At 72.1% G+C, this 112,690-nt stretch carries 111 protein-coding genes (1 of these 111 cut by a window edge); 66 read left to right on the top strand and 45 right to left on the bottom strand.

Annotated features, from left to right (window positions below; translation table 11 throughout):
• Window positions 1-122: 122 nt before the first annotated feature.
• Complete coding sequence (locus HT134_RS01120; protein WP_175598369.1) at window positions 123-1,238, bottom strand: S1 family peptidase; 1,116 nt, start codon at window positions 1,236-1,238, stop codon at window positions 123-125.
• Window positions 1,239-1,597: 359 nt separating this feature from the next.
• Here HT134_RS01120 and HT134_RS01115 point away from each other — a divergent pair, with 359 nt between their 5' ends.
• From HT134_RS01115 to HT134_RS01105, 3 genes are all read left to right on the top strand, one after another.
• A complete protein-coding gene (locus tag HT134_RS01115; protein WP_175598368.1) occupies window positions 1,598-2,827 on the top strand; it encodes a DUF418 domain-containing protein in 1,230 nt (409 codons plus the stop codon).
• Window positions 2,828-2,901: 74 nt separating this feature from the next.
• Complete coding sequence (locus tag HT134_RS01110) at window positions 2,902-3,570, top strand: TetR/AcrR family transcriptional regulator (protein ID WP_175598367.1); 669 nt, start codon at window positions 2,902-2,904, stop codon at window positions 3,568-3,570.
• On the top strand, window positions 3,552-4,763 hold the full coding sequence (locus tag HT134_RS01105; RefSeq protein WP_175598366.1) for a cytochrome P450: 1,212 nt from the start codon (window positions 3,552-3,554) through the stop codon (window positions 4,761-4,763). Before HT134_RS01110 ends, HT134_RS01105 begins: the two co-directional genes overlap by 19 nt.
• A 64-nt stretch (window positions 4,764-4,827) precedes the next feature.
• Here the strand turns inward: HT134_RS01105 and HT134_RS01100 are convergent, their stop codons facing one another.
• Window positions 4,828-5,145 (bottom strand): helix-turn-helix transcriptional regulator, encoded by a 318-nt coding sequence (locus tag HT134_RS01100; protein ID WP_175598365.1) that lies wholly within the window; start codon window positions 5,143-5,145, stop codon window positions 4,828-4,830.
• Window positions 5,146-5,287: 142 nt separating this feature from the next.
• On the opposite strand from HT134_RS01100, the gene HT134_RS01095 reads away from it, so the two are divergent.
• The 7 genes from HT134_RS01095 to HT134_RS01065 all read left to right on the top strand — a co-directional run bounded on the left by HT134_RS01095 (window position 5,288) and on the right by HT134_RS01065 (window position 9,565).
• Window positions 5,288-5,665 carry an STAS domain-containing protein gene (locus HT134_RS01095; protein WP_175598364.1) on the top strand — a complete coding sequence of 126 codons (378 nt, stop codon included), beginning with the start codon at window positions 5,288-5,290 and terminating at the stop codon, window positions 5,663-5,665.
• Window positions 5,666-5,691: 26 nt separating this feature from the next.
• Window positions 5,692-6,051 carry an STAS domain-containing protein gene (locus HT134_RS01090; protein WP_175598363.1) on the top strand — a complete coding sequence of 120 codons (360 nt, stop codon included), beginning with the start codon at window positions 5,692-5,694 and terminating at the stop codon, window positions 6,049-6,051.
• Between the two features lie 161 nt (window positions 6,052-6,212).
• On the top strand, window positions 6,213-6,626 hold the full coding sequence (locus tag HT134_RS01085) for a DUF7144 family membrane protein (protein ID WP_175598362.1): 414 nt from the start codon (window positions 6,213-6,215) through the stop codon (window positions 6,624-6,626).
• Between the two features lie 170 nt (window positions 6,627-6,796).
• A complete protein-coding gene (locus tag HT134_RS01080) occupies window positions 6,797-7,558 on the top strand; it encodes a TSUP family transporter (RefSeq protein ID WP_175598361.1) in 762 nt (253 codons plus the stop codon).
• Window positions 7,559-7,606: 48 nt separating this feature from the next.
• Window positions 7,607-8,578, top strand: a complete 972-nt coding sequence (locus tag HT134_RS01075) for a helix-turn-helix transcriptional regulator (protein WP_175598360.1) — start codon at window positions 7,607-7,609, stop codon at window positions 8,576-8,578.
• Between the two features lie 41 nt (window positions 8,579-8,619).
• A complete protein-coding gene (locus HT134_RS01070; RefSeq protein ID WP_175590484.1) occupies window positions 8,620-8,832 on the top strand; it encodes a hypothetical protein in 213 nt (70 codons plus the stop codon).
• Window positions 8,833-8,953: 121 nt separating this feature from the next.
• Window positions 8,954-9,565, top strand: a complete 612-nt coding sequence (locus HT134_RS01065; protein ID WP_175598359.1) for a TetR/AcrR family transcriptional regulator — start codon at window positions 8,954-8,956, stop codon at window positions 9,563-9,565.
• Window positions 9,566-9,614: 49 nt separating this feature from the next.
• Here HT134_RS01065 and HT134_RS01060 read toward each other — a convergent pair whose 3' ends face one another.
• A complete protein-coding gene (locus HT134_RS01060; RefSeq protein WP_175598358.1) occupies window positions 9,615-10,019 on the bottom strand; it encodes a MerR family transcriptional regulator in 405 nt (134 codons plus the stop codon).
• A 123-nt stretch (window positions 10,020-10,142) separates the two neighbouring features.
• Here HT134_RS01060 and HT134_RS01055 point away from each other — a divergent pair, with 123 nt between their 5' ends.
• The 3 genes from HT134_RS01055 (at window position 10,143) to HT134_RS01045 (ending at window position 12,861) form a co-directional block, all read left to right on the top strand.
• On the top strand, window positions 10,143-11,198 hold the full coding sequence (locus HT134_RS01055) for an aldo/keto reductase (RefSeq protein ID WP_175598357.1): 1,056 nt from the start codon (window positions 10,143-10,145) through the stop codon (window positions 11,196-11,198).
• Window positions 11,199-11,284: 86 nt separating this feature from the next.
• Window positions 11,285-11,848 (top strand): RNA polymerase sigma factor, encoded by a 564-nt coding sequence (locus HT134_RS01050; RefSeq protein ID WP_175598356.1) that lies wholly within the window; start codon window positions 11,285-11,287, stop codon window positions 11,846-11,848.
• The gene (locus HT134_RS01045; protein ID WP_175598355.1) at window positions 11,848-12,861 is read left to right on the top strand and encodes a CU044_5270 family protein; all 1,014 of its coding nucleotides are present in this window, start codon (window positions 11,848-11,850) and stop codon (window positions 12,859-12,861) included. Before HT134_RS01050 ends, HT134_RS01045 begins: the two co-directional genes overlap by 1 nt.
• A gap of 55 nt (window positions 12,862-12,916) precedes the next feature.
• Here the strand turns inward: HT134_RS01045 and HT134_RS01040 are convergent, their stop codons facing one another.
• The gene (locus tag HT134_RS01040) at window positions 12,917-14,371 is read right to left on the bottom strand and encodes a serine/threonine-protein kinase (RefSeq protein WP_217707128.1); all 1,455 of its coding nucleotides are present in this window, start codon (window positions 14,369-14,371) and stop codon (window positions 12,917-12,919) included.
• 590 nt (window positions 14,372-14,961) lie between these two features.
• Here HT134_RS01040 and HT134_RS01035 point away from each other — a divergent pair.
• Complete coding sequence (locus tag HT134_RS01035; protein WP_312887909.1) at window positions 14,962-15,567, top strand: TetR/AcrR family transcriptional regulator; 606 nt, start codon at window positions 14,962-14,964, stop codon at window positions 15,565-15,567.
• A gap of 10 nt (window positions 15,568-15,577) precedes the next feature.
• On the opposite strand, the gene HT134_RS01030 is transcribed toward HT134_RS01035, so the two are convergent.
• On the bottom strand, window positions 15,578-16,399 hold the full coding sequence (locus tag HT134_RS01030; RefSeq protein WP_175598353.1) for an alpha/beta hydrolase: 822 nt from the start codon (window positions 16,397-16,399) through the stop codon (window positions 15,578-15,580).
• Window positions 16,400-16,553: 154 nt separating this feature from the next.
• Window positions 16,554-17,501, bottom strand: a complete 948-nt coding sequence (locus HT134_RS01025; protein ID WP_175598352.1) for a GbsR/MarR family transcriptional regulator — start codon at window positions 17,499-17,501, stop codon at window positions 16,554-16,556.
• A gap of 222 nt (window positions 17,502-17,723) precedes the next feature.
• On the opposite strand from HT134_RS01025, the gene HT134_RS01020 reads away from it, so the two are divergent.
• The 6 genes from HT134_RS01020 to HT134_RS00995 all read left to right on the top strand — a co-directional run bounded on the left by HT134_RS01020 (window position 17,724) and on the right by HT134_RS00995 (window position 23,130).
• On the top strand, window positions 17,724-17,981 hold the full coding sequence (locus HT134_RS01020) for a hypothetical protein (RefSeq protein ID WP_175598351.1): 258 nt from the start codon (window positions 17,724-17,726) through the stop codon (window positions 17,979-17,981).
• Window positions 17,982-17,997: 16 nt separating this feature from the next.
• Window positions 17,998-19,386 carry a serine hydrolase domain-containing protein gene (locus HT134_RS01015; RefSeq protein ID WP_175598350.1) on the top strand — a complete coding sequence of 463 codons (1,389 nt, stop codon included), beginning with the start codon at window positions 17,998-18,000 and terminating at the stop codon, window positions 19,384-19,386.
• Window positions 19,387-19,502: 116 nt separating this feature from the next.
• On the top strand, window positions 19,503-20,417 hold the full coding sequence (locus HT134_RS01010) for an ABC transporter ATP-binding protein (protein ID WP_175598349.1): 915 nt from the start codon (window positions 19,503-19,505) through the stop codon (window positions 20,415-20,417).
• Between the two features lie 89 nt (window positions 20,418-20,506).
• A complete protein-coding gene (locus tag HT134_RS01005) occupies window positions 20,507-21,307 on the top strand; it encodes an ABC transporter permease (protein WP_175598348.1) in 801 nt (266 codons plus the stop codon).
• Between the two features lie 24 nt (window positions 21,308-21,331).
• Entirely contained in the window at window positions 21,332-22,495 is a 1,164-nt protein-coding gene (locus HT134_RS01000) for a sensor histidine kinase (protein ID WP_175598347.1), read from the top strand.
• Entirely contained in the window at window positions 22,486-23,130 is a 645-nt protein-coding gene (locus HT134_RS00995; RefSeq protein ID WP_175598346.1) for a response regulator transcription factor, read from the top strand. Before HT134_RS01000 ends, HT134_RS00995 begins: the two co-directional genes overlap by 10 nt.
• A gap of 37 nt (window positions 23,131-23,167) precedes the next feature.
• Here the strand turns inward: HT134_RS00995 and HT134_RS00990 are convergent, their stop codons facing one another.
• The 8 genes from HT134_RS00990 to HT134_RS00955 all read right to left on the bottom strand — a co-directional run bounded on the left by HT134_RS00990 (window position 23,168) and on the right by HT134_RS00955 (window position 31,215).
• Window positions 23,168-23,965 (bottom strand): class I SAM-dependent methyltransferase, encoded by a 798-nt coding sequence (locus HT134_RS00990; protein ID WP_281387404.1) that lies wholly within the window; start codon window positions 23,963-23,965, stop codon window positions 23,168-23,170.
• A 22-nt stretch (window positions 23,966-23,987) separates the two neighbouring features.
• Complete coding sequence (locus HT134_RS00985) at window positions 23,988-25,280, bottom strand: condensation domain-containing protein (protein WP_175598344.1); 1,293 nt, start codon at window positions 25,278-25,280, stop codon at window positions 23,988-23,990.
• A gap of 439 nt (window positions 25,281-25,719) precedes the next feature.
• Complete coding sequence (locus HT134_RS00980; protein ID WP_175598343.1) at window positions 25,720-26,904, bottom strand: acyl-CoA dehydrogenase family protein; 1,185 nt, start codon at window positions 26,902-26,904, stop codon at window positions 25,720-25,722.
• Window positions 26,905-26,938: 34 nt separating this feature from the next.
• Entirely contained in the window at window positions 26,939-27,385 is a 447-nt protein-coding gene (locus tag HT134_RS00975) for a transglutaminase-like domain-containing protein (RefSeq protein WP_175598342.1), read from the bottom strand.
• A gap of 418 nt (window positions 27,386-27,803) precedes the next feature.
• Window positions 27,804-28,085 carry a phosphopantetheine-binding protein gene (locus HT134_RS00970; protein WP_175598341.1) on the bottom strand — a complete coding sequence of 94 codons (282 nt, stop codon included), beginning with the start codon at window positions 28,083-28,085 and terminating at the stop codon, window positions 27,804-27,806.
• A 10-nt stretch (window positions 28,086-28,095) separates the two neighbouring features.
• Window positions 28,096-29,334: a type III PLP-dependent enzyme domain-containing protein gene (locus HT134_RS00965; RefSeq protein ID WP_175598340.1), complete on the bottom strand. Its 1,239-nt coding sequence runs from the start codon at window positions 29,332-29,334 to the stop codon at window positions 28,096-28,098.
• The gene (locus tag HT134_RS00960) at window positions 29,331-30,827 is read right to left on the bottom strand and encodes a class I adenylate-forming enzyme family protein (RefSeq protein ID WP_175598339.1); all 1,497 of its coding nucleotides are present in this window, start codon (window positions 30,825-30,827) and stop codon (window positions 29,331-29,333) included. The genes HT134_RS00965 and HT134_RS00960 overlap by 4 nt, the downstream gene beginning before the upstream one ends.
• Window positions 30,787-31,215, bottom strand: a complete 429-nt coding sequence (locus HT134_RS00955) for a hypothetical protein (RefSeq protein WP_175598338.1) — start codon at window positions 31,213-31,215, stop codon at window positions 30,787-30,789. The genes HT134_RS00960 and HT134_RS00955 overlap by 41 nt, the downstream gene beginning before the upstream one ends.
• Window positions 31,216-31,774: 559 nt before the next feature.
• Here HT134_RS00955 and HT134_RS00950 point away from each other — a divergent pair.
• The 16 genes from HT134_RS00950 to HT134_RS00875 all read left to right on the top strand — a co-directional run bounded on the left by HT134_RS00950 (window position 31,775) and on the right by HT134_RS00875 (window position 48,375).
• Window positions 31,775-32,041: a phosphopantetheine-binding protein gene (locus HT134_RS00950; RefSeq protein ID WP_217707127.1), complete on the top strand. Its 267-nt coding sequence runs from the start codon at window positions 31,775-31,777 to the stop codon at window positions 32,039-32,041.
• Window positions 32,038-33,879, top strand: a complete 1,842-nt coding sequence (locus HT134_RS00945; RefSeq protein WP_175598337.1) for an ATP-binding cassette domain-containing protein — start codon at window positions 32,038-32,040, stop codon at window positions 33,877-33,879. The genes HT134_RS00950 and HT134_RS00945 overlap by 4 nt, the downstream gene beginning before the upstream one ends.
• Window positions 33,876-35,672: an ATP-binding cassette domain-containing protein gene (locus tag HT134_RS47475; protein WP_175598336.1), complete on the top strand. Its 1,797-nt coding sequence runs from the start codon at window positions 33,876-33,878 to the stop codon at window positions 35,670-35,672. The genes HT134_RS00945 and HT134_RS47475 overlap by 4 nt, the downstream gene beginning before the upstream one ends.
• Before the next feature lie 38 nt (window positions 35,673-35,710).
• Entirely contained in the window at window positions 35,711-36,565 is an 855-nt protein-coding gene (locus HT134_RS00935) for a phytanoyl-CoA dioxygenase family protein (protein ID WP_175598335.1), read from the top strand.
• Window positions 36,562-37,380 (top strand): transketolase, encoded by an 819-nt coding sequence (locus HT134_RS00930; protein WP_217707126.1) that lies wholly within the window; start codon window positions 36,562-36,564, stop codon window positions 37,378-37,380. Before HT134_RS00935 ends, HT134_RS00930 begins: the two co-directional genes overlap by 4 nt.
• Entirely contained in the window at window positions 37,377-38,318 is a 942-nt protein-coding gene (locus tag HT134_RS00925; RefSeq protein WP_175598334.1) for a transketolase family protein, read from the top strand. Before HT134_RS00930 ends, HT134_RS00925 begins: the two co-directional genes overlap by 4 nt.
• Before the next feature lie 28 nt (window positions 38,319-38,346).
• Window positions 38,347-39,198 (top strand): HAD family hydrolase, encoded by an 852-nt coding sequence (locus HT134_RS00920; RefSeq protein ID WP_175598333.1) that lies wholly within the window; start codon window positions 38,347-38,349, stop codon window positions 39,196-39,198.
• A gap of 4 nt (window positions 39,199-39,202) precedes the next feature.
• Window positions 39,203-40,324 (top strand): nucleotidyltransferase domain-containing protein, encoded by a 1,122-nt coding sequence (locus HT134_RS00915; protein WP_175598332.1) that lies wholly within the window; start codon window positions 39,203-39,205, stop codon window positions 40,322-40,324.
• A gap of 50 nt (window positions 40,325-40,374) precedes the next feature.
• Window positions 40,375-41,241, top strand: a complete 867-nt coding sequence (locus tag HT134_RS00910; protein ID WP_175598331.1) for a glycosyltransferase family 2 protein — start codon at window positions 40,375-40,377, stop codon at window positions 41,239-41,241.
• Between the two features lie 12 nt (window positions 41,242-41,253).
• Complete coding sequence (locus tag HT134_RS00905; RefSeq protein ID WP_175598330.1) at window positions 41,254-42,867, top strand: carbamoyltransferase family protein; 1,614 nt, start codon at window positions 41,254-41,256, stop codon at window positions 42,865-42,867.
• Window positions 42,864-44,936, top strand: a complete 2,073-nt coding sequence (locus tag HT134_RS00900) for a phosphotransferase (RefSeq protein ID WP_175598329.1) — start codon at window positions 42,864-42,866, stop codon at window positions 44,934-44,936. Before HT134_RS00905 ends, HT134_RS00900 begins: the two co-directional genes overlap by 4 nt.
• On the top strand, window positions 44,933-45,958 hold the full coding sequence (locus HT134_RS00895) for a hypothetical protein (RefSeq protein ID WP_175598328.1): 1,026 nt from the start codon (window positions 44,933-44,935) through the stop codon (window positions 45,956-45,958). The genes HT134_RS00900 and HT134_RS00895 overlap by 4 nt, the downstream gene beginning before the upstream one ends.
• Window positions 45,958-46,722 (top strand): AAA family ATPase, encoded by a 765-nt coding sequence (locus HT134_RS00890; protein ID WP_175598327.1) that lies wholly within the window; start codon window positions 45,958-45,960, stop codon window positions 46,720-46,722. The genes HT134_RS00895 and HT134_RS00890 overlap by 1 nt, the downstream gene beginning before the upstream one ends.
• On the top strand, window positions 46,722-47,195 hold the full coding sequence (locus HT134_RS00885; RefSeq protein ID WP_175598326.1) for an NUDIX hydrolase: 474 nt from the start codon (window positions 46,722-46,724) through the stop codon (window positions 47,193-47,195). Before HT134_RS00890 ends, HT134_RS00885 begins: the two co-directional genes overlap by 1 nt.
• A 10-nt stretch (window positions 47,196-47,205) precedes the next feature.
• A complete protein-coding gene (locus HT134_RS00880) occupies window positions 47,206-47,646 on the top strand; it encodes a cytidine deaminase family protein (protein ID WP_217707125.1) in 441 nt (146 codons plus the stop codon).
• Window positions 47,647-47,958: 312 nt separating this feature from the next.
• A complete protein-coding gene (locus tag HT134_RS00875; protein WP_312887908.1) occupies window positions 47,959-48,375 on the top strand; it encodes an ATP-binding cassette domain-containing protein in 417 nt (138 codons plus the stop codon).
• Between the two features lie 9 nt (window positions 48,376-48,384).
• Here the strand turns inward: HT134_RS00875 and HT134_RS00870 are convergent, their stop codons facing one another.
• Complete coding sequence (locus HT134_RS00870; RefSeq protein ID WP_175598325.1) at window positions 48,385-49,347, bottom strand: NADP-dependent oxidoreductase; 963 nt, start codon at window positions 49,345-49,347, stop codon at window positions 48,385-48,387.
• A 122-nt stretch (window positions 49,348-49,469) separates the two neighbouring features.
• Here HT134_RS00870 and HT134_RS00865 point away from each other — a divergent pair, with 122 nt between their 5' ends.
• A complete protein-coding gene (locus tag HT134_RS00865) occupies window positions 49,470-49,829 on the top strand; it encodes a winged helix-turn-helix transcriptional regulator (protein WP_217707310.1) in 360 nt (119 codons plus the stop codon).
• Window positions 49,830-49,840: 11 nt separating this feature from the next.
• On the opposite strand, the gene HT134_RS00860 is transcribed toward HT134_RS00865, so the two are convergent.
• Both HT134_RS00860 and HT134_RS00855 read right to left on the bottom strand, forming a co-directional pair.
• Complete coding sequence (locus HT134_RS00860) at window positions 49,841-52,081, bottom strand: alpha/beta fold hydrolase (RefSeq protein WP_175598323.1); 2,241 nt, start codon at window positions 52,079-52,081, stop codon at window positions 49,841-49,843.
• A complete protein-coding gene (locus HT134_RS00855; RefSeq protein ID WP_175598322.1) occupies window positions 52,078-53,019 on the bottom strand; it encodes an ATP-binding cassette domain-containing protein in 942 nt (313 codons plus the stop codon). Before HT134_RS00855 ends, HT134_RS00860 begins: the two co-directional genes overlap by 4 nt.
• A 199-nt stretch (window positions 53,020-53,218) precedes the next feature.
• Here HT134_RS00855 and HT134_RS00850 point away from each other — a divergent pair, with 199 nt between their 5' ends.
• From HT134_RS00850 to HT134_RS00840, 3 genes are all read left to right on the top strand, one after another.
• Complete coding sequence (locus tag HT134_RS00850) at window positions 53,219-54,388, top strand: sensor histidine kinase (protein WP_312887907.1); 1,170 nt, start codon at window positions 53,219-53,221, stop codon at window positions 54,386-54,388.
• Window positions 54,373-55,032: a response regulator gene (locus HT134_RS00845; RefSeq protein ID WP_175598320.1), complete on the top strand. Its 660-nt coding sequence runs from the start codon at window positions 54,373-54,375 to the stop codon at window positions 55,030-55,032. Before HT134_RS00850 ends, HT134_RS00845 begins: the two co-directional genes overlap by 16 nt.
• Before the next feature lie 99 nt (window positions 55,033-55,131).
• Window positions 55,132-56,565, top strand: coding sequence for a carboxylesterase/lipase family protein (locus tag HT134_RS00840; protein WP_175598319.1), 1,434 nt, complete (start codon window positions 55,132-55,134; stop codon window positions 56,563-56,565).
• Window positions 56,566-56,598: 33 nt separating this feature from the next.
• Here the strand turns inward: HT134_RS00840 and HT134_RS00835 are convergent, their stop codons facing one another.
• Window positions 56,599-57,768: an MFS transporter gene (locus HT134_RS00835; protein WP_312887906.1), complete on the bottom strand. Its 1,170-nt coding sequence runs from the start codon at window positions 57,766-57,768 to the stop codon at window positions 56,599-56,601.
• 86 nt (window positions 57,769-57,854) lie between these two features.
• Between HT134_RS00835 and HT134_RS00830 the strand changes: the two genes are divergently transcribed.
• Window positions 57,855-58,841, top strand: a complete 987-nt coding sequence (locus tag HT134_RS00830; RefSeq protein ID WP_175598317.1) for a transcriptional regulator — start codon at window positions 57,855-57,857, stop codon at window positions 58,839-58,841.
• 5 nt (window positions 58,842-58,846) lie between these two features.
• Here the strand turns inward: HT134_RS00830 and HT134_RS44560 are convergent, their stop codons facing one another.
• Window positions 58,847-60,703, bottom strand: a complete 1,857-nt coding sequence (locus HT134_RS44560) for an alpha/beta hydrolase (RefSeq protein ID WP_312887905.1) — start codon at window positions 60,701-60,703, stop codon at window positions 58,847-58,849.
• 1,226 nt (window positions 60,704-61,929) lie between these two features.
• A complete protein-coding gene (locus tag HT134_RS00815) occupies window positions 61,930-62,364 on the bottom strand; it encodes an organic hydroperoxide resistance protein (protein WP_175598316.1) in 435 nt (144 codons plus the stop codon).
• A 1,032-nt stretch (window positions 62,365-63,396) separates the two neighbouring features.
• Between HT134_RS00815 and HT134_RS00810 the strand changes: the two genes are divergently transcribed.
• The gene (locus tag HT134_RS00810) at window positions 63,397-63,999 is read left to right on the top strand and encodes a hypothetical protein (RefSeq protein ID WP_175598315.1); all 603 of its coding nucleotides are present in this window, start codon (window positions 63,397-63,399) and stop codon (window positions 63,997-63,999) included.
• 3 nt (window positions 64,000-64,002) lie between these two features.
• Here HT134_RS00810 and HT134_RS00805 read toward each other — a convergent pair whose 3' ends face one another.
• Both HT134_RS00805 and nhaA read right to left on the bottom strand, forming a co-directional pair.
• A complete protein-coding gene (locus tag HT134_RS00805; RefSeq protein ID WP_217707123.1) occupies window positions 64,003-65,184 on the bottom strand; it encodes a low temperature requirement protein A in 1,182 nt (393 codons plus the stop codon).
• Between the two features lie 155 nt (window positions 65,185-65,339).
• Window positions 65,340-66,569: a Na+/H+ antiporter NhaA gene (gene nhaA / locus HT134_RS00800; protein ID WP_217707304.1), complete on the bottom strand. Its 1,230-nt coding sequence runs from the start codon at window positions 66,567-66,569 to the stop codon at window positions 65,340-65,342.
• Window positions 66,570-66,970: 401 nt separating this feature from the next.
• On the opposite strand from nhaA, the gene HT134_RS00795 reads away from it, so the two are divergent.
• A complete protein-coding gene (locus tag HT134_RS00795) occupies window positions 66,971-67,177 on the top strand; it encodes a cold-shock protein (RefSeq protein WP_175598314.1) in 207 nt (68 codons plus the stop codon).
• A gap of 78 nt (window positions 67,178-67,255) precedes the next feature.
• Here the strand turns inward: HT134_RS00795 and HT134_RS00790 are convergent, their stop codons facing one another.
• The 3 genes from HT134_RS00790 to HT134_RS00785 form a co-directional block, all read right to left on the bottom strand.
• Window positions 67,256-67,579 carry an STAS domain-containing protein gene (locus HT134_RS00790; RefSeq protein WP_175598313.1) on the bottom strand — a complete coding sequence of 108 codons (324 nt, stop codon included), beginning with the start codon at window positions 67,577-67,579 and terminating at the stop codon, window positions 67,256-67,258.
• Window positions 67,576-67,878, bottom strand: a complete 303-nt coding sequence (locus HT134_RS48320) for a DUF5994 family protein (RefSeq protein WP_512698713.1) — start codon at window positions 67,876-67,878, stop codon at window positions 67,576-67,578. The genes HT134_RS00790 and HT134_RS48320 overlap by 4 nt, the downstream gene beginning before the upstream one ends.
• Window positions 67,879-68,186: 308 nt before the next feature.
• Window positions 68,187-69,812 carry an MFS transporter gene (locus tag HT134_RS00785; RefSeq protein ID WP_175598312.1) on the bottom strand — a complete coding sequence of 542 codons (1,626 nt, stop codon included), beginning with the start codon at window positions 69,810-69,812 and terminating at the stop codon, window positions 68,187-68,189.
• 188 nt (window positions 69,813-70,000) lie between these two features.
• Between HT134_RS00785 and HT134_RS00780 the strand changes: the two genes are divergently transcribed.
• Genes HT134_RS00780 through HT134_RS00770 form a run of 3 tightly spaced genes read left to right on the top strand, consistent with a single transcriptional unit; the run spans window position 70,001 to window position 71,489 of the window.
• Window positions 70,001-70,345 carry an ArsR/SmtB family transcription factor gene (locus HT134_RS00780; protein ID WP_175598311.1) on the top strand — a complete coding sequence of 115 codons (345 nt, stop codon included), beginning with the start codon at window positions 70,001-70,003 and terminating at the stop codon, window positions 70,343-70,345.
• A 38-nt stretch (window positions 70,346-70,383) separates the two neighbouring features.
• Complete coding sequence (locus HT134_RS00775; protein ID WP_175598310.1) at window positions 70,384-70,893, top strand: SRPBCC family protein; 510 nt, start codon at window positions 70,384-70,386, stop codon at window positions 70,891-70,893.
• Entirely contained in the window at window positions 70,890-71,489 is a 600-nt protein-coding gene (locus HT134_RS00770; protein WP_175598309.1) for a TIGR03086 family metal-binding protein, read from the top strand. The genes HT134_RS00775 and HT134_RS00770 overlap by 4 nt, the downstream gene beginning before the upstream one ends.
• Here the strand turns inward: HT134_RS00770 and HT134_RS00765 are convergent.
• Window positions 71,449-72,483, bottom strand: a complete 1,035-nt coding sequence (locus HT134_RS00765; RefSeq protein WP_175598308.1) for a helix-turn-helix transcriptional regulator — start codon at window positions 72,481-72,483, stop codon at window positions 71,449-71,451. The genes HT134_RS00770 and HT134_RS00765 overlap by 41 nt on opposite strands.
• Window positions 72,484-72,593: 110 nt before the next feature.
• Here HT134_RS00765 and HT134_RS00760 point away from each other — a divergent pair, with 110 nt between their 5' ends.
• The 4 genes from HT134_RS00760 to HT134_RS00745 all read left to right on the top strand — a co-directional run bounded on the left by HT134_RS00760 (window position 72,594) and on the right by HT134_RS00745 (window position 75,149).
• A complete protein-coding gene (locus HT134_RS00760) occupies window positions 72,594-72,968 on the top strand; it encodes a nuclear transport factor 2 family protein (RefSeq protein WP_217707120.1) in 375 nt (124 codons plus the stop codon).
• A 122-nt stretch (window positions 72,969-73,090) separates the two neighbouring features.
• A complete protein-coding gene (locus tag HT134_RS00755) occupies window positions 73,091-73,462 on the top strand; it encodes a VOC family protein (RefSeq protein WP_175598307.1) in 372 nt (123 codons plus the stop codon).
• 116 nt (window positions 73,463-73,578) lie between these two features.
• Entirely contained in the window at window positions 73,579-74,343 is a 765-nt protein-coding gene (locus tag HT134_RS00750; RefSeq protein ID WP_175598306.1) for an SDR family NAD(P)-dependent oxidoreductase, read from the top strand.
• Between the two features lie 47 nt (window positions 74,344-74,390).
• Window positions 74,391-75,149 (top strand): maleylpyruvate isomerase family mycothiol-dependent enzyme, encoded by a 759-nt coding sequence (locus HT134_RS00745; protein WP_217707119.1) that lies wholly within the window; start codon window positions 74,391-74,393, stop codon window positions 75,147-75,149.
• Between the two features lie 86 nt (window positions 75,150-75,235).
• Here HT134_RS00745 and HT134_RS00740 read toward each other — a convergent pair whose 3' ends face one another.
• The 5 genes from HT134_RS00740 to HT134_RS00720 all read right to left on the bottom strand — a co-directional run bounded on the left by HT134_RS00740 (window position 75,236) and on the right by HT134_RS00720 (window position 81,546).
• Complete coding sequence (locus HT134_RS00740; protein WP_175598305.1) at window positions 75,236-76,459, bottom strand: MFS transporter; 1,224 nt, start codon at window positions 76,457-76,459, stop codon at window positions 75,236-75,238.
• A 177-nt stretch (window positions 76,460-76,636) separates the two neighbouring features.
• Window positions 76,637-77,944: a discoidin domain-containing protein gene (locus tag HT134_RS00735; RefSeq protein ID WP_175598304.1), complete on the bottom strand. Its 1,308-nt coding sequence runs from the start codon at window positions 77,942-77,944 to the stop codon at window positions 76,637-76,639.
• 56 nt (window positions 77,945-78,000) lie between these two features.
• Window positions 78,001-78,903: a PD40 domain-containing protein gene (locus HT134_RS00730; protein WP_175598303.1), complete on the bottom strand. Its 903-nt coding sequence runs from the start codon at window positions 78,901-78,903 to the stop codon at window positions 78,001-78,003.
• Window positions 78,900-80,087 carry an MFS transporter gene (locus HT134_RS00725; RefSeq protein ID WP_312887904.1) on the bottom strand — a complete coding sequence of 396 codons (1,188 nt, stop codon included), beginning with the start codon at window positions 80,085-80,087 and terminating at the stop codon, window positions 78,900-78,902. Before HT134_RS00725 ends, HT134_RS00730 begins: the two co-directional genes overlap by 4 nt.
• 940 nt (window positions 80,088-81,027) lie before the next feature.
• Window positions 81,028-81,546 carry a DinB family protein gene (locus HT134_RS00720; RefSeq protein ID WP_175598302.1) on the bottom strand — a complete coding sequence of 173 codons (519 nt, stop codon included), beginning with the start codon at window positions 81,544-81,546 and terminating at the stop codon, window positions 81,028-81,030.
• 173 nt (window positions 81,547-81,719) lie between these two features.
• On the opposite strand from HT134_RS00720, the gene HT134_RS00715 reads away from it, so the two are divergent.
• Window positions 81,720-82,547, top strand: a complete 828-nt coding sequence (locus tag HT134_RS00715) for an oxidoreductase (RefSeq protein WP_175598301.1) — start codon at window positions 81,720-81,722, stop codon at window positions 82,545-82,547.
• A 19-nt stretch (window positions 82,548-82,566) separates the two neighbouring features.
• On the opposite strand, the gene HT134_RS00710 is transcribed toward HT134_RS00715, so the two are convergent.
• A complete protein-coding gene (locus HT134_RS00710) occupies window positions 82,567-83,328 on the bottom strand; it encodes a class I SAM-dependent methyltransferase (protein ID WP_175598300.1) in 762 nt (253 codons plus the stop codon).
• Between the two features lie 182 nt (window positions 83,329-83,510).
• On the opposite strand from HT134_RS00710, the gene HT134_RS00705 reads away from it, so the two are divergent.
• Window positions 83,511-83,888, top strand: coding sequence for an ArsR/SmtB family transcription factor (locus HT134_RS00705; protein WP_175598299.1), 378 nt, complete (start codon window positions 83,511-83,513; stop codon window positions 83,886-83,888).
• Window positions 83,885-84,523, top strand: a complete 639-nt coding sequence (locus tag HT134_RS00700; RefSeq protein WP_175598298.1) for an SRPBCC family protein — start codon at window positions 83,885-83,887, stop codon at window positions 84,521-84,523. Before HT134_RS00705 ends, HT134_RS00700 begins: the two co-directional genes overlap by 4 nt.
• Window positions 84,524-84,583: 60 nt before the next feature.
• Here HT134_RS00700 and secD read toward each other — a convergent pair whose 3' ends face one another.
• The gene (gene secD, locus HT134_RS00695; RefSeq protein ID WP_175598297.1) at window positions 84,584-86,833 is read right to left on the bottom strand and encodes a protein translocase subunit SecD; all 2,250 of its coding nucleotides are present in this window, start codon (window positions 86,831-86,833) and stop codon (window positions 84,584-84,586) included.
• A 41-nt stretch (window positions 86,834-86,874) separates the two neighbouring features.
• Window positions 86,875-87,279: a hypothetical protein gene (locus tag HT134_RS00690; protein WP_175598296.1), complete on the bottom strand. Its 405-nt coding sequence runs from the start codon at window positions 87,277-87,279 to the stop codon at window positions 86,875-86,877.
• Between the two features lie 140 nt (window positions 87,280-87,419).
• Here HT134_RS00690 and HT134_RS00685 point away from each other — a divergent pair, with 140 nt between their 5' ends.
• The 4 genes from HT134_RS00685 (at window position 87,420) to HT134_RS00670 (ending at window position 89,625) form a co-directional block, all read left to right on the top strand.
• Entirely contained in the window at window positions 87,420-87,788 is a 369-nt protein-coding gene (locus tag HT134_RS00685; protein ID WP_175598295.1) for a hypothetical protein, read from the top strand.
• A 150-nt stretch (window positions 87,789-87,938) separates the two neighbouring features.
• Window positions 87,939-88,229 carry a TraR/DksA C4-type zinc finger protein gene (locus tag HT134_RS00680; protein WP_175598294.1) on the top strand — a complete coding sequence of 97 codons (291 nt, stop codon included), beginning with the start codon at window positions 87,939-87,941 and terminating at the stop codon, window positions 88,227-88,229.
• Window positions 88,226-89,143: a rod shape-determining protein gene (locus HT134_RS00675; protein WP_175598293.1), complete on the top strand. Its 918-nt coding sequence runs from the start codon at window positions 88,226-88,228 to the stop codon at window positions 89,141-89,143. Before HT134_RS00680 ends, HT134_RS00675 begins: the two co-directional genes overlap by 4 nt.
• A gap of 137 nt (window positions 89,144-89,280) precedes the next feature.
• The gene (locus HT134_RS00670; RefSeq protein ID WP_175598292.1) at window positions 89,281-89,625 is read left to right on the top strand and encodes a TraR/DksA family transcriptional regulator; all 345 of its coding nucleotides are present in this window, start codon (window positions 89,281-89,283) and stop codon (window positions 89,623-89,625) included.
• Between the two features lie 310 nt (window positions 89,626-89,935).
• Here HT134_RS00670 and HT134_RS00665 read toward each other — a convergent pair whose 3' ends face one another.
• Together HT134_RS00665 and HT134_RS00660 are read right to left on the bottom strand one after the other, a co-directional pair.
• Window positions 89,936-90,748 carry an alpha/beta fold hydrolase gene (locus HT134_RS00665; RefSeq protein WP_175598291.1) on the bottom strand — a complete coding sequence of 271 codons (813 nt, stop codon included), beginning with the start codon at window positions 90,746-90,748 and terminating at the stop codon, window positions 89,936-89,938.
• Window positions 90,749-90,759: 11 nt separating this feature from the next.
• Window positions 90,760-91,953, bottom strand: coding sequence for an MFS transporter (locus HT134_RS00660; RefSeq protein ID WP_175598290.1), 1,194 nt, complete (start codon window positions 91,951-91,953; stop codon window positions 90,760-90,762).
• 81 nt (window positions 91,954-92,034) lie between these two features.
• Between HT134_RS00660 and HT134_RS00655 the strand changes: the two genes are divergently transcribed.
• Complete coding sequence (locus HT134_RS00655) at window positions 92,035-92,934, top strand: LysR family transcriptional regulator (RefSeq protein WP_175598289.1); 900 nt, start codon at window positions 92,035-92,037, stop codon at window positions 92,932-92,934.
• Here HT134_RS00655 and HT134_RS00650 read toward each other — a convergent pair.
• From HT134_RS00650 to HT134_RS00635, 4 genes are all read right to left on the bottom strand, one after another.
• On the bottom strand, window positions 92,907-93,434 hold the full coding sequence (locus HT134_RS00650; protein ID WP_175598288.1) for a GNAT family N-acetyltransferase: 528 nt from the start codon (window positions 93,432-93,434) through the stop codon (window positions 92,907-92,909). The genes HT134_RS00655 and HT134_RS00650 overlap by 28 nt on opposite strands.
• A 60-nt stretch (window positions 93,435-93,494) precedes the next feature.
• On the bottom strand, window positions 93,495-95,105 hold the full coding sequence (locus tag HT134_RS47470) for an OmpA family protein (RefSeq protein WP_175598287.1): 1,611 nt from the start codon (window positions 95,103-95,105) through the stop codon (window positions 93,495-93,497).
• 410 nt (window positions 95,106-95,515) lie between these two features.
• The gene (locus tag HT134_RS00640) at window positions 95,516-96,292 is read right to left on the bottom strand and encodes an SDR family oxidoreductase (RefSeq protein ID WP_175598286.1); all 777 of its coding nucleotides are present in this window, start codon (window positions 96,290-96,292) and stop codon (window positions 95,516-95,518) included.
• A gap of 86 nt (window positions 96,293-96,378) precedes the next feature.
• Window positions 96,379-97,182 (bottom strand): aminotransferase class IV family protein, encoded by an 804-nt coding sequence (locus HT134_RS00635; RefSeq protein WP_175598285.1) that lies wholly within the window; start codon window positions 97,180-97,182, stop codon window positions 96,379-96,381.
• Between the two features lie 95 nt (window positions 97,183-97,277).
• On the opposite strand from HT134_RS00635, the gene HT134_RS00630 reads away from it, so the two are divergent.
• On the top strand, window positions 97,278-97,622 hold the full coding sequence (locus HT134_RS00630) for a MerR family transcriptional regulator (RefSeq protein ID WP_175598284.1): 345 nt from the start codon (window positions 97,278-97,280) through the stop codon (window positions 97,620-97,622).
• Between the two features lie 133 nt (window positions 97,623-97,755).
• Here the strand turns inward: HT134_RS00630 and HT134_RS00625 are convergent, their stop codons facing one another.
• Complete coding sequence (locus HT134_RS00625; protein ID WP_175598283.1) at window positions 97,756-98,160, bottom strand: nuclear transport factor 2 family protein; 405 nt, start codon at window positions 98,158-98,160, stop codon at window positions 97,756-97,758.
• Between the two features lie 139 nt (window positions 98,161-98,299).
• Between HT134_RS00625 and HT134_RS00620 the strand changes: the two genes are divergently transcribed.
• Complete coding sequence (locus HT134_RS00620) at window positions 98,300-98,659, top strand: DUF488 domain-containing protein (RefSeq protein WP_175598282.1); 360 nt, start codon at window positions 98,300-98,302, stop codon at window positions 98,657-98,659.
• 123 nt (window positions 98,660-98,782) lie between these two features.
• Window positions 98,783-98,995 (top strand): DUF5708 family protein, encoded by a 213-nt coding sequence (locus tag HT134_RS00615; RefSeq protein ID WP_175598281.1) that lies wholly within the window; start codon window positions 98,783-98,785, stop codon window positions 98,993-98,995.
• Between the two features lie 13 nt (window positions 98,996-99,008).
• Here HT134_RS00615 and HT134_RS48000 read toward each other — a convergent pair whose 3' ends face one another.
• The gene (locus HT134_RS48000) at window positions 99,009-100,172 is read right to left on the bottom strand and encodes a class I SAM-dependent methyltransferase (protein ID WP_175598280.1); all 1,164 of its coding nucleotides are present in this window, start codon (window positions 100,170-100,172) and stop codon (window positions 99,009-99,011) included.
• 363 nt (window positions 100,173-100,535) lie between these two features.
• Window positions 100,536-100,862 (bottom strand): DUF6355 family natural product biosynthesis protein, encoded by a 327-nt coding sequence (locus HT134_RS00605; protein ID WP_175598279.1) that lies wholly within the window; start codon window positions 100,860-100,862, stop codon window positions 100,536-100,538.
• A 581-nt stretch (window positions 100,863-101,443) separates the two neighbouring features.
• Here HT134_RS00605 and HT134_RS00600 point away from each other — a divergent pair.
• On the top strand, window positions 101,444-105,550 hold the full coding sequence (locus HT134_RS00600) for an nSTAND1 domain-containing NTPase (RefSeq protein ID WP_175598278.1): 4,107 nt from the start codon (window positions 101,444-101,446) through the stop codon (window positions 105,548-105,550).
• A gap of 144 nt (window positions 105,551-105,694) precedes the next feature.
• Here HT134_RS00600 and HT134_RS46665 read toward each other — a convergent pair whose 3' ends face one another.
• Window positions 105,695-107,101, bottom strand: a complete 1,407-nt coding sequence (locus tag HT134_RS46665; RefSeq protein ID WP_217707117.1) for an SWIM zinc finger family protein — start codon at window positions 107,099-107,101, stop codon at window positions 105,695-105,697.
• Complete coding sequence (locus tag HT134_RS00590; RefSeq protein WP_312887903.1) at window positions 107,098-109,869, bottom strand: SCO1167/SCO6262 family helicase; 2,772 nt, start codon at window positions 109,867-109,869, stop codon at window positions 107,098-107,100. The genes HT134_RS46665 and HT134_RS00590 overlap by 4 nt, the downstream gene beginning before the upstream one ends.
• A gap of 100 nt (window positions 109,870-109,969) precedes the next feature.
• Here HT134_RS00590 and HT134_RS00585 point away from each other — a divergent pair, with 100 nt between their 5' ends.
• The 4 genes from HT134_RS00585 to HT134_RS00570 form a co-directional block, all read left to right on the top strand.
• Window positions 109,970-110,587: a DedA family protein gene (locus HT134_RS00585; RefSeq protein ID WP_175598277.1), complete on the top strand. Its 618-nt coding sequence runs from the start codon at window positions 109,970-109,972 to the stop codon at window positions 110,585-110,587.
• Window positions 110,571-111,731 (top strand): sensor histidine kinase, encoded by a 1,161-nt coding sequence (locus HT134_RS00580; protein ID WP_175598276.1) that lies wholly within the window; start codon window positions 110,571-110,573, stop codon window positions 111,729-111,731. The genes HT134_RS00585 and HT134_RS00580 overlap by 17 nt, the downstream gene beginning before the upstream one ends.
• Window positions 111,722-112,366, top strand: a complete 645-nt coding sequence (locus HT134_RS00575; RefSeq protein ID WP_175598275.1) for a response regulator — start codon at window positions 111,722-111,724, stop codon at window positions 112,364-112,366. The genes HT134_RS00580 and HT134_RS00575 overlap by 10 nt, the downstream gene beginning before the upstream one ends.
• 115 nt (window positions 112,367-112,481) lie before the next feature.
• Window positions 112,482-112,690: the beginning of a dihydrofolate reductase family protein gene (locus tag HT134_RS00570; protein WP_175598274.1), read on the top strand. It continues 334 nt past the right edge of the window; the window shows 209 of its 543 coding nt (coding positions 1-209); its start codon is at window positions 112,482-112,484; its stop codon lies beyond the right edge, outside the window.

Here is a 112,690-nt window from a genome sequence, read left to right as displayed (position 1 = left end):
AACACCGGCGAAGCCCCCTGAACACCGGCGAAGCTCCCGAGACCGCGAAGAACGGCGTGCCCGGGCGCGAGGTCCCGGGCACGCCGCGTCATCCGTCATCCGTCAGCCGGTGCCGCCGGAGGCTAGCCGACCGTCAGGGTCAGCCCGTACGCCGCCAGCGCCTCGTTGACCGGCTGGTGGTACGTCGTGCCGCCGATCGAGCAGTTGCCGGACCCGCCGGAGGTCGTGCCCTGGGCCTGGCTGCCCGAGATGAACGAGCCGCCCGAGTCGCCCGGCTCCGCGCACGCGCTGGTGCGCGTGAGCCCGGTGACCGTGCCCTGCGCGTAGCGCACTGTGGCGTTGTGCTGCTGGATGGTGCCGCAGCGCCAGCCGGTGGTGGAGCCGGAGCGGCAGATCGAGGCGCCGACCGACGCCTGCGTGGAGCCGCGCACGGTCACGTTCGCGCCGCCGGAGCCGCGCACGTACGGCGTCGGGGTGTTGCCGGGGGCGGCGACCCAGGCGTAGTCGTTGCCGGGGAACGACGAACCCTGGAAGGTGCCCGTCGGGTTCGTGGTGCGGGAGCCGACCTGGCCGCAGTGGCCGGCGGTGACGAAGCCGGGGGTGCTGCCGCGGGTCACCGAGAAGCCGATGCTGCACCGGCTGGAGCCGATGTAGTAGGGCGCGCCGCCGACGAGGTTGATGAACGTCTGCGGGCTCTCGTTGCTGACCTGCACCTTGACGACGCCCTGCTCGGCGCCCGCCTTGGCGGCGAGCCGGTCGCCGGAGCGCTGGTCGGGGGCGACGACGACGACCGAGTTGGTCGTCACGTCGACGTACCAGAGGTTCGCCCTGGTGCCGGCCGCGGCCTGGTCGAGCCGGTCCTTGACGGAGGTGAGCTGCGCGAGCGTCCGCGCCACCACCACGGGCTGCGCGCCCTGCGCCTCGATGGAGGCCGTGGCCGCCGGGTCGGTGGTGGCGACCATGAGCTTGGAGGCGTCCGCGTTGAGCCAGGACCCGCCGTACGAGGCGCCGAGCGAGGAGCTGAGCCGGGCCTCGGTGGCGGCGGCACGCTGCTCGTTGGCCAGGCGCGTCAGCGCCTGCTGCTCGGAGAGGCCGAGGTCGCGCTGGAGGGCGTTCACCACTTCGCGTGGAGCTTCGTCGCCGGGAGGAGTGGGGGCGGCGACCGCGGGGGTGAGGGGGGTGGCCAGGACGGCGGCGACGATCGTGGCGCCGAACAGGCCCATGCGCTTACTCCACATGTGCACTCCTTTGTGGGGGGTGCTGTCAAAGTACCGACTGGGGTGGATCCGGCTAGTCGTCAAAGGCCACCTATCACCGTGGTATGGGAGGCGGACCAGCGAACCGTCACGGACGGCAGCCCTCCCGTGGCCGCCCGTGCCGATCCACCTGACGATCACCGTACGGCACCTTGATCCCGATCCCAACGACCCCGGCCCGCCCCGGCGAGCCCCTCCGCGTTCGCCCCTTTGGCCCGGATATGAGCGCTCCGCGGGCGACCACCACCGACTTTGGACGCGGGCGGCGGCGTCTTTGGTGGGGGGTGCGGGCCGACCAACGTCCGATGTGGCGGGGCGCGTGCCGCGCCTAGCGTCGCGGCATGACGCAGCCGTCCACTCCCTCCGCCACCCCGGCCGGGCGGGGCCATGAGAGCGCCCCGGCCGGCCGGGGGCAGGAGACTGTCCAGGCCGCCCCGGCCGGGCGGGTCCACGAGGTCGACGCGGTACGCGGGTTCGCCCTCGCGGGCATCCTGGTGGCCAACATCGGCTTCCTGGCCGACCCGGGGTACGCCATGACCGGGGCCATGCCGATCCCCGACGGGCCCGTCGCGTACGCGATCACCGCCCTCGTCCTGACGAAGTTCTACGTGATCTTCTCGTTCCTGTTCGGCTACTCGTTCACGCTCCAGATGCGCGCCGCCGAACGCGCGGGGGCGAGCGTGCGGGCCCGCACGCTGCGCCGCTGCCTGGGGCTCTTCCTCATCGGCGTCGCGCACGGCTTCCTGCTGTGGATAGGCGACATCCTCACCCTGTACGCGCTGCTCGGCGTGGTGCTGCTGACCCTGCGGGGCCTGCGGCCGAGGACGGCCGTCATCACCGGTGCCGCGATCATCGGCACGCTGACCGTGGTCTGGCTGGTGCTCGCGGCGCTGTCCGCGGTGGACCCGTCCGCCGTCCCGGCCGAGACGGCCGACCCCGCCGAGGCCGCCCGCGTCCTGGCCCTGGCCACCGGCGGGCCGCTGGACTTCCTGCGGATGCAGGCCGGCCTGTACCCGCACATGGCGCTCATGATCTGGGCCTTCCAGGGACCGACGGCGCTGGCCATGTTCCTGTTCGGCCTGGCGGCGGGCAAGACCCGGCTGCTGGAGGGGCTCGGATCGCGCACCGGCCTGCTGCGCCGGGTCCAGTGGATCGGCTTCGGCGCCGGCCTGCCCGGCGGTGTCCTGTACGCCTGGAGCACGCCCCGCGGCGGCGTCGCCGAGGTCGCCGGCATCGCCGTGAACACCCTCACCTCGCTGCTCCTCGCCGCCGCCTACGTCGCCACGCTGGTGCGGGTCGTCGGCCGTTTCCCCGCCGTCGGCCGCGCCCTCGCGCCCGCCGGCCGGATGGCCGCCTCCAACTACCTCGGCCAGTCGCTGCTGATCGCCCTGGTCTTCACCGGGTACGGCCTGGCGCTCGGCGGGCGGCTGGCGCCGATCGCGGTCATGGGGGTGGCCGCCGCGGTCTACACCGTGCTGCTGACGCTGAGCGCCTGGTGGCTGCGCTCCCATCGCCACGGACCGGTCGAGTACGGCCTGCGCCGCCTCACGAACTGGTCCACCCGTTCTTGACCGAGCGCTCGGTTGGGAGATATATCAGGTCGTAGACATATGTAGGGAACCCGATATGCAGCCGGGAGGCGGCCGTGGCCCGTACCCAGGACCAGCGGCGGGCCGAGACCCGCGCCCGGCTGATCGACGCCGCGGCCGACCTGTTCGCCCGCAAGGGCTTCCACGCCGTCTCCGCCGAGGCCGTGGCCGGGGCGGCCGGGCGCACCACCGGCGCCCTCTACAACCACTTCGGCGGCAAGGAGGGACTGCTGCTGGCCCTGCTGGAGGTGTGGAAGGACCAGACCGCCGCCGAGCTGCTCGCCGGGTTCGAGGACGTCACCGTGCTCGACGAGCGGCTGGCGGCCCTGTTCGAGGTGCTCACCCGCGACGACGGTGATCGTGGTGCGTCCTGGCTCCTGCTGGAGATGGAGCTGTGGCTGCACGGCGCGCGCGATCCCGAGATCGGCGAGCCCCTCGCCCGCAGGTACGCCGGCATCCGCGCCCGGCTGGCCGAAGGGCTGGCCGACTGGGCCGACGCGGCGGGGGTGCCCCTGCGGCGCCCGCCCGAGCGGACGGCCACGGCCGTGCTCGGGGTGCTGATCGGCTGCGCGGTGCAGCACCGTCTCGACCCGCCGGCGGTCGAGACCCGGGCCGTCGTCGAGGGCCTGCGCGACCTGCTCGGCCTCCCGGACGGCCCACCGCACGACCACGACCTCTCCCGACTCGCGCCGAAAGGGGAGCACCCATGCGGATCAACCTGTTAGAGGACGCCTGGGAGCAAGCAGTACCGCACGAGCAGTTCGCCTACCTCCGCCGCAACGCCCCCGTCTACTGGCACGACATCCCCGGCGACACCGGCTTCTGGGCCGTGACCCGCTACCACGACGTCAAGGCGATCAGCCGGGACACCCGCACGTGGTCCACCGAGGTCGGCACCGCGTTCCTGCGCGACCAGACCCCGGAGTTCATCGAGGTCGCCAGCCTCATGCTGCTCAACATGGACCCGCCCAAACAGACCCGCTACCGCCGCCTGGTCAGCGCCGGCTTCACCCCGCGGACGATCGCCCGGCTCAAGGACCAGGTGCGGCGCCGGGCCGAGCGCATCGCCGACGGCGTCCTCGACAAGGGCGGCGAGGTCGAGTTCGTCACGGACGTCGCCGAGTACCTCCCGCTGCAGATGATCTGCGACCTCATCGGCGTTCCCGAGGAGGACCACGCGATGATCTTCGAGTGGTCCAACCGCATGGTCGGCTTCCAGGATCCCGACTTCCGCACGACCCCCGAGGACGGCGAGATCGCCGCCGCGGAGATCTTCCAGTACTGCGACGGCCTGGTCGAGCAGCGGCGCAAGCACCCGCGCGACGACATCCTCACCAGCCTGGTCGAGGCGGAGATCGACGGCGACCGGCTGACCCGCGAGGAGATCGACGCGTTCTTCGTGATCCTCTGCGTCGCGGGCAACGAGACGACCCGCAACCTCATCGCCCACGCCATGAACGCCCTCATCGACCACCCGGACAGCTACCGCGAGCTGTCGGCCGGCCTGGGCGACGACAAGCTCTGGCACACCGCCACCGAGGAGTTCCTGCGCTGGGGGTCGTCCATCCACAACTTCCGGCGCACCGCGACGCGCGACACCGAGCTGCACGGGCAGCGCATCGCCGAGGGGGAGAAGGTGGTGACGTTCTACATGTCGGCCAACCGGGACGAGACCGTCTTCCCCGACCCGTACACCTTCGACATCCGGCGTGACCCCAACGACCACGTGACGTTCGGCGGCGGCGGCCCGCACTTCTGCCTGGGCGCCAACCTGGCGCGGCTGCAGATCACCTGCATGATCAGGGAGCTGCTGCGCCGCTTCCCGGCGGCCGAGCACGCCGGGCCGGTCCGGCGGATGCGCTCCGACTTCATCAACGGCGTCAAGCACATGCCGGTCCGCTTCACCACCGCCGCCTGAACGTCTCCGGCCTCGGGCCCGCCCGCACGGTCCCCCCTCCGTGCGGGCGGGCCCGTCCGCGTGCTCAGCCGGGAGTGCCCGGGTCGTCGCGGTCGGTGAACATGTCGATCAGCACCCGCACCGGCATGTCGGCCTCCGTGTGGTGCCGGAAGCGCCGGTCGGCGTTGATGCTGTAGTGGTTGCGCCGGCCCACGCGGACGGGGTTGAGATAGCCCGCCTCCCGCAGGTCCGTGACGATGCCCTGCGCCGACCGCTCGGTGATCCCGATCGTCGCGGCGATCTCGCGCACACGCACCTCGGGATTGCGGGCGATCTCCACCAGCACGCGCGCGTGATTGGTGAGAAAGGTCCAGCGGGACTGGCCGCCGGTGCTGTTGCCCATGAAACTCACTCCGTAGGCCCGGGCGGAGACGGGGCCCGGCTGGATGTCGCACAAGATTTTATAGCGAAAAATCTTTCCTGTATTCTCATACACGCTTACCCTTGGGGGCTACAAGAAGCGCCGTGAAGGTCGGCGATCTCCCGTGAGAAGGGCGACCGGCAAGGGAGGTGACGACGTGCTCAAGGACGACGCCTCGCGCTTGCGGGGCGAGACCCCGGCAGGCGATCGGGTCCTGTACGCCGACGAGCTCCTGCGCGTCACCTCGGCCGAGCGCCCCGGCGCGCCGTCGGTGGCGCTCGTCGGCGAGGTCGATCGCACCAACAGTCCCGCCCTGGCGCGCGTCCTGCGCGAGGCCGCCGGGTTCGGCGGGAGCCTCGTGATCGACGCGGCGCGGCTGTCGTTCGTCGACGTCTCCGGTGTACGCGTGCTGCTCGGGCTCGTCCGCGAGGGCGCGGCCACGGTGAGCGGGGTGCCCGCCCAGCTGCGCCGCCTGCTGGCCATGCTCCACCAGACCCTGTAGACGACCGGCAGAGCGCGAGGACCCCGATGACCATGCTGACCCTCACCACGCGGCGGCTGCCCGGCGCGAGCGTGATCGTCGTCGGCGGCGAGGTGGACGCCGTGACCGCCGACCAGCTCGAGGACTTCATCCGTGACGCGTGCCCCGGCGCGGGGGAGCGGCTGGTGCTGGACCTGAGCGAGATGCCGTTCATGGCCAGCCCCGGCCTGCGCGTGCTCATCACGGCCGACGCCCTCCTCCGCGATGCCGGGGGCAGCCTGCACCTGGCCGGGATGCGGCCCGCGCCGGCCCGCCTCCTGGAGATCACCGGCACGGCCGACGTGCTGCGCATCCACGCCACGGTCGACCACGCCCTCACCGCCCCCCTGAACGAGCAGGACGCCTGACCGGCCCGCGCGGCGGTCCACCTGGCACCAAGAGCCGCAGCCACAACATTTACCGCAGCAAGAGCCTCATGCGCCCCTATATCAGTACTGTCGGTATATAACGCACTCCACGCTGTCGCTGATGGAGTGTGGCTTAAGGCAGTCTTTCGGGGGGATTCGCCATGACCTATCAAGCGCGGCACCACGTCACCGGCTGGGTGGGCTGGGTGTGGTTCGCGGCCATCATGATCATCATGTCGGGCCTGTTCAACGTGATCTCCGGCCTGTACGCCATCTTCAGCGGCGACTTCTACGTCGAGACGGCCCGGCGGCTGTTCCTGTTCAACCTCACGGGCTGGGGATGGGTGCACCTGCTGCTGGGCATCCTGCTGTTCGTGGTCGGCGTCGCCCTGATGGTCGGGCAGACGTGGGCGCGCGTCGTCGCGGTCGTCCTCGTCATGCTCAACGCGATCACGCAGCTCATCTGGATCGCCGTCAACCCCTGGTGGTCGCTCGTCGTCATCGCGGTGGACATGGTCGTGCTGTACGCGCTCATCGTCCACGGCCGCGAGGCCAAGGAGATGGCCGAGGGCTGAGAGCTCGCCCGGGCCCGGTGCGCGGCCGTCGCCTTCCTGGCGCCGCGCGCCGGGCTTCATGCCGTTCGCGTCCTCCGTGTCCGCGCCTGGGGGAGGGCAGAAGCGGATAAAAGCCGACGTATACCCTCGTCTGGGTTGATCTGGGTCGAGTCGTCGGTCAGGGGAGTGGCGTGCCACTGGAACAGGTGCTCGTGTTGCTGGTGGCCGCGGCCGGCGCGGGGTGGGTCGACGCCGTCGTGGGCGGCGGCGGGCTGCTCCAGCTCCCGGCGCTGATGGTGGCCGGGGTGCCGCCCGTCCAGGCCATGGCCACCAACAAGCTGTCGTCCGTGTTCGGGACGGCGTCCGCCGCCGTGGCCTACGCCCGTACCACCAAGCTGGACCGCCAGGTGGCGCTGCCCGGCGCCGGGCTCGCCGTGCTCAGCGCCGGCCTCGGCGCCTCGGCCGCCGCCGCCATCTCCGCCGAGGTGCTGCGGCCGGTCGTGATGGCCGTGCTGCTGAGCGTGGCCGCCTTCGTGACGTTACGGCCGGCGCTCGGCTCCGTGCCGCGGCCCCACCTGCGGACCCGCGGCCGGATCGCGGCCGCCGTGACGGTCGCCGGCGTCGGCATCGCCTTCTACGACGGCATCATGGGCCCCGGCACCGGGACGTTCCTCATCATCGCGTTCACCACGATCCTCGGCCTCGACTTCATCTCCGCGTCGGCGTCCGCGAAGATCATCAACACCGGGACGAACCTGGGCGCGCTGTTCGTCTTCGCCTGGCAGGGACACCTGCTGTGGGGGCTCGGGCTCGGCATGGCGGTGTGCAACATCGCCGGCGCGCAGGTCGGGGCGCGGATGGCGATGCGGCGCGGCACCGGGTTCGTGCGGATCGTGCTGCTGGTCGTCGTCGTGGCCATGGTGATCCGGCTCGGCTGGCAGCAGTTCAGCTGACGCTCGCGGGGACCCGCACGTGGCGCCGCCCGTCCCTAGACTGGCGGCATGCGCGCCAGCCGCCTCCTGTCCCTCCTGCTGCTCCTGCAGACGCGCGGGCGCATGACCGCCCCCGAGCTGGCCGAGGAGCTGGAGGTGTCCGTCCGCACCGTCTACCGCGACGTGGAGGCGCTGTCCGCCGCCGGCGTGCCCGTCTACGCCGACCGCGGCCCGGCCGGCGGTTACCAGCTCCTCGACGGCTACCGCACCCGCCTGAACGGCCTGACCGCCGAGGAGGCGTCCTCGCTGTTCCTCGCCGGCCTGCCCGGCCCGGCCGCCGAGCTGGGCCTGGCCGACGTGGCCGCCACCGCCGAGCTGAAGCTGCTCGCCGCCCTCCCGCCCGAGCCCCGCTCGTACGCCTCCCGCATGCGCGAGCGCTTCCTGCTCGACGTGCCGGGCTGGTACCGCGGCCCGGACGAGGCCCCCCACCTGAGCGCCGTGGCCGAGGCCGTGTGGGACCTGCGGCCGATCCGGATGACCTACCGGCGCTGGGGCAACCAGGAGGTCGAGCGGATGGTCCACCCCTACGGGCTGGTCCTGAAGGGCGGCTCCTGGTACCTGATCGCCGCACCGCCCGGCGGGACGCCGCGCACCTACCGCGTCGCGCGGATCCTGACGCTGGAGACGCTTCCCGGCCGGTTCGAGCGGCCCGAGGGGTTCGACCTGACGGAGTTCTGGCACGCCTACGCCAAGGAGTTCCGCGAGCGCATGTACACCGCCGAGGCCGTCGTCAGGCTGGCCCCCGGCGCCGACGGCCTGTTCTCGTACACGCTGGGAAGCGACGTCGTGGCCGCCGCGATGGAGGAGGCCGGCCCGGCCGACGCCGACGGCTGGCGCACCATGACCGTCCCCGTCGAGTCGCTGCGGCACGCCCGCTGGCTGCTGCTGCGCATGGGCGCGCTCGTCGAGGTGGTGGGGCCGCCGGAGCTGCGCGAGCTGATGAGCGAGGCGGTCGCCGAGCTGGCCAAGATGTACGGCTGACGGATGAGAGGTTTCCCGGCGGGTTCCTCTACGGTTGGGGCATGACGAACGACCTGGCTTCCCTCATGCGGCAGGCGCAGGACGACGACCCGCTGGTGGCGCTGCAGGCCACCACGGCGCTGCGCCACGAGATCGAGCGCATGGAGGCGGTGCAGGTGCGCAGGGCGAGGGTGGCCGGGCTGCCCTGGGCGCAGATCGCCGACGCGATCGGCGTCAGCAAGCAGGCCGTCCACAAGAAGTACGGCCGGCGCTGACCTTCCCGCCCGCCGGGGCCGGCCCTCACGCCCGCCGGGGCTCCGCACCGCCCGTCCAGGGCTCCGCACCGGCCGCCGGGCGCAACCTGAGAGGCGCCTCACCTTCGTTAGGATCGGGTCCATGCGCAAGGACGCCGTGCACAACCGCGAGCGCCTCCTGCGGGCGGCCAGGTCGCTGTTCGCCGACCGGGGGCTCGACGTGCCGCTGGAGGAGATCGCCCGCACGGCAGGCGTCAGCATCGGCACCCTCTACAACCGCTTCCCCACCCGGCAGGCGCTGGTCGACGCGGTGTTCGAGGACCGGACGGCCGTGGTGGCCCGGCTCGCCGAGGAGGCGCTGGCCGCCGACGACGCCTGGGAGGGGTTCGTCGCGTTCCTGACCGGCGTGTGCGAGCTGCAGGCGGCCGACCTCGGCTACAACGACGTCGCCGTCCGCGGCGCCGCCGCGGGCGAATCCGCCGGGGGCTACAGCCTGATGCGGCGCATCGTCGCTCGCGCCCACGCGTCCGGGCAACTCCGCGCGGACGTCACGCTGGAGGACATGGCGTTCGTGACCTGGGGCATCGCCGCGACGGTACGGGCGACGTTCCGCGTCGCGCCCGGGGCCTGGCGCCGCCACCTCGCGCTGACGCTCGACGGCCTGCGCGCCTCCTCGGCCGCGCGGACCGGTCCGCTGCCCGCCCCGCCCCTGACGCCGGAGCAGACGGCCGCCCTCATGCCCGAGTGCGGCTGACCCGCCGTTCCCCAGGCGGCGGACTCGCGGCTCGTGCGCCACGCGGCCGTCAGCACGCGTGCGCCTCGCCGGCCTGCTCCACCACGTCCTCGTACAGCCGCACCTTGTAGCTGATCAGGTCGTAGCTCTCGCTGAGGCGCGCCATCTGTTCGAGCACCCGCTCCTGGTGCCGGCGCATCAGCACGAGGCGCTGCTCCTCGTTGCCCGGCCCCTGGCGCACGAGGTCGGTGTAGGCGCGGATGTCCGGCAGCGGCATGCCGGAGGCGCGCAGGACGACGCACACGGACAGCCACTCCACGTCCCGCTCGGCGTACACGCGCCGCCCGCCCGCCGCCCGACGCACCGGATGGGCGAGGATGCCCTCCCGCTCGTAGAAGCGCAGCGCGTGGACGCTCAGCCCGGTCCGCTCGGAGACCTGGCCGATCGTGAGCCCGGAGGCTTCGGAATCCGGCATGCGGGCCAGCATAGTGATCGGCGGAGGTTGACCTAGAGCCGCCTCTAGGGGCTAGCGTGCGACGCGTCCGGCCGCGTCGGGACCGGGCCGGGATCCCCCCTTCTGCGTACAAGGAGCACGTGCATGCGTTATCGCGTCCTCGGCGGCACCGGCATCGAGGTGAGCGTCCACTGCCTCGGCACCATGATGTTCGGCGCCGTCGGCAACCCCGACCACGACGAGTGCGTCCGCATTGTGCGCACCGCGCTCGACCGCGGCGTCAACTTCGTCGACACCGCCGACATGTACTCGGCGGGCGAGTCGGAGGAGATCGTCGGCAAGGCGCTGAAGGGCCGCCGCGACGACGTGGTGCTGGCCAGCAAGGTGTACTTCCCGATGGGTGAGGGCCCCAACCGCGGGGGCGCCTCGCGCCGCTGGATCGTCCGGGAGGTCGAGGCCAGCCTGCGCCGCCTGGGCACCGACTGGATCGACCTGTACCAGGTGCACCGCTTCGACGAGCGGACCGACCTGGAGGAGACGCTGTGGGCGCTGACCGACCTCGTGCGCGAGGGCAAGATCCGCGCGTTCGGCTGCTCGACGTTCCCGGTCGAGGAGATCGTGGAGGCGCGGCACGTCGCCGAGCGGCGCGGCCTCATGCGCTTCCGCACCGAGCAGCCGCCGTACTCGCTGCTGCGCCGCGGGGTCGAGACGGCGGTGCTGCCGCTCTGCCAGAGGTACGGCATGGGCGTGCTGACCTGGAGCCCGCTGGCGTCGGGCTTCCTGACGGGCAAGTACCGCAAGGGCCGCGCGGCGGACCTGTCCACGGGCCGGGCCGCGCTCGCGCCCGCCCGCTTCGACCCGGCGCTGCCGGGCAACGCGGCCAAGTACGACGCCGTCGAGGAGCTGGCGGCCGTGGCCGAGAGCATCGGCTGCTCGCTGCCGGAACTGGCCGTGGCGTTCCCGGTGGCGCATCCGGGCGTCACCTCGGTGATCATCGGGCCGCGGACCATGGACCAGCTGGAGTCGCTGCTCAAGGGAGCGTCGCTGACGCTGGACGACGAGACGCTGGACCGGATCGACGCGATCGTGCCGCCGGGCGCGGACCTCTACCAGGCCGACGGGGCGTGGCGGCCGCGGGTGCTGACCGACGCCTCCCTGCGCCGCCGGCCGGTCGCCGACCGCGCCGCCGCGGCGCTCTGAGCCCCGGGGCGAGGAGCTCCCCGCGAACACCCGCCCCGGGTTCGGCGAAAGGAGGTCATGAACCAGAGGATCAAGAGGTGACCGCGATGCCGCGTGCGCTGCCGGCGCAGGACGCGGACGTCGTGATCATCGAGCAGTCCTGGCACGACCCCGAGCGCTTCGCCGCCATCTTCGACCGCCACTACGCCGGCATCCACGCCTACGCCGCGCGCAGGCTCGGCGGCGGCCTGGCCGACGACGTGGCCGCGGAGACGTTCCTGATCGCCTTCGACAAGCGCACCGGCTACGACGTGTCGCACCCCGACGCGCGGCCCTGGCTGTACGGCATAGCGTCCAATCTCATCGCCCGCCACCGCCGCGCCGAGGTACGCCAGTACCGGGCGCTGGCCAGGGCGGGCGCGGACGACCCGGCGGAGGACCACGCCGAGCGGGTCGCGGGAGCGGTCGACGCGGGGGCCCGCACAGGCAGGCTCGCCGCGGCACTGGCCGAGATCGCCGACGGCGACCGGGACGTGCTGCTCCTCGTCGCCTGGGCCGAGCTCACCTCGGAGCAGGCGGGCAACGCGCTCGGCATCCCGGCGGGCACGGCGCGTTCCCGGCTGCACCGGGCCCGCAAGAAGATCCAGGCCGCTCTCGGAGAGGACGCGTGATGAACGACATCGAGACGCTGCGCGAGTGCTGGGAGCGGCCGGCGCCGCCGGCTGCCGACGTCCGGGCCGCGGCCCGGGCCGCCCTGCTGGCCCGGGCCGCCGGGCCGCCCCGCGGGAGGCGCCGGTGGGCGGTGCGGGCGCTGGCGCTGGCCGCCGCCACGGTGGTGATCGCCACGGGGGCGACCGTGGTCCAGACCGTGGCCGGCGGGGAGCGGAGCCTGCCCCCGGCCAACGCCCAGGTGGTGCTGACGAGGATCGCCGCGGCCGTGCAGGAGAAGAACTTCACGCCACCCCGCGACGACCAGTGGATCTACACCGAGATCCGCAGGCAGGGCCACTTCTTCAAGGGCATGCAGCCCGGCGCGCGGTTCACCCCGAGCACGCCGCTGAGAACCGACGTCGATGACATCTGGACGCGCGCCGACGGCAGGCGGATCGGCTACATGGTGAACGGCAAGCTGACGACCAGCGACCCCGGTGTGCGGACGCCGGAGAACACCTACGCCCTCCTGACGGCCCTGCCCACGGACCCCGACGCGCTCCTGGCCAGGTTCCGTGAGATCCACGGAGGCGGCAAGCCGATCGACGACGCCTACCTCTTCGAGCGGTTCGCCGTGACGCTCGAACAGAGCATCGTCCCTCCGGCGCAGGAGGCCGCGATCTACCGGGCACTGGCCAAGGTCCCCGGTGTGACGGTGGACGAGTCCGCCACCGACGCCGAGGGCCGCCCGGCGCTGTCGGTCTCCCGCGTCGCCGACGGCTGGCGCGAGGTGGAGATCCTGCTGGACCCGGCGACGTACGCCTACCGGCAGCGGCGTGAGACGGCGGTGGCCGACCACGACGAGATGTCCCCGCGGCCCGGCGTCGAGGCGTACACCGGTGAGGACGGGACGAGCACGCCTCAACCCCCGCGGCTGGAGTGGAGCATCGAGAAGGGAGCCGTCTGGAACATCTTCACCCGCACCGCCGTGGGCGTCGTCGACCAGGTCGGGCAGAAGCCGCGGCCGGACTGACCGGCGCTGTCCGGCCGCGGCGTCGCCCGCCCTCACCGCCTCGCGTCGCCCGCCCTCACCGCCTCGCGCCGCCTGCTTCGACGGTCTCGGCCTCGCCGGCCTTCGAAGCCTCGGCGTTCCAGCCGAGCGCGATGACCAGGGCGACGGCGACGGCGGCCAGCGCGACCCACAGCGCGGTCATCGGCGACATCCACTCGCCCAGCAGGCTGGTCAGCCCGGTCCAGGCGAAGGGCGGCGCGGCCAGCCCCGCGAGGCAGGCTGCGGTGACCACGGTGGTGCGCAGGGTGCTGCCGATGACCCGGGCCACGGGGGCGACGGCCCGTCCGGTCACCTTGGCGGTCAGCGCTCCAAGGACGCAGCAGCAGCTCAGGAGCGTGAGGACGGTCAGCACGACGACCACCGTGACGCCTTCGTCCCGCAGCCCCGGCGACTCGTCGAAGACCTCCTCGAACGGCGTGCCGTCGACCGCCCTGAGCACGGAGTCGAACCCGTCGCCCAGGCCGCCGACGGCGAGGGCGAGCAGGGACAGCGTCACCAGCGCGGCGCCGGTGGCCTGCCACGGCGGCCTCCTCCTCCGGGCCGGGGCCCGCGGTTCCGTCGGCGTGCGCGACGTGGCCGGGGGCGGGGTGAGGATGGCCGTCTCCCGTTCGGTGATCATCCTCGTGACGTCCAGGGGAAGCCACCACGGCGCGTCCGCGGCGGGTCCGGCGAGCCGGTCGATGACGGCGGACACCCCGGGGCGCCCGGCCGGCTCCTTGTCCAGGCAGGCGGTGATCAGGCCGGCGAGGTCGTCCGGGATCCCGGACAGGTCGGGCTGCTCGTGCACGATCCGGAAGCCGAGCGCCTCGCCGTGGCCGGTGCCGAAGGGGCTGCGCCCGGTCGCGGCGTAGGCCAGCACGCTGCCGAGCGCGAACACGTCGGACGGCGGCCCGACCGCGTGGCCGCGGGCCTGCTCGGGCGACATGAACGCCGGAGTGCCCACCACCATGCGCGAATGGGTCTGGCTGACGCGGTCCAGGGCCCGGACGATGCCGAAGTCGATGAGGCGGGGACCGCCCTCGGCCAGGATCACGTTGCCCGGCTTGAGGTCGCGGTGCACGAGCCCGCAGGCGTGGACGGCGGCGAGCCCCTCGGCCAGACCCGCCCCCAGGACGGCGACCGACGCGACCGGCAGCGGGCCGTGGCGGCTCACCGCCTCCTCCAGGGACGGTCCGGGGATGTAGGCGGTGGCCAGCCACGGCCGCGCGGCGGAGGTGTCGGCGTCGATCACCTGGGCGGTGTAGAAGCCGCCGACCTTGCGCGCCGCCTCCACCTCCTGGGCGAAGCGGCGCCGGAACTCCGCGTCCCCGGCCAGGTCCGGGCGCACCACCTTGACCGCGACCGGGAGCCCGCCGCGCGAGCGGCCCAGGAACACCTCTCCCATCCCGCCGCCGCCCAGCCGCCCCACCAGCCGGTACGGGCCCACTTCGGGCGAGTCGCCCGCGCGCAGAGCATGGATCACGGCGGTCACCGGCTCCTCTGCCCGGCCGCGGCCCCCGGCATGGAGCGGCACGGCCGGCAGGGCGTCACCGGTCTCGCCCACCACCCGCGGCGCGATCCCGGGACCCCACCGGCGGCCGGCGCCGCGACCCGCCCAAGAGGCACCGCGACGCATGCGGACGGTGGCGCGTCGCGTCCGGGAGGTGGCGCGGCGCCTTCGGACGGCGGTGCGTAACGTCCCCGAGGTGGCGCGACGCGTCCGAGAGGCGCCGCCATGCATTCGGACGGCGGCACGTAACGTCCCCGAGGTGGCGCGTGACGTCCGGGAGGCGCCGCGACGCGTCCGAGAGGCGGTGCGACGCGTCCGCGAGACGGCGGTACGGGCCAGGGAGGCGGCGCGACGTGTCCGGACGGTGCCCCGACGCGTCGGGGCGGTGCCAGGAGGCGTCCTGGGGGCTGGTCGTCGTGCGTCTCGCGGTCTCGTCCGGACATCGCAGCCCTCCTCGGCGGACCCGCCCCCCGGGCGGCGGGCCGTACCCTATCTAGAGAATTTTTCTAGAAGAGTTTTTTAGATCAGCGCTCTGGTTGTCAATCGGCCGCCGTCCCCGGTAAAGAGGTGGCGTGAAGTCAGCGAAGCAGGCGCGCGGCCGGGAGACCGTCGAGCAACTGGTGGAGGCCGCGATGGCGGTCTACGCCGAGGGCGGCCCCCAGCGCTTCACGCTGACCGCCGTCGTCGAGGCCAGCGGCGTGAGCGTGGGCAGCCTCTACCACCACTTCGGCAGCTTCGACATCCTGGCCGCGGAGGTGTGGAGCCGCTGCATGGCCGACCTGCTCGACCACCTCGTCGCGGCCCTGCGCGCGACGCGCACCGCCCGCACCGGCATCCGCGCCATGGTCGTCGGCTACCTGCGCTGGGCCGCCGAGCACCGGGCGCGGGCGCACTTCCTGCTGGTGTCGCCGCACGCGGGGCACGTCCTTCCGCACGCCGAGCGGATGCGGGCCGGCAAGGCGGAGCGGATGGAGGCCATCGCCGCGTGGTTCGCCCCGCACGTCGCGGCGGGCCGCATCCAGGACCTGCCGCCCGCGCTCATCGAGATGCTGGTGATCGGGCCGGTCGCGGAGACCGTACGCCGCTGGCTGGCCGGTGTGCCCGGCATCGACCTCGACGAAGCCGCCAGGCTGCTGCCCGAGCGGGTCTGGCAGTCCGTCCGGGGGCCGGGCTCCTAGCGGTCCGCCGTCACCGGGGGATCAGGGCGGCGATGTCGGCGAACAGGCGGTCGTGGGCGGCGGCGGCCTCGGCCGAGGTCAGGTCCATGTTCTGGATGAAGCCGTGCTCCAGGCCCGGCTCCTGCCGGTGCCGCACGCGTACGCCGGCCTGGGCCAGCCGGCGGGCGTAGGCGTCGCCCTCGTCGCGCAGCGCGTCGTGCTCGGCGGTCACGATGAGCGTGTCCGGCATGCCGGACAGGTCGGCGGTGAGCAGCGGGCTGGCGTGCGCGCGGCCGGCCGGGTCGGGCGTCCACAGCGCGACGGCCCACATGAGGAAGTCGGCGTCCAGCGAGTGACCCGTGCCCTTCTCGGCGACGCTCGGCTGCGAGAGCGTCAGGTCGGTGTTGGGGCAGATGAGGACCTGCAGGGCGGGCAGCGGCTCGCCCGCGTCGCGCAGCCGCAGGCACGCCATGGTCGCCAGGTAGCCGCCGGCGCTGTCACCGGCCACCGCCGCGGGCCGCGCCCAGCGCAGCACGGCGGTCACGTCCTCGACGGCCGCGGGGTACGGGTGCTCGGGGGCGCGCCGGTAGTCGACGGCCAGCACCTCGACGTCACAGGCGTCGGCGATGCGCCGGCAGGTGCGGTCGTGGGTGTCGAGGTCGCCGATGACGAAGGCGCCGCCGTGCGCGAACACCACCAGCGGCCGGGCCTGCTCCGACGGCCGATAGTGGCGCAGCGGCAGCCCGCCCGGCCCGCGGAGGTCCTCCACGCGGGCCAGCTCGGGGCCGCGGGGGCGGGCGGCGGCCCGCCGGCGCGAGCCTTCGCGCAGCTCCGCCAGGTCAGGGAAGGTCATGGGGCAGCCTCTCGTCCGGCCGGGGACCGATCAAGACTACTCTCGTCCGGCCGGGGACGGATCAGGACCGCTCTCGTCCGGCCGGGGACGGATTAAGACCGCTCTTGTCCGGCCGGGGATCGATCAGGACCGCTCCCGTCCGGCCGGGTAGCGATCAGGAGCAGCGGCATGCGGGGCCGGGCAGGGCCTCGCGCTGGGCCGGGCTCAGGCGGTCCGGCCGGGCCGTGACGGTGTACGCGCCGGCTTCGGTGCGCTCCAGCGCGAGCGGATCGGCGATGATCGGGCGGCGTCCGGCCGCGTCCACGGCGGCGGCGACGCGCCCGCGCGGCCAGTCCAGCGCCGCGGCCAGCTCCTCCCCGGTGACCGGCCGGCCGGCGTGCACGAGCGCGGCGAGCACCGTCAGCGTGTCGAGCACGACGGCCTCGGTCAGACCGCCGCCGTCCATCTGCTCGCTGATCTGGGCGAAGAACCGGCCCATCCGGCCCAGCCGGATCGCGGCGGGCGTGCCGGCGCCGAAGACGTCGACGCCGCGCCGGGCGGCCCTGGCCACCTCGGCGTGCGCTCCGGTGTCGGCCCTCCACGCCCGTCGCCACACGTCGTCGCCGACGACGTACCGCTCGCGCCGTCCCCGGGAGTCCGGTTCGCGCCGGAGCAGCTCGATCGCCTCCAGGGCGGCGATGGCCTTGGACACCGACGCCGGGCTGACCTGGAGCCGGCGTACCAGCTCGGCCGCCGTCAGGCTCCCCGCGTCGGAGGTGATCAGGCAGGCGAACACCCGGGACGCCATCCGGGTCAGCCCGGTGCCGGCCAGCAGGACCGCGAGCTCGTCCACGAACGCGCGCACCTCCTCGGACGGCCGTCCGTCGATCGGCGGCTCCCCCTGTGGCTCGCCGGTCGGCCCGCGCCGGCGGGCGCGCCGTCCGGCTGCCTGCTGGGCGCGGTCGGCGAGGTAGCCGCCGTGTAGGCCGTTGCGCGCGACCTCCCGGCTGATCGTGGAGGTCGGCCGGCCGAGGCGCCTGGCGATCTCGGCGTACCCGAGCCCTTCGGCGAGCCAGGCCGCGATCAGCCGGCGGTCCTCGTGGGTGAGTCTGGCTCCGGGCATCGGCCGGCCTCCTGCGGGTCGACGTGGTCGCGTTCATCCACATTACATTGCAACGAACGACGAGTGCGGGTTGCATTTCCCAGCAAGGCGGTTGCAACGATTGTGCGAATTCACCTGCATAGACGCTGGTTTCAAAGGGTTGATACGTTGACGCTCCAGGAAACGCAATGTAGCTTTTCGCCATCCGGAAACTCCGGGAAGGCGTCAGAGGAGGAAGCGACGATGCACGTGATGGCGATCTCCACGATCTCCGACGAGGACGGGTTCTGGGCCGCGCTCAAGGAGGCGCACGCCCGGCTGCCCAAGGGAGCCAGGTGGGTCCTGGCCGTGGCCGGCGGCGACGGCACCAAGGCGGTGAACGTCGTCGTCCACGACTCGATCGACAGCGTCAGGGACATCTTCGAGGGGCCCACCGGGCCCTTCGCCGTGACGGAGTACTTCGAGGCCGACGCCGCCAACGCGGTCGGCCTCTCCAAGTAGCCCGGGAAGGGCCCCGATGGCAGAGACCTTCGACGTGGAACAGGTCCGGGGACGGGTCACCGAGCTCCTGGCCGAGTACCGGATCCCGAGCGCGGCGATCGGCGTGCTCCACGACGGGCGGATCACCGGCCTCGCCGCCGGCGTGACGAACGTGCTCACGGGCGAGCCGGCGACGACCGGCACCGTCTACCAGCTCGGCTCCATGACCAAGACCTGGACCGCGCTCGCGTTCATGCAGCTCGTCGACGAGGGCAAGGCCGGGCTGGACGAGCCGGTGCGCGCGTACCTGCCCGATTTCGCGGTCGCCGACCCCGTGACGACCGCCGAGGTCACGCCGCGCCACCTGCTCAACCACACCAACGGCATCGAGGAGGACTACGGCGACCCCGGCGAGGGCGACGACGTGTACGCGCGCATGGTGGCCGGCATCGCAGCAGCGCCCCAGGTCCACCCCCTGGGCCGCACCCACGGCTACAGCGCGGCCCTCGGCTACGCGATCCTCGCCCGCGTCATGGAGGTGATCGACGGCAAGGGGTGGGACGCCGTCATGCGCGACCGCCTCTTCGGCCCCCTCGGACTGACGGCCACGAGCAGCCGGCACGAGGACGTGGACCCGGACCGGGCCGCGACCGGGCACATCCTGCGCTCGCTCGACGAGGGGCCGGTCGTCTCGCCGCTGAGCCACCTGCCCCGCGCCTTCGGGCCCGGCGGCAACATCGCCTCCACCGTCCCCGAGGTGCTGGCGATGGCGCACGTCCTCCTGCACGAGGGCAGGGCGGCCGACGGCACGCGCATCGTCTCGGCCGCGGCGGTGCGGGAGATGATGACCTCCCGGGTCGCCGTGCCCGACCCGTACATGTTCGGGCCGGAATGGGGCCTCGGGCTCGTCGTGTGCGACTGGCACGGCGAGACCGTGTACGCGCACGACGGCAGCACCATCGGCCAGAACGCCCGCCTGCGGATCCTGCCGGACTCCGGTGTCGCGCTCACGATGCTGACCAACGGAGGACCCCGCGAGAGCTTCTACAAGAAGGTGTTCAACGAGATCCTGGCCGGCCTCGGAGCCGTCACGATCCCGGACCTGCCCGAGCCGGATCCCTCGCTGAGGCTCGACCCGTCCCGGTACGAGGGCGTCTACGAGCGGCCCGGCTCCCGCTACGAGGTCCACGCCGAAGACGGGCGGCTCCGCCTCACCCTCGTCATGGACCCGGTGAACGCCCGCTTCGCCGGCAGGCCCGACCGGATCACCCACGACCTGCTCCCGGTGAGCGAGACGCACTTCCTGATGCCCTCGGACGACCCGCTCGAGGACCCGCAGACCGTCGCGATCCATGACTTCCAGGACGGGGTCGCGCGGTACCTCCACACCAACTGCCGGGCGGCCCCGCGCACCGGCGCTCTTTGACCGCCGGTCGGGCGGCTCACTCCGCTCCGGCACGGCCGTTTTACGGGTTTCCGCCATAGAAGACGACGGTTCGCCTCCATGGTGGCCGTCCGGACGGCCACCTAGCCTCAGCCGGTGTGATCAGTCTCAAGGGATTGTGCAAGCGCTACGGAGACCGTACGGCCGTGGACGACCTGTCGCTGGAGGTCAGGGCCGGCGCCGTGACGGGGTTCCTCGGGCCCAACGGCGCGGGCAAGTCGACGACGATGCGCCTCGTCCTGGGCCTCGACCGCCCCACCGCGGGCACCGCGCTGATCGGCGGCGTCCCGTACCACCAGCTCAGGAACCCGCTGCGGACGGTCGGCGCGATGCTGGACGCGCGGGCGCTGCACCCCGGCAGGAGCGGGTACGCGCACCTGACGGCGCTGGCGCGCAGCAACGGCATCGCGCGCGGCCGGGTGGCGGAGGTCCTGGAGAGGGTCGGCATGGCGGAGGGGGCGCGCAGGCGGGCCGGGGCGCTGTCGCTGGGCATGAGCCAGCGGCTCGGCATCGCCGCCGCGCTGCTGGGCGACCCCGCGGTGCTGATGTTCGACGAGCCCGTCAACGGCCTCGACCCCGAGGGGGTGCGCTGGGTGCGTCACCTGATGCGCTCGCTGGCCGACGAGGGGCGCACGGTGTTCGTCTCCAGCCACCTGATGAGCGAGATGCAGCTCACCGCCGACCACCTCGTCGTGATCGGCAGGGGGCGGCTGATCATGGACGCGCCGCTGGCCGAGGTGATCGCCGGCAGCGCCCTGACGGCCGTGGCCGTCCGCACGCCGCACGCGGACGACCTGTCCGCGCGGCTGTCCGCGGCCGGCGTCACCGTGGAGCGCCTCGGCGAGAACGAACTGGTGGCGACCGGCGCCACGATCGAGCGCGTCGGCGACCTCGCGTACGAGGCTGGCATCCGGCTGCACGAGCTGCGTACCCGCGAGGCCTCGCTGGAGCAGGCGTACCAGGAGCTGACGGCCGGCAGCGTGGAGTACGCGACCAGGGGGACCGGCGCGTGAGCGGTGGACCACGCGACGAGGGGGACCGGCGCGTGAGCGAGGGGGACGGGCGCGTGAGCGGTGGAGTGGGCGATGAGGAGGACGGCCGCGTGAACGGGGTCGTGCTGCTGGGCCGGGCGGTCGGCGCCGAGTGGGTGAAGCTGTGGTCGGTCCGCTCCACCTGGTGGTGCCTGGCCGGCGCGGCGGCCCTGACGGTGCTCGGCGCGGTGACGGTCGGCGCCGGCGAGGCCACCGACCTGGCGCGCGCCGCCGCCGGGGACGCGAGCGTCACCGCCAGCGGGCCGGTGGTGTCGGCCGCGGCGCTCGTCCCGTTCGCGCTGGCCGCGATGGCGACGCTGGTGATCACCGCGGAGTACGCCTCGCGCGGCATCTGGGGCACGCTCCAGGCCGTGCCCGTGCGCGGCCGGGTGCTCGCCGCGAAGGCGCTGGTGGTGGCGCCGGTGGCGGCCGTCGCGGGAGTGCTGTCCGGGGCGGCGGCGACCGCGGCCGTCACCGCGGTGCTGTCGGCCGACGTGTTCGGCGCCCGCGTGGCGCTGCCCCCGGACCGGATCGCGCTCGACCTCCTGCGCATGGGCCTGTTCTTCGCCCTGGTGTCGGTGATGACCGTCGGCGTGGGCGCCGCCGTGCGCAGCGCCGCCGGAACGCTGAGCGTGGTGTTCATGCTGCTCATGGGCGTGCCGATGATCCTGCTGATGACGGGCGGCTCCGCGGCGCTGGCGGCGTCGTTGCGCATGCCGCTGTTCGCCGGGCTCGCCTTCATGGAGAGCGCCGACACCGTCACCGGGGGCCCGATCCCGTACCCGGCGGGGGAGGGGCTGGCCTGGCTGCTCGCCTGGACCACGGCGGCGCTGGCCGCCGGCCACGCGGTGCTGCGCCGGCGCGACGCCTAGACTGCGGCCGTGCCGGCTTCCCCCATGTCATCCACCTCCGTGCCAGGTCACCGGGTCGCGCGCACGCTGACCGGGGTGCTCGCGGGCGCGGCCCTCGGGATCGCGGAACTGGTTTTCCTCTGCGCGGCCGTCCCGGCCCGGCTGATCCCGCCCGCGCGGCCCGCCGCCGGCCGCGGCCTGGCCCGGCTGCTGTCGCTGGAGCGGGCCCGGCTGGCCCGCTGGCTCGACCACGACACCGAACCGGCGAGCGGCGGTTACGGCTTCCTCGCCGCCCGCGCCGCCCTGGGCGTCGTCGTGGGGTACGCCTTCGCGGCCGGGCTGTTCCTGTCCGGCCTGCTCCTGGCCGGCGGGCTGTGGGCGCTGGCCACCGGGCGGGGCGAGGCCGTGGCCGTCAACCTGCCCGGCGTGCGGCTGGTCACCGACAGCGGGATCGTCGGGCTGGTGACCGCGGCGCTCCTGCTGACGCTGACCGTGCCCGCGGCGCTGGCCGCCGGCGCCGCCGAACGCCGCCTGGCCGGCCACTTCCTCGGGCCGGGCCGGCAGGAGCTGATGCGCCGGCGCATCGCCGAGCTGACCGCGACCCGCTCCGGCATCGTCCGCGCCGTGGACGACGAACGGCGCAGGATCGAACGCGACCTGCACGACGGCGTCCAGCAGCGGGGCGTCGCGCTGGCCATGCTGCTCGGCCGCGCCCGGCACGACGCCGACCCGGCCCGGACCGGCGAGCTGGTCGCCCAGGCCTACGCCGAGTCCCGCCGGCTCCTGGACGAGCTACGCAGCGTCGCCTGGCGGATCTATCCGACCGCCCTGGACGAGCTGGGCCTGCGCGCCGCGCTCACGGGCGTGGCCGAGCGGTCGGGCGTACCGGTGACCGTGCACTACGGGCTGGCCGCGCGGCCGGTGCGCGAGGTCGAGACGGCCCTGTACTTCGTCGCCCGCGAGGCGATCACCAACGCGATCAAGCACGCGGGCGCGCACGACGTCCTCGTCGTGCTGACCGAGGACGAGGAGGCGGTGAGCGTGGTGATCTCCGACGACGGCGCCGGCGGCGCCGACCCCGCAGGCGGCGGGCTGTCCGGCCTGGCCAGGCGGGTCCTGGCGCTGGACGGGACGTTCAGCGTCGACAGCCCGCCGGGCGGCCCGACCACGATCGCGGCGACGCTGCCCAAGGAGACGCCGTGCGGGTGATCCTGGCCGACGACTCGGTGCTGCTGCGCGAGGGCCTGAGCCGGCTGCTGGAGGACGCCGGGCACGAGGTCGCCGCCTCCGTCGGCGACGCCGAGGCGCTGCTCGACGCCGTCGGCGCGCACCGCCCCGACGTGGCCGTGGTCGACGTGCGCATGCCGCCGACGCACACCGACGAGGGGCTGCGGGCCGCGCTGGAGATCCGCGAACGCCTCCCGGACGTCGGCGTGCTCGTCCTGTCGCAGTACGTGGAGACGACCTACGCGGCCACCCTCCTCGGGGGCCGCACCGAGGGGCTCGGCTACCTGCTCAAGGACCGGGTCTCGGAGGTGGGCGACTTCCTGGACTCGCTCGGGCGGGTGCACGCGGGCGGCACGGTCGTGGACCCGGAGGTGGTCCGCCGGCTCCTGGCCCGCACCGCCCGCGCCGACCCGCTGAGCCGGTTGAGCCCGCGCGAGACCGAGGTGCTGCGGCACCTCGCCCAGGGCTACGTCAACACGGCGATCGCCGCCCGCCTGCACGTGTCGCTCAGCACGGTCGAGAAGCACATCAACGCCATCACCGACAAGCTCGACCTGCCGCGCGACCCCGGCTACAGCCGCCGCGTCCTGGCCATCCTGCGCTACCTCGACGCCTGACCACCGTGCCGCGCGACTGCGCGCACACCTACCATGACTACACATCGTCCTCCATGGTGCGGGGTGCAAGGCGGTAGAGGGAGATCACGTCTGTGAGACCGGCGGCGAACGGCGTCATGTTCCAGTCGGACCAGCGATCGAGAAGGATAAAGCCGGCTTGCTTGCACAGGGAGTCCATTTCCTCAAGCGTGAGGTAATGTGCTTGGTGTGGGAAGAGGCGTATCCCGTCCTTGGTGAAGTGAATGTCGCCGATATCCAGTCTCGAGTCCTCTCGATCGACAAGAATTGCCGACAGCACGACTTCGTCCGGCAGGATCCGTCTGATGAGCAGAGTCTGGGTGAAACTCTCGTCCTGCTTCTGCCGCTCCGACATCAGCCACGTCTCGATCACGAGGACGCCGTCTTCGCTGATGCACGAGGAAAGATTTTCCAGGGCGCGCCTCTGCTCATCATGCCCGCCCAGCATGTAGAAGGTGTTGAACAGGCAGGTGATCAAACCATATTTCCCTGCCGGGGCCTCCTCGGCGATGTCCAGAAGCTCGATCTCCAGTGTGGCGGCCTGCGCGGCGGCCTTCTCCTTGAGAACTGAAAGCATCTTCGGGCTGATATCGATGGCATGCACGTCCTTCCCTGCCAGTGCCAGGGGTAGGGCGATCCTGCCGGTGCCGGCCCCGACCTCCAGGACGCGACCGCTCTGGTGGAGGTTGGACAGCACGTTCAACTGCTTGGCCGTAAGGTCCGGCTCGACCGAGAAGTGTTGATCATAGACGTCGGCTATCCGCTCGCCGTACATCGCGGCGTTGAAACCTTCCACCTGATACTCCCGTCTATGCAGGGGCTGTGCCGACTTTGATGGATCACGCGTCCAACTCCTGGTCGGAGACGATCACTCTGACCAACTCGGCATGCATGTCCCGTATGACTGCCTCAACCTGGGGGCGGTCGAATCGTGGCCAGAATGAGCGCAGGATGAGCGACACGTGGGTTCCGCCCCAGACGTATCCATAGAAGCCTGGCTCTACCGCGATGCGCACGGCCCCCCAGGACAGCCTCGCAACTTCCAGATCGTCGTCGGCATGACGACGCGAATCCCCCTCTGCGTAGTTGAAATAGATCACCGGATCGTCGTCCGGCCGACCGCCGTACGCCTCCTCGCGGAGTGATCGAACCCGGTCTATGTCATAGCAGCCGTTTCTGAAAGCGATCAGCGTTTCCCGGTAGAGGCGTCGGCAATGGACGCCGAGCCGCTCCGTGGGATCGGTGCGGTGGAGAACGGGGACGAACTGGCCGAGGTTGGCGGCGGCCTGCTTGAGCGCGGGATCGAACCTGTTGGCCGACATCAGTTGGATCGTCGGCTGTATCAGTGAGCCGGCACGAGCCAGAGCTCTGGTGAAGACACCCATCAGCAGGCTGGAGATGCTGAGACCATGCTCACTTGCGCGTCGCTGCAGCGTCCCGGGAGTAAGTCCGGTCTTCAGCGTGGCCATCCACTGCGATGCGCCCTCGCCCTCCAGAGGGATGGCCTCCCAGCGAGCGCTCTGCCGCCATACCTCACTGAAATAGCGATCGACTCGCTCGCTCCGGCGTCGCCATCTATCGGAGCCCTGATACTCCGCGATCTCCCGCGGGCCGGGCCTGACCGGCCCGGGCCGGCCCTCCAGAAGGCGCTGAAAATCCTCTCTGAGGAGGCTGATCGCTGCCAGGTCCACGCCGATGTGATGAAAGCAGAGCGCGATATGGGAGGGGCGACCGTCGACAACGATCAACGCGGCCCGCCAGGAAAACTGCTCTCCCAGGTCCATCGCCCGTGTGCAGTATTCCTCGGCGACCTCTGCCGCACGGCCCTGGCCGTCTCCACCGATGAAGCTGAGGACCGGTAACTCTACGCGGGGCGCTCGATGGATGATCTGGCGCGCCTGCCGGCTTCGATTCCCGATGCCGTCGTATGTCGTCCGCAGGACCTCGTTGCGCTCAACCAGTCCCGCGAAAGCGCTGAGGATCCTGGCGACGGTGACGCCGTCAGGAACGCGCCATGTATGATCAAGATTGTATGTGACCCCAATATTGTGCAGCTGATCCTTGGGGTGCCGCTCGATTCCTCGAAAGATATAGAGTTGCCCCAGGCTCAGTGGTGCCGCTATCAATTTCACCCCTCATCGGGTCCACCGGCTCGGGCGGCGGCCTGCCTGCTCAGAATTGCTCCGTCCAAACTCTTGCCCGTTCTCTCGGGTTGACGGGTGGCGAACGCCGGAATTCTGCGTCCGCCACCCGGGATCACGCATGGGCGGAAAGTTTAGCCGGGCTTGCTGGTGGCCATACCGAACTCCTCTCCCAATTGCCGCCCGTTTTCAGGCGTGCGCTTCGATAATGAATGTTGTCACACCCATTGACCGTGCGCAAGGGTTGATTTACTGGCTTGACTTCTTGAGTAAGTCGATTATTCGAGCATGTTAAGCCGGCGCCGCACATTCACGGAAATGTGTTTGGCGCGCGCTATTTGCGTTGGTGTGCCGTGGGGACGCGATCGCGCTGGTCACGAGTGGCGGCCGCCGAAAAGAGGACCGCCCTCCACGACTGCAAAGCGCCTCCTCATATGAGGCCGACAGCCGAGTCGCTCAGAGCCAGCAGGCCGGTTGCCCGCAGCAGCCTGTCGTTGGAGTAGTTGAGAGCCGCCGACCGCAGGTCGCGCAGATGGCGTTCGAAGGGAATCGGTGAGTTGCGCAGATAACCGATGCCGAGGCCGGCGACCTGCACGCAGTGATCGCTCACCTCGTACGCCAGTTCAGCGGCGGTTATCTTGAGGATGTTGAGGTGAATCTGGACCTGCGAGCTGTCCAGGCTCTTGCCCCGGTTCCTGTGGTCGGCGACCTCGTCGGTGACCAGCCGAAGATAGGCGCTGATCAGCTCTAGTCGTTGTCTGATCCGGGCGATTCGTTCGTGCAGGAGATCGGAGCCTATGTCCAGGCTCTTCGGGCGCTTCGCCGACCTCAGCACCGTGACGAGCTCCCGGAGAGCCTCGGTGGCCGTGCCGAGCCAGCAGGCCGACCATCCGATGTGCGCGAGAGGCATGAAGCTCTCGACCGCCACCCGACGGAACTCGCCGTCCTCTCCGATGATCTGCTCCGTGGGAACGGTCGCTCGCATCGTCAAGCCGATGCTGTGCGTCCCCCTCATCCCGAGCGAGTCCCACTCCCCGGTGAATTCGACGTCGGCCTGATGGCGGTCGACAAGCACCAAGGTGACCCGGTTGGGGGAGGATTCAGGCCGTGATCGCATGGTGACGAGATAGGCATCAGCGTGTGCGCCACCTGTGACCACAGGCGCGTCGCGCTTGAGCAGCAAGCCGTCGGCTGTGGGTTCCAAGGGTGATGCGCCGGTGAGCAGATGGCCACCGCTCTCTCGTTCCGACGTGATCGATGCGAGGTAGATCTTCCCCTTGGCGATGTGAGGAAGGATCCGCTCGCGGAGCTCCTCCTGCGCGAAATGGACGAGGGCGTCGACCTGCTGGCAGTGCATAGCGAAGATCATCGCGGTGGACAGACAGCCACCCGCGAGGACCTGGGCGACTCGCACGAGGTCGTCAAGTGTTCCACCGAGGCCCCCGTAGTGCCGGGGGACCAGGAGTCCCATGAGACCCGAAGCGCGGAGGGCGGCGAGACTCTCCTCTGGGAATCTGGCGTCGGCGTCGACCTCGGCTGCGGTCTTGTGAAGTGTCGGCAGAACCTCTCGGGCCGCGGCGATCGCGTCCGGGGCTCCGGAGTTGTCGGTCACCATGGTGTTCCTTTCCGACGTGACGTTTCTCTGAAGGTCACGACACGACTCCGGTGGAGAACGAGACGCGGCAGAGGGCGTCGCCGTGCGCCACCAGAGGCTCAGCTGTGGCTGTGAGTCGGTGGAAGAGACCGCGTGGAGAGAGCCGTTCTGGCCACACCTGATCGGTGGTGATCTTCCATGCGTGGAGCGCTCTGGGCAGCAGGAGGTCGACGGGCATCCAGACCCCGTCGATCCTGAGCTCCGCCCACGTGTGCGTGGTGGAGAAGGGAACCGAAACGATCAGCCCATAGGAAGTGCGCGCCTCCAAGCCGCTCTGCCGTGCGATCCGCACCAGTTCTCGCGCCATCAGGCTGCACTCACCCATACGGTTCGTGCGGAGGAAACCAACGTCATCCCTGAGAACGGCGGGCAGCAGGTAGAAGGCGACGTCGGACAACTCCGCGAAGAGCGCGACAGTATGTTCGTGGATCAGGGTCGGCACATGGGAAGAGTGGACGAGCAGCCTTCCCAGTTCGTTCCCGTCGCCCGGCCTCGTGTCATACGGGTGCAGTGCCGGGTGAACGGAGAAGGCGCACGGCCCGCGGTGCTCAGAACTGGCGCAGGTCGCGCTGGTGCGTATCTCGTGGGGCACGGGGCTCCGCAACGACCGTCGTAGGCTCCGAACCCAGCACATCATCGCCGCGCGGCGGGGAGACCTGGCGCCGAGATACAGAGATACGTTTTCCAGATCGTTGTTGTCGAAGTAGGCAGTATGCGGGAGGCCGGCCGCCACGAGTTGGTCAAGAACATGCGCTTGAAGTCCGAGCCGCTTCTCCGCATCGGCGGGGGCTACCGTGAATGCCCGGTATCGATTCGGTATGAACCGGAGAGAGTCGACCAACCTCTGCAGCTCGGCCACGTCAGTCGGCCAGCTCTCTGACGACGGAATACAGCGAGCCGACCGTGCTGAATGTCTCCAGTGTCATCAGTTCGTCGGGGATGGAGATCATGAATTCCTCCTCGATCTCTAGGAGGAGCTGGACCGTGGAGAGGGAGTCGAGGCCGAGGTCGGGCAACCGGGTGTCCATGAGCAGTTGCTCTTCGGTGACGTCCGGCAGGTGCCGAAGCAGGAGCAGTCGGTACTGCTCGTGGAGGCTGCTCGCGGTCATCGTCTGGAGCCTTCCTGTGGGTCGAGCGTTCACGCATGCTTGGCTAGTCCTCATGGACGGGCCGCGCAGTGAACGGCTGGCGAGCTACAACGAGGCGTGACGCCGAGATCACTTGGTCGCCGCGTATCGTCAGCTCCACAGGAGAGTCGCGGCTGAGGAAAGCAAGCAGGCTCGCGGTCAGCCCGTAGGCGCCCACGTTGGGAATCTGCAGGACGTCCCCCGGATCAGGTAGCGCGATCTCAAGGTCTGTCGCAAGGACATCGCTGGGAGCGCACAGCGGACCCACAAGCTTCAGGCGTGTCCTGGGCTCGTCGCCGGTCGCCTCCGGTTTCGCTTCGACGGGCATCAGCCGACGGAGCCCGGACATGCCTCCGAGGTGATTGATGCCGGCATCCAACACTCCGAAGGTGCTTCCCATACTCTGTTTGACTTCGGTCACGCTGGTGTACAGAGCGCCGGCCGTGCCACTCAGGTAGCGGCCTGATTCGAAGGCCAGCTCCAGAGTGCCCGCGGCATACTCCGGAAAATGCTGTTTGAGTGCGGCAGTCAGTTCTGACTTGAGCGCGGGATACTCCGGAAGAACGCCCGGCTTCGCAAAAGGTGCGGCGAATCCCCCACCCAGGTCGAGGACTTGCATGGGGATTCCGTAGGCGTCGCGCAGGTGGGCAGCGGTGCCGATGCTCTCGACGAATGAGCTGGCCAGGTCCTGCTCGCTGCGGGCATTGCTCATGGGGAAAAAGTGCAGCCCGACCACCGACACGTGGGGCGCCTTCATGACCTCGACGGCCCACTGATCCACGTCGCCCAGGTCGAAGCCGAACTGCGATGACCGGTTGGTCATTCGTATGGCGCCCCGCGCTGCCCCGCCGACTCCATTGATCCTCAGGAGGCATCGCGCGACTACGCCATGCGCCCCCGCCGCCCCGCTGATCCGGCCGACGTCGCTGGACGACTCGGCCGAGAAGAGCGTGACTCCCCGCGATATCGCCGCTCGTAGCTCGCCCTCGGTCTTTCCTGGGCCGGTATACAGACAATCTTGCGGCGGGCATCCGGCCTGGAGTGCGACCGTGAGCTCACCGATCGAACTCACCTCCGCCCGGCAGCCGGTCGCCACGAGCTCAGCCACCATCTGGGGATGCGGATTGGCCTTGAGAGAGTAGAAGAGCGTTGCAGGCGCGGGGAGCATTCCCCGGAGCTGGGCCGCGACCGCCGCCAGGGTATCGAGTTGATACACGTACAGCGGACTGCCGAACGAAGCGATCAGATCGGCTGCGTTGATCATTTCTGTCCTGTCCTCAGCATCCGCACCTCATCGCGGACGGTGGTCCGGTCAGCCTTGCCGTTCGGAGACAGACTGATCGTGGGAACAACGAAACATCTGTCGGGGATCCGGGCCTTGTCCAGGCGATTCGTCAGCTCTGCCAGAACCTCTTGGGGGGAGAGCGAGCCGGTCACCACCAGCGAGAGGTCTTCCTCGGATACGAGGCGATCGTGCACCGCGACCGCTTCACGCACGCCGGGAACAGCCTCGGCCGCCGCCTCGACCTCGGTGAGGCTCACCCGAGTCCCCCGCCGCTTGAAGACGTCGTCACGCCGTCCGTGGAAATACAGGTTGCCCGTCTCATCCAGCCAGCCGTAGTCGCCTGTACGGAGAGCGGCTCCTCCCCTCTCGAAGCAGAACCTCTGAGCCGTAAGCTCGGGAGCTCGCCAGTATCCGGCCATCACATGGGGCCCCCGCACCACGATCTGACCGATCTCGCCGGCAGGTAACGGGGCACCTGTGGGTCCTTCGATCCAGACATCGGTCCCAGTGAGCGGCCGCCCCAGCGATCCCTCTCTGATCAAGTCCTCGTCGGGCACGCTGATCGACACCCGTTTGCACTCCGTGATGCCGAACATGAAGACGACCGATGATCCGGGGAAGTTGGCACGCAGGTCGTGGGCCAAGGCCGGTGACAGTTGTGCACCGGTATTGGTGAACAACCGGACCGAGGAAACCTGCACTGGCGCGCGATCTGCGAGCTGGACGAGCAGCTGAGCGAGGGGCGGCACCACGGGCATGATCGTCGAGGCGGAGGCCCGCAGCTCCGACAACAGTGTGACGCCGCTGTCGATGTCACTGATCTGCACGCATGCCGAGGCCCGTACGGACAGGAGGAGCTGATAGAGCCCGTAGTCGAACGACATGGGCAGCCGAAGAAAGATCCGGTCGTCGCTGGTGTAGGCGAGCCGCTCGGCGATGGCCTCAACTGCGAACAAGACCATGGAGTGCGGGCAGACCACGCCTTTGGGAGTGGACGTGCTCCCAGAGGTGTATATGAGCAGCGCGGGCGCGCAGGGGCGGGACTGAAGACCGGGCGCACCTTCCTCCGTCGTGACCACGTCCGGCCAGATCGCCTCGATTTCGTGGACCGGCAGGTCGGAGGCGAGTTTCTGGGAGCCGGAGGTGAGGATCAACGATGGCTCGGCGTCGGTGATGATTCTTTCCATCTGGAATGGCGTTAACTGATGATTTGCCGGCACGAAAATTGCTCCGGCCATGGACGTGCCGAACAATATGGCCGCGAGATGCGCCGAGTTGGCCGCCTTCGTCATGACCCTGTCGCCCGGACGAATCCCCTGGTGGCGCAGCCAACGAGCGAAGCGCAGGCTCAGGCTCAGCAACTCGGCGTAAGTCCACGTAATCGTTCTGTCCTGAACGGCCGGCGCTTCCGGGGAGCGGGCCGCCGCCTGCTCAAGGAGGTGATGGACGGCATCGGACGGAGCGACTGACATTGAGCTTCCTTTGTTTCATGTCGTTGAGCGCCTCGACGGATTGTCCAACCACCGATCCGGGGCGGGGGCACTTCGATATCGTTTCCTCCGAGGACAGCCTGATGGACATGTCCGAGCCGGTCACCTCTCTCGGTCGAGCATCAACGAGGAAGTGATCTGGCTGTGTTGACCGGACCGTGCGGTACGCGTCCGATGCCGATGCTGGGGTGCGTCCGCGATCAGGCAGGCAGGTCTGCTCAAGACGATGCGCATCAACCCGCCTGTCCAGCCGTAACGCGGCATCGACGGCGCGTACGGCGGATGCGAGCACGATGGATGAGTCCGCCTGCGATGCGATCACATCGGAATTGAGATCACCACTACGCCCGCCGACGAACGTGATCTCCATCGAGGGCCCGGACGCTCTGGATGATCTGCCGCCATTGCGCAGGAGGGAAGGCCCTTCTTGTGCGCGGGGCATGGGTGAGGTCAACGGCCGGCGGCCCCGTGAATGCTCGACCGATGCTGATGGTGGGCGACGCGCGTACGACTGGAAGCTCGACTCCGGGAACGTCACGGCAAGCGTTCAAGACGATCGCCACATTCACTTCTGAGGACTGTGCCGCCAAGCGAGGATGGAACCCGTGCGGCGGGGTGGAGAATTCCAATGGAAAACAAAGCTACTACACCTGTCCATTATGTTGGTCGTTCGCAGCGCCTGAGCGACAGCCAAGCCCCGCTGGAGAGTAACTCGCTCACGTCGGCGACTGCAAGGCCCTCGCTGTCCTGCTCCGGAATGTGCGACTGGCAATAAGGGCCGTCTTTACACCGGCTTGGTAAGGTCTTGTGTAGGGATGTCATGGCGATATAACCTTCCCCTCGCTGCCTTGTGGACCGCACGTCAGCCCCTAGGTCAAATGTGACAGATCGTGACATCTTCAAACGTATCCGTAGTAAACGGGAGCTCGATGACCTACATGTGGGACAGCCAATTCGAGGGACTATTGCGCCAGGCGGTTCCATCTCTTTCGTCCGGTGCTATCGACCCCGCCGAAGACCTGCAGAATGCTGGACTGGATTCGATGGCCTCCGTCGAGCTGCTCCTGCAGATCGAGGCCGCCTACGACATCGTCATCCCTGATGAGGCATTGACTCAGCAGACCTTCACCACGCCATGCACGCTGTGGGGCGTGGTGGCGCCACTCATCGGCGCCAGGTCGATTCCCTCGCCATGAAGCTTGTCGTCAGTCAGCGCCTCATGCTGCTGCGCGCGTTGCGCCACGTCGGCGCGCAGTTGCTCGCGGTGATCATCGCGCTGCGCACCCTCCACAGCCTGGTGCCGCCTGCAACGGCGCTCGTCGTATCGCTCTTGGTGCAGAGATTGGCCGGTGGCGACATCGTGCACGGCGAGGAGGTATGGGTGCCCCTCACCCTGCTGGGCGCCGTCATTCTCGCCGGCCGGCTGATTCCGGAGCTGCTCGCCCCGTTGACCTTCCTGGCTGAGCAGCGAATCGACGGTGCTCAGCGATCGGAGCTCATCCGCCTCGCCGTCTCCAGTGGCACCATCGACGCCCTGGAACGCCCGGACGTTCAAAAGCTCATTCGCCTCGCTCGCGCCGACCGCGAGTTCTGGACTGAAAGGTCGCCGGGCCAGGGCGCCCTGGCGCAACTCGAACTGATGTACGCCTACTTCGGGGTCTTCGCCTCCGCCGCCGTGCTGGCGGCGTTCGCCTGGTGGCTCGTACCCCTGATGGTCGTGCCGGCCGTGGCCGCGCGGAGGGTGATGAGGCGCCAGTTCCTGGAGCACGTTCAGCTCGAGGGCGGCGGGATCATGGACGGCCTGCGCTCTGACCACTGGAAAAGGCTGGCCACGGAGTGGACCGGCGGCAAGGAGGTGCGCACCTTCGGGCTCGCCTCATGGGCGGCCGATCGAGCTGAGCACTTCATCGTGGCGAAGTTCGCACCGACCTGGGCCGCGGCGGCGACCAGTGCCGCCCGCCAATGGAAGATCGCGGTTATCGTCGGGCCACCTCTGATCATCGCGTACGCGCTTGTCGCCTGGGATGCGGCGAGCGGTGTGAACTCCGTGGCCGCGGCCACGGCGGTCTTCACCGCCTCCTGGTCCATGCTGACCATGCTCGGTTTCGCCGATGTCGTCCTGATCGAGGGTGCCATTCCAGGTGTGCGGGCCCTCCGGGAGCTGCCGTCGGTGATCGGCGAGCAGTCCTCAAGCGCGGCGTCCGCCGTGTCCGCACCCGGCGACGACCGAACGCCTCCGCTCATCCGATTCGAGGATGTCTCGTTCGCCTACCCGGGCACAGAACGCCTGATCCTCGACAGGGTCAACCTGGAGATCCGCCCGGGAGAGCTCTTCGCGATCGTAGGGTTGAACGGCGCAGGAAAATCGACGCTCATAAAGCTTCTCACGGGGCTGTACCGGCCGACCTCAGGCCGGATCACCGCCGATGGAGCGGACATCGCGGACATCGGCCTGGCGGCCTGGCGGCAACGGCTGTGCGCGGTGTTCCAGGATTTCATTCAGTACCAGCTTCCCGCCGTCGACAACGTCACCATGGGGCGCGCCATGCTCCCGGCGCGAACCGAGATGGCACAGGCCGCCGCTGATGACACCGGGCTCTCACAGATCATTCACGAGCTTCCCGAAGGCTGGGAGACCCCCCTGTCGCGGTCCAGGCGTGGCGGGATCGACCTGTCCGGCGGGCAATGGCAGAAGGTCGTGCTCACCAGGGCCCTCTATGCGCTGCGCACAGAGGCACAGGTCGCAGTGGTCGACGAGCCCACGGCGCATCTGGACGTCCGCGCGGAAGCCGAGGTGTTCGACTGCCTGGCGAAGTACCACGGGAGCCGGACGGTGGTACTGATCACGCATCGCCTGTCGACTGTGCGAAGGGCTGATCGAATCGTGCTGCTTCACGATGGTGGCATCACCGAAGCCGGGACTCATGATGAGCTCATGGCGCAGGCCGGACAGTACGCGGAGATGTTCACGATGCAAGCCGCGCGCTTCGAGCGTGGATACGATGACCGGCTGGAAATGGGCGGAGTGTCGTGAGGGCGCGAAAGTACCTGCGCCTCTGGAAAGATCTGCTCGTTCTTTCGTGGCGACGTGTTCCAGCACTGACTGCGGGTGTTTTCGCACTCGAAGCATTGTCCGTCGCCCTCACCATTGCTCTGGCTCTCCTGCTGCGGTCCGTCGTGGACGGAATGGTCCACGCACAGGCACAGAGCGCCGTCCTGGCAGCTGTGGGCGCGGCGCTGGCCTGCGTCCTTACGCTCGTGGTCAATCGGCTACACGGCCTGATCGCGATGTTCCTCGCTGTGGGGAAGGTGGGCCCGACCGATGTTGATCGGCGAGTGACTGAGGACATCGCCGGCATCGAGGACATCGCGCACATGGAGCTGAGCGATTACCTCGATCGCGTCGATATCCTGCGCGGATCCGCGTGGTCACTGGTCCAAGGCATGTGGACGGTGGTCCGCACCGGATTCACCCTCGTCCAGCTGGCGATCAGTCTGTGGATTCTCGGTTCTGTCGATCCCCGGCTCTTGTCTCTCCTGCTCTTCGCGGTCGTCCCGGTGTGGACGGATCACAGGGCGCGAAGGATCATCAACGCGATGGAGGTCGGCACCGCGGAACAATTCCGCCTCCAGCGCCATCTCTTCGAACTCGCGACGGGCGCGGGACCGGCGAAGGAACTGCGGGTCGCCGGCGCCGGCCCCGAGGTGACCCGGCGACAACGGGCGGCCTGGGACGAGGCGATGATGGGCCGCTTCAGAGCGCGCCTACGCGCGGCCCTCTGGGCGATCGGAGGCTGGGTGGCGTTCACCATCGCCTTCACGTTCCTGCTGGGGTCGGTCATCAGCGAAGCCTCCGCAGGCGACATCGTGCTCCTGGTCACGCTGGCGGTGAGCCTCCTTCAGGCTGTTCACAACGGGATCAGCCAGGTGACCACCATGATGAACGCCGGCTACCACATTGAGCCCTATCTGTGGTTGCAGGACTACGTGAAGCGGCAGAAGCGATCCGGGACGCCGATCCCGCAACCCGCCCCTCAGCGGCTCGCCAGGGGCATCGAAATCCGCAATCTGCGCTACACCTATCCAGGCACAACCCGTCCGGCCCTTGACGACGTGACTGTGACCTTGCCGGCCGGAGCGATGGTGGCGGTGGTGGGCGAACACGGATCCGGCAAGTCCACGCTGGTCAAGATGCTCAGCAAGTTCTATCGACCGGATGCCGGAGCGATCCTCGTCGACGGGACGGATCTCGCGGCGATCGAAGCGACCGATTGGCGCGCCCGCACCAGCGCTGCCTTCCAGGACTTCGGCCGGTATCCCCACATCGCTCTCGCGGAGTCCGTCGCCCTGGGTGATCTGGCCCATCGCGACGACACCGCCCGGATCGCGGCCGCGATCCGGGCAGCGGGCGCGGACGACCTGGTGGCCAAACTGCCGGACGGTCGGGAAACGGTACTGGGACGGACTTTCGGAGGCGTTGATCTCTCGGAAGGACAGTGGCAGAAGGTCGCGCTGGCCCGTGCAGCCATGCGCACCACCCCGCTCCTCCTTGTTCTCGATGAACCCACCGCGTCTTTGGACGCCCCGAGCGAGAAGGCGATCTTCGATCGCTACATGGCTCAGTCGAAACGGTTGGCTGAGAGCCATGGCGCGATCACCGTCATCATCTCGCATCGCTTCTCAACGGTGAGCGGTGCCGACCTGATCCTGGTGCTGGACCAGGCGAGGCTGGTGGACCACGGATCCCACGAGGATCTGATGACCCGCGACTCGAAGTACAGCGAACTGTTCGCAGCGCAGGCAACTGCATACCGACTTCCCGGCTGACGAGCAAGACGACTCCATCGCGGAGAGGGGATCTCGACGTGGAAAGCAACATGCTGCGTTTCAGGCGTGCGGGTCACCTCGTGATCCCGGATCTGCTCACCCGGCAGCAGATAGAGCGGCTTCGCGCGGCGGTCGGTCGCCTCAGGAGCCAGGTCGAGAGCACGCCTGCCGCATTCAAAGTCCGGTATACGGAGCGAAGCGGAGCGGATTTCGATACGTGGGGCGTCGAGCATGTCTTCGCGCTACCGGCGTATCAGGACGAATTCGGCGAGATCCTCGAGGACGGCCGCGTCGTCCAGCATGCCCGGGAAGTGCTGGACGACGACCGTCTGAGATTCTGGCGCGCTCATGTCTATTGGGAGCCCCGCAGAGTCGGCTACTCCCTCTACTGGCATCGAGACTATGGCGAGCACGATCACTACGATCCTGAGGGGGTTCCTACCCACGCACATTTCAATCTCTGTCTCTGGGACGACTCCTCGCTGCGGATAGTTCCGGGCTCGCATCGCCGACCGCTCACACCAGCCGAGGACGCGCTTCGGCGGGCGAAGAGCGCCGACCCGATCGAGAATGAGCAGGTCATCAGATGTAAAGCCGGGGACATGCTGATGATGAACGCCCATCTCCTGCATCGGGCGGCCTGCTCCGCGGGCACTCCGCGCGGCGTCATCCACATCGAGCTCCAGGCCTATCGAGAGTCGACGGGAGGCCATGGGTCGTGGCGGTACATGCGAGAGCCCGGATTTCTGTCGCGAATGCCGCCCACCGTCCGGGAACTGATGCGCAATGCCATTGAGTGGGATGACGCCCACCCGCTGTCACTCCGCGAGCTGACCCATGGCAGAAGGCTGAGCAGGGAGTTCGAACAGCACGAGGCGAGGGAGAGATCGTGAGCTTGGTCGAAGGCGCACAGGAGGAACGGGTCGTTCTCGCGAGCCCCAAGGAGATAAGGCGCCAGATCGTCAAGACGATCGCACGAGCAAAGGCGTGGCATCTGGGACCCAATCTCTCGATGGTGGAGATCCTGCACACACTCTACGAACGTGTGATGCGGGTCGATCCTGCTCGTCCTGACTGGCCCGGCCGTGATCGATTGATCAGCAAGGGTAGTGCGGCAGCCGTGTTGTACGCGGTCCTTGCATCACGAGGGTTCTTTCCGGCGGAGACGCTGAAAAGATACAACGAGCCAGGCAGCCGGATCGTGCCGTTGGTGGAGATGTTCACGCTGCCGGGCGTGGAGGCTTCCACGGCTTCCCTGGGCCGCGGACTCTCCATCGGGATCGGCATGGCATTGGCCGGGAAGCGCGACGGGATGCCCTATCGCGTCTACGTCGTGGTCGGCGATGGAGAATGTCAAGAAGGGCAGATCTGGGAGGCCGCCATGCTGGCTCCCTCGTTGGATCTTGACAACCTGACGCTCATCGTGGACTGCAACAAGCTCCAGGGGTCCAATCGGGTCGAAGATCTCATTCGCATGGCGAATCTGTCCGAGCGTTTCACTGATTTCGGCTGGCACGCAGTCGACGTGGACGGACACGACTGCGACGCCCTCGAGGCGGCACTGAAAAAGCCGGCCGACGGTCCGAAATGCCTCATCGCGCACACGGTCAAGGGCAAGGGCGTATCCATCATGGAGAACGATGTGGCCTGGCATTATCGGTCGATGACCCAGGCCGAGGTCATCCAGGCGCTGCGGGAGTTGCGATGACACCGCAGTGGGGAGCCGCGGTCAATGAAGTGTTCGCGAACTTCATGATGGAACTGGGAGCCCGGGACAGAGATGTCTACTACGTCGTGTCCGACGGCAACATCGCCGGGATGCAGGAGTTCGAGAAAAGCTATCCCGATCGTTTCGTCAACGTCGGCATCGCCGAACAGAACGCGGTTTCCATGGCTTTCGGGATCTGCAGCACGGGGAAGCGAGTATTTCTCTGGAACAACGTATGCTTCCTGCTCTACCGGCCGTTCGACCAGATCAGAATCGACGCTGCCTTCACGAGAGCCAAGATCAGGCTGATCGGGACCAGCGCGGGGTACACCCGAGGCCCGGACATCGCCCAGGCCTCGGTTGAGGACGTCGCCGTGATGCGAGCCCTGCCCAATATGACAGTGGTCTGCCCGGGTGATCTGCGCGAGATGCAGGCGCTGCTCCCTCAGATAGACGAGATCGACGGGCCGGTCTACATGCGCCTGCCGAAAGACCGATCCGCTCTACCCATCATCCATTCCGCCGACGCCCAAGTGACACTTGGCCGAGCCATCGAGATCTTCACGGGCAACGATGCCGTTGTCATCTGCACAGGGCATGCCCTGGAGGAGGCCTATACCTGGGTCAGCGGATGGCGCCAGGACGGCATCGACGTCGGGTTGATCAGCATGCACACCATCAAGCCCTTCGACCAAGAAACGATCGCCCGCCTGGTCCGGTCGAGTCTTCCTGTCGTCACGATCGAGGAGCACTCCACGATAGGCGGACTGGGCAGCGCGGTGGCAGAAGCCATCGCAGAGAGCGGACGTGGCGTGCCCTTCCTGCGGGTGGGGGTGCCCGATCGGCATCCCCATGTGGCCGGCGATCCCCACGTGGTGAAGAAGCACATGGGAATGCCTGGGCCCGAGGAGGTGCTCGCGTGGATCCAGCAATCTTGACCCGGTCGATGTCGAGGCTTGCGGCGCGATGATCGAGCCGATTCGCTACGCTGCCTTCGACCTCGACGGCACCCTTCTGGACGCGAACGGTGACGCGCTGCCCGGCCTCGCCGCCGGCCTCACCCGGCTGCGTGACCTCGGTCTCGTGTCCATCCTGATCACGGGGCGCTCGCTGGCGAGTCTGCGCGCCGCCTCGCTCGACGAGGAATTGCTGGCCCTTTTGGAGCCACAAGTCCTGATCAGCGATGGCGACGCGGTGTTCGATCGGCGCTGCGGGTTGTTCCGCCAGACACGCGCGCTTCCGGAGGGCCTCGGATCCCATCTGCTGGAGAAGGGGTTCGAGGACGTCGTGGTCGAGGCCGGTGGCGACTACTACGCGAGCAGTCGACGAGCAGCGCTCGTCCTCGCCATGGCCTATCGACTACCCCGAGCAGTGGTGAGCATCGGCCTGCCGAGCCAGATGGGCATCCCGCTCGGCCGGGCCGTGGTGCTTGCCGAGCAATCCCGGGTGAGGGCCGCGCTCGACGGCTTCCGCTGTGTGACCCGGCGATTGACCGCGTTCGGAGCGACTCTCATTCATCCCGAGGGAACCGGGAAGTCCGGTGCCCTGGCCGCGCACCTGCTCGCTGAGTTCGGGGAACAGGGCCTGGAGCGGACCATCGCCTTCGGCGACGGACCGAACGATGCGGGACTACTCGCGGAGTGCCGCATCGGCATAGCGATGCGTGAAGGTGCGGCCGCCGCCGTCGCCGCAGCCGATCTGCATCTGACCGAGTCACTCGGAGAGTTCTTACGAGACTTGGCGCCACAGCGTCTGATCGCAGCGGTGCCCGCTGACAGAACGGAGACGACTGATTCCTGTGTGCGACAACTGTCCTGACGCCTTGACCGGCCAACCGGAACTCGCTCTTCTCCTTTCGCTGGCCAGGCACGAGTTGAACGATCACGACGTATCCGAGGTTCGTGGCCTTCTCTTGGCCCACCGCGGGGCTCTTGACTGGGGACGCTTCCTCGATTTGGCTGCGCGCCATCGCCTGCTGCCCCTCGTCGGCAGGAACATCATCTCGTATCGCCTCGATCACGATGCCGATCGCAAGCCTCTGACGCCATACAGACAAGTGTTCTCCGGCGCCTACGTGGGCAATCGCGTCCGGAACCAGGTGCAACACGCCGAGTACGCGACTGTTCTGAACGCGTTGAACGCGGCCGATGTGCGATATCTGGTGCGTAAGGGACCGGTTCTCGACACGTATGGCTTCGCTGACCTCGGGGCTCGGCAGTCGAGCGATCTGGACCTGCTGGTCGACCGCGTCGACATGGGCGCCTTCGGCGCCGTGGTCGAGAAGTTGGGCTATCAGCAGGGCCTGCTGGCGCCGGACGGTACCGTGCGGCCCTACAGCAGACGCGCCCAGGTGTACTGGAAGGCGCACCTGAACAACAGCCTTCCTTTCGTCAAGTACAGCGGGTCCGTAGAAGTAGATCATTTCAAGGTCGACCCATGCCATCAGATCGCCCAGAAGAGCGCAGCGGTGGAGGTGACCAACGCCGATCTGTTCGCCCGCTCCGTCGCCCAGGACATCTGCGGAGTATCCAGCAGGGCGATGTCCGAGGTCGACCAGATGCTCGACCTGTGTCTCCATCTGCACAAGGAGGCGACGGCGTTGTACTACCTGGAGTCCGGTAAAGGGCTGCGGCTTCGGCAACTGCTGGACATCGTCGTATTGACCCGCGCCTGGCCGGAGGAAACCTGGCATGAGCTGATCGAGCTGGCGCACGCCTGTTCGGCGGCCACCGAGATATATTACGCGCTTCATTTTGCCTCTCTGTGCTACCCGGAGGCGATTCCCCAACGGGCACTGGCGAGCATGAAGCCGGAGGACACGGCATACCTGGAGGACTTCGGGCACATGGAGGGAAAACCGGGGCGTTGGCGGGCTTCCTTCTTCGAGCGTCTGCTGGGCGATGACCAGGTGCGTACGACCTCGTCAGAAGTCCCCCGGATGTGATGTCACAGGGAGCGGGGGCGGAACCCGCGAACCACAAACGGGGCGTCAGCGTGGTGACCGCTGTGTACGGAAACGTTCATGACCTGGACGGGCTGCTGGAAGCACTCCGGGAACAGCGCCCGTCGGGGGCGCTCGACGAGCTTGTCATCGTGGACAACCATCGGCAACGTCGGCTACCTGATGATTTCCGGGCAGACAGTATCCCGGGCTGCGCGATCAGGGTGGTGCACGAGCCGCATGTGGGACTCAGCAGAGCCCGCAACGCCGGTATCCGCGCTGCGAGTGGTGCCTACGTGCTGGTCACTGATCCGGACAGCCGGCCCCTGCCGAACTGGGTGCACGAGCTGAGCGCGGCTTTGCGGGAGAGTGGAGCCTTCTGCGCCGGTGGCCGCACGGTTGCGGACCTGCCGGCAGCCGACTCGCCTCGAGCGGAGCTGCCGGCTGCGGTGCTCGAGCAGTTCGTGCCGCTCGCGTGGCCCGAGCACCGCACCCGGTTGCGCGCGCCGTACTGGCTGATCGGATGCAATCTCGGGTTCAGGAACGAACCTGAATCCCTGTTCGACGAGACGCTCGGCGTCCGTGGCGAAAGACATTTGAGCTGCGAGGATCTCGAGTTCGTCATCCGTGCCCTGTGCGCGGGCGAAGAGGTGATCGTGGCCCCGAAGGCGGTCGTCAGACGCGCCGTCCGCTCGGCGGACTTGCGTACCCGGTCGGTGCTGCTCAGAGCCTTCTGGCACGGCGTCTCCGTGGCTCGGGTGCGGCGGCTGCATGGTGGGACGCACATCTACGACAGCTACCGCATCCGCGACGCGCTCCGAGCGGCAGCCAATCGGGTGGTGCTGCTCATGAACCTCGCCCGGATAGCCGGGTTCCGGATCGAACGACTTCGTCTCCACGTATGTCGTCGACTTATGTAGGGAGCAGTTCGCATGAAATCCAGTCCCCTGTCGATCGGCCTCAACATGGGACACGACGGTGGATGCGCCATCATCCACGGTGAAAAGGTTGTCGCGATCGCAGAAGAGCGCATCAACCGGACCAGGTACAGCGGTGGCTGGCAGGCCGCGCTCGCATATTGCCTGGAGGCGATGGACGTCCGCCTGTCGGACGCGGATGCCGTGGTGTTCAGCTGTGTCGGGCCTCGACTTCCCGCGGGGTTCACGGGTGGTCTCGACCGCTATGGCGTCGACCCGAAGCGGATCCACACCGTCGACCACCACCTCGCTCATGCCTACAGCGCCTTCTGCACGTCAGGGTTCGATGACGCTCTCATCGTCGTGGCTGACGGGGCCGGAAATGACCGCGACACCGAGAGCTGCTATCTCGCGGACGGGTCCGGGATCGAGAAGGTGGGCGGGAACCGCTCAGAACGCCCCCGCGCTGGAGGAATCGGAGCGACCTACGAGGCCTTCACCAACTACCTCGGCTTTCATGAGCAGGAAGCCGGTAAGACCATGGCTTTGGCTGCCTTCGGGGATGTGGATGCCTACAAGGTTCCGCTCTTCGAATTGATCGGCACACAGGTGGAAGGCGTTCTGGAGAAGACGCACGAACGGGGGCTCGCGGAGTTCGCCTCAGCCGCCGGTCTGTCTCTCGGACCGCCGCACATGATCGACGACCAACCCTCCATGGACCTGGCCGCCTGGGTTCAGGCTGCGACAGAGGACATCTTGGTACGGCTCGTCGCCGAGCTCATGTCGCTCCACGGCCGGCGCCGGGTATGCCTGGCCGGGGGAGTCGCCATGAACTGTGTCGCCAATCACGTGGTACGGCGGCGAACAGGGGCTGACGTCTACGTTGTACCGCCGGCGTCCGACCGTGGCCAGGCGCTTGGAAATGCGTTCTACGGAATGCACCGCCTCACCGGCACGATGCCTCGGCACAAGCTGGAAGCGGACTCCTTCGGGAGAAGCTACAGCTCAGCGGAAATCCTGCTTGCGTTACGGCGTCACCCCCGGTCGATGCTCGCTGAACGGCATCCGCGCCGTCGGTTCTCTTACGAACGGGTCAGCGACCCGGCAGCGACCGCGGCGGAACTCATCGCCGACGGCAAGCTCATCGGCTGGTTCCAGGGGGGCAGCGAGCTCGGGGCTCGTGCGCTGGGCCAGCGAAGCATCCTGGCGGATCCGCGCCGGGTCGAGACCCGAGACGCGCTCAACGGCAGGATCAAACATCGTGAGTGGTTTCGACCTTTCGCGCCCGCTGTCACTGTGGAACACGTCGCTGACTGGTTCGAGATCGACCATGAGAGTCCGTTCATGCTCTCGGCGGTACCGGTTCTGCCGCAGCGTCGCGAGCGGCTGGCCGGGGTGACGCACGTGGATGGAAGCGCTCGCGTGCAGACGGTGCGAGCCGACGCCCATCCGACGTTCCACCGTTTGATCAGCCGATTCGGCCGGCTCACCGGGGTTCCGGTGGTCCTCAACACCTCCTTCAACGATCGGGAACCCATCGTGGAGACACCCGCTCATGCGGTGACCACGTTCGGCTCATCCAGTCTGGACGCCATGGTCATTGGCGAGTACTTGGTGATGCCCGAGTGAGCGGCCGTCCGCAGCGCGTGGCGATCCTTTTCGACACGGCCGGATTCGTCAGGACACTGCCTCTGACGGGAGCAGCGGCACGGACGTTGTTCCTGAACAAGCACCTGGCCCGCCAAGGTGTAGACGTCCGGCTGTTCCTGTGTGATCTCAACGCTGAGTCCCAGCCTTCGACGGCCTGGCCGTTCGCCACCTCATACCTGGACTATTCGGCCTTCTACTCCGACCCCCAGAAGCTCGTTCCTGAGCTGAAGGACTTCGCGCCCGACGTGCTGGTGATGGCGAACAGTCAACTCACCGCGGAATACGGCAGAGGGCTGGCCGATTCCGTAGGCGCCGCCCTGGTGTACGAGATGCACGATGACGAGGGCTCTCTGCTGCGTTCCATTCATCGCCCTGAGGACGAGTGCAGGGAAGCGGCCTTCGCCCAGTCAAGAGCGATCGCGGCAGCGGACGGGGTGGTCGCGCTGACTGACGAGGACGCCCAGGTCGCACGGGCCATGACTCGCATGCCGGTGCATGTGGTGCCGTGTGGGGTCGAGCCGGGCCCACAACCCCTGCCCGCGTCCAGCCGCACCCTGGCCTTTGTCGGGAATCTCTACTACGAGCCGAACCGGCGCGCTGTCGAATACCTGAGAAGCGATCCGTTCGCCGGAAGGCTGCGCGCGACGGGCGCTGCGGTGGAGGTCTATGGCCGCTATCCGGCTGAACTGCGTGGGCAAGACCACCAAGAGGCCGACTTCGTCAGGCTTCGTGGGCCCGTACCGCACCTGCGGGACGCCGTTGCCTCCTCCATCGTCGGACTGGCCCCGCTGGACTCCGGCGGCGGTATGAAGCTCAAGGTGCTCGAGTACATCGGAGCCGGGGTCGCGGTCGTCGGCACGACCATCGCCGCCAGCGGCTTCGAATGGTTCGAGAGATTCGGGCTCATCGCCATGGATGATCTGACCGACTTCCCGGACCGGGTCGAACAGTTGCTCACCGATGACGCTCTTCGCCACAGACTCGGCGCGGAAGGCAGGCTGCTTGCCGAGACGTGGTATTCGTGGGACCGGATGGCCACGCTCGCTCGCCGCGCCTATCTCGACATCCGGGATGCCGCGGCTCTGACCGTCGTGACTCCGCTGACACTGGCGCTGCGTGCGGTCGAACCGCCCTACTGGCTGCGTGAGTGGACAGGTCGTCAGGGGACAGGCGAAACAGAACCCCTTCCGCTGCTCGACGAGACGGACGACATGGATGGTGTTTCTCAACTGGCCGAGGCGGTTGACTGCGCCCGGCTCGCTGCTCAGTCACGGACGGGCGTGTCGTTCCCCAGGACCGGCAGCGCCGGATACAAGGGGCGATCTGTTGCGTTCTTCGCTGATGATGCGGTCCTCAAGGTATACACGCATAGGGGTGAGGATCGCTGCAGTCGAGAACTGGCGGGGCTCACCTATGCCGGCGACAGGTGTCCGGACCTGAATATTCCTGCACCCATCGCCAGCGCCTCGTTGCAGGGGTCCTTGTCGTGGATCGTCACTCGGCGGATCACCGGTGGACCTGTGGCGACGTGGGATCGGGCTCTCGCGGTGGATCTGGGCAGGCTCGCTGCCCGACTGCACGCCGAAGCCCCGGGGAGCAGTCCTTTTCGCCGGAGCCCCTCCGTCCGGGCGGCTCAATCCACACACGATGCGGTGTACCGCTCACTGCTGGACAAGTATCACCAGAGCAAGGAAACGGCCGAGTGCCACGTCGGGTTCGTCCACGGCGATTTCTCCTCCCGGAACATTCTCATCGCCGGCGGCCGGATATCCGGAATCGTGGACTTCGAACGCAGCGGTACAGGTTGCCGCTACCACGATCTAGTGTCTGTCTACCTTCATGACGGCCTCATGATGAACCTGCCGTGGCGTGACTTCCTCGCCGCGTACACAGCGGAGTCGTGCGTGACTCTGAGTCACGAGCACCTCGAACATCACCTCGCGGAGTACTTCTGCTGGATTCTGGAATGGGCGCCGGTGGTGGATCCGCAGCTGGCATCGTCCGTTGGCGCCTTGGCGCTGAGGTTTCTGGAACGGGGGGCGCGGTGATCGTGGGTGCTGCCGCCCAGCCGGGCTGGTACACGGCCATGCGCGCCGACGCTGGGGTTCGCCTCTGGCTCGATCCGGCCTCGGCGTCGACTCTGGCCGGTCACTGGTCGCCCTACATCTCTGTCGCCGAGGGTGACGTGGCGCCGCCCGGCGCCTGGACCATCGCCATGGCCGGCGAGGATGAACAGGGTGATCTCATCGATCAGCCCTCCAAGGGAAGCGGAATCGGTTACCGGCTCTGGCTTGACCCCCTGCGACGGGTGCTGTCGATAGACCCGGAGAATGCCACCACCCAGCGGCGACGGTTGGTGCGCTGCCTCCTCCGCCGGGCTTTCATGGATCGTGGCCACTGCTTCCTCCACTCGGCACTTGTGGTGAGCCGACGTACCGGCCGGGGGCTGGCACTGGCTGGGGGTAAACGAGCAGGCAAAACCAGCCTGACGCTGGCCATGTTGAAGAGCGGTGAGTTCGACTACGTGACCAATGACGACCTGGTCGTGAACGTGGACGAGGACGCCGGCTTGGACGCCTTCGGCTGGCCGCGGGCGATCTCGGTACGCAGGGACACCCTGCGCCTGCTGGCCGACAGGGGCAGCGCGTTGCGCCAGGTCCTGGAGTCCAGCCGCCATCCGGAGCAGGTACGGACGGGGAACCCGACGGACCGTCGGGCGCTCCTCTTTCCCGACGAGCTGGCACGAGCGACGGGAGCTTCCGTCGTCGCTCAGGCTCGGTTGCATGCGGTGATCGTCCCTCGTTTCGATTCTGGGGCGCTGTCACCAGAGCTTGAGCAGGTGCACGACAGGCAAGAGGCATGCGAACTGCTGCGTCAGTTCGTGGAGGGAAACGCCAGCCGCCAGGAGGCATGGCTCGACCGGTACTTCACCCAGACACACGATGACGAGCTGGAAAGGCAGGCGGCGAAGCTGAGCGAGCGGGTTCCCGTCTTCCGCCTGACGCAATCCATGACTTGTCTCAGGGAATCAGCCAAGTTGCTCCATGATCTGGCGACCGAGGGCCTGTGATGATCGTTCTTGAGGGCACTCCCGGGGCTGGGAAGACCACGCTGCTGGGCTCCATCGTCGAACACCATCACCATCGGGTGATCGTCTTTCCGGAAGCTCAGCCAGAAGCAGGGGTGAACGACGAGTTCGCCATCGCCACGGGCCTGCTGGAAGAGGATCTGGACCGAGTCCGGTGGGCGGAAAGGCTCGAGGGCTTCGGTCGCCTCTCGGTACTGAGCGATCGGTGTTACATCGGAGTGCTGGCCTATCGCCATGCCCTCTGGCAGACGGGGAAGCTGGACAAGAGTCATTTTGTGCGCGCTCGTGAATACTGTCTGAAGCTAGGTCTCCGTGATCGGCATCGCCGTAGCAGGGTCTTCATCTTCATCACCTCTCCGGCGGTGTCGATACAGCGGCGTTCCAGGTATTCCGCCATCGCGGAGCATGCTGTCTGGTTCGATTCGGACTTCCTGGAGGCCTACAACTCATATCTAGAGGGCAGCCACAGTGAGTTTCCTGACGACATTGTGTACGTCAAGAATATGGAACCATTGATGGATCTCCTGCTCCGGCGCGCGAACGACGGTGAGCCATGCGGAACATGTGGCTCCGAACCGAGGTCGACAGTGGTCCCGGCCCATGACACCATGGTCCAGTTGTACGCGCGAGGGCTTCACATCCGACATCAGGACAAGGAAGTGTGCGTGGATACCGCCCGCCAGGCCGTTGACATGCTCGGCCTTGCGGACGATCGGCCTTCGGTTCTCCACGGCGAGAGGGAATGATGGAAGAGAACATCGCATGGTCCGGCGACAATTCTTTCAAACTGCGGGCCGCCGCCATCGTTCAAGGGCGGGGAAGAATTCTTCTGTGTGCCGTGGATGATCTGGACGGCTGGTTCCTGCCTGGCGGCAAGGTTCGCTTCGGAGAGTCGTCCACCACCGCGCTCGCTCGTGAACTGGTCGAGGAGATAGGCGTGGAGTGCGCCATCGGGCGGCTGTCCCTGGTCGCCGAGAGTATCCGTTCGGAGGGGGCGGCGATCCATCAGGAGGTCTGCTTCTACTATGAAGCGTCTTGGCCTGATGGCATTCCGCTGGAAGTCGTTCACGGCAATGCGGAAGAACATCACAAGTTCGCATGGGTGAGTCCGGACGAGCTGCCGTTCATGAATTTCTTGCCCAAAGAGATCCTGGCGCATGTCGATGACGGTGGGGGCGAGGTCCGCCATCTGTTCTTCGATCGCCGCTCGACCGCATGAGGAGACTGCCGTGGCACGGGATATCGATTTTGACCTGATCAAGGAAGCCAAGGAGCTTGCTTCCCGGTGTTACGATGGAAAGAATCACCACGTGGCCGCCGCCGCCCGCGCGCCCGATGGGCGGACGGTGGTCGGAATGAGCGTCTCACACTTTCTAGGTGGACCTTGCGCAGAGGTGGTGATCATCGGATCGGCCGCAGCGCAGCGTATTTATGAATTGACGACGATGGTTGTCGTGGGATTGGCAGGCCGTGTTCTGATTCCGCCATGCGGGCGCTGTCGGCAGGCATTGTTCGATTACTTCCCGAGCATGGACATCTTGATCGGCGATCCGCCGGCGGTGATTCCCATTGCAGAGCTTCTGCCGCTTCCGTACAGGCGTTGGCTGACGGATCCCCGAGGTGTCAGCTCGATGGGCGGAAATCACGAGGATCCATTCGCCGGCCGGTGATCAATCCGTCTGTCGAGGGTTCCTTGCGGCGTCAGGCGGACACCAAGCCCGGGATACTGAGGGGCACGCAGTGATCGCAGGTGCGATAGATGCGTGCATCTGTACATCCTCTGAGGACGACCGGCTCCACCGCGCCCCCCGGGCGCCGCTGAGCGTTCCGCCGTCGTCCCACCTTTCAGGTTCCCGCGTCCGCGCCGCAGCCATGCCGCGCCGAGGCGCGCCAGAGCCTGCCTTCGGAGGAAGCATGTCCACCGTCATCGCTCCATCGGCCCATGCGCGCTGCTCCAGTGCTCGCCGGCGGCGCTCGGCGCGGTGAGCGGCCGCATCCGGCCGCTGGCCAGGCTGTCGATCGGCCGGCGCTACCGGATCAGGCCGGCCTGCTGCTCGGCGCCGGGCACGACCTGCCGCTGGACGAGCGTGGGCCCGCTGGTCAGCTCGGGCGGGCGCGGCGAGGTCGACACGGTCGGGCTCGTCCGGCTCGGGCTGCTTCCCTCCGAAGCCACCCACAAGCCGGTCGTCGACCTGTCGATCGGCCAGTGGCGTCGGCTCGACCTGACCGTCCTGCTGGCCGGGCGACCGCACGTAGTGCTGCTCGACGAGCCGACCAACGACCTGTCGATGACCTTGTGGGGGAGCCGACACAGGCGCTGTCCGCCACGGGTGCCGCGGTGGTGCCGGCCACTCACGACCGGCAGCTGCTGCGCACCGGCCGCGGCTCTCCACCTGTGATCGCCCTGGTCAGACGGTCAGGACGAGCTTGCCCCGGGTGCGTCCCTCCTCGCCGCGCCGGTGCGCCTCGGCGGCCTGCTCCAGCGGCAGGACGTCCTCCACCTCGACCGTGACGTCGCCCTGGTCGATGAGGCCGGCGATGCGGGCCAGCGCCGGCGCGTCGGGCTCGACCAGGAACGCCGTGGCCCGCACCCCCGCCGCCTCGGCCCGCTCGGCCAGCTCGGGCGACACTCCGGAGGGGACGGCCACGAGGAGGCCGCCGGGCCGCAGGACCTTGAGGGAGCGCGTGCTGGTGGCGTCGTGCCCGTCGCCCACCAGGTCGATGACCACGTCCACGTCGGCCACGGCGTCCTCGAAGCGGGTCGTGGTGTAGTCGATCGTCTCCTCGGCGCCGAGCTTGCGCAGCCACTCGTGCTTGGCCGCGCGGGCCGTCGTGACGACCTGCGCGCCCAGGTGACGGGCGAACTGCACGGCCAGGTGACCGACGCCGCCCGCGCCCGCGTGGATCAGCACCCGCTGCCCGGGCCGGACGTCCGCCGTGTCGGTCAGGGCCTGCCAGGCGGTCAGGGCCGCCAGCGGCACGGCGGCCGCGTGCTCGTGGTCCAGGGTGGCCGGCTTGCGGGCGAACTGGCGGGAGGGGGCGGTGACGTACTCGGCGTAGGCGCCGGCCGCGCGGGGGAACCACGGCATCCCGTACACCTCGTCGCCCGGCTTCCAGGTGGTCACGCCGAAGCCGACCTCCTCGACCACGCCGGAGACGTCCCAGCCGAGGATGAACGGCGGCTGGCCGAGCACCCCGGCCATGCCGCCCCCGGAGCGGGTCTTCCAGTCCACCGGGTTGACGCCGGCGGCGCGCACCCGTACCAGGACCTCCGTGGGCAGGGGCTCGGGACGGGGGACGCGGACCGGCTCCAGCACCTCGGGGCCGCCGAACGCGGGCTGGCTGACGGCACGCATGGTGGGCGTCGACATGCTGCTTCTCCTCGCTTCGTGTGCTTGGTGCGACGATCCCGGACGCTATCCGCCAGGTGGTAGTAACCCGCAAGGAGTCTTACTATCTGTTGGGTAGTAAGAGAGGAGTCCCAGCCGTGATCATGAGGTGCGCCACCGGCGAGCACGACCGCCACGACGTCTACTCGGCGCTCTGCCCCTGCCGCGACGTGCTCGACCTGCTGGCCAACAAGTGGTCGACGCTGGCCATCGGCGCCCTGGAGGACGGGCCGAGGCGCTTCGGCGAGCTGCAACGGCAGCTCCAGGGCGTCAGCCCCAAGGTGCTGACCCAGACGTTGCGGCGGCTGGAGGAGGCGGGCTTCGTGGACCGCACCGTGTACCCCGCCGTGCCGCTGCACGTGGAGTACGCGCTGACCGAGCTGGGCCGCAGCGTGACCGTGCCGCTGGGCATGCTGCGCTCCTGGGTGGAGCGGCACCTGCACGAGATCCCGGCCCGGTCGTAGCCGCCGCGGGCTCAGGCGGCGGGGCGGCAGACCGTGCCCGGCGCGGGCGGGCGCAGGCTGACGAGGTAGCGGTTGACGTGGGCGACGACGCACGAGACGCCGCTGTTGTACAGCGCGTGGCCGTCGCCCTCGTACCGGAGCGCCGACGACCCCGGCACCCGCCGCACGATGTCCTCGGACAGGCTGAAGTCCGTCCAGGAGCCGACGCCCAGGAACGGCGGCAGCCCCGTGGCGGGCAGCGGCGCGGGCGGGTTGACGACGGGGGCGGGCCAGCCCGCGCAGCCGAGCGGGTGCCACAGCTCGATCCCGGCGAGGTTCGGCAGCAGCCGCTCACCCGCGAGCCGCGCCTCGCGGTACTCCTCGTAGCCGCCGTAGCGGATGCCGTCGAGGCAGTGGGTCATGTTCATGCCGGTGAACGACGGGACCTTCGGGCTGCCCGTGGCCTGGCGGACGTAGCCGGCGAACCCGGACGCGTCGCCGCCGGCGGCCCGCCTGATCGCCTCGGCGAGCTGCGTCCATCGGGGGTACCCGGGCGCGGGGCCCGGCGAGACGACGCTGGCGACGGCGGCCTGCTTCAGGTCGAACCCGCTGTAGGCGGTCCCGGACGGCTCCCCCCTGACCGGAACCGGGACGCGGTCGGCCCGCGCCACCAGCGCCCGCCAGAGCGCGCCGACGTCCTGCCCGTGCAGCGCGCACGCGGTGTCCGCCGCGCACCAGGCGGCGAACCGGCCGAAGGCCCTCTCGTGGGAGCGCATGCCCTGGGCGCGGTCCAGGTACGGGCTGGCCGCGCCGTCCATGACCATCGCGCGGACGCGGCCGGGGAACAGGCGGGCGTAGGCGATGGCGGGCACTCCGCCGTAGGAGGAGGCGATGAAGCTGAGCCGCTCCTCTCCCAGCGCGACCCGGATCGCCTCCATGTCGCGCGCGACCGAGGCCGAGTCCATGTGGTCGAAGTACTCCGGATCGGCGGCGCGGCAGCGCTCGGCCGCCTGCCTGTTGCGCCGTCCCAGCTCGGCGTACTCGGCGCGGCTGCCGGGCAGGGCGATCCACGGGCCCGAGACGAGGCAGTCGTACGGCAGGACGCCCTTGTCGATGGTGTTGCGGGGCTCGACGCTGACCACGTCGAAGCGCTCGCGCAGCTCGGCGAAGCTGCCCGCGTACGTGCTCAGGTCCTTGACGCCCGAGCCGCCCGGGCCGCCGGGGATCGCGAAGACCGTGCCGATCCGGCGTTGGGCGCCGACGGCCGGCAGCATGCCGACGGTGAGGCGGATCTCGCGCCCGGACGGCCGGGCCCAGTCCACGGGCACCTCGATCGAGGCGCAGCGCATCTCCTTGACGAGGTTCCGGTCCGCGCAGGCCGCCCACGTCAGCGACGACGGGCCGGAGCCCGGCGCACCGGCCGCGACGGCGGGCACCGCCGACAGCAGGACGGTGGCGGCCGTACCGATGGCCAGGACCTTGATCCGGCGCCCCTTGAGCGCGATCACCGTCGCCCCCGCCGTCAGCGCGGCGACCACGTACGCGAGCAGCAGCCCGGCCGCCGTCACGGGCGGCAGCGCTCCGCCGCCGACCCCGGCGATCTGCAGAGGCAGGTTCTCGATGAGGAAGGAGCCGGCCCGGGCGCGCAGCGGCGAGGGGAGGGTCTTCACCACCGTCGGCAGCGCCACGATGACCACGACGAGGACGACCAGGGCGCCCGGCGTGGAGCGGACGGCGGCCCCGACGCCGAGCCCGATCAGGGTGACCGCCGCCATCGACAGGCCGGCGGCGACCACCGAGGCGAGCACGCCCGGCTCGGACAGCGGCGTGCCCAGGGTCTGCCCGTCGCGCAACAGCTGGCCGGCCCGGTCGCCGAGCACCGCCATCGCCGCCAGGTGCATGCCGAACGCCAGGACCTGGCCCGCGACCAGCGACACCGCGGCCAGCCCGGGGACCTTGGCCAGCAGCAGCCGCTGCCGGCGCGGCACGGCCACCAGGCTCGTCTGGATCATCCCCGTCCCGTACTCCGAGGTGATCGCGAGGGCGCCCAGCGCGGCGAACACGAAGTACGCGACCGCGATGCCGTTGCCGATGCCGTCGCCGTTGCCCGGGAAGCCCATCCGCTCGTCCAGCGTCTGCCGGTCGAACCCGCGGCCGATCAGGAACGCGACCACGCCACTGGCCAGGACGGCCGCCACCGAGCAGGCCAGCAGGTAGAGGTTCGAGCGCAGCGAGCGCAGCTTCAGCCACTCGGAAGCGATCACGTCGATCATCGCACGGCCCCCTTCGGGGCGGCCCCGTACTCGGCCCCGTACTCGGCCCTGTGCTCGGCGCTGTCCTCGGTGAGCCGCATGAACGCCTCCTCCAGGGACGCGCCGCGCGGGGACAGCTCGGCCAGCGCGATCCCCTCGGACAGCGCGAGCACCCCGATCCGGGCCGCGTCCAGGTCCCGCACCGACAGGCCGCCGTCGTCCTCGCGGACCACGGTCGCCCCGTGCGCGCGCAGGACGCCGGCGAGCCGCTCCGGATGGGGCGTGCGCACGAGCACCTCCGCCTGGAAGCGCCCGGCCAGGACGTCCATGGCGCAGTCGGCGATCAGCCGGCCCCGCCCGATGACGACGACATGGTCCGCGGTGAGCGCCATCTCGTTCATCAGGTGGCTGGAGACCAGCACGGTACGGCCCTCGGCCGCGAGCGAGCGCAGCAGGCCGCGCAGCCAGCGGATGCCCTCCGGGTCGAGCCCGTTGAGCGGCTCGTCGAGCATCAGCACCGCCGGGTCGCCGAGCAGGGCCGCGCCGATCCCGAGGCGCTGGCGCATGCCGAGCGAGAACCCGCCGATCCTGCGGCCGGCGACCCCGGCCAGGCCGACCTGGCCGAGGACGGCGTCCACCCGCTCGCGGCCGATGCCGTTGCTGCGGGCGAGGCAGGCGAGGTGCGCGTGGGCGCTGCGGCCCCCGTGCACCGCCCCGGCGTCGAGCAGCGCCCCCATCGTCCGCAGGGGCCTGGGCCACGACGCGTAGGCGCGGCCGTTCACCAGCGCCTTGCCGGCGCCGGGCCGCTCCAGGCCGAGGACGGCGCGCATGGTGGTGGACTTCCCCGCGCCGTTCGGGCCGAGGAAACCGGTCACCAGTCCGGGCCGCACGGTGAAACTCAGGTCGTCCACGGCGACCTTGCCGCCGTAGGTCATGGTCAGCCCGCTCACTTCGATCACGGTCTTCCCCTCGTCGTTCGGTTCACGGCCGTCAGCCTCTCGCCGTGGCCGGCCGATCACGATGGGGGTGCGCCCACCACCGGGGGCGGACATCCCCACCTCCGCCGGTAGGTCTGGGCCTACCGTCACGGCGCCGCGGATCGGGCAGACTGCTGCCCGTGATCGGGATTCGCCGCCTGCGCGGGGGAGGGTCGTTGTCGTGATCGGGGTTCGCCGCCTGTGCGTCGCGGCCGGAGGGCTGCTGCTGAACGCCGCCACGGGCGTGGCCGCGCCGGCGCTGGCCGCCCTGCTGCTGGCGAGCGTCGCGCTGGTCCCGGTGGCCGGGCTCGGCCGGCCGCCGCTGGTCCGGGTGCTCGCGCTCGTCCGGCGCCTGGCCCGGTTCCAGCGCGCCTGGGCGGCCCGCGTCCTCGACCCGGGCGGACCCGAGCCGCACCACTGGCGCGCCGGGCCCGATCGGCGCGCCGGACCGGGCGACCCCGCCACCCGGCGGGAGCTCGCCTGGCTCGTCGTGCACGGGATCACCTGGCCGGCCCCGGCCCTCGTCATCTGGGCCCTGGTCGCCGCCTTCGACTACGTCTTCTTCCGGGTACGCGTGGCCCAGGTCGAGAGCGTGACCACCCTGGCCTTCAGCGTCTCCGTCGCGGCCATCGCCCTGATCACCCTGATGGCCGTCCCCCTCCTGCAGACCGTGCAGGCGCGGCTGACGGCGCTGCTGCTCCTCCCCGGCCTGACGCCGGCCGCGCGGATCCGGCAGCTCACCGAGTCGCGGTCCGTGGTGGTCGACGCGCGGGCGGCGGAGCTGCGCCGCATCGAACGCGACCTGCACGACGGCGCGCAGGCCAAGCTCGTCGCCATCCGGATGAACCTGGGGCTGGCCCGCGGCGTCGGCGACCCGGAGCAGGTCCGGCAGATGATCGACGAGGCCCGGGAGGTGGCCGGCCAGGCCCTGACCGACCTGCGCGACCTCGTGCGCGGCATCCACCCGCCGGTGCTGGCCGACCGCGGCCTGGCCGGCGCGATCGAGGCCGCCGCGCTGCTGTGCCCGACACCGGTCGAGGTCGAGATCGACCTGCCGGGACGGCTGGCGGCCCCGGTGGAGTCCGCGGCGTACTTCGCCACCGCCGAGGCGCTGACCAACGTCGCCAAGCACAGCGGCGCGTCGCGCGCGTGGCTGCGGGTGTCCCACACGGGCGGCCTGCTCCGCGTGACCGTGCGCGACGACGGCCGCGGCGGCGCCAGCCGCTCCGCCGGCACCGGCATCCGCGGCATCGACCGGCGCCTGTCCGCCTTCGACGGGCGGCTCACCCTGCACAGCCCTCCCGGCGGCCCGACCGAACTCACCATGGAGCTCCCGTGCGCGTTGTCATAGCCGAAGACCTCGCCCTCCTGCGCGACGGCCTGATCCGCCTGCTCACCGCCCACGGCTTCGAGGTCGCCGAGGCCGTGGACAACGGCCCGATGCTGCTGGACGCCCTCACCCGCCACCGCCCGGACGTGGCCGTGGTCGACGTCCGGCTGCCGCCCGGCCACAGCGACGAGGGGCTGCGCGCCGCGCTGGCCGCCCGCCGCCTGGTGCCGGGCCTGCCGGTGCTGATCCTGTCGCAGTACGTGGAGCAGCTCTACGCCCGCGAACTGCTGTCCGGCCGGTCCGGCGGGGTCGGCTACCTGCTGAAGGACCGGGTCGGCGACGTCGACCGGTTCGTGGAGGCGGTGCGCCGGGTCGCCGCGGGCGGCACCGTGATGGACCCCGAGGTGATCGCGCAGCTGCTGACCCGCCGCAGCCGCGACGAGCCGCTGGGCGGGCTGACCCCGAGGGAGCGGGAGGTGCTGGCGCTGATGGCGGAGGGCCTGTCCAACCTCGCGATCGCCGCCCGCTTCCGGGTGACGGACAAGGCGGTCGGCAAGCACACGAACAACATCTTCGCCAAGCTCGGCCTGCCGCCGTGCGAGGACCACAACCGGCGGGTGATGGCGGTGCTGGCCTATCTCCAGGCCGCGCCGCACCTGCCCTGAGCCCCCGAGTCCGCTGATCGCCCGGCCCGGATGAGGGGGCGACCATGCCCGCGAGGAGACTGGGGGCCGGAGAAGATCACGATCTCGGGGAGGTTGCCGATGACGACGATCAGCACCGGCAGGGTGAGCGGCATCGAGGAGGGCGGCGTCACCGCCTTCAAGGGCATCCCGTTCGCCAGAGCGCCGTTCGGGCCGCTGAGGTTCGCGGCGCCGGAGCCGGCCGAGCCGTGGGACGGCGTGCTGGAGGCCACCCGGTTCGGGCCGCGGCCGCCTCAGCCGCCGATGTTCATGGGCATGCCCGCGTGGGACCCGGCGGCGGGGCTCGACTGCCTGACGGTCAACGTCTGGACGCCCGACCCGGGAGGCTCCGGGCTGCCGGTGATGGTGTGGATCCACGGTGGCGCGTACCGCTCCGGCTTCGCCGACCTGCCGGCCTACGACGGGGCGCACCTGGCCGGGCGGGGCGTGGTGGTGGTCACCTTCAACCACCGGATCGGCTTCGAGGGCTACGGCCACGTCGAAGGGGCGCCCGACAACCGGGCCCTGCTCGACCAGGTGGCGGCGCTGCGCTGGGTGCGGGAGAACGTCGCGGCCTTCGGCGGCGACCCCGGCAACGTCACGGCGTTCGGCCAGTCGGCCGGAGCCGGGGCCATCGCCTGCCTGCTGACGATGCCGATGGCCGAGGGCCTGTTCCGGCGGGCCATCGCGCAGAGCGCGTCGTCCATGTTCGTCACCCCCGCCTACGCCTCCCGTGTCACCGCGGAGGTCAGCCGGCGGCTCGGGGGCGGCTCACCGCGCGAGAGCGCGCCCGAGGCGCTGGTGGCGGCGGCGGAGGACGTCGCCACGCAGGTGATCTTCGGGGATCCGGGCCGCTGGGGGGCGATGGGGTACGCGGGGCTGGCGTTCGCCCCGGTGGTGGACGGCGAGGTGCTGCCCGACACGCCGTGGAACGCGCTGGCGGCCGGCGCGGCCCGTGACGTCGAGCTGGTCGTGGGCTTCACCAGGGACGAGTTCCGCCTGTTCGGCGCGATGGCCGGCGGGCGGCCGGTGGACCTGGCCGGAGCCCTGGAGACGCTCGCCCCCGACGGGGCGGAGGAGGTCTACCGGCGGATGAGGCCGGAGGCGTCCGACGCCGAGCTGTACGAGGTGCTGATGTCGGACTGGATGTTCCGGATGCCGAGCGCGCTGCTGGCCGACGCGCACACCGGCACCACCTACGCCTACGAGCTGACCTGGTCGCCCACGGACGCCTTCCGGGCCTGCCACGGGCTGGAGGTCCCGCTCGTCTTCGGCAACGTCGGCGACGACATGGCCACCGGGCTGACCGGCGGCTCGCCCGACCTGCCGAAGGTGTCGGAGCAGTTCGTGACCGCCTGGACCGGCTTCGCCGCGACGGGCGACCCCGGCTGGCCGCGCCACGACCCGGCCACCGCCGTCACCCACCTGTTCGACGCCTCGCCGTCCGACGCCGAGGACCCGGAGGCTGCCTCCCGCGCACTCTGGTCGAGGACGGGCTTCCCGGTCATCGGCTGACCGGCCCGCCCGGGGACCGGGCGCGCGTACCTCTCAGCAGCTGACCGGCTCGGACGCGAGTTCCTGGCGCGCGGGATCCGACCGCAGCCCCGGCGCCAGGCACAGCGTGACGATGACCGAGGCCGCCGCCATCACCGACATCGCCACAGCGGGAGAGGTGTGCTGGGCGAGGGCCCCGGCCAGGGCGGCCCCTGCGCCCTGCATGGTCATCATCGCCGAGGAGTTCAGCCCGAGCGCCTGTCCCCGCACGTCGGGCGGGGTGAGGGCGACCAGCCGTTCCTGGAGCATGAGGCCCGCCGCGTACCCGGCCGAGGCCACGGTGACGGCGACCGCCGCCAGGACCGGCGCCGGATGCAGGAAGAAGACCAGGTACGGGACGGCCAGCAGCAGCCGCAGCGGGGCGGCCAGCCGCTCCCGCCACCGCGCCGGGACGAACCGGCCCACCACGACGTCCCCGGCCAGCATGCCGGCCGCGGCCAGGGCGAACAGCAGCGCCGCGTGCCCGGGCGCGTACGGGACGAACAGCGCCTCGCAGCCGACGATCAGCCCGTTCGGCACCCACAGGGCCAGGAAGACGTACCGGCGCGGCGCCGAGGACCACAGCCGGACGTTGACGCGCCAGGTGGCGGAGATCGACGGCCGCCCCGAGGCCCGGGGCGGGCGGGGGCCCAGGCCGACCCAGGAGATCAGCGCGGCGGCGAGGGCGAGCGCCGCCGCGGCGAGCAGCGTGCCCCGAGGCGACAGCGCCGCGAGCAGCAGGCCGCCGAGGGCGAACCCGCAGATCTGCGTGACGCCCACCGACGCGTTGAGCACGGAGCGGCCGAGCACGTACGCCCGCTCGGGAAGGAGCTCGCTCAGCAGCCCCTGGCGTACCCCGCCGCCCAGCGAGGTGACCAGCCCCAGGCCGAGCAGCACCACGAACAGCGCCCACACCGGCAGGCCGGGGATCGCGAGCACGGCCGTGCCGAGCCCGAGGGCGGCGGCGAGGACGGTCAGCGCGGCGCGGGGCGGCAGCCGGTCGGCCGCGGACATCAGCGCCGTCGCGCCGATCACCTGGGCGAAGGACGAGCCGAACATGCTCAGCGCCGACAGCAGCGGCGAGCCGGTCGCGGCGTAGACGAGCGTGCCGAGGGCCAGCCCGCTCACCGTCGTGCCCATCGTCTGCGCGGCGGAGGAGGCGAACAGCGGCGCGAACTGCGGCACGCGAAAAAGATCCCCATACGTACGCATGTGGGAATCTCATCCGCCACCATGACCTCATCGCTAAGGTTTCGCGGGGAGGCGAAACCATGGGCTGGTGGCAGGTCGACGCCGACACCCTCGCCGGGAGCCGGTTCGTGGTCTCCGCGCTGTCCGAGACGGTCGCGGGGTTCCTCACCCTGGCCAAGGCCACGGCCGCGCACCCGGGCGAGCGCGCGTGGCTGGACGCCCATCTGCCCGCCTACCGCGGCCGGCTGGCCGCCGACCCGGTCACCGCGCTGCTCGTCCGGGCCGCGCTCGGGCACCACTGGATCGCCGACTTCCTGACCCCCACGCCCACCGGAGAAGGGGAGCCGACCTTCGACGACGAGCTCGAACGCGTCCGCGCGACCCCCGCGGGCGCCGTCCGCGCGGACCTCGCGGTCGCGCTCGGCGGGCCGCTCCCGGCCGCGCTGGAACACCGCGACGACCTGGCCGGACGCGCCGCCGACCTGCTGGAATGGGTGTGGCGCCGGACCGTGCTGCCCACCTGGCCGCGGCGCCGCCGGGTCATCGAGGCCGACATCGCCGCCCGGTCGGAACGGCTCAGCCAGGGCGGCTGGGCCGCGACGCTGGGCGGCATGCAGCCCGACATGCGCTGGCTGGGGGAGGGCCGGCTGCAGATCAACGCCTACGACTACCCGCCGCGGGAGCTGGCCGGCGCCCGGCTGCTGTTCGTGCCGGTGACCCCGGGCACCGGCTGGGTGAGCTGGCAGACGCCGCCGCATCGGTGCGCGGTGGCGTACCCGTGCTGGGGGCCGCTCGCCGGGGGCGACCCCCCGCCGCCGCCCGACGCGCTGGGCACGCTGCTGGGCCGCGCGCGGGCCGGGGTACTCGTCCTGCTCGACACCCCCAAGAGCACGACCCAGCTCGTGGCGCTGACCGGCCAGGGGCTGGGGTCGGTGGGCCGGCATCTCAAAGTGCTGCTGGACGCCCGCCTGGTCCGGCGGCGACGCACCGGCCGGTCCGTCCTGTACTCCCGGACGAGGCTGGGCGACGCCCTGGTCGAGGGTGAGGGGGACGAGGGCGGTGGCTGAGGGAGTTACAGGACGGTCAGCCTGCCGTACGCGGACAAGGTCGCGGCCAGGTCGCCCGGCGCGCGCCGCAGGGTGGCGTCCAGGAAGGCGGCCGTGGCGGCGGCGGTGAGGCGCGGCCCGGTGTCGCGCGGCCCGGTGTCGCGTGGTGCGGTGTCGTGCGGGGCGGTGTCGCCGTCAGGCGAGCCGACGACCGCGGGCAGGGGCGGCAGGAAGAGCGGCGCGTCGGTGAAGGTGAGGTGCGCCGCGCCGGGAACGGTCACCCGGTAGCCGCTCGCCGTGCTCAGGCTCAGCACCTGGTCCAGGCGGCGGACGTAGTCACGCTCCTGGCCGGGCTCGATGTCGTGGACGAGCGCGAGCACGGGCTGGGGGAACGGCGCCGGGGCGGGGTCCCGGGGATAGCCGTCGATGTCGATGACGGCGGCGAACCGGCGATCCTGCCGGGCGGCCAGCAGGGCGGCGGCGCCACCGAGCGAATGACCGGTCACCGCGACCCGGCCCGTGTCCAACCGCCCGGCGAGGGCGCTGGGCTGGGCGGCTCGGCGGGGGCTTGCGGCGAGCGTGCTGGAGGAGGCGGCTTGGTGGCTGCGGGCTTGGAGGGTGCTGGCTGCCACGGGATGGTGGAGGCCGCCGGCAACAGTGCTGGAGCCGGAGAGTTGGTGGAGGCGTCCGGTGGGGGTGCTGGCCGGTACAGGTTGGTGGAGGCGTCCGGTGGAGGTGCTGGCCGGTACGGGTTCGTGAAGGCGTCCCGTGGGGGTGCCGGCCGGTACGGGCTGGTGAAGGGGTCGGGTGGAGGTGCTGGCCGGTATGGGTTCGTGGAGTTGGGTGGTGGGCGTGCCTGACGGCGCGGCGTGGTCCAGGCGGGTCGCGATCGGGGTCGGCGGCCGCACCCCTTGGGCGTGCGCGGCGAGCGGGTCCGGGAGTTCGCCGCGGTCGAGGCGGCCGAGCTGGGTGAGGACGAAGCGGAGGTCTGCGGCGCGGACGGCGGTCCACCCGGCCGCCCTCCGGTTGTCCTCCGCCGGGTCGCCGGTGGCCGACAGCCGCGTCCGGACAACCCGCCCGTCGGCGAGGGTCACGACGGCCGAGTCGTACGGGTGGTCGAGGGCCGCGACCACGTACCCGCGACTGGCCAGCTCCTCGGCACAGGCGGTGTTCTGGGTGCGCACCCCGCCGAGGCCCGGCGAGAACAGCACCACCGGGAACCGCCCGTCGGCGGCCGGCGCGCCGGTCACCGAGCGGGTGGTCGCCAGCGCCGCCTGGTCCAGCACGAGACCCGGCATGCCGAGGTAGGAGGCCACGCCGCGGGCGACGGTCCGCGCCTCCCGCTCGGTGCGGCCCAGGTAGCGCGCCCGCCCGGCCGCCCGGGTCGTGCCGGTGGCGGGGTACCAGAGCTGGACCACGACCACGCGCCGGTCATCGCGGCGGGACGTGGCCGGCTCCGGCCGGGCGGTGTCGGTCCACTGCACGACCGTGGTGCCGACCGCGTACGGACCCGACGGCTCGGGAAACACGGGCACGGGCAGTGCCCAGGCCGTCACCGCCCCCGCCAGCACCAGGACCAGTGCCCCAGCCGACCCCAGCCGGGTCGCCCACCGGCGCCACCGCGCGGGCCGTCCGGCATGCCGCCCGAACAACGGCGGGACGGTGACCGCCAGCGCGAGGGCCCCACCCGCGAGCACCGGCACGACGGGCCAGCGGACCCCGGACACGGCCAGCACCACCGCGCACAGCGCGAAGACCGCCGCGCAGGCCAGCGTCACCGGCCGACGCGCGCCAGGGGGAAGCCGACGGGCCGGGACCGGCAGGACGGCGGCCACCAGGGCCACGAACTCCACGGGGGACAGGCCGAGTATCGCTGCGTTCACCCGATCATCGTCGGAGAGCGGCCCTCCGCGGGACATCGGCCCAATGTCCAGCGAAGGGTGCCACCTGGGTATGACGCGTGGTGTCCGGTCTGCGACCGCGGTCGCAGACCGGACACCACACCGGCGACCTCGCCTTCGTTGGGCGACCCCGCTTTCGTCCGGCGACCCCGTCCTCCTCGGGGGACCCCGTCCCTCGTTCGGCGACCTCGCTTTCGTTGGGCGACCTCGCTTTCGTCCGGCGACCCCGTCCTCCTCGGGCGAGCCCGTCCTCGTCCGGCGAACCTCCGGTGACCTCGCCTTCTTCCGCCGACCTCGCTTTCGTCCGTCGGTGACGTGACGGTCGCGGTCACGTATCACCGCAGGGACACGTCGCCGCAGCGTCCGTGCCAGCGGCCACACCTTCGTAGGGCTGCCGCACCGGGACCGGGCGAGCCGAGTGACAGACGCCCGCCCCGGACAGCGGCATGTCACGCGAGCGACGCCGCCGAGATGACCCTGCCATGTGAGTGCGCACGCCTCGGATGGGGTTATGTCACGTAAGCGGCGCACGTCCGGGATGGGGTCATGTCAGGTGAGCGGCGCACGCTGCGGACGGCGTATGTCGTGTGAGCGCGCCCGCCGTAGATGGCGCCACGTGACGTGACCCGCGCACACGGTGAATCACGCGGCCTTCCCGCTCCCCTCCGGGCCACGCGGCGTGACGGGCGCCCTGCCTTGCGTGGACCTCGTCAGGCGGCGGGAATGTAAGTGCTGCGGCGACGTGCCGGCGGTGATGTGTGACTGGGGCCATCACGTCAGTGCGGTGGCCCGAAATAACGGTGTGCGCAATCACGGAGAGGTGTCACGGGGGTGGTGCGTGACCGCGGTCGTCACGTCACTGCGGTGACGCGTGACCACGGTGAACGTGATCACGGTGATGTGTCACGGGGGGTGGTGCGTGACTACGACGGTCACGTCACCGCGGTGACGCGTGACCACGGTGAACATAACCACGGTGATGTGTCACTGGGGTCGTGCGTGACTGCGGCCGTTGCGTCACTGCGGTGGGGGGTGACTGCGGACGTCACGTCACTTCGGTGACGGTGTAACCACGGTAAGCGTGACCATGGTGAACATAAGCACAGCGAACGCGACCACGATGGATCAACCACCGTGACGTGTCACTGCGGCGGCATGTCACCGCTCTTCCTGCGTCTCACTCCGTGACGTGGAACAGCCGTGGCGCGTTACAGCGACGTGCCGTTCACGACCAGCGACACCTCGATGTTGCCGCGGGTCGCGTTGGAGTAGGGACACACCTGATGGGCCACCTCGACCAGGTTGGTGGCCAGCGCGGGGTCGGTGATCGACGGCAGCGTGATGTCGAGCTCGACGCCCAGCTTGAAGCCGCCGTTGCCGGCGGGGATGAGCATGACCTTCGAGTCGATGGCCGCGTCGTCGGCACGCAACTGCTTGCGCTGACCCACCAAGGCCATGGAGGCGGCGAAGCAGGCCGCGTAGCCGATGGCGAAGAGCTGTTCGGGGTTCGCTCCGTCGCCGTCCCCGCCCAGTTCCTTGGGCTGCCTGAGGTTCACCTCCAGCCGGCCGTCGTCGGTGCGCCCGTGGCCGTCGGCCCTTCCTCCGGTCACGTGCGCCTGTGCGGTGTAAAGCGCCTTCGCCATGTTGATCCTTTCTGATGCAGAGTGCTTCTTAAAAGAGGATCATAGACTTCAAAATCAAGAAGTCAATGCGGAAGATTCAGGGTGACAGCGCTGATGCAGCACAAGGCGAAGCTCGCAGTCGTACGCGCGGGGCTCTACCGCGATGCTGGAGAGGGCGGGCTGTCCGTGCGGCCAGCCGGCGCAGGTGTGCACGAAGCAGGCCGGAAGGCGGGAGTCGATCGGCGGGCCGTACCTGGTCACCAACGTCTCGCGGCACCATGGGTCCCCCCGCACCGTGGCAGAGCGGCAAGTGCCCCGCGGGCGGCTCATGGAGAAGCGTGGCGGCGGCTGGGGTGTCGTATGTGATGTCCGCCTCTACGTCGTCGCACGGCGCGTTTCCGCAGATTCGAAGCGAGGCGGCCTGGCGCGGGTGGATCATCCACTCCGAAGCGGGTCAGGGCTGAGGGGCGAGGGACGATCTGGGGCGGCGCGGGTGAGCGGCTGCGTCGCGCATGCCGGTCACCGTGCTCCGGCAGGACTGGGGCGCCACCCTCCGCCGCAACGCCACAGCGCCACGGCGCTCTGGGATGCCGTGACGTCACGACGCCACGGCGCTCTGGGATGCCTCGGCGTCACGGCGTCACGGCGCTCTGGGGTGCCTCGGCGTCACGGCGTCACGGCGCTCTGGGGTGCCTCGGCGTCACGGCGTCACGGCGCTCTGGGGTGCCTCGACGCCGTGGCGCTCTGGGGTGCCTGGGTATCACGGCCCTTTGGGGTGCCTGGGCGTCACGGTGCTCTGGGGTGCGTCGACGCCGTGGCGCTCTGGGGCGCCGGGGTGCCCGATTTGCGGCACGTCGGCGTCATCTGCGGCCGTTCATGGCGGGGGAGGTGCCCGCCGAGGTCGCGCAGACCACCACGACCGCTAGCCCGCTCGGCGCACGGTGCGCGATCTGCTCACTCGCTGAACCGCAGGGGCAAACCTTTCGCCCGTCCATCGCATCGAAGTGAAGGACAGGAACGACCTGCTCGAGGAACGACGAAACGGGGACGGGGATGCACACGACTCGACTGGTGGCGGCCACGGCGTTGGCGGCCACGGCGTTGGCGGCCACGACGACCGCGCTGCTGATCGCGGGCCCGGCCGGGGCCGCCACCGCACCGGCCGCTGCCGCACCGGCCGCCGCTGCATTGGCTGCCGCCGCACCGGCCCCTGCGGCCGCTGCCGCGCCGGCCCCCGCGGTCGCCGCCGCGCCGGGCTCCTTCGGCCCGTACGGCTACGGTGGCGTCAAGCTGGGGATGACGGCCCAGCAGGCCAAGGCGACCGGGAAGATCGTGCTCAAGTGGCGCGACTACTGCTCCGGCTGGGACTACAAGGCCCGCCCCACGCCCCGCGACGAGGTGAGCCTGTACATCTCGAAGAAGCTCGGCGTGGCCGTCGTCTTCGCCCCGCGCGGCGCCCGAACCCCCGAGGGGATCGCCGTGGGCTCCACCCTGCACCAGGTCCAGAAGGCGTACCCGAAGGTCAAGAAGGAGATCAGCGGCTACTACGCCACCGTGCCGGGCAACCGCAAGGCGTACTACTACTTCGGCGTCGATCAGCGGAACAAGGTGCAGACGCTCGTCATCGGCCGCTACGGCCAGGACTGCGTGAACTGACGGTCACGGGGCGAGCCCGGCCGGGGCGGGGGCCCGGTCGCGCATCCCGTCCGTGGCGGCGACCGCGCCCAGCACCAGCGTGGCGACGGCCGCGAGCACCAGCGGCGGCACGAGGCCGGGCGCCAGGGCGGCGAGCAGCCCGGCCGCCGCCAGCACGCCGATCCCCGCCAGGCGGTTGACCGACACCCGCCCGAACACCGCCCGCACGAACAGCGCGTGCCCCGCCAGGAACAGCGCCGGCCCGCCCAGCAGCGCAAGCGCCGCCCCCGGCGTGATCCGGTCGAACGGGTGCGCGATCGCCAGCTCGTCGCCCACGGCCGCCACGATGATGCCGGCCACCATGGGGATGTGGATGTAGGTGTACGCGGACCTGCCGAGCCGTCCGGTGTCGTCCACATGGGCGGCGGTCTCCGAGGCGGCCTCGGCGGTGCGGTGGAAGTACACCCACCACGTGGCCACGCTGCCGAGGAACGCGACGGCGAAGGCCGCCACGGCGGCGGCGCTCAGGTGCGGGTGGTCGGCCAGCGACACCCCGGTCACCAGCAGCGACTCGCCCAGCGCGATGATGACGAAGAGCTGGCAGCGCTCGGCCATGTGGGCGCCGTCGATCGTCCAGTCGGTCGTGGACACCCGGCCGAGGAACGGCATGCGGTAGCCGAGCCAGGGCCCCGCGTACTCCACGAGCAGGGCGAGCGCCCACAGCACGGCCTGGGCGGTCCCCCCGAGCGCGGCGCCCGCGATCCACAGCACCGCGCTGAGCACGTGGTAGGCCAGCACCAGCCGGAACGTCACGCCGATCGGGTGGGCACGCGCCGCGACCGACACCACGAGCGTCCGCCCCACCTGGAGCGCCACGTAGCCGCCGGCGAACCACATCGCGCGCGGCCCGAACGCCTGCGGCAGCGCCGCCGCCATCACCAGCCCGGCCAGCATGGCGCCGGTCAGCGTCAGCCGCAGGACCGGATGGTCGGGGTCGCAGTAGTTCGTGGTCCAGGTGGTGTACATCCAGGCCCACCACACCGCCAGGGTCAGCAACAGCGTCTGCCCCACCCCGGCCATGTCCAGGTGGGCGAGGAGCAGGTGCGAGAGCTGGGTGATGGCGAACACGTACACGAGGTCGAAGAACAGCTCGACCGGCATGACCCGGGCGGTCTCGCCACGGGGGCGAAGGATCGGCGCTGGCACTGGTTTCCTCCACGACACAGGCGAATCACGACACAGGTGAATCACGACACAGGCGACTCACAACACGGGCGAATCCCGATACGTCGCCGATGACAGCTCATCGTAGAGCCGGAGATCACCCACCAGGGCTCGTGAAGGAGGCGAAGGGGGATCCGTCAGGAGTCGGTGGCGGCCTGGGCGGCCTGCGCCTGCTCGATGCGGCGGTAGGCGTTGTTGCGCAGGCGCAGCACGACCGCCGCGAGCAGCGCCGCCGTCAGCGAGCCCGCCAGCACCGCGATCTTCACGTACGCGTCGCGCTCGCTGCCCGCGCCGAAGGCCAGCTCGCCGATGAGCAGCGACACGGTGAACCCGATGCCCGCCAGCAGCGCCAGCCCCGCCACGTCCACCCAGGCCAGGTTCTCGTCCAGCTCGGCGTGCGTCAGCCGGGACACCAGCCAGGTGGCGGCCATGACGCCCAGCGGCTTGCCGAGGACCAGCCCGGCGACGACGCCGACGGCGACGGGGTCGGTCAGCGCGCGGCTCAGCCCGTCCACCCCGCCGATCGTCACCCCGGCCGACAGGAACGCGAACACCGGCACGGCCACCCCCGCCGACAGCGGCCGGAAGCGGTGCTCGAAGTGCTCGGCCACGCTCGCGTCCGCCCGCGCGGGCACGGCGAAGCCCAGCAGCACCCCGGCCACCGTGGCGTGCACGCCGGAGGCGTGGACCAGGGCCCACGTGAGCGCGGCCAGCGGCAGCAGCAGCCACCACGCGCGCACGCCCCGTCGTACGAGGACAGAGAACACGGCCAGCGGCACGGCCGTGCCCAGCAGCGGCAGGGGCGCCAGGTGCTCGGTGTAGAAGACGGCGATGATGAGGATGGCGAGCAGGTCGTCGACCACGGCCAGCGTGAGCAGGAACGTGCGCAGCGCGGCCGGCAGGTGCCGGCCGATCACCGCGAGCACCGCCAGCGCGAAGGCGATGTCGGTGGCGGTCGGGATCGCCCATCCCCGGCCGGCGTCCGCCGCCCCGGCGAGCGAGATGGTCACCAGGTACGCGACGGCGGGCACGAGCACGCCCCCCAGGGCGGCGGCGACGGGCACGGCCGCCCGCCGGGGGTCGCGCAGGTCGCCTGCCGTGAACTCGCGCTTCAGCTCCAGCCCGGCGACGAAGAAGAACACGGCCAGCAGGCCGTCGGCCGCCCAGGTGGCCAGGTCGAGGCGCAGGTGCAGGGCGGCGGGGCCGAGCTCGAAGGACCGCAGCGCCTCGTACCCGTGAGCCCACGGGGAGTTGGCCCAGAGCATGCCGAGCAGGGCGCCGGCGAGCAGGAGCGCCCCACCCACGGTCTCGGCGCGCAGGATGTCGGCGATGCGCCGGGACTCCGCGCGGGAGCCCAGGCCGAACAGGCGCAGGACACGGGTGGACGGGGTACGGCTCACGGCAGGAACTCCCTGGAAGGGTCGGCGACGGACCAGCCGACCAGACTTCCCGGCACACCGCCGGCAAGCCTACCCATAAGCGCACATGTCACGCATATCGTCGATCCGGTCGCGATGCGGGCCGCAACCTTCCTCGGTGCCGCCCGGCTCTCCGCGTGCCTCTGACGAAGAACCGGCGGAGCACTCTGCCGGCGTGCTAGTCTGAGGGCAGTTGCAGTTGTGGTACCCATATGAACTTCATGTGCGCCTGACGGTATGTGACCTCAGGCGCATTTTTTGTTTTCCGGTCATCTCCGGGTGGGCTCATTACGGCGACGCGGAATCCGCACACGGCGGACTCCGGCTCTGCCAACCAGAAGGAGATCGACATGGCTGAGGGAACCGTGAAGTGGTTCAACGCGGAGAAGGGCTTCGGCTTCATCGCCCAAGACGGCGGCGGCGCCGACGTCTTCGCCCACTACTCCAACATCGTGTCCCAGGGCGGCTACCGTGAGCTGCACGAGGGCCAGCGTGTGGCCTTCGACGTCACGCAGGGCCAGAAGGGCCCGCAGGCCGAGAACATCGTCGCCGCCTGACCCGGACGGCACCACGAGCGGGGGCCCGCACCGTCATCGGTGCGGGCCCCTGCTCGTCCGCGTACCGCGGGAGCGTCCTCACGGCACGACCGTGAGGACGCGGTCCAGGCCGGTGACGCGCAGCAGCGTGGTCATGAGCGGGCGTGGGGCCTTCAGCGTGAGCGCCACGCCTCGCGGCCGGGCCCGCCGCTGGATCCCGACCAGGACGGCCAGCCCGGAGGCGTCGCAGAACGACACCGCGGACAGGTCCACGATGAGCAGTCCGGCCCCGGCGGGCAGGGCGCGCATCAGCCGCCGGCGGAGAGCATGGCTGGTGAAGACGTCGATCTCGCCGGTCAGATGCACGGTGGCGACGGTGAGGACATCGGCTCCGCCTGACGGCGCGGGCGCGAGAACGGTCATGGAACGCTCCTGTCGGAGAGAACGGATGAGGCGCGGCTGCCGGACGGTGCCGGTCGGCCGCGGGCGGTTTTCGGCGGGACGACCCGCAAGGTGAGACGCTCGCCGGCGGCGAAGCGCGAGATGATCAGATCGGCCGCGGCGGGATGGCGGGCGGCGGGATGGACGGGCCTGGCGTCGATCCGGTGTCCCCGAGCCGGCTGGCGGCGCGGGACGGGCTCCCGGGCCCACGCGCGTGGGGCGGTGCGCAGGGTGATCCGTCCGCGTCGCGGGGTGGCGGCGGCCACCAGGCTCGGCAGCATGATCGCCTGCCTGTCCGGGCCCCCTCGGAGGAGGCCCACGTCTTCTATCGCCGGGGGCGACGCCGACCTGTTGCCAACGCACGGAAAAGTCCTCGGTCCCAGCACTCTATCCGACGGACCCTCACGGCGTGATCATCCACCCGGTGTCCTGACTTCGTGGGGCGTCCTGGCTCCGTGCGGCGGACCGGCGGGTCTGGCGTCCTCACCACGTGCGGTGGGCCGGCCGGTGCGGCGTCGTGGCTTCGCGCGGCGTCCCGGCCTGATCACGGCGATCCGTCTCCCGGACGTCGTGCGGGCCGGCGGCGCCGCTATCGGCACACCCGCGCCGCTCGGTCGTCCACCTGCGCCTGACGGTCTCCGGTCGTACGCCGGACCGCCAGGGCGGCCACGGCCAGCACGCCGAGGGCGCACGCGGCCGGCACTGCCAGCCCGGCCCGGGCGGCCGTCCCCCATCCGGACTCCAGCGACCCCAGCAGCACGGTCCCGGTGAGCGTGCCGCCCAGGACGCCGCCCATCTCCTGCACCGTGCCCAGCACCCCGGCCGCCGCGCCGGACCGCTCGGGCCGTACCCGGGCCAGCGTCGTGGAGATCAGCGGCGACATCAGCAGCCCCATCCCGGCGCCCGTGACGAGCAGCGCCCCCGCGACCTGGTACGCGACAGCGCCTCCTGCCCCGGCTATGCCTCCTGCCCCGGCCATGACGTGGTCCAGGAGCAGCAGTCCCAGCAGCAGCGTCGCCGCGCCCGTCAGGGGCGCCCTCGTCCCCAGGCGGCGGGTCAGGGCCGCCGTCCGGGCCGAGCCCGCGAGGAACCCCCCGTTGAGCGCCGTGCACACCGCCCCGGCCGCCGCCGGGCCGAGCCGGAGCCCCTCCTGGAGGTACAGCGCCAGCACGAACGACAGCCCCGCCGAGCCGCCGAACAGCAGCGCCACCGCCACGAGCCCGCCCGCGAAGCCCTTCTCCCCGAAGACGTCCAGGTCGAGCAGGGGCTGCCGGCCCGCGGCGGCCAGGCGGCGCTGGCGGCGGGCGAACGTGGCCAGCAGCGGGGCCGAGGTCGCCAGGCACAGCCACGTCCACACCGGCCAGCCCTGCTCCCGGCCCTGGGCCAGCGGCAGCACGACCGCCACGAGCCCGGCCGCGACCATCCCCGCCCCGGCCACGTCCAGGCCAGCCCTGGGCCGCGCCCCACCCGCTCGGGCCTGAGACCGCCGGGTGGGTGACGGGTGAGGGAGCGGGGGGCGGTTCGAGGTGGGTGACGGCGCAGGGGCCGGTACGTGGTTCGAGGTGGGCGGCGACTGAGGCGCCGGTACGTGGTTCGAGGGGGGCGGCGACTGAGGGGCCGGGAGGTGGGTCGAGGGGGGCGGCGGGGACGGGACCAGGCGCGGCGTCGCGGCCAGTGCGACCAGCCCCAGGGGCACGTTGACCAGGAAGCACGCCCGCCAGCCCAGCCCCCACGGGTCCGCCGCGATCAGCAGGCCGCCGATCACCTGCCCGCTCACGCCCGCGAGCCCCACGGCCGTGCCGTACCAGCCGAACGCCCTGGCCCGGTCGGCCCCCCGGTACAGACCTCCGAGCAGCGTCAGCACCTGCGGGGCGAGCAGCGCCGCGGCCACGCCCTGCAGCACCCGCGCCAGGATCAGCGCCCAGGCTCCCGGCGCGGCCCCGCAGGCGGCGGACGCCAGCGTGAACAGCGCCAGGCCCGCCGAGAACACCCGGCGCGGCCCGTGCAGGTCGCCGAGCCGGCCCGCGACGACCAGCCCCGCCGCGTACGCCAGCCCGTACCCCGCGATGACGAGCTGCGCCTCGGAGCCGTCGGCGGGCAGGCCGGCGCGCATCGACGGCACCGCCACGTTGGCGATGAAGAAGTCCAGGGTCGTCATGAAGACGGCGACCAGCACGACGGGCAGGGCCCACCAGCGGTTGGGGACGGTGGCCATGAAGGGGCTCCAGGGGAGGGAGGGACGGTGTGGTGGTGGGAGAACACCGCGCGCGTCCGGACGGTTGAGCCCACCCTGGAGCCCGCCGGTTATGGATCGCTGCCGATCGGCTACGGATGGCGTTATGGCCCGCTCGACGTACAACCAGATGGTTGAGAATTGAGCCGGACGACGCTATCCTCAACCATGTGGTTGAGGATGCTCCTGAGCTGGACGCCGTGTTCCACGCGCTGGCCCACGACGCGCGGCGCGACATGCTGCGCCGGCTCGCGGGCGGCGAGCTGACCGTGGGGCAGCTCGCCGAGCCCCTGCGGATGTCGCTCGCGGCCGCGTCCAAGCACGTGAAGGTGCTGGAGAGCGCCGGGCTCGTCGAGCGCACCGTCACGGGGCGGCGGCACGTGTGCCGGCTGCGGTCCGCGCCGCTCGCGGGCGCCGCCGCCTGGCTGCGCTTCTACGAGCGCTTCTGGGACGAGCGCATCGACGCGCTGGAACGGGTCCTCGACCGTCCGCCCACGCCCGAGGGGGCGTCATGAGCACGCACCCGTGTCCGCATCCGTCCGAGGAGGCCGCCATGAGCGCCGAACCCGCGATCTTCCCCGCCGTGCGCCGCGAGCGCACCCTGTCCGCGCCCCCGCCGGCCGTCTACCGGGCCTGGCTCGACCCGGACGTCCTGCGCCGATGGCTCGCGCCCGGCGACCCCGAGCACGCGCGGGCCGAGGTGGACGAGCGGGAGGGCGGCCGCTACCGCGTCTGGCTGACCCGCTCCGACCAGCCGGTCAGCGGCTTCGACGCGCAGCTCCTCGAACTCGTGCCGGACCGGCGCATCGTCTGGCGCTGGGGCTTCACCGGCCCCGACCGGGAGGCGGGGCCGATGTTCGACTCCGTGCTCACCGTCACCCTGAGCGGGACGCCGGACGGCGGCACCCACATGGTGCTGCTGCACGAGCGCCTCGACGCCCTGGCCGCCGCCATGCCCGAGGTCGCCGCAAAGATCAGCGGCGGCTGGGACAGGTGCCTCGACCGGCTCCCGGCGGCGCTGGCGAGCAGCCCCACCGGGGCGCGGACGGCGGTGCGGCCGTGACCGCCGACCTCGGGCCCGCGGCCGGCGTCCTCGCCGCGCTCGTCCGCCCCCTGCCCGACGACCTGCTCACCGCGCCGACGCCGTGCGGCTTCACCGTGGGCGAGCTGCTCGACCACATCGACGGCCTCTGCGTCGCGTTCACCGCTGCGGCCACGAAGACGAGGCGCGAGGACGGCGGGCGCGCCCGCACACCGGACGCCTCCCGGCTGGGCGAGGACTGGCGCGAGCGCGTGCCGGCCCGCCTGGAGGAGCTGGCCCGGGCGTGGCGCGAGCCGTCGGCGTGGACCGGCGTCACCGAGGTGGGGGGCGGCACGATGCCCGGCGAGATCGCCGGAGCGGCCGCGCTCGACGAGGTCGTCGTGCACGGCTGGGACCTCGCCGTCGCCACCGGCCGTCCCTACCCGGCCGGCGACCCCGCCCTGGAGGAGGCCGTCCAGGCGGCCCACGCCTGGGTGACCGCGGTCGTGGCCCAGGCTCCGGAGGGCAGCCCGGGCCTGTTCGGGCCGCCGGTGCCCGTGCCCGGCGACGCCCCGCTCCTTGACCGGCTGCTCGGCCTCACCGGCCGGGACCCCGCCTGGACGCCGGACGCCCGCTGAGCGGCCGGGCCGCGTACAGGGCGGCGGTCTCGGCCGCCCTGCGGGCCAGGGCGTGACGCAGCTCCACGGGCTCCAGCACCTCGACGTCGGGGCCGAAGGCGAGCAGCGCCCCGGCCGCGTCCAGGGAGCGGAAGCGCAGCTCGACGCTCACCCGCTCCCCGTCGCCGCCGAAGCCGTCCACCCCGCCGAAGCCGTTCACCCCGGCGGTGGGCGCCAGGTCGGCCTGGTGGACGCGCAGGAACCTGTCCAGGACGTCCCGCCGGACGCCGACCGTGACGGGCACCGGGGTGGGCACGTCGTCGACGCGGCGGCGCAGGGTGTCCCAGAGACCGGCCAGTTCGAGGCCGTCGCGGCGCCGGACGGGCTGGTCGGCGACCTCGGCGGAGGAGACGCGGTCGGCGCGGAACAGCTTGGGCTCGCCGCGGTGGTCGGCCACCAGGTACCAGACGCCCGCCTTGTTGACCAGCCCGTACGGGTCCAGCGTGTACGAGCGGGGACGGCTGTCGCCGCCGTGCCGGTAGCGCACGCGCAGGCGCCGGTCGCCGAAGACGGCCTCCTGGAGCACGGCGAGGTCGGGCGCGGGCTGGGCCGGGCCGCCGCGCCAGCGTACGGGGTCGATGAGGACGCGGCGGCTGGCCAGGTCGGCGCCCGGCCGGTGGGCGGCGGGCAGGGCCGCCATGAGCTTGCGCAGCGCGGAGCCGATGGCCCGCCCCAGCCCCAGCTCGTCGTGGGCGCGCCCGGACATCAGCACGAACAGGGCGCGGGCCTCGTCGGCGGTCAGGCCGGTGACGTCGGTGCGGAAGCCGGGCAGCAGGGCGATGCCGCCGTGGGGCCCGCGCACGGTGTAGACGGGCACGCCGGCCGACGACAGCGCCTCGACGTCGCGCATGACCGTGCGGACCGACACCTCCAGCCGCTCGGCGAGCGTCCCGGCGGGCAGCCGGCCGTGCGTCTGCAGCAGCAGCATGATCGAGAGCAACCGGTCGGATCTCATGGCGGGAAGACTTTCTCAGGTATAAGACACAACCTGTCATATACGGCGGTGAGGATCCAGTGGCCGGGGCCGCACGGACGGCTCCGGGACACCACGAAAGGGAAAGCACTGTGACCAGCACCAACGCCTCCGCCCAGCAGATCGCCGAGAACTTCACCCGCGCGTGGATGGGCGGCGACGTCGACGGGGCGCTCGGCTTCCTCGCCGAGGACGTCGTGTGCGACGCGCCCGCCGGCCGGATCGAGGGCCGGGCCGCCTACCGGGGCTTCCTGGAGGGCTTCCTGCCCAGGCTCACCGGGTCCGCCATCACCAAGGTCCTCGGCGACGGCACGAGCGCGGCCGTCGTCTACACCACCGACACCACGTTCGCCCGGGACTTCCGCGCCATGGACTACCTGACCGTCGCCGGCGGCCGGATCACGCGCGTCGTCACCGTCTTCGACCGCCTTCCGGCCGTCCAGGCCATGCGCCGTGAGGAAGGCTGACCCCCGTACGACAAAAAGCCGGAAAAAACCGGTGCGGTGAGTGTCGTGTCCGGGCGAGGCCGTTCGTCCATGGAGTGAGGGGCCGGTGAGAGGCACCGGCCCGCACCCATGAGGAGCCAGAGATGACCAACGCGATCACCGGTGTCCGGACCGTCGCCGTGCCCGTCACCGACCAGGACCGGGCGGTCGAGTTCTACGTGGGCGTCCTCGGCTTCGACAAGCGCCTGGACGTCCCCGCCGGACGGTTCGGCGGGCGCTGGGTCGAGGTGGCGCCCGCGGGGGCGGCGACCTCGATCGCTCTCGTCCAGGCGGACGAGAGCGCGCCGGCCGGGACCGACACGGGCATCCGTCTCACCACGGACGACGCCTCCGCCCTGCGCGAGGAGCTGGCGGCGCGCGGCGTCGAGGTGGGCGAGCTGCTGCGGTGGGAGGGAGTCCCGCCGATGTTCGTCCTGCGGGACGCGGACGGCAACGGCCTCGTGGTCGTCGAGTGACAGGCCGGGGCCCGAGCCCGGTGAGCCGGCGGTGAGCGCGCGGTGAGCCGGCCCCGGCACGGTTGGCCCATGGCCGGTCCGCACCGAGGACCGGACGCGGCACTTGAGGAGCTGACATGGGTTTCCTGGCGGGCAGGACGGCACTGGTGACGGGCGGGTCGCGGGGCATCGGCCGGGCGGTGGCGCTGCGGCTGGCCGCCGAGGGCGCCGAGGTCGCCGTCCACTACGGCGGCGACGAGGAGGCGGCCGAGCGGACCGTGACCCGGATCGAGGAGGCGGGCGGCCGCGCGTTCGCCGTCCGGGCCCGCTTCGGCGAGGACGGCGCGGTGGACCGGCTCTTCGCGGGCCTGACCGCAGGGCTGGCGGGACGCGGCCTGGACATCGTGGTCAACAACGCGGGCATCGGCTCCGGCAACCCGATCGCGCGGGTCACCCCGCAGGAGCTGGACATGCTGCTGGCGATCAACGTGACCACGCCGTTCTTCGTGATCCAGCGGGCGCTGCCGCTGCTGAACGACGGCGGCCGCATCGTCAACATGGGGTCGACCGCCAGCCGCATCGCGGTCTCCACGCAGATCGGCTACACCATCAGCAAGGCCGCGCTGGAGTCCATGGCCCCCTCGCTGGCCAACGAGCTGGGCCGGCGCGGCATCACGGTGAACACCGTCGCGCCCGGCGCGGTGCGCACGGACCTGACCGTCGGCTACACCTCCATCCCCGAGGTGGTGGCCGGGCTGGAGGCGATCACCGCGCTCGGACGGCTCGGGGAGCCGGAGGACGTCGCCGACGTGGTCGCCTTCCTGGCCGGGCCGCAGGGCCGCTGGGTGACCGGCCAGACCGTCGACGTCTCCGGCGGGACGTACCTCGGCCCCATCGCCTGACCACGGCACCGCGCCTCCGCCCGCGCCCCTCGATAGAGTACGTGCCGATGTTCGGACGTAGATCAGCTGTCGAGGACATGGCCGGCCAGGCCGCCCGGTCGGGCGCGCGGTTCCTGCGGACGGCGGACGCCCTCGGCGACGCCGGCCTGCGGGGCCCCTCGGGGCTGGCGACGTGGACGCGTGGGCACGTGCTGGCCCACGTCGCCCGGAGCGCCGACGCGTACGTGTGGATGCTGCGCCTGGCCCGTACCGGTGCCGAACCCGGCCCCAGGGCGGACGCGGCGGCCATGGCGCGGGCGGTCGAGGAAGGCGCGGCTCTGCCGGCCGCCGAGCTGCTGGCGGGCACGCGCCGCAGCCTGGACCGGTTCGCCGAGGAGGTCCGCACGATGCCGGGCCCGGCCTGGGACACCATGGTCACCGCCCTCGCGGGCTGGCGCCATCCCGCCTGGTACGTCCTGTGCCGGTGCGTGCGCGAGCTGGAGACCCATCACGTGGACCTGGCCGCCGGGTACCGGACGGCCGACTGGCCGGAGGCGTATGTCGCCTGGGCGCTGGAGGAGACCCTGGCCGCTCTGGCGGCGCGCGGCTTCCCGCTCTCCCGGGTCACCGCCGCCGACCACGACCGGACCTGGGAGGTCTCCCCGGACGGGCCGGCGGTCACCGCTCCCGGCCATGTCCTGCTCGGCTGGCTCAGCGGACGCACCCCCGCCGCCCGGATCACCGGCGACGGACCGTCCGGGACCTTGCCGGTGCCACCCCCGTGGCCGCAGCCGCCCGTCCCCGGCTGGGGGCCGGAATCCGGCTGACGACGACCGGGGGAGGGCGTGCTCTCGTCGGACCTGGTCGTCGGCGCCGTGCTGATCACGTGCCCGGCGCGCCGCTGAACCCCGCGTCATGTGCCGGGGGCGGCGACGGCGTCCGGAGGCAGGCGGCGCGCCAGGCGGAGCAGCGCGAGGCAGGCGGGCACGAGGAGCGCGGCCAGCGCGATCCACAGCAGTGACGGCTCGGTGTCGAGGAGCGCGGCGTAGCCTCCCGGCGCGACGACGGCCGCCACCGCCCAGGTCTGCTGATGGATCGCGAGGTACCGCCCGCGCAGCGCCGGCGGCGCCGTGGCGGCGGCCAGCGCCCAGGACGGCGTGGTGTGCATGAGCTCGCCCAGGGTGAGGACGAGCGTGGCCACCAGCAGGCCGCCCGCCCGCGGCGCTCCCGGCGGCAGGAGCGCCGTCGCGGCGTACAGCGCGCACGCCGCGACGAGGATCGTCCCGGCCAGCGCCATGGCGTGCGTACGGCGGGCGGCGCGTTGCCAGCGGCGCACCGCGAGCTGGCCGGCGGCCACCAGGACCGTGTTGAGGGTGTAGAGCACGCCCGTCAGCCAGACAGGGGCGCCCAGCACCGTCACCGCGTACACGGGCAGCGCCACCGGAAGGATCATGTGCGCGAGCGTGAACGCCTGCTCGGCCGCGACGAGAGCGACGAACGGCCGGTCGGAGAACACCGCCCGGTACCCCCTCGGCTCCCTGGGCGTCGCCGGCGCGGGCGCGCGCCGGCCGGAGACGACGAGGCACCCGGTCGCCACGAGGAAGCTGGCCGCGTTGAGCGCCGCGATGAGGGTGAACCCCGCGCCGCCGGCCAGCGACACCGCACCGGCCGACAGCAGTCCGCCGAGGCCGAACGCGACGTTCCTGGCGGTGGCCATCAGCGTGTACAGCTTGTCGCGGTCCGCGCCCCGCGCGAGGAGCGCGACGTAACTCCCCGAGGCGGGATAGTAGGCGCGGTCGCCGGTCGCGACCACGGCGGCGACGGCCACGAGCGCGGCGAAGCCGTCCACGAACGGGTAGGCGGCGAAGCCCGCGGCGCGCAGCAGGTACGTGGCCATGAGCACGCGCCGCGCGCCGAAGCGGTCGATCAGCGCGCCGGCCGCCGGGTTCGCGGCCAGTCCCACCACGGCGGCGGCGGTCACGCCCAGGCCGACCGTGGTCAGGGGCAGCCCGGTCACCTGGTGGATGAACAGGAGCGTGAGCGGGACGTACAGGCCGCTGCCCAGCGCGTCGGCGAACATGCCGACGAGGAAGGGCCGGGCGCCCGCGACACGTCGTCCGGTGGAGGTGATGATCACGTCGACGATTCTCGGCGCGGCGGCGGCCGGCGGGGATCGGCCGGTGGCCGGGGAAGCGGCTGGGTCGATGGTCCTACGACCTCGACGCCGTACGTGCCCCGGCCACCGCGCCGTGGTGCCGGAGTTCCGGTGCCGAGCCGGCACCGGAGGGCTGGAGCCGGGTCGCCCGGCCGTGGATCAATGGCAGGCGGTCGCCGGGATGGTGTCCCGGATCCGGCCGTCGTCCTGGACGAGCTGGCCGGAGAAGCCGGTGCCGGTCAGGGTCAGCTTGAGCACGCCGTGCAGGTCGGTCAGGCGTACCAGGCTGTTGGGGTGCACCTCGTGCTCGAAGGTGTAGTTCTCGGCGCCGCCGAGGCCCGCGGTGACGGCCAGCGGCCCCGCCGCGGTGGCCTTGCCGTCGGGGTCCTGCGGGCGGAACCGCTCGTAGACGTGGTCGTGGCCGTTGAGGATCAGGTCGGCGCCCGCGGCGTACAGCGCGCGCCACACCGGCAGGCTGACGGGGTCGTAGCCCTTGCTGCCGGAGTTGAACAGCGGATGGTGCCAGTAGGCGGCGACGCACTTCTTGGTGGTGCGGGCGAGGTCGCTCTTCAGCCAGGTCACCTGGGCCGAGCCGGCGGACATGGACTGCTCGGAGTCGAGGGCGACGAAGTGCCAGTTGCCGTGGTCGAAGCTGTAGTAGGTCTTGCCGCCGGGGGTGGCGAGGGAGCCGAAGTACGCCTTGTACCCGGAGGCCCCTCCGGCGGGGTCGTAGTACTCGTGGTTGCCCGGCGTGGGTCTGGTCTTGGTCTTGAAGCGACCCCAGGTGGTGGCGTAGTAGGACCGGTACTCCGACAGCTTCCCGTCGTCGTACTGGTTGTCGCCCATGGTCAGCACATAGACGGGGTTGATCGACTCGACCAGCCGGGCGGTGCGCTCGTGCGGGCAGGCCGTTCCGTCGCCGGCGCGGCACGTCCCGGCGATGTCGCCGGCGGCCGCGACCACGAACGATCCGTCGCCGTCGCCGCCGCCCTTGCCGTAGACCTCCAGTTCCCACAGCGAGTAGCCGTAGGGGGTGGCCCGCGCCGTGCCGTACACCCGCACGTAGCGTCCGCTCCCGGTCACGGTCAGGTCGTCGACGCCGCCGTCACCGGAGGAGGTCGAGGACAGGGTGGTCCAGGTGGCCCCGTCGGCCGACGCCTCCACCCGGTACGCCTTGGCGTAGGCGGCCTCCCAGGACAGCCGCACCCGGCTGATCGTCGCCGGGCCGCCCAGGTCCACTCTGATCCACTGGGGGTCGGATCCTTCGGCGGAGGCCCACCGCGTCGTGGTGCCGCCGTCCACGGCCTTGTCGGCGGTGAGCGTCGAGTCCTCCACCGAGGACGCGGTGGCGGGCCGTCCCTGCGAGATGAGTCCGTCGTCCGCGTGGCCGGGCGTGGCCTGCCCGACCTGGAGCAGCACGCTGGCCGCGAGCAGCGCCACCGCTGCCCTGATCCGTCTGGATAACACTCCGTTCTCCTTCCGAGTGATCGTGTCGCAAATGATCGGTTTCCGGTGATCGGCTTTCAGGTGATCGCGGGTGAGGAGGCTTCGGTGGCCAGCAGCCGGGGAGCACCGCTCCCGTCGGCGGGCGCCGCCCACACGTCGCGGCCCTTGGCGTACATGACGCTCTCGGCGTCGAGCCACACCGCCTGGTCGTCCACGTCGGCGGTCTCGGCGAGCGGGGTCTCCCGGTCGGTGGCCAGGTCCAGCGCGTGCAGGCGCCAGGCGCCGGACGGCATGCGCTTCTTGTAGACGATCCGGCGGCCGTCCGGGGACAGCGACGGGCACTCGGCGTTCTCCCTGAGCACCCTGGCCTGCCAGCGGGTGTAGTCGCCCTCGACCAGATAGGTCTTCCCCCGGGTCGCGACCGTGGCGTAGAAGCGGCTGTCGTCCGGCGCGAAGGTGACGCCCCAGTAGTTCACGTCGGCGGAGTGGTAGCGGCGGCCGTCCTTGATCAGCGGGATGTCCTCGATGGTGACGGTCACGTTCCCGGTGCGGGTGTCGAGCAGCCCGGTCCGGGTGGAGAACGCGCCGCCGGTGTAGGAGTCGCCGGTGACGAAGACCGTCCAGGAGATCATCCTGCCGCTGGCGGAGACCCGCGCCCTGCTCGGGACCCCGGCGAGCCTGACGCGCCGGGTCTGTCTCATGGCGTGGTCGAGGACCAGCGCGTACGTCGTCGCCATCGCCCCGGGCTGGGCGACCAGGCACACGCCCGTGCCGTGCGCCGTGTGGAAGCGATCGCACCGGGTGCTGCTGCCGCGGATCAGGCCGGTGGCCCGGTCCCTGACCAGGAGCTGGCCGGGCTTGGCCAGGTCGAGCGTGCTCCGGCCGGCCGCGGGGGCGGGACGTCCGGACCACAGGATGTAGCCGGTCGCGCCGCCGCCCAGCACGAGCATGGCGACGAGCAGGATCACACCGCGTCTCATCGGACCACCTTCCGGAGCGACAGGCACGCCACCACGCCCACGCCCATCGCGACCAGGCCGGGTACGGGGCCGAACGCCGCCCAGGCGGCGCCGTACAGGATGGAGGAGACCATGCGGGCGACGGCCTGGCCGGTCTGCAGCAGGGCCAGCCCGCTCGTGCGCAACCCGGGGGGCAGCAACGGCCCGGCGGCGGCCATGAGCACCCCGTCGGTGGCGGCGTAGAAGAGGCCGAGCAACGGCAGGACCGCCCAGAACGGCCCGGACGCCGCGAGCACGCCGTAGACGGCCACGAGCGCGAGGTGGCCCAGCACGAACATCGTGCCCCTGCCCACCCGGTCGGCGAGCCTGCCCAGGGGTACGGCGAGCAGCAGGTACGCCGCCGCGGTGCCCAACGGCAGCAGCGGAAGGTGCTCGGTCGCGAGCCCGGCGTTGTGCTGCACCAGCAGGTAGACGAAGGCGTCGCTGACCGTCACCAGCCCCAGGCCGCATGCCGTCAGGCACAGCCGCCTGAACCGCGGTTCGCCGAGCAGCGCCAGCGCGGGCCGGATCGAGGCCGGGGACGGCGCTGCCTCCCGCCGGTCGCGCACGTAGAGCACGAAGATCAGCACCCCCAGCACGGCGACCGCGAAGCTGACCACGAACACCGCGTCGTAGGCGCCGCTCGTGCCGAGGACGGCGAAGGCGACCAGCGGTCCGAGGAACGCCCCGGCGGTGTCCATGGCCCGGTGCACGCCGAACGCCTGACCGAGCCGCCCGGGGTCGGCGCTGAGCGTGATCAGCGCGTCACGCGGGGCGGTGCGCAGGCCCTTGCCGGTCCGGTCGGCCGCGACCACGGCGCCGACCAGGGCGGCCGAGCCGCCGGCCGCCGGCAGCCCCAGCCGGCACGCCGCCGACAGCGCGTAACCGAGGCCCGCGACCAGCTTGGGCCGCTGGAGCCGGTCGGCGAGGTGGGCGCCGGCCAGCCGTACCACGGCGGTCACGCCGAAGAAGAGGCCGTCCACCAGCCCGAAGGCCAGCGGGCTCAGCCCCAGCGAGAGCACGAGGTAGAAGGGCAGGATCGCGGTGACCATCTCGGAGGAGACATCGGTCACCAGGCTGACCGCGCCGAGCGCCAGGACGTTGGCGGGCACGGCGAGGCTGAGTCGGGACATCTTGACGCCGGGCTTGACATCCGCGATGTACACGGCAGTGCTCCATGGGTGATCGGCATGGAAGGGGCGGTCAGCATGGAAGGCGCGGCCGGGTCAGGATCTGAGCGCGTCACGCCACCGGGGCGCCGCGCCAAGCCGCTCGCCTGAAGAGTGGCAAGCGGCCGGGGCCACGTCAAGATAGTTAGGAAAATTTCCTAACTAGTACGTCGTGGGGGGCTGGAGCTCGGCGAAGGGTTCAGCCCGCCTGAAGGCTGGGGCGACGCGACGGTCGATGCGTGGTCCGCCCGCCCGGCATCGGACAATTCCTGGAACGGCGATATTTCGCCCCGCCGGGGGCGGGCCGGCCGCATAGTTCGCGACACGAATTATCTTTTGAAGGAAACCCTCCGCGCGCCGTACGAGACGCGCGATCGCGTCGGTGAACCCCGGCCACCGCCTGCCGCAGGAAGCCCAGCTCGTCATGGGCCCGGTCGTAGGCGCGCCCTGCCCCACCGTCGGTATGTTCACCAGCGGGTACGACACCGAGGACAGGTCACCGGCCGGCACCGCGGGCAGGCCGGGCATCGCCGAGGCGCTCGCAGGTCACCTCGATCCCGGCCGGGCCGACGTCGCACGCCTTCATCTCGCTCATCTCGGAGAATGACAGTGACCAATGGCGTCCAGGCAAGGGTGATGTCAAGAATCGACAATAAACAATGCGCCGCATGTGATGAAAAACGGAACTCGGACGGTGGCCGGGACGTCGTCCTCGGCCGGCCGCGTGGCCCCCGCGGGCTCGCGGGGCAGGGCGAGGTAGGCCAGGGCCAGGCCCGCCAGGCTCAGTGCCGCGCCGGTCAGACCGGCCCAGCGCAGGGCGCCCGCCGCGACGATGACGCCGCCGACGGCCGAGCCGGTCGCCGCGCCCAGGGTGAAGTGCCGACGTTGGCGGAGAAGCCGACCGCGGTGGTGGCGATCGCCGGGGCGCGGCGAGGGCTCAGGCGCCGGTGACGCCGTCCACGCCCTGCCGGATCATGTCGGCGTGCCCGTTGTGCCGGGCGTACTCGCCGATCATGTGGTTGTGCAGCAGCCGCACGGTCACCGTGCCCCAGCCCGCGTTCTCGAACGTGGTGTCCATCGGCACCCCGGCCGCGGCCTTGCGGGCCAGGTCCTGCTGCTCCAGCAGCACCGCGTACTCGGCCTCGGCCCGCGCCGGGTCGAGGTCCTCGAAGTCGGCGTCGGGCCGCTCGGGCGTGGAGTAGAGCTTCGGGACGTCCTCCCCGAGCAGGGACCGCCGGAACCAGATGTGCTCCACCTTCGCCAGGTGCCGGATCAGGCCCAGCAGCGACAGGTTCGACCAGGGGATCGGCGTGGCGGCGAGCTGCTCGCCGGTGAGGCCCGCGCACTTGTGCAGGAACGTCGCGCGGTGCCAGTCGAGCAGGCCCGGCAGCAGGTCGGCCTCGGGCGCGAGCAGTGACCCCTCGGGACGGGTCACCTCGGGGGCGGTCCAAGTCATGCCTGGCATGATGCCACGCCCGAGCCGCCGGGACGTCCGCACCAAACCGTTCCGGACACCGGGCATGCGCGGCCTCGACTGGCGCGTCGGCCGGCCGCGACCGCCCCTTGAGGTAGAGCCGACTCTAACTTGTAACGTCACCACGCAGCCGATCCGACTCACAGGGGAAGATCATGAGTGTGTGGTTTGTCACCGGGGCGTCGCGGGGTCTCGGGGCGGAGATCGTGCGGGAAGCACTGTCTCGCGGGCACGAGGTCGTCGCCACGGCCCGGGACGTGGAGGCGATCCTCAAGGCGTACCCGGACCAGCCCGACGGGCTGCTGGCCGTGAGCGCGGACGTCACCTCCCAGGAGCGGCTGCGGGCCGCGGTGGACGCGGGGCTGGCCGCGTTCGGCCGGATCGACGTCGTGGTCAACAACGCCGGATACGGGCTGGTGGGCGCGGTCGAGGAGGTGTCCGACGAGGCGGCGCGCGACCTGTTCGACGTCAACGTCTTCGGCGTGCTGAACACGTTGCGCGCGACGCTTCCCACGCTGCGCGCCCAGCGGTCCGGGTGCGTCGTGAACATCGGTTCGGTGGCCGGGTTCGCGACCGCCCCGGGCACGGGCCTGTACGGCGCGACGAAGTTCGCCGTCGAGGGCATCTCCGAAGCGCTCCACGGCGAACTGGCGCCCCTCGGCGTGCGGGTCGTCGTCGTCGAGCCGGGCGGCTTCCGCACGGACTTCCTCAACGGCGCGAGCCTCCGGGTCGAGCCCGCGTCCATCCCGGACTACGACGCCGGCGCGGGCCCCACCCGGGCGGCCCTGGCCGCCGGCGACGGCCGTCAGCCGGGCGACCCGGCGAAGGCCGCCGCCGTGATCGTGGACGTCGCGGAGGCCGGCGAGCCTCCGCTGCGCCTGCAGCTCGGCGCGGACGCGGTCGAACGGGTGGAGGCCAAGCTCGACCTCGTCCGCCGTGAGCTGGACCGGTGGCGGCCCACCGCCCTCTCGACCGGCTTCTGACCGCCCCGGACGCCCGGGGTCACGCCCGCCTGGTGATGCGGATCTTCGACTGCTTGTGCGGCAGCCGTTCCCAGTCGTCCATGAACACGGCGTTCAGCCCGTACCTGCCGGCGAGCGCGACGAGCGTCTCGGTGCGGTAGTAGAAGTCCTCGCGCAGCACGTGGTGCTCCTGCCCCTCCGTGCGGTCGAAGGTGAAGTCGAACCAGCCCTGCGGCCGCAGGACGCGGCCCACGTGCGCGAAGCACTCCTCGATGACGGGCAGCGGCGAGTGCGAGAAGACGCTGTGGGCGTGGACGACGTCGAAGTGCGCGTCGGGCAGGAACGCGAAGCGCAGGTCGCGCACCGGCGTCAGGTGCGGCAGCTTGTCGCGCAGGCCGTGGGCGACGATCGTGTCCTGGGCGGCGAAGAGGATGTCGGGGGAGATGTCGATGCCGTAGTAGTTGCCCTGGTCGAGGTAGTCGATGAACAGGTGGCCGGCCCGCAGGTTGCCGCAGCCGATCTCCAGCATCCGGAACTCCGGCTTGAGCCCGTGCTCCTTCAGGTAGTCGAACTGCATGCGCCCGAGCGCCAGCCAGCGCTTGTGCGAGTGGGAGCCGACGGCCCCCTCGGGGCTGCGGGCCGTGTCGGATCGCATGACGGCCCGGTAGTACGCGACGTGGTCGCGCGTGCGCAGCCGCAGCCAGGCGTCGCGCGCCAGCCGGCGCAGGTGCGGCACGACGCGCCCCGGGTGGGTGAGGGCGTAGCGGGCTTGGTGGGCGAGGCTCGAACGGTTGTGTTTCACGTCGGGACCACCAGACGGGTGACGGTACGGCCATGGGCCCTGGAAATGTAGGCAGCCCCGGCCGCCCGCTCAACGACCGGCGCGCCTGGAAGGCGTCCAGGTAAGGCAAAGACATCGGCCGCGCCGCCTCGTGTCGCTTATAAGAGTTGACTTATATAAGCAGCTGTCGGCATACTTTCGGAGTGCATGCGTTCGACGTTCTCGGCGACCCGGTCCGGCGCCGGATCCTGGAGCTGCTCGCCGACGGCGAGCTGAGCTCCGGCGAGGTCACCACCGTCATCAGGCACGAGTACGGGATCTCCCAGCCCGCCGTCTCCCAGCACCTGCGGGTGCTGCGCGACAGCGGGTTCGCCACTGTGCGGGCCGACGGGGCGCGCCGCCTCTACGCCGTCGATCCCACCCCGCTACGGGAGGTCGACGTGTGGCTGGAGCGCTTCCGCGGATTCTGGGAGAACCGGCTCGACGCCCTGGCCACCGAGCTGGCGCGCGGCAGACGCCGCCGCCGCGACCCTGACCCGCCGGCCCCGCCGCCGGCGCCGACCAGAGACGAGCAGACATGATCGAGATCATCGACCAGATCAAGCTGGCCCACCGGGAGGTGGGCGAGGACGGCGAGACCAAGACCGTGACGATCAGCCGGCGCTACGAGGCCGCCGTCGAGGACGTGTGGGACGCCTGCACCGACCCCGAGCGGATCGCCCGGTGGTTCCTGCCGGTCAGCGGCGACTTCCGCGTCGGCGGCCACTACCAGCTCCAGGGCAACGCGGGCGGCGAGATCCTGCGCTGCGAGCCGCCCGGCCTGCTGAAGGTGTCCTGGGTGATGGGTGACGCCCCGGGCCTGTCGGAGGTCGAGGTGCGCCTGACGGCCGAGGGTAAGGACAGCACGCTGTTCGAGCTGCGGCACGTGGCGACGGTGCCGCCCGGGATGTGGTCCACGTACGGGCCCGGCGCGGTGGGCGTCGGCTGGGACCTCACCGTGCTGGGCCTCGGCCTGCACCTGGCCGGCGGCTCGATCGGCGACCCCAGGGCGTGGGAGGCGAGCGAGGAGGCCCGCCGGTGCATGACGGTCAGCGCGGAGGCGTGGGGCGAGGCGCACCGGAAGGCGGGCGAGTCGCCCGAGACCGTGGCCGCCATGGTCAAGAACACCCTCGGCTTCTACGCCCCGGAGCCCGGCGCCCCCGCGAGCGGGCAGTAGCCGCGGGCGCGGGGGACGTGATGCCGCCCGCCCCGGGGCCGGCGGCATCACGTCCCCCGCTCAGACGACGGCCCCGGAGCCGTTCCTGGCCGGGGCCTTGCGCTTCCCGGCCGGCTCCGGCGGCGGCCGGTCGCCGCGCCGTTCCAGCTCGACCGCCAGCGGCCCGGCCACGAACGCCGAGGACGCCGTCCCGGCCACGATGCCGATGACCAGCGCGATCGCGAAGTCCCGCAGCGAGTCGCCGCCGAAGACGGCCAGCGCCACCAGGATGAACAGCGCGCCCATGCCGGTGTTGACCGTGCGCGGCACGGTCTGCAGGATCGCCCCGTTGACCACCTCGGCGAACGGCCTGTCCCGGTGCGCGCCCCACAGCTCCCGGACCCGGTCGAACACCACCACCTTGTCGTTGATCGAGTACCCGATGACGGTGAGCATGGCGGCCAGGAACACCCCGTCCACCGGCTTGCCCAGCCAGGCGAACGCGCCCACGACGGCCGCCGCGTCCACCACCAGCGCCAGCACGGCGGCGGCCCCGAACGTCCACCGGAACCTGACCGCCAGGTAGAGCAGCTGCGCCCCGAGCGCCACGCCGAGCGCGACGAACGCGTTGCGGCGCAGCTCCTCGCCCAGGCTCGGCCCGATCAGCTCGTCGCGCTGCTTGGTCACCTCGCCGACCCCGGCGTCCAGGGCCCGCTCCAGGCCGGCCACCTCGTCCGCGGAGATCTGCCCGGTCCGTACGGTGATCGCCTCGCCGGAGACCTGCACCACGGCCTGCGGATGCCCGGCGCCGGTCACGACCTGCCGGGCCGTCTCCGCGCCCACGGGCCGGCTCGCGGCGAACTCGACCAGGCGTCCCCCGGTGAACTCCACCCCGACGTTCAGCCCGTGCAGGACCAGGCCCGCGACGGCGGCGGCGGTGAGCGCGCCCGCGAGGCCGAGCCAGAGCCGGCCGCGCGCCATCAGGTCCGGGGCCCGCCTGGTGACCCACGTCCTGACCCGTCCGACGCCCCCCAGACCGGACACCCGCGGGCTCAGCCGTCCGGCGGCGAGGTGGACGAGGACGCGGGTGACGAGCATGGCCGACACGAGCGAGGCCAGCACGCCGATGGCCAGCGTGACGCCGAACCCGCGCACCGGCCCCGACGCCAGCCAGAACAGCAGACCGGCGGCCAGCAGCGTGGTGATGCCGGAGTCGGCGATGGCGCTCCACGCGTGCCGGAAGCCCCGGTCCAGGGCGGCCCGCAGGCCCCGGCCGGGTCGCCGGCCGTACTCCTCGCGGGCGCGTTCGAAGACCAGGACGTTGGCGTCCACGGCCATGCCGACCGCCAGCACGAACCCGGCCAGGCCGGGCAGCGTCAGCGTCGCGCCGAGCGCGAGCAGCGCCGCGTACGAGATGAGCCCGTAGACGGCCAGCGCCACGGCCGCGAGCAGGCCCACCACGCGGTAGACGACGACGATGAACAGCGCGGTCAGCGCCAGCCCGGCCACGCCCGCCTTGGCGCTGGCCTCGATGGCCTGCTCGCCGAGCGTGGGGCCGACGGTGCGCTGCTCGACCAGCGTCAGCGGCACCGGCAGGGCGCCGCCCTTGATGAGCACGGCCAGCTCGTCGGCCTCCTGCTGGGTGAACGAGCCGGTGATCTGCGTGGACCCGCCCGGCATGCCGGCCCGGCACGCCACCGACGGGTCCACCTGCGGAGAGGAGATGATCTCGCGGTCCAGGACGATCGCGACCCGCCGCCTCGGATCGCCGGGCGCCTCGCAGGCCGCCGCGCCGGTCAGCCGCTGCCAGGCCCCGGCGTCGCGGAAGTCGACGGTGACGAACCAGCCGGGCCCCTGCTGCGGGTCGCTGCGGGCGGCCGCGTCCGTCACGGCGGCGCCGCTGACGGCGGCGGGCCCGAGCCGCAGCCGGGCCCCGGACTCGTCCGCGAGGACGGCGTCCCCTTGCTCCTCGGGGCCGGCGGCGCCCTGGACGGGATGGAAGGCGAGCTGGGCGGTCCTGCCGATGACCTCGGCGGCCTGGCGCGGGTCGAGCACGCCGGGCAGTTCCACGATGATCCGCCGCTCGCCGGAGCGCACGAGCGTGGGATCGACGACGCCGAGCGCGTCGGCCCGGCGCCGGAGCACGTCCAGCGCCCGGTCGGTGGCCTCGGAGTCGGCCTTGGCGGTGGGGGAGTCGCGGGTCTCGAACACGAGCTGGGTGCCGCCGCGCAGGTCGAGACCGAGGCGCGGCGACAGGGTGAACGCGAGGATGAATGCGGTGGCGATGACGGCGCACGCGACCACCGCGCGCCACACGGGCGCACGTGACATGGGAGCCTCCACGGGCTTTCGTCGACGAACGGGAACGAGCGTCAGCGCGTGGAGGAGGGCGGAGCGCGGGCCGGCGCCGCGCGGCGGTCCGGCCTCGGACGGGGCAGGCCGGGGGCGGTCGCGGCGGCCGCCCGCCGCGAGCCCGTGACGGGAACGGCCGTGCCGGGCAGCACCGCCAGGCCGCCGGACGCGGCCGGCGCCATGGCGTGCGGGTGCCCGCGCGACGCGCGTTCCTCGTGGGGGTATCCCGGAGCCTGGAGGACCTGGGTGAGGACGGCCTCGACGGCCTGGGCCGCCGCGTCGGCCCGGATTCCCGCGGGGGTCCGGAGCGCCTCGGCGGCCCGGATCGACGGGTGGGACGGCGGGGCGAGGGCGGGGCCGTTCGCCGGGACCGGGGCGAGCAGGTGCAGCAGGAGGACGAGCGCGGCGGCCAGGCGAGTGCGCACGCGTCCTCCTCTCCCTGGTCTCGTGCCGGGGTCGTGCGACGGGGTGGGTTCGGGGCCACCGTACCCCGCCGCGGCCGTCCGGGTGATCTGGCTGGTGAGGGCATGTGCCTTTCCGCGCGGGCTGGGCTATGGTCGGGCCTATGACGGGACCGTGGAGAACACCACGTGGGTCCGCCGCGTTCACGGGCGTGGTGGGCCTGGTCCTGTTGAGCCTGCTGATGATCGGCTCGCTTCCCGCCTGGTACGGCGGTGACACGGGGCACCGTTCGGCGGCGGCCGCGCAGACCTGGGTCCCCGGGGCGGGCGACGGGCAGCTGTCGAGCCTGCCGCCGCAGAACGCGAGCGTCCGCGAGCACCACGTGCTGTGGCTGGCGCTGCGGGGCGAGCGCGCCGTCGAGGCCGCCCACGGCCCGCTGCTGCCCGCGCCGGGTCTCGGCTCGGCCGCGATCCGCGATCCCCAGCAGGTCGGACACCGCGCCACGGGTTCACGCAGCCCGCCGCTGATCTAGCCGTCCGCTCTTCGATCTCCTGTACGCGCGCCCGCACGCCCGGGTGTCGCGCGCCCCTGCCCCGCGCCCGACGGCCGGGCCGGGGGCCGGCATCGCCGTCCCGCTCTCGCCGTGGACGGCCCTTCACGTACGCAAGGAGCCGTGGTCGTCATGGCCGACGTCAGATCAGTTCACACCCTGCTGCAGCGTTACGACCAGCACCTGGCGCAGCTGGAGGAGCTGCGCGCCCTGCTCCACGACCGGCTCGGCGCCGCCCGCGCGCTGGGCGACGACGAGCGGGCCGCCGCGGTCGAGGCGGCGCTCGAACGCATGGACCGCGGCGTCTACGGCGTGTGCCGCAGGTGCGGGGCGCTCATCGCTTTCGAGCGGCTGCTGCGGGCACCGGAGCGGCACGCGTGCGACGGCTGCGCCGTCCTGTCCGGCCATGGGGCGGCCGCGTGAACGCCCCGGTACGGCCGGCGTTCGTGGCGCTCGACCTGGGCACGGCGCGGACCCGGTCGCTGGCGGCGGGCGGGTTCGCGATCGCCGACCGGCCCTCGGCCGTGCCCGCCCACCCGCGCCGGCCGACCGCACCCGACCCGGACCGGACGCCTGCTCCAGGTGCCCAGGGCCGGACGCCTGCTCCAGGCGACCCGGGCCGGACGCGCGCTCCAGGGGACCCGGGCGGGGCGGCCGCGCCCGGCGGCCTCGGCCGGGCTTCCACGGCCGGGTCCGGGCTGGTGCGGCCGTTGCGGCACGGCATGGTCGCCGACCCGGGCGCCTGCCACCGGCTGGTCCGGCTCGTGCTGCACGACGCCCGGCTGAGCGGCGCGTGGCCGCTGGAGCGGGTGCTGGCGGGCGTGCCGGTGGCCGCCACGGCGAGCGACCGCGCCGCGGTCCGCGCCGCGGTGAGCGAGGCGGCCGGGTGCGCGGTGACCCTCGTCGAGGAGCCCCTGGCCGCCGCCGTCGGCGCCGGGCTGGACGTCGCCGGCTCCCGGCCGGTCCTGCTGCTCGACGTGGGGGCGGGCATCGTCGAGGCGGTCGTCATCCGCGACGGCGTCGTCACCGACGCGCTGGCCCTCCAGTTGAGCGCCACGACGGGCACGGGCCTGCCGTCGTACGCCCTCGACGGGGTCGTGGAGATGACCGCCCGCCTGCTGCGCCGCCTGCCGGCGCGGCTGCGTCCGGCCGCGCGCGACGGGGGCCTGCTGCTGACCGGCGGCGGAGCCCTGCAACCGCGGCTGGCGCACCGGCTGCGGGAGACGCTGCGGCTGCCGGTCGAGGCCGCGCCCGAGCCGGCCCACGCGACCGTACGCGGACTGACCCGCCTGTGCCTCCAACCCGCCATGGCCGGCGGCCTCGCCGCCGGCCGCTGAGCGACACCTCACCGGAGCCGCGCGCCTTTCGCCGACCGGTCGCCGTGACGCGACCGGCCGGCGTGACCGCCCGGCCCCGCGCCGGCCAGCCACCGGGCCGCCGGCCTTCGACGACTTCCCGAAAGGACCACTTCACGATGACCACCGGAACCAGCGGACAGACCCACCTGAGCAGCGTGCAGATCGACGTCCTGCGCCAGGAGCTCCAGGAGCAGCTCGCCCGGCGGCGCGGCCACCTGGCCGGCCTGCAGGAGGAGGCGAGCGAGGGCACCGGGGCCGACGAGACCTGGCAGGAGCTGTCGGTCTCCATCGTCACCGCCGACCGCGCCGTCGCCGAGCTCACCCAGGCGCTCGACCGGCTGGCGGAGGGCGGCTACGGCCGCTGCGCCGAGTGCGAGGCGGCGATCCCGTTCGAACGGCTGAAGATCCGCCCGCTGGCCCGCTACTGCATCGCCTGCCAGCGCCGGCACGAGGCCGCCTGACCCGCCGAAACCCGCCCGGCCGGCGCACGACCGCGCAGGCCGGGCGGGGAGCGGGGCTCTCAGCCGGCGGACAGGAACGGCACGACCTGCGGCAGCACCTCGGCCGACCGTCCCAGCCGCCCTTGCGGTCGGCGCCCGGCAGGGACGCGCCCAGACCCGGCTCGCGGGAGCTCGATCGCGTCGTCCACAGCGGAGCTGAACCGCCGACGAGGTCGAAGGCGCCGGCCACGAGGCGGGTGAGCCGGCACGTACGCGGCGACGTCGTGCGGCGCGTCGCCGGCCCCGGCCCGAGCGGGACCGTGCGGCGGGGTCAGGCGTGCATGCGCCCCGCCAGGAAGTCCAGCACGACCGGGGTGGCGTAGTCCTGGAACTCCTCGAAGTAGGCGTGCCGGGCGCCCGCGACGAGGATCATCCGCGCGCCCGGGATGCGCTCGGCGAGCAGCGGCGCGTTGTCGGCCGGGGTCATCAGGTCGTCGGTGCCGTGCAGCACCAGGGTGGGCGCGGTGATGCCGGGCAGGACGTCCCAGGCGTCGTGGCCGTTGCTGGCCGCCAGGTGCCGCCGCCGGGCGTGCGCGGGCATGCCCGGGTCTCCGGTCGTGGTGTACGGCCCGGGATGGGCGGCCAGCCAGCGCGGCGTGTACATCAGCTCGGCCAGGGCGCGCCCGGCCGCTTCGCGGTCCGGCTGGGCGAGCGCCCGGCGCACGCTGTTGTCGCGCTCGACGCCGTGCCGGCCGCCCGGCGAGGTGCAGCCGAGCACGAGCGAGCCGACCCGGCCCGGATGGTCGGCGGCCAGCCACTGCGCGACCCGCCCGCCCATGGACGTGCCGTAGACGTGGGCCCGTTCGACGCCGAGGTCGTCGAGGACGGCGACCACGTCGGCGGCGAGCGCCCGGGTGGTGTACGGCTCGTCGGGCTTGCCGCTGTCCCCGGTGCCGCGCCAGTCGAGGGTGATCGTGCGGTGGGCGTCCTCGAAGCCGGCGCGGACGCCGTCCCACCAGTGATGGCTGTTGGCCTGCCCGGACAGCAGCACGAGGGGCTCGCCCCGGCCGCCGGCCTGATAGGCCAGGGGGACGCCGTCGGGGGCGACGGCCGTACCGGTGACGATGCCGGCGAGTGGGGACATGATCGCGTACCTCACGGGGTGTCGAAGCGGCGGGCCAGGACGACGAGCAGCCCGGCCACGGCGGTCAGGACGATGGCGCCGGTGATGACGCTGGGCCATCCGGCACTCTGCCACTGGTAGGCGGCCAGCGCGCCGAACACCGAGCTGCCGGCATAGTAGGCGAGCAGGTACAGCCCGGCGGCCTGGCCCACGCCGACGCCCACCCGCTGCGCGCGGTCGGAGACCCAGCCGCTGACCAGCGAGTGCGTGCCGAGGAAGGCGAAGGTCAGCACGCCCAGGCCGGCCACGATGGCCGGCAGCGCGCTCATGCGGGTCAGCAGCACGCCGGCCCCCAGCAGCGCGACGCCGTGCAGCGCCGCCGGGCCGCGCCCGCGCCGCAGGGCCAGCCGGCCGGCGGCCAGCGGCGCCGGAATCCCCACAGGGTAGGCCAGGAAGGCCAGCGCCGCGGCGCCGCCCAGCAGGTACGGCGCGCCCTCCAGCCGGAAGGCCAGCGCGTTGCACAGGCCGACGAACGCGCCCATGGTCGCCGCGCCCACCAGGCACAGCACCACCAGGGTGGGATCCTTGAGGGTGCGGCCGGTGTTGGCGAGCAGGCCGCCCAGGCGCGGGCTGGACCGCTCGAAGTGCCGCGAGGGCGGCACCAGCGCCCACAGGCCGATCCCGCACACCAGCGTGACGACGCCGACGGCGGCGCTCGCGCCCGTCCAGCCCCACAGCTCGTGCAGCGGCCCGGGCAGCAGCCGGCCGGCGGCGCCGCCGAGCGCGGTGCCCATGATGTAGGTGGCGTTGGCGCGGACGTGCGAGCCGGGCGGCGTCTCCTCGCGCAGGTAGGCGAGCGCCACGGCGGGCAGCCCCGCCAGGGCGACGCCCTGGAGGCCGCGCAGGACGAGCATGCTGTGCCAGGTCGGCGCGAACGCGGTGGCCAGGCCCAGCACCCCGGACGCGACCAGCGACAGCCGCATGATCCCCACCCGGCCGGTCATGTCGGAGAGCGGCCCGACGAACAGCAGCGCCACGGCCATCGTGATCGTGGCCCGCGACAGGACCGCCGTGGACTCCGAGGCGCTCACGCCGAAGTGGCGCGCGACGCCGGGCAGCAGCGGCTGGACGTAGTAGAGGGCCAGGAAGTTCGCCAGGCCGCCGCACATCAGCCCGTACCTGATCCGGCGGTGGACGCGCTCCTCCGCCCCGACTGAGGAGGACACGGCCCCGATGCTGCCCCAGCGGCTCTGATGCGCAAAATGCAGCGTTTGACGTAGCTGATGCGCACCAAGCATCATCGCTGGATGGACGTGCAGACCCTGCGCTGGTTCCTGTCGTTGTGTGACACAGAGAACATGCGCGACACCGCGGCGCTGGAAGGCGTCAACCAGTCCACGCTGTCGCGGGCGCTGGCCCGGCTGGAGGCCGACCTGGGGGTGGAGCTGTTCCACCGGCGCGGGCGGCGGCTGGCCGTCAACCGGTTCGGCGCGCTGCTGCGCGAGCACGCCGCGCGGGCGGTGGCCGAGCTGGACGACGCCCGCCGCCGGGTGGAGGCGCTGGCCAACCCGGACACGGGCCTGATCCGGCTGGGGTTCCTGCACTCGGTGGGGCGGTGGCTGGTGCCGCAGATCCTGCGCGACTACCGCGCGGTCACGCCCGGCATCCGGTTCGAGCTGCGCCAGGGCTTCGCCCGCGAGCTGCTGGCCTGGCTGCACGACGGCGACATCGACGCCGCGCTGGTCACCCCGCCGCCGGCCGGGAGCGCGGCCCGCTGGCACCGCCTGCGCGAGCAGCGGCTGTGCATCGCCCTGCCCGCCGACCACCCGCTGGCCGCCGCCGACTCCGTCACGCTGCGGGACGTACGGGCCGAGCCGTTCATCGCCTTCGCCCCGACCACGGACCTGCGCCGGGTGATCGACGCGCTGTGCCAGGAGGCGGGGTTCGAGCCGGTCATCGCGTTCGAGAGCGAGGAGATCGCCACCGTGCGCGGGCTCATCGCCGCCGGGCTCGGGGTGGGCATCCTGCCGCTGCCGGCCACGCCCGAGGTGGACGACCCGGCGTACCGGCCGCTGGTCCCGGCCCAGCACCGCCCGATCGGCCTGGTGTGGAACCCGCCCCCGCACCCGACGGCCGCCGTCGCCCGCTTCGTGGAGCACCTGACCGGCGCACCGAGGGGTCAGGAGGCCGCGGTCGGCACCCAGTAGCGGCGCTTGTGCGCGGTGACGTCGACGAGCCGTCCGCCGTTGGCCTCGATGACCCGCCGCGAGGCCGTGTTGGTCAGGTCGCACATCACCAGCACCTCGGACAGGCCCAGCGACCGGGCGACCGGCAGCGCGGCGGCGAGCATGGCCGTCGCGTGCCCCCGGCGCCGGGCGGAGGGGCGCACGTCGTAGCCGATGTGGCCGCCGAGCCGCTCCAACGCCGGGGTCAGCCGGTGCCGGACGGCCATCCTGCCCAGGAACCGGTCGCCGTCGGCCCACCACAGCGTGGTCATGGGGACGAACCCCTCCCGCGTGCCCGCCTGGGACCGCTCGCCCAGCACGCGCGCGACATACGCCTCGAACGCGTCCGGATCGGTCAGGGCGGGCGGGTCGACGTCGCCCACGAACCAGGAGGGCGGATAGGCGCGGTCGGCCCGGAACTCGGCCACCGCCTCCAGGAACGACACGCGCAGCCGGGGTGTCGGGTCGATGAACCGGGCCATGACCCTCATGGTGCCCGGGGCTCGCCCGCCGCTCAACCCCATTCACCGCCGGGCGGGGGACTACCGGATCGGGACCTGCAGGTCGCGGAAGGAGGCGATCCTGACGTCGAGGGTCCTGGCGGTCTCGGGCAGCGCGAACAGGCCCCAGAACTCGCGGGTCTGGCCGGGGGCGAACTTCTCGGTGCCGGCCCGGACGCCGGAGACGTCGGTGCAGGCGCAGTAGGAGTCCACGCCGCCGTCCGTGGGGACCTGGAGCCGGCCGGGCAGGTACCGGCGGCGGCCGGCGACGTCGGTCAGGCGGACATCGCCGGCGGCCTGGTACTTGTACGACTCCCAGTCCTGGGCGTGGTGGAGCTCGTTGAACCACGCCTCGGCCGAGCCGTCGTTGGTGACCGTGTAGGTCAGCAGGCCCATGCCGCCGTCCAGCCGGCGCAGACCCGTGATCCGCAGGGTGACCGGCCGGCCCGCGGCCGTGGCGGTGCCGGTCGGCTCCTGGTCCGGGCCGAGCGTGGAGACGGCGTCGGCGGCGGGGTCGGCGGGCTCGGGCCGCGGTCTGGCGAAGGTGACGGTCACGCGCCGGTTGCGGCGCCTGCCCTCCTCGCTGTCGTTGCCGTACAGCGGGCGGCGGGAGCCGTACCCCTTGGCCTCGAAACGGATGCCGTGCCTGGTGAGCAGGCCGGACAGGGAGCGCCGGACCGCCTGCGCGCGGCGCAGCGACAGCGGGTCGTTGACGGCGTCGCTGCCCGAGGAGTCGGCGTGGCCCTCGACCTTCACCACCGCGGCGGGGGAGGCGTCGACCAGCTTGGCGGTGCGGGCGAGGATCACCCTGGCCCGCGGGGTGAGCGTCGCCCGGTTCACCGCGAACAGCACGTCGGAGGAGAGGTTGACCTGGAGGTCCGTGCCGTCGTCCGCGGTCTCCTCCGACTTGTCCAGGGACTCCGACGGGAGGACGACGCGGCGCGTGACGGGGGTGACGGGCTCGGCGTCCGGGTCGGGGAAGTCGCCGGCCGGTGGGCCGTCGCTGATGGGGACGTCCGGCATCGGCGGGCCGACGGGGGTGACGACCGTGGCGGTCGCCGGGTTGCCCGCCGGAGCGGGCGTGACGGCGTACACGGTGATCGACTCGCCGGGTCCGATGAACGGGCCGAGGTCGTCGCGGTCCTGGTCGCTGCAGAGGCACGGGGCGCCGGCGGGCTTGTACGGGAGGATCCAGGTGCGGGCGCGGGTGTCGAGGACGCCGATGCCGGAGGCCCACTTGATCTCGCCGAGCGGGCGGGTGTGGTCGCCCATCTCGCCGGCCCAGGACAGCTTCTTGTCCGTGCCGGTGTTGGACAGGCGGACCTGGACGACCAGGTGCTTGCCCTTGACGCGGTGGAGCCCGACGACCTCGGCCTTCAGGTCCGGGGTCATGGTGCTGCGGGTCTCGGCCAAGGCGGGGCGGGTGTCCTGGCCCGACGGGGTCGCCGTGGCGGCCGGCGCGCTCGCGGCCGGCGCGCTCGTGGCCGGCGTGCCGGCAGGAGCGCTCGAGCCCGGAGCGGTGGCCGCTGAGGTGCCGGCGGGCGGCCGTGGTGCGGCGTCCCGCGACGGCAGCACGCCGCATCCGGTCGCCGCGAGCACGAGAGGGGCGCCCAGGGCCACGATCCGGCGGATCAACGGGACGCCTGTCGTCACGGCGTGCTCCTTGCGGTGCGAGGTCAGAGCGGCCGTTCGGTGGGTGGCCGCGGGGGGAGGACGGCCTTCGAAGGGCCGCATTGCCGCGAAGACGTCAGCTCCGCACATAATCTACAGCTGCTTGTCATCTGTCAGCCGAACTGCCCGTGCTCGCGGCACACGGGATCTCCACGTGGGGCTACGCCGTGCTCGGCGCGCTCGACGGCGGCGCGGTACGCACCCAAGCCGCCCTCGCCGAGGCGATCGGCGCCGACAACACCCGCATCATCGGCACGCTCGACACGCTCCAGGAGTCGGGGGCGAGGACCGGCTCCTCGCCCGCCTGCCCCCGGACGACCGCCAGGTCTTCCTGCGCGCCGTACGGGCGCTGTCGGAGCCGTCCGCCGGGGACGTCACCGGCTGACGGGCGCTCAGCTGAAGTGCTGGCCGGCGTTGACGTCGAGGGTGGCGCCGGTGACCGAGCGGGCCTGGTCGGAGGCGAGGTAGAGCACGGCCCGGGCGACGTCCTCCTCGGTGGCGATGCGGCGCAGGGCCATCGCCGACACGTCACGCGCCCGGATCTCCTCGAACGTCGCCCCCTCGGCCACGGCCCTGGCGCGCATCCAGTCGTCCAAGACCTCCGAGGCGATCCAGCCCGGCGCCACGCAGTTCACGCGCACCCCGTACGGCCCGAGCTCGTCGGCGAGGCAGTGCGACAGCAGGTGGACCGCCGCCTTGCCGGCCGCGTAGTCGCTGCGTCCCGCGTAACCCGCGCGCGAGGACATCGACGTGACGTTGACGATCGCCCCGGACCCGCGGGCGACCATGTGCGGCGCGATGAACCGGCAGGCCAGCAGCGTCCCGTACGCCGCGATGTCCACCGCCGCGCGCCAGGCCGCCAGGTCGGCTTCCGCCATGTCGAGCACGTTCCTGCGGTGCGAGCCCGGGAAGGCGGCGTTGACCAGGACGTCCGCCCCGCCGAAACGCTCGGCGACGAGGCCGGCCAGCCGCTCGACGTCGTCGCGGCGGGAGACGTCGGCCACCACGGCGCACGTCCCGGGCACTTCGGCGGCCGTCCGCTCGACGGTCTCCGCCGTGCGCGCCGCGACCACGACGCGTGCGCCCTCGGCCGCCATGAGCCGCGCCAGCGTGCGCCCCAGCCCCGGGCCCGCCCCGGTGATCACCGCCACCCTGTCCCGCAACAGCACGAGCTAACCCTACCAAGCGCTAGGTCGGACCTCCAGGTTCTCGTCGTACCCGCGGCGGTCAAGGCACCGCGGTGCACGCCGGGCCCTCACGGCGCGGTGAGCGGCTCCGACGCGTACGCCCGGTGCAGCGCCTCCACGAAGGACGGCGCCTCGGGCAGGGACACGGAGCCGATCCGGCGCACCGCCACCCCCGGCGTCCACGAGTTCATGACCACGGCCCCCGCCATCGACGGCACGTCGGCGGGCCGGACCTCCTGGACGCGCTGCGGCACACCCACATCCGTCAGCCGCCGGCGGACGACGCCCATAGTGGTCCCCTCCAGCATCTCCGCCTCCGGCCACACCACCGCGGAGCCGTCCCAGAAGGCCAGGTTCCAGATGGTCGCCTCGCTGAACCGGCCCCGGCGGTCCACGAACGCGGCGTCGTCGAAGCCCTGCTCGACGGCCCGGCGCAGGAAGTACGTCTTGGCCACCTCGCCGACGTGCTTCACACCCGGGAGGACCCGTTCGTACTCGACGACCGCCAGGGCGAGCGGGCCGCGCGGGCCGGACGCGGCGGGCCCGGTGCGCACCAGCAGCGCGGGCTCCGCGCCGGCCCCGTCCGCGGTGAACTCGCCCTCCGGGGAGTACACGGTGGCCGTCAGGGAGACGTCGCCCGGACCGTCCGACAGCGCCGCCCGAAGGCGGTCCCGTACCAGGTCGTCGGGCAGCGCCCGGCCGAACAGCTCCACCGAGGCCGACCGCAGCCGGGCCAGGTGCAGGTCGAGGCCCCTGACCCGGCCGCCGCGCACCTGCATGGCGGTGAAGTGGGCGTACCCGGCGAAGGCGAGCGGCGCCAGCTCCTCGGCACTCGCCGCGCGCCCGTCACGGTGCACCACGAAAGAGGACATAGATCACTCCCAGTGATTGATACGGAATGTCCGCTGACGAGGCGACGTTAGGGCCTGACATCGATGGCAAGGTCAAACGCGGGGGAGCGGGTCGCATGCTGATCGGGGAGTTGTCCCGGCGCACCGGGGTGAGCGCGCGGCTGCTGCGCTACTACGAGGCACAGGGATTGCTCGACGCCCGGCGCGACCCGAACGGCTACCGCTCCTACGACGAGGACTCCGTGGTCACCGTGCGGCAGATCCGCGCCCTGCTGGGAGCGGGCCTGTCCACCGAGGTCATCCGTGAGGTGCTGCCGTGCGTGCGGGGTGAGCGCCCGGAGTTCGAGTGGTGCGCGGAGCTATGGGACATCCTCAACGGGGAGCTGGCCGCCATGGACGCGCGCATCGACGACCTGCAGCGCAGCCGCGGCGCCCTCGCCGGTTTCCTGTCGCGTCCCTGACCGCCTGCCGGTTCCTGTCGCACCTCTGACCGACCCGCCGACCTGTGCGACCGCGTCGCGACCCGGACGACGGCGCGGGGTGCGGGGCCGGACTTGCGACGGCGGATGACAGCCGACGACCACGGGGTGGTGGTCAGCGTGCGCCGAGGGGGGCGCGGCGGGCGAGGACTTTGCGGTGGCTGATGCGCCAGCCGCGCTCGCAGCGCGTGATCGTGTCCTCGTACGTGACGCTGCCGCACGTGCCGTCGGCGCGGACGCCGATGCCCTTGGACAGGCCGCGCACCCGGCCGTCGGGCAGCGAGGTGAGGACGATGTTGGTGACGTGGTGGCCGACCGGGTTGGCCTCGCCCATCGCGAGCGCCGCGGCCCGCAGCCCGGCCAGCCCCTCGATGATCCCGCCGCCGAGGTCGGTCACGTCGTAGAGGAGGTCCTCGGTGAAGACCTCGTCCAGCCGGTCGAGCTCGCCGCCGTCGACCAGGTGGCCGTGCATCGCGATCAGCTCCGTGATCACCGTGCGGTCGTCGAGGTCCAGCGCCATCGCAGCTCCCGTCGTAGTGTGCCCGCCCGTCCCCCTTCAGGACGCGACCAGCCTAGACAGCGCCTGTGACAATTCCGCGAGAACCCGCTTCGGGCGGGAACGCCCTACCAGGAGGACGACGGATGGACGGTGAGGGGCCATGGCCGGGGTGCGGGTGCGGATGCGACGGGTCTACGAGGAGCCGGCGGGCGACGACGGGACAAGGGTGCTGGTCGACCGGGTCTGGCCCCGGGGGCTGTCCAAGGAGGCGGCCCGGTTCGACGAGTGGTGCAAGCAGGTCGCGCCGTCGACCGAGCTGCGCCGCTGGTACGGCCACGACCCCGACCGCTTCGCCGAGTTCACCCGCCGCTACCAAGCCGAGCTGGAGGAGCCGGAGCGGGCGGAGGCGCTGGAACACCTGCGCCGCCTCGCCGGGGACGGCCCGCTGACGCTGCTCACCGCGACCGCCCGCGCCGACATCAGCCACGCCGCCGTGCTGGCCGGACTCCTCGACGCCTGAACGTCACACGAAAGATGTAGCCGGATCTCCTCTCGCGGCAGGAAGCGCGCCCGCCCGGATCATCACTAGATTTCCCGGCGGACGGGGCGTCGTGTCCCCGCTGCCGAAAGGAAAGAGGCTCGCATGACCTCCGCTCGCAAGACGCTGCTCACCGGCCTGGCCACGTTCGTGGGCGGGGTCGCGTTGTGGCTGTTCGGGCTGGACGAGGAGATCTTCATCTTCACACCGTCGAAGATCGGCGTGGTGCTCATGGTCGTCGGCGGGGTGGAGACCCTGTACGGGGTGTACAAGGTGGTCAGCGGCGCCGATGATGGCACCGCGTCCGGCCACCGGTGACGGCTGCGGCGCGTCACCTGGTGCCGGTGACCACGGTCGCGTACAGCTCGTCCGAGGTCGTCACACGGGGGGTGAGTCCGGCGCGCGCCATGGCCTCGGCCGTGTCCGCGGCCTGCCGTTCGCTCGTCTCCACCAGGAGGTGCCCGCCGGGGGCCAGCCAGAGCGGCGCCCCGGCGATCACGCGGCGCACGATGTCGAGCCCGTCCGCGCCACCGTCCAGCGCCAGCAGCGGCTCGTGCTCGCGCGCCTCGGCGGGCAGCAGCCCGATGGCGCCGGTCGGCACGTACGGCGGGCTGGCCAGCAGGACGCCGACGCGGCCGCGCAGCCGTTCGGGAAGCGGCTCGTAGAGGTCGCCCTGGTGGACGCGACCTCCCACGGGGGCGAGGTTGCCCCGGGCGCAGCGGACGGCGACCGGGTCGAGATCGACGGCGTGCAGCTCGACGGGGCTCCCGTCGCCGATACGGGACTCGACAGGGCGCGGGTCGCCGGTCCGGGTCCTGGCAGGGTGCGCGTTGTCGGAGTGCGTTCCGACACGGCACGGGTCGTTGACGGGCGTCTCGGCGGGATGCGGCTCGTTGGCCTGCGTCTCGGTAAGGTGCGCGTCGGTGGCGGGCGTGCCGGCGAGATATGGGTCGCCGACCTGGGCCTCGGCAGGACGTCGGCCGTCGGTGTGCACTTCGGCAGGGCCTGCGATGGCGGCCCGTTCCTCTGTGGCGGGGGTGGAAAGGGCGGTCGCCACGGCGGCGCCCAGCGCGCCCGAACCGCAGCAGAGATCGACGACCACCACGCGGAGCCCGGCCGCCGGACCACCGGAGGCGGCCGCGGGACGACCGCCTCCGCGCGCGGGAGCACCGGCTCCGGCCGCGGGACTGCCGGTGGCGGTCGCGAGCGTCCGCCGGGCCAGGTCGATCGCCTGCGCCGCCAGGAGCTCGCTGCGGCGGCGCGGCACGAAGACCCCGGGATCCAGGGTCACCCGGAGGCCGTAGAACTCGGCCCAGCCGAGCACCTGCTCAAGGGGGAGCCCCGCGACGCGCCGGTCCACCATGGCGGCGAGGTCGGCGGGGGTGCGCGCGGTGGAGGTGAGCAACTCGGCCTCGTCCTCGGCGAAGACGCAACCGGCCGCTCTGAGCTGGGCCGTGATGGCGGAGGGAGTGAGGGAAAGCGGTGAAACTGACATGAAGCGCCCTTCCGGAATGCCCTGGGGCGCTCTCCCGGTCAGCCGCGTCGGGTAACCGGCCCGACCGCGAGGCGAGAGCACCCGGCCTGATCTGGCGAAATGGGTCTCACCTCCTCGATCGTCCACTGCTGGAGACGGCAGCCTATCGGAGTCCGTCACGGGCCCGCAAAGCGGTCCAGGCCGGAAGGGGAGCCCCGCCGCGCGAAGGGGACGCGCGACGGGACACGGCCCGCCACGGCACCAGGGCCGCCCGGGCGTACGGGTGAACGAGTGAACGGGTGAACGGGTGAAGTGGGCGAATGGGCGGGGGCGCGTGCGGCGGCGCGGGACCGCACGGAGGAGGCGCCCCCGGGATCGGAACGACTAGCAGGTCCCCCGGACGTAGGCCCGGAAGGTGAAGTTCCAGCGGCCCACGTACCTCGACTCGCCCGGCGCCACGCAGAAGTACTCGCTGGGCGACAGGATGTACGTCACGAGGATCCGCTCGTTGCCGCCGGAGCAGTTGCGGTACATCGCGGCGTCCCCGTCCCGGTAGAGACCGCAGTCCGCGGCGGCGGCCATGGAGATGCGCACGCCGTCGGAGGCGGGCGCGGCCGTCGCGGCGGACGCCGCGCCACCGGCGAGCATCGTCATCGTGTAGAGGGCGGAGGCGGCGACGGCCGCCCGGCGGAGCCCGGTGAGCTTGGTCATGGTGTTCTCCTTCGCTGTGTGCCACCGGCCTCCGCCGTGTGCGGCGGCCGGGTTCGACAGGTGGATCGTCGTGCCGTCGAGCCGCCGGCCAGAAGGGGTTTCCCGGCCCACCGGGCGAGGAGGAAACCGGGAAACCGCCTCCCACATCGGCCTTCGCGAGCTCGGCCGCGCGGATACAGTGGGTGTCCGGCCGGACGCGTACGGTGTCGGAGAGGGCGGTGCTCGGGGTGCGGGCCGAGGAACGGACGGGTGCGGACGGCTGGCAGGTCGCGGAGTCGGCCGAGATCGCGGAGAGCCGCAAGACAGCGGAGCCATCGGATACGGCGGCGGGCGGCGAGGTCGCGCAGGGTGCTGAGGGCGCCGGGAGCGGCGAGAGTGTGGAGACCGGTCGAGGGCCTGTCGAAAGCGACGGCCCCCCGGAGAGTGACGGCCTTCCGGGAAGCGATGCCCCTCCGAGGACAGATCGCCTTCCGGAGAGTGACGGCCTTCCGGTGCGCGACGCACCTCCGAAGGCCGACAACCGTCCGGCGAGGGACGGCCTTGCGGAGGGCGACGGCCTTGCGGAGAGTCCGGGGGCCAGGTTGCGGCGGCTGCGGCGGGAGCGCGGGCTGTCCCTCAACGAGCTGGCCCGGCGCACCCACTACACCAAGGGCTACCTGAGCAAGGTCGAGACCGACGACAAGGCGCTCACCCCGGGCGTCGCCCGCGGCTGCGACGAGGCGCTGGAGACCGGCGGGCAACTGGCCGCCCTGGTCGAGCGGGTGGCGGGCGCCTGCCCGTACCGGGGGTTGCGCCCGTACGAGGCGGAGGACTCGCGCTGGTTCTTCGGCAGGGAACGTGCCCTCGCCCTGCTCGTGAGCCGGCTGACCGAACGGCTGCGCGGCGAGGGACCGCTGGCCGTGGTCGCCCCGTCGGGGGCGGGCAAGTCGTCGCTGCTGCGGGCCGGGCTGCTGGCCGCCGTCCGGCGTGGCGCTCTCCCCGTCCCCGGCTCCCGTTCCTGGCCCGCGCTGCTGTTCACGCCCGGCGAGCGGCCGGTCGCCGAGCTGCTCTCCCGCGTCGCCGCGGTCACCGGTCTGGACGCTGCCGGCCTCGAACTGGCACTCGCCGACGGCCCGGACCGGCTCGCCGAGCAGGTACGGGCCGCACTGGACGGCCGCCCGGTCCCGGACGGAGGGCAAGGGCCGAGCAGAGGGCGGGGACCAGGCAGGGGTCGGGTACCGGACAGCGGGCGGGGACCGGACTCGATACCGGTCCGGGAGGGGCAGGCCGCGCCGGACGGGATGCCGGCGTCGGATGGGCGGCGGGTCTCGGACGGGATGCCGGCGTCGGACGGGCGACAGGCGTCGGACCGGCGGCCGGTGCCGGTCGGGCGGCCGGTGCCGGACACACGGCCGGTCGACACATGGCCGGTCGAGACGCGGCTGGTGATGGTCGTCGACCAGCTCGAGGAGGTCTTCACGCTCTGCCCCGACCTCGCCGAGCGCCACCTGTTCCTCGACGCCCTCCACGCCCTGAGCCTCCGCCCGCCGGCCGCCGACCGGCGGGGCACGCCCAGCACATCCGGAACGCCGGAGCCGCCGCCCGCGCTCGTCGTGCTCGGGATCCGGGCCGACTTCTACGGCCACTGCCTCGCGTACCCCGGCCTGGTGGACGCGCTGCGCGACGGCCAGTTACCGCTCGGCCCGATGACCCCGGCGGAGCTGCGCGAGGTCGTCACTGGCCCCGCCCGCGCCGCCGGCCTGACCCTGGAGCCCGGCCTGGTGGAGCTGCTGCTGCGCGACCTGGGCGTGCCGGCCGACACCCCCGGCGACGGCCACGGCCACGGCCCTCTGCCGGAGCCGGGCGTCCTGCCCCTGCTGTCGCACGCGCTGCTCGTCACCTGGCAGCGGCGGCGCGGCGACACCCTGACCGTCGAGGACTACCGGCTGACCGGCGGCATCGGCGGCGCCGTCGCCGCCACCGCCCAGCGCGTCCACGACGGGCTCGACCCGCACGGACAGGAGATCGCGCGCCGGCTGTTCCTGCAGATGGTGTGCGTGAACGAGGACAACACCGAGACCCGCCGCCCGGTCGACCCGCGCCGCCTGCCCGAGTCGCACTTCCCGCCGGAGGCCACCGCCGCGGTGGTCGAGGCGTTCGCCGGGGCGCGGCTGCTGACCGTGGACGCCGGCCTGGCCTGGCCGGCGCACGAGGCGCTGCTGCGGGCCTGGCCGGCGCTGCGCGAATGGATCCTCGCCGGCCGCGCCGGCCTGCGGCTGCGCCGGCAGATCCTGGAGGCGGCCGAGACGTGGGAGCGCGAGGGGCGTGACCCGTCCCTGCTCTACCGCGGCACCCGGCTGCAGGCCGCGCACGACTGGGCGGCACGGGCCGGCGCCGGCGCGTCGGGATGCGCCGACACCGCGCCGGGCGCGGCCGAACGGGAGTTCCTGGAGGCCGGGCTCGCGCTGCGCGACGCGGAGGATGCCGCGGCCCGCCGCCGCTCCCGCCGCCTGCGCCACCTGGCGGCCACGCTCGCCGTCCTGCTGGTGCTGGCCTCCTCGGCCACCGTGTACGCGGCGCGCACCCGGGCGGAGGCCACCGAGCAGCGCGACCTGGCGCTGTCGCAGAAGGTCGCGGGCGAGGCCGCCGGCCTGCGCGAGGCGGCGCCCTCTCTGGCCGCGCAGCTCAGCCTCGCCGCCTACCGGCTGTCGGCCACGCCCGAGTCGCGCAGCGGCCTGCTCACCGCCTTCACCGCCCCGTACGCGGCGCGGCTGACGGCGGGCGAGGGGGTCAACCGGGCACTGTTCAGCCGCGACGGCCGCCTGCTCGTCACGGCCGGCGACGACGGCGTCCGCCTGTGGGACGTGACCGACCCGCACCGGCCGGCCGCGCTGTCGGAGTTCGCGGGGGACGGCGCCGACGTCGAGGCCGCCGCGCTCAGCGCCGACGCGCGCCGGCTCGTGACCGCCGGTCTCGACGGCTCCGTACGGGTGTGGGACGTGGGCGATCCCCGGCGGCCGGTCCCGGTGTCCGGGTTCGCCGCCCACGACAGGGCCGCGTGGTCGGTGGCGCTGACCGCCGACGGCTCCATGGCGGCCACCGTGAGCGACGACGGCACCGCCCGGCTGTGGGACCTGTCCGACCCCCGCGACCCGGGCCCGCTCGCCACGCTGACCGGCCACGCCGGGGCCGTGCGCGGCGCCGCCCTCAGTCCCGACGGCCGTACCCTCGCCACGACGGGAGACGACGACACGGGACACCTGTGGGACGTCGCCGACCCGCGCCGGCCGCGCCGCCTGGGCACCCTCACCGGGCACGGCGAGGACGTCTGGGCCGTCACCTTCAGCCCCGACGGCACCAGGATCGCGACGGGGAGCGACGACCGCACGGGCGGGCTGTGGGACGTCTCCGACCCGCGCCACCCGCACCGGCTCGCCACCCTGCCCGGCCACTCGGGGCCGGTCATCGCCGCCGGGTTCGGCCCCGACGGGCGGACCGTGGCCACCGGCGGCTGGGACCACGAGATCAGGGTGTGGGACGTCTCCGACCCGCGCCGGCCGCGCCCGGTCTCCGTGCTGACCGGGCACAGCGACACCGTCGGTTCCGTGGCGTTCAGTCCGGACGGGCGCACCCTGGCCAGCGCGAGCTGGGACCACACGGCCCGGCTGTGGGAGACGGGCGGGCCGGTCGCGCGCGGCCACGAGGGGCCCGTGCGCGCGGTGGCCTTCCACCCGGGCGGGCGGCTGCTGGCCTCGGGCGGCGACGGCCGGGCGGTGCGGCTGTGGGACGTGGCCGACCCGTACCGTCCCGTCGCGCGCGGCGTCCTCGACAGCCCGTCCGGCACGACGTACGCGCTGGCGTTCGGCCGGGGCGGCACGGTGCTGGCGGCGGCGGGCGAGGACGAGACGGTGCGGCTGTGGGACGTCTCGGACCCGGCGGAGCCGGCCCGGCTGCCCACGCTCACCGAGCACACCGCCCGGGTCCGCGCGGTCGCGTTCAGCCCGGACGGGCGGATGCTGGCCGGCGCCGGGTTCGACAACACCGTGCGGCTGTGGGACCTCACCGACCCGCGCCGACCGGCGCCGCTCGCCGCGTTCGACGGCCGGGCCGGCTCCCTGTACGCGGTGGCGTTCTCACCGGACGGGCGCAGGCTGGCGAGCGCCGGGTTCGACGGCGCCGTACGGCTGTGGGACCTCGCCGACCCGCGCCGCCCGGCCCTGGCGGCCACGCTGCGCGGGCACCGGAGCACCGTCCACGCGGTCGGCTTCAGCCCGGACGGGCGCCTGCTCGCCAGCGCCGGCTTCGACCGGACGGCCCGGCTGTGGGACCTCACCGCGCCCGGCCGGCCGCGACCGCTCGCCACCCTGACCGGGCACCGGTCCGGGGTCAGCGCGGTCGCGTTCGGCCGCCGGGGCGGCCTGCTCGCGACCGCCGGCGACGACCGGACCGTGCGGCTGTGGGACCTCGCGCGCCCGGCGGCGCCGCGCCCGCTGGCCGTGCTGACCGGTCACGGCGACTCGGTCCGCGCGGCGGCGTTCGGCGCCGACGGCCGCACGCTGGCCACGGCCGGCGGCGACGGGACGGTGCGGCTGTGGGACCCCGACCCGGAGCGCGTGGCCGCCCGCGTCTGCGCCCTCGCCCACCCGGTCATCACGCCTTCCGAGTGGGCGGAGCACTTTCCCGGCCTCGCTCTCGTCCCTCCCTGCTGAATCCTCTGTCACGGCACAGCCGGCCTGGCCGCCACCCGCCGCACGGGGCCGAGGGCCTCCAGGAAGACGCCCGCTGACCGGGTGACGGCGGGCCGCCGTCACGGCGCACTCCCGGCCATGGCTTCCGTCACGGCCGTGACCTCGCTACGAGGACAGCAGCGCGGCCGGGTCGCGCTCCGGCGGGCCCGCCGGCCACCACCGGCCGTCGTGGAGGGTGAACGGGTACCAGCGGCCGTCGCGGCCGTAGCGGAGCTGGCGGTCGCCGCCGATGGTCCACCGGTTGCGGGACAGCTCCGTGGGCGGCGGCTCCTCGCCCTCCCACGCGGCCTCCAGGACGGCCCGGGCCCTGGCCAGCTCGTGGCGGGGCGGCGTCCAGGGCGACTCCAGCGCGTCGAGCCCGTCGGCGCCGCCGTACCGCCAGGCCCGCACCGCGGCGTCCAGGCCTAGGTCGAGGTCGTGCTCGGCGGCGAGCCGCACGCGGTCCTGGTACTCGGTCAGGACGGCCGGCTCCCGGCCGAGGGCCGCGGCGGCGAGCACGTCGCGCGCCCGGGAGGCGGCGGAGGCGGCCAGCACCTCCAGTGCGGCGACGTCCACGCCGGGAGCGGGTTCGAGCCGCAGCGGCGTGAACGTGACGTCGAGCGGAGGCGGCTCGGGCAGCGGCGGCACCCCGGCCCCGGCCGCCTCGGCCGCGAACACCTCGGCCGCGGGCACACCGCGCCCGCCCTCCGGACCCCCCGGGAGGACACCGGCCGTCAGGGCGCCCGCGCCTGCCACCCCGAGTCCAGGGCCGCCGGGTGCAGGCCCGCCGATGCCCGCGCCGTCGACACCCGTCCCGTCGAGGCCCGTCCCGCCGGCGGCCCTGCCGTCCACGCCCTGCTCGCCGGTCCCGAGGCCGCCGGGCCGCGACCCGCCCCGCGCGCCGTCGTCCCCGGCCTCGGCGGCGGGCGTCCGCGCCGGGGAGCCCTCCGAAGCGCCGCGCACCGGTCCCGCGGCGGGCGCGGCGGTGCGCCGCTGGAGCGCCCGCACCAGGTCGTCCCGGCCGCGTCCCCGCAGGAGCAGCAGCACGAACGGGTCGCCGTCCAGCAGCCAGGACGCCTGGTAGCACAGCGCCGCCGCGTGCGGGCACGGGTGGCCCCAGTCGGGGCAGGAGCACTCGGGTTCGAGGTCGCCCACGGCGGGCAGCAGCGGCACGGCCGCGTCCTCGGCGGCCGTGACGAGGTCGTGCGGCATGTCGCCGTCGAGCAGGGCGGCGATGTGGCCGGCCTTGGCCGTGACCTGGTCGAGGAAGCGGTCCCATTCGGCGGCGGTGAGCCGCTCGACGCGCACGACCGTGTCGTACTCGCCCTCGGTGACCGCGGCCAGCCGGCCCGGGCTGACCGTGATGGGACCGACCTGGCCGGTCTTGGCGTAGGTGCGGCCCTTGCGCAGCAGCCCCTGGTCGAGGGAGGTGTCCTCCAGGGCCTTGATCCAGGCGTGGCCCCACCAGGTGGTGGCGAAGCGGGCGCCGGCCCGCTGACGGGGGAAGGCGGGGAATCCTCTGACGGCGTTCATCTCAGCTCCACCAGTGCGGCGAGTTCGGCGTCGGTCAGTTCGGTGAAGGCGGCCTCGCCGGAGGCGAGCACGGCCTCGGCCAGGGAGCGCTTGGCGGCGAGCATCTGGGCGATGCGGTCCTCGATGGTGCCCTCGGCGATCAGCCGGTGGACCTGCACGGGACGGGTCTGGCCGATGCGGTAGGCGCGGTCGGTGGCCTGGTCCTCCACGGCCGGGTTCCACCAGCGGTCGTAGTGGATGACGTGGTCGGCGCGGGTGAGGTTGAGGCCGGTGCCGGCGGCCTTGAGCGACAGCAGGAAGACGGGCGCCCGGCCGTCCTGGAAGCGCCGCACCATCTCCTCGCGGCGGGGGACCGGCGTGCCGCCGTGCAGGAGCTGGGTGGTGACGCCCCGCTCGGACAGGTGCCGTTCGAGCAGCCGGGCCATCGCGACGTACTGGGTGAAGACCAGCACGGCGCCGTCCTCGGCCACGATGGTGTCGACCAGCTCGTCCAGCAGTTCCAGCTTGCCGGAACGGCCGCTCAGGCGGGGCGCCGCCTCGTGCAGGTACTGGGCGGGATGGTTGCAGATCTGCTTGAGCCCGGTGAGGAGCTTGACGATGAGCCCGCGCCGGGCCATGCCGCGGGCCTCGGAGATCCGGGTCATGATCTCGCGCACGACCGCCTCGTACAGGCCGGCCTGTTCGGTGGTGAGCGCGACCGGGCGGTCGGTCTCGGTCTTGGGCGGCAGTTCGGGCGCGATGCCGGGGTCGCTCTTGCGTCGGCGCAGCAGGAACGGGCCGACCAGCCGCGACAGCCGCTCGGCGGCCTCGGCGTCGCCGGACTCGGCGGGCCTGGCCCAGCGCGCGCGGAAGCGGGCCAGCGGGCCGAGCAGGCCGGGCGTGGTCCAGTCGAGGATGGCCCACAGCTCCGACAGGTTGTTCTCGACGGGGGTGCCGGTGAGCGCGACGCGGGCGGCGGCGGGGATCTCGCGCAGCGCCTTGGCGGTGCCCGAGGCGGGGTTCTTGACGTGCTGGGCCTCGTCGGCCACCAGCAGCCCCCACGGGTGGGCGGCCAGGCGGGCGGCGTCGAGCCGCATGGTGCCGTACGTGGTGAGGGCGAAGCCCTCCTCGGGCAGGGTGCGGGCGGCGCCGTGGTAGCGGCGCACGGGCACGCCCGGGGCGAAGCGGGTGATCTCCCGCTCCCAGTTGCCGAGCAGCGAGGCGGGACACACCACGAGCGTCGGCCCGCCGCCGCCCCCGGCGGCCCAGTGGTCGCGCAGGTGCAGGTGGAGGGCGATGAGCGTGATGGTCTTGCCCAGGCCCATGTCGTCGGCCAGGCAGCCGCCGAGCCCGAGGGACGTCATGCGGGCCAGCCAGCGCAGCCCGAGGAGCTGGTAGTCGCGCAGCGTGGCGGCCAGCCCCTCGGGGGCCTGGATGTCGAGGGGCTCGGCGAGCCGGTCGCGCAGCTCGGCCAGCCAGGCGCTCGGCTCGACCGGCACCTGCTCGCCGTCGACCTCCACGGCGCCGGTGAGCGCGGCGCCGAGCGCCTCCAGCCCGGTCAGCGGCTTGAGGTCGCGCTGGCGGGCCTTGCGCGCCACGTCGGGGTCGACGAGCACCCACTGGTCGCGCAGCCGGACGACGGGGCGGTGCGCCTCGGCCAGGGCGTCCATCTCGGCGGCGGTCAGCCGTTCGCCGCCGAGGGCGAGCCGCCAGTCGAAGCCGGTCAGGTGCCGTCCGCTGAGGAAGGAGGGCAGGTCGGAGGGGCGGTCGCGGTCGCCGACGACGGCGCGGGCGGTCAGGCCGCGTACCAGGTGGCGGGGCCAGTGCACCTCCACGCCCGCGGCGGCCAGCCGCTCGGCGGCGCCGGTCAGCAGCTCCCCCACCTCGCCGTCGGACAGCGCCAGCTCGTCCGGGACGGCGCTGTCGAGCAGCCGGGCCAGCGCGGGCCAGGCGCGGGAGGCGCGGCGCAGCGCCACGGTGACGTCGATGCGGGCCCGGCCGCCGAGCCCCGGGTCCTGGCCGCGCCACAGGGCTCCGGCGTCGACCACGAGGGACGGGTCGGCCTGCGCGTGGACCTGGACGACGGCGCGGAAGTCGTCCACGGGGGGGTCGCCCGCCTCCAGACGCAGGGAGACCCGCACGCCGGAGTCGAGCGCGGACGACACCTCGCCCGCCCAGGCGCGCAGCCGGGCCGCCTTGACCGGCTTGGCGGCGGCGAACATCGAGGTGCCGGTCGCGCGCACCGCGCCGGGGGAGCGGGGCATGGCGTCGGCCACCGCGTCCAGGAACGCCCGCACGTGCCGCTCGGCGTCGGGCAGCAGCACACCTTGATCACCGGATGCGGGCAGGGGCTGGGCGCGGGCGGCGGCGGGCATGGCGGCGGCCAGCTCGCGCACGCGCTGGAGGTCCGCGGCGTCGAACGGCCCCGCCCGCCAGGCGTCGTGGTCGCCGTCCGTCACCCCGGGCAGGATGCGCCCCCGGGTGACGAGCTGGAGGGCGAGGACCGCGACGGCTCCCCAGAACCGGGCGGCGGGATGGGCGGCGGCGTCGTGGCGGGCGCGGGCCAGGGCCGCGACGGCCTCGCCCACGGGCAGCCGCGTGGCGGGCACCCGGCGGATCCGCACGGTCCCGTCGCCGGCGTCCTCGGCCACCTCCGCCACCTCGGTCGCCGCGGCGTCCTCGGTCATGCCGCCGCCGTCCGTCGTGAGGAAGACCATCCGGCCGGACCTGGGCGGATCGCCCGGCTCGAAGAGGACCGCCTGCCGTACCAGATCCGTTGATGCGCTCACGGCCGTACAGTGTACGGTACATGGGGCTGTGGTTTACCACAGCTGAGATCGGGCGTTCGCCTCATTACCGGCATATTTGATCACCCATAGCCTTAAGGGCATGACTGACTGGGTGGTTGGACTCATGGAGGACCTCGGGGCGCCGGGGGCCGGCATCGCGATCGCACTGGAGAACCTGTTCCCGCCGCTGCCGAGCGAGGTGATCCTGCCGCTGGCGGGCTTTACGGCGAGCCGGGGCGAGATGGACCTGCTCGACGCGCTGGTGTGGACGACGCTGGGCTCGGTGGTGGGTGCCCTGGCGCTGTACTGGGTGGGCGCTCTGCTCGGCCGGGACCGGGTGCTGGCGATCGCCGCCAGGATGCCGCTGGTCAAGCCTGCCGACATCGAGAAGACGGAGGCGTGGTTCCTCAGGCACGGCCGCAAGACGGTGTTCTTCGGTCGGATGGTGCCGCTGTTCCGCAGCCTCATCTCGATCCCGGCGGGCGTGGAGCGGATGCCGCTCACGACGTTCCTGGCCCTGACGACCGCCGGCAGCCTCACCTGGAACACCGTCTTCGTGATGGCCGGCTACCTGCTCGGCGAGCAGTGGGAGCTGGTGGAGACCTACGTCGGCGTCGGCACGAACGTGGTGATCGCCCTGATCGCCGTCGCGGTGCTGGTCTTCGTCGGCGTGCGGCTGGCCGAGCGGCGCAAGGGGCGGCATGCGACACGTCGCTGAGGGAGCCCGGGTGGCCGGGGCGGTGGCGCTGGGCGCGGTCACGGCGCCGCTGGAGGCGGTGTTCCTGCTGCTGGCGCTGCCGTTCCTCGGCAATCCGAACGTCTCGGGCGCGGCGGCCCGCCTGGCCGCGCTGGAGGTGCGCCGGCTCCGCCTCGACCCGGCCGCCCTGGGCCTGACCGCCGGACCCGCCGACCCCGTCGGACGCGGACCCGCCGGGCGCGGGCGTGAGGACCGGGCGGGGCTCGCCGGAGCGCGGGCGCTGCGGTTCCTGACGCTGCGGCTGCCGGTCGGGGTGCTGGGCGGCCTGGTGGTGACGCTGTTCGTGGCCGGGGCCGCCATGGCGCTCGCGACGACGCGGGCGTGGCTCGGCGGCGAGCCGTTCGACGGCATGGAGCCCACCCCGCTGCTGGTGACCTATCTGGCGGTCGCCGGGATCGTGCTGCTGTTCATCGACGTCTCCGGCATGATCGGCGTGTACGCGCTGGAGCGGCGCCTGGCCTTGGCGGTGCTCGCGCCCGACCGCACCGAGGCGCTGGAGCGCAGGATCGCCGAGCTGTCGGAGAGCCGGGCCGGGATCGTGGCGGCGGTCGACTCCGAGCGGCGCCGCATCGAGCGCGACCTGCACGACGGGCTCCAGCAGCGCCTGGTGGCCCTGTCGATGCTGATCGGCCGTTCCCGCCGGGGCCGGCCGGAGCTGCTGGACCAGGCGCACGAGGAGGCGCAGCGGGCCCTGGCCGAGCTGCGCGAGGTGGCCTGGCGGGTGTACCCGAGCGGGCTGGACGCCCTGGGGCTCGGCGACGCGCTGGCCGGGGTGGCCGAGCGGTCGAGCGTGCCCGTGGCCGTGGCGTGCGACCTGCAGGGACGGCCGCCGATGGCGGTCGAGACGGCCGCGTACTTCGTGGTGTGCGAGGCCGTGACCAACGCCGCCAAGCACGCCGGCGCGGCGCGCATCGCCGTGGACGTCCGCCGCGCCGGCGCGGCGCTCGTCGTGCGGGTGCAGGACGACGGCGCGGGCGGCGCCGACCCGGCCGGCAGCGGCCTGTCGGGGCTGGCGCGCCGCGTGGCGGCGCTGGACGGGACCTTCAAGGTGACGAGCCCGCCGGGCGGGCCGACGACGATCGTGGCGGAGCTGCCGTGCGAGTGATTCTGGCCGAGGACTCGACCCTGCTGCGCGAGGGTCTCATCCGGCTGCTGGTGGAGGAGGGGCACGAGGTCCCGGCCGCCGTGGGCGACGGTGCGTCGCTGGTGGAGGCGGTGGCCGAGCACGTCCCCGACGTGGTGGTCGTGGACGTGCGCATGCCGCCCACCCACACCGACGAGGGGCTGCGCGCGGCGCTGGAGATCCGCCGCCGGTGGCCGGGGGTGCGCCTGCTGGTGCTGTCGCAGTACGTCGAGAAGAGGTACGCGGCCGAGCTGATGAGCGGCGACGTCGAGGGCGTCGGCTACCTGCTGAAGGACCGGGTGGCGCAGGTGGCCGACTTCCTGGACGCTCTGGAGCGGGTGGCGGCCGGGGGAGCGGCGTTCGACCCGGAGGTGGTGCGCCAGCTCCTGGCCCGTACCACGCAGGTGGACCCGCTGGCCCGGCTGACGGCCCGCGAGCGCGAGGTGCTGGAGCGGATGGCGCAGGGCCTGACCAACGCCTCGATCGCGCAGGAGCTGCACGTGTCGCAGAGCGCGGTGGAGAAGCACGTCAACGCGCTGTTCGACAAGCTGCGCCTGTCGCACGTCACCGGCTACAGCCGCCGGGTGCTGGCCGTGCTGCGCTTCCTGGAGTCCTGACCCGGCGCGCCTCGCGCGCCGGGCCTTCCGTCGAGCACGGCGCTCTTGACAAAAAAATTTGTCGGTGAGACGGTGGGGGCACCTCGGAAACGGACCTCTGGGAACGGAGACGCAGATGCGGAAGATCGTCGCGGGACTGTTCATCTCGCTTGACGGCGTGGTGGAGTCGCCGGAGAAGTGGCACTTCCCGTACTTCAACGATGAGATGGCGCAGATCGTCGGCGCCCAGATGCAGGAGGCCGACGCCATGCTGCTCGGCCGCCGCACCTACGAGGAGTTCGCCGCCTACTGGCCGAACCCCGAGCCGCAGGCCGCCGACCTGGC

Origin of the sequence: Nonomuraea rhodomycinica, from assembly GCF_013363995.1 — a bacterium.
Classification (GTDB): Bacteria; Actinomycetota; Actinomycetes; order Streptosporangiales; family Streptosporangiaceae; genus Nonomuraea; species Nonomuraea rhodomycinica.
Note: the sequence above shows the minus strand (reverse complement) of the source record. Positions and strands in the feature narration are given on the sequence as shown.

Coding starts and splice junctions, on each gene's coding strand:
- HT134_RS00830 (WP_175598317.1), top strand. CDS start 57,855: ATGGGCTGGTGGCAGGTCGACGCCGACACCCTCGCCGGGAGCCGGTTC.
- HT134_RS00980 (WP_175598343.1), bottom strand. CDS start 26,904: ATGGTGACCGACAACTCCGGAGCCCCGGACGCGATCGCCGCGGCCCGA.
- HT134_RS00925 (WP_175598334.1), top strand. CDS start 37,377: ATGACACCGCAGTGGGGAGCCGCGGTCAATGAAGTGTTCGCGAACTTC.
- HT134_RS00745 (WP_217707119.1), top strand. CDS start 74,391: ATGTTCGGACGTAGATCAGCTGTCGAGGACATGGCCGGCCAGGCCGCC.
- HT134_RS00840 (WP_175598319.1), top strand. CDS start 55,132: ATGACGACGATCAGCACCGGCAGGGTGAGCGGCATCGAGGAGGGCGGC.
- HT134_RS01085 (WP_175598362.1), top strand. CDS start 6,213: ATGACCTATCAAGCGCGGCACCACGTCACCGGCTGGGTGGGCTGGGTG.
- HT134_RS00655 (WP_175598289.1), top strand. CDS start 92,035: ATGGACGTGCAGACCCTGCGCTGGTTCCTGTCGTTGTGTGACACAGAG.
- HT134_RS00630 (WP_175598284.1), top strand. CDS start 97,278: ATGCTGATCGGGGAGTTGTCCCGGCGCACCGGGGTGAGCGCGCGGCTG.
- HT134_RS00890 (WP_175598327.1), top strand. CDS start 45,958: ATGATCGTTCTTGAGGGCACTCCCGGGGCTGGGAAGACCACGCTGCTG.
- HT134_RS01015 (WP_175598350.1), top strand. CDS start 17,998: ATGGCAGAGACCTTCGACGTGGAACAGGTCCGGGGACGGGTCACCGAG.
- HT134_RS01020 (WP_175598351.1), top strand. CDS start 17,724: ATGCACGTGATGGCGATCTCCACGATCTCCGACGAGGACGGGTTCTGG.
- HT134_RS00960 (WP_175598339.1), bottom strand. CDS start 30,827: ATGTCAGTCGCTCCGTCCGATGCCGTCCATCACCTCCTTGAGCAGGCG.
- HT134_RS00945 (WP_175598337.1), top strand. CDS start 32,038: ATGAAGCTTGTCGTCAGTCAGCGCCTCATGCTGCTGCGCGCGTTGCGC.
- HT134_RS00785 (WP_175598312.1), bottom strand. CDS start 69,812: ATGGCCACCGTCCCCAACCGCTGGTGGGCCCTGCCCGTCGTGCTGGTC.
- HT134_RS01115 (WP_175598368.1), top strand. CDS start 1,598: ATGACGCAGCCGTCCACTCCCTCCGCCACCCCGGCCGGGCGGGGCCAT.
- HT134_RS00750 (WP_175598306.1), top strand. CDS start 73,579: ATGGGTTTCCTGGCGGGCAGGACGGCACTGGTGACGGGCGGGTCGCGG.
- secD (WP_175598297.1), bottom strand. CDS start 86,833: ATGTCACGTGCGCCCGTGTGGCGCGCGGTGGTCGCGTGCGCCGTCATC.
- HT134_RS01120 (WP_175598369.1), bottom strand. CDS start 1,238: ATGTGGAGTAAGCGCATGGGCCTGTTCGGCGCCACGATCGTCGCCGCC.
- HT134_RS00920 (WP_175598333.1), top strand. CDS start 38,347: ATGATCGAGCCGATTCGCTACGCTGCCTTCGACCTCGACGGCACCCTT.
- HT134_RS00860 (WP_175598323.1), bottom strand. CDS start 52,081: ATGATCGACGTGATCGCTTCCGAGTGGCTGAAGCTGCGCTCGCTGCGC.
- HT134_RS48320 (WP_512698713.1), bottom strand. CDS start 67,878: ATGCTGCCGAGCCTGGTGGCCGCCGCCACCCCGCGACGCGGACGGATC.
- HT134_RS00650 (WP_175598288.1), bottom strand. CDS start 93,434: ATGGCCCGGTTCATCGACCCGACACCCCGGCTGCGCGTGTCGTTCCTG.
- HT134_RS01000 (WP_175598347.1), top strand. CDS start 21,332: ATGTCATCCACCTCCGTGCCAGGTCACCGGGTCGCGCGCACGCTGACC.
- HT134_RS00950 (WP_217707127.1), top strand. CDS start 31,775: ATGACCTACATGTGGGACAGCCAATTCGAGGGACTATTGCGCCAGGCG.
- HT134_RS00955 (WP_175598338.1), bottom strand. CDS start 31,215: ATGGAGATCACGTTCGTCGGCGGGCGTAGTGGTGATCTCAATTCCGAT.
- HT134_RS00635 (WP_175598285.1), bottom strand. CDS start 97,182: ATGTCCTCTTTCGTGGTGCACCGTGACGGGCGCGCGGCGAGTGCCGAG.
- HT134_RS00685 (WP_175598295.1), top strand. CDS start 87,420: ATGACGGGACCGTGGAGAACACCACGTGGGTCCGCCGCGTTCACGGGC.
- HT134_RS00965 (WP_175598340.1), bottom strand. CDS start 29,334: ATGATCAACGCAGCCGATCTGATCGCTTCGTTCGGCAGTCCGCTGTAC.
- HT134_RS01075 (WP_175598360.1), top strand. CDS start 7,607: ATGCGCGCCAGCCGCCTCCTGTCCCTCCTGCTGCTCCTGCAGACGCGC.
- HT134_RS46665 (WP_217707117.1), bottom strand. CDS start 107,101: ATGAACGCCGTCAGAGGATTCCCCGCCTTCCCCCGTCAGCGGGCCGGC.
- HT134_RS00665 (WP_175598291.1), bottom strand. CDS start 90,748: ATGTCCCCACTCGCCGGCATCGTCACCGGTACGGCCGTCGCCCCCGAC.
- HT134_RS00730 (WP_175598303.1), bottom strand. CDS start 78,903: ATGAGACGCGGTGTGATCCTGCTCGTCGCCATGCTCGTGCTGGGCGGC.
- HT134_RS00700 (WP_175598298.1), top strand. CDS start 83,885: ATGATCGAGATCATCGACCAGATCAAGCTGGCCCACCGGGAGGTGGGC.
- HT134_RS00765 (WP_175598308.1), bottom strand. CDS start 72,483: ATGAGATCCGACCGGTTGCTCTCGATCATGCTGCTGCTGCAGACGCAC.
- HT134_RS00605 (WP_175598279.1), bottom strand. CDS start 100,862: ATGACCAAGCTCACCGGGCTCCGCCGGGCGGCCGTCGCCGCCTCCGCC.
- HT134_RS00755 (WP_175598307.1), top strand. CDS start 73,091: ATGACCAACGCGATCACCGGTGTCCGGACCGTCGCCGTGCCCGTCACC.
- HT134_RS01065 (WP_175598359.1), top strand. CDS start 8,954: ATGCGCAAGGACGCCGTGCACAACCGCGAGCGCCTCCTGCGGGCGGCC.
- HT134_RS00720 (WP_175598302.1), bottom strand. CDS start 81,546: ATGACTTGGACCGCCCCCGAGGTGACCCGTCCCGAGGGGTCACTGCTC.
- HT134_RS01070 (WP_175590484.1), top strand. CDS start 8,620: ATGACGAACGACCTGGCTTCCCTCATGCGGCAGGCGCAGGACGACGAC.
- HT134_RS48000 (WP_175598280.1), bottom strand. CDS start 100,172: ATGTCAGTTTCACCGCTTTCCCTCACTCCCTCCGCCATCACGGCCCAG.
- HT134_RS00795 (WP_175598314.1), top strand. CDS start 66,971: ATGGCTGAGGGAACCGTGAAGTGGTTCAACGCGGAGAAGGGCTTCGGC.
- HT134_RS00870 (WP_175598325.1), bottom strand. CDS start 49,347: ATGTCGACGCCCACCATGCGTGCCGTCAGCCAGCCCGCGTTCGGCGGC.
- HT134_RS01030 (WP_175598353.1), bottom strand. CDS start 16,399: ATGACCTTCCCTGACCTGGCGGAGCTGCGCGAAGGCTCGCGCCGGCGG.
- HT134_RS00625 (WP_175598283.1), bottom strand. CDS start 98,160: ATGGCGCTGGACCTCGACGACCGCACGGTGATCACGGAGCTGATCGCG.
- HT134_RS01045 (WP_175598355.1), top strand. CDS start 11,848: ATGAACGACATCGAGACGCTGCGCGAGTGCTGGGAGCGGCCGGCGCCG.
- HT134_RS01055 (WP_175598357.1), top strand. CDS start 10,143: ATGCGTTATCGCGTCCTCGGCGGCACCGGCATCGAGGTGAGCGTCCAC.
- HT134_RS00810 (WP_175598315.1), top strand. CDS start 63,397: ATGCACACGACTCGACTGGTGGCGGCCACGGCGTTGGCGGCCACGGCG.
- HT134_RS01060 (WP_175598358.1), bottom strand. CDS start 10,019: ATGCCGGATTCCGAAGCCTCCGGGCTCACGATCGGCCAGGTCTCCGAG.
- HT134_RS00885 (WP_175598326.1), top strand. CDS start 46,722: ATGGAAGAGAACATCGCATGGTCCGGCGACAATTCTTTCAAACTGCGG.
- HT134_RS00585 (WP_175598277.1), top strand. CDS start 109,970: ATGACTGACTGGGTGGTTGGACTCATGGAGGACCTCGGGGCGCCGGGG.
- HT134_RS01025 (WP_175598352.1), bottom strand. CDS start 17,501: ATGCCCGGAGCCAGACTCACCCACGAGGACCGCCGGCTGATCGCGGCC.
- HT134_RS00615 (WP_175598281.1), top strand. CDS start 98,783: ATGACCTCCGCTCGCAAGACGCTGCTCACCGGCCTGGCCACGTTCGTG.
- HT134_RS00580 (WP_175598276.1), top strand. CDS start 110,571: ATGCGACACGTCGCTGAGGGAGCCCGGGTGGCCGGGGCGGTGGCGCTG.
- HT134_RS01090 (WP_175598363.1), top strand. CDS start 5,692: ATGACCATGCTGACCCTCACCACGCGGCGGCTGCCCGGCGCGAGCGTG.
- HT134_RS01100 (WP_175598365.1), bottom strand. CDS start 5,145: ATGGGCAACAGCACCGGCGGCCAGTCCCGCTGGACCTTTCTCACCAAT.
- HT134_RS00680 (WP_175598294.1), top strand. CDS start 87,939: ATGGCCGACGTCAGATCAGTTCACACCCTGCTGCAGCGTTACGACCAG.
- HT134_RS01050 (WP_175598356.1), top strand. CDS start 11,285: ATGCCGCGTGCGCTGCCGGCGCAGGACGCGGACGTCGTGATCATCGAG.
- HT134_RS00905 (WP_175598330.1), top strand. CDS start 41,254: ATGAAATCCAGTCCCCTGTCGATCGGCCTCAACATGGGACACGACGGT.
- HT134_RS00815 (WP_175598316.1), bottom strand. CDS start 62,364: ATGGCGAAGGCGCTTTACACCGCACAGGCGCACGTGACCGGAGGAAGG.
- HT134_RS00865 (WP_217707310.1), top strand. CDS start 49,470: ATGAGGTGCGCCACCGGCGAGCACGACCGCCACGACGTCTACTCGGCG.
- HT134_RS00715 (WP_175598301.1), top strand. CDS start 81,720: ATGAGTGTGTGGTTTGTCACCGGGGCGTCGCGGGGTCTCGGGGCGGAG.
- HT134_RS00775 (WP_175598310.1), top strand. CDS start 70,384: ATGAGCGCCGAACCCGCGATCTTCCCCGCCGTGCGCCGCGAGCGCACC.
- HT134_RS01105 (WP_175598366.1), top strand. CDS start 3,552: ATGCGGATCAACCTGTTAGAGGACGCCTGGGAGCAAGCAGTACCGCAC.
- HT134_RS00790 (WP_175598313.1), bottom strand. CDS start 67,579: ATGACCGTTCTCGCGCCCGCGCCGTCAGGCGGAGCCGATGTCCTCACC.
- HT134_RS00670 (WP_175598292.1), top strand. CDS start 89,281: ATGACCACCGGAACCAGCGGACAGACCCACCTGAGCAGCGTGCAGATC.
- HT134_RS00620 (WP_175598282.1), top strand. CDS start 98,300: ATGGCCGGGGTGCGGGTGCGGATGCGACGGGTCTACGAGGAGCCGGCG.